General features: G+C 61.3%; 102 protein-coding genes, 1 tRNA gene and 2 pseudogenes (2 of these 105 running past the window's edge). 39 read left to right on the forward strand and 66 right to left on the reverse strand.

Annotated elements, in window-relative coordinates; all coding sequences use genetic code 11:
- Positions 1-343, reverse strand: partial view of an alpha/beta hydrolase gene (locus tag JQS30_RS10765; RefSeq protein WP_213170277.1) — the 5' portion only. The gene continues 920 nt to the left of window position 1, outside the view; 343 of the gene's 1263 nt are visible here — the first part of the coding sequence; the start codon lies at positions 341-343; its stop codon lies beyond the left edge, outside the window.
- Positions 344-480: 137 nt separating this feature from the next.
- Positions 481-1314, reverse strand: coding sequence for an ABC transporter ATP-binding protein (locus JQS30_RS10770; protein WP_213170278.1), 834 nt, complete (start codon positions 1312-1314; stop codon positions 481-483).
- 331 nt (positions 1315-1645) lie between these two features.
- Here JQS30_RS10770 and JQS30_RS10775 point away from each other — a divergent pair, with 331 nt between their 5' ends.
- Positions 1646-2602 (forward strand): ABC transporter ATP-binding protein, encoded by a 957-nt coding sequence (locus JQS30_RS10775; RefSeq protein WP_213170279.1) that lies wholly within the window; start codon positions 1646-1648, stop codon positions 2600-2602.
- On the forward strand, positions 2599-3390 hold the full coding sequence (locus JQS30_RS10780) for an ABC transporter permease (protein ID WP_213170280.1): 792 nt from the start codon (positions 2599-2601) through the stop codon (positions 3388-3390). Before JQS30_RS10775 ends, JQS30_RS10780 begins: the two co-directional genes overlap by 4 nt.
- A gap of 62 nt (positions 3391-3452) precedes the next feature.
- Here JQS30_RS10780 and JQS30_RS10785 read toward each other — a convergent pair whose 3' ends face one another.
- The 11 genes and pseudogenes from JQS30_RS10785 to JQS30_RS10835 form a co-directional block, all read right to left on the reverse strand.
- Positions 3453-4625: an ROK family transcriptional regulator gene (locus tag JQS30_RS10785; RefSeq protein ID WP_213170281.1), complete on the reverse strand. Its 1173-nt coding sequence runs from the start codon at positions 4623-4625 to the stop codon at positions 3453-3455.
- A gap of 408 nt (positions 4626-5033) precedes the next feature.
- Positions 5034-9929 carry an NAD-glutamate dehydrogenase gene (locus JQS30_RS10790; RefSeq protein ID WP_213170282.1) on the reverse strand — a complete coding sequence of 1632 codons (4896 nt, stop codon included), beginning with the start codon at positions 9927-9929 and terminating at the stop codon, positions 5034-5036.
- Positions 9930-11294: 1365 nt separating this feature from the next.
- Positions 11295-12179, reverse strand: a pseudogene (locus tag JQS30_RS17705) (arginase family protein); the annotation flags it as partial.
- A gap of 1351 nt (positions 12180-13530) precedes the next feature.
- Positions 13531-13884: an aldo/keto reductase gene (locus tag JQS30_RS10800; protein WP_213170283.1), complete on the reverse strand. Its 354-nt coding sequence runs from the start codon at positions 13882-13884 to the stop codon at positions 13531-13533.
- A gap of 450 nt (positions 13885-14334) precedes the next feature.
- The gene (locus JQS30_RS10805; RefSeq protein WP_213170284.1) at positions 14335-15231 is read right to left on the reverse strand and encodes a co-chaperone YbbN; all 897 of its coding nucleotides are present in this window, start codon (positions 15229-15231) and stop codon (positions 14335-14337) included.
- A 113-nt stretch (positions 15232-15344) separates the two neighbouring features.
- On the reverse strand, positions 15345-15791 hold the full coding sequence (gene rnhA / locus JQS30_RS10810; protein ID WP_213170285.1) for a ribonuclease HI: 447 nt from the start codon (positions 15789-15791) through the stop codon (positions 15345-15347).
- Between the two features lie 56 nt (positions 15792-15847).
- On the reverse strand, positions 15848-16444 hold the full coding sequence (locus JQS30_RS10815) for a TMEM165/GDT1 family protein (RefSeq protein WP_213170286.1): 597 nt from the start codon (positions 16442-16444) through the stop codon (positions 15848-15850).
- Between the two features lie 749 nt (positions 16445-17193).
- A complete protein-coding gene (gene icmA, locus JQS30_RS10820; protein ID WP_213170287.1) occupies positions 17194-18936 on the reverse strand; it encodes a coenzyme B12-dependent isobutyryl-CoA mutase large subunit in 1743 nt (580 codons plus the stop codon).
- 356 nt (positions 18937-19292) lie between these two features.
- A complete protein-coding gene (gene gltX / locus JQS30_RS10825; RefSeq protein ID WP_213170288.1) occupies positions 19293-20795 on the reverse strand; it encodes a glutamate--tRNA ligase in 1503 nt (500 codons plus the stop codon).
- Positions 20788-21564 carry a fumarylacetoacetate hydrolase family protein gene (locus JQS30_RS10830; RefSeq protein ID WP_213170289.1) on the reverse strand — a complete coding sequence of 259 codons (777 nt, stop codon included), beginning with the start codon at positions 21562-21564 and terminating at the stop codon, positions 20788-20790. The genes gltX and JQS30_RS10830 overlap by 8 nt, the downstream gene beginning before the upstream one ends.
- Positions 21565-21769: 205 nt before the next feature.
- Positions 21770-22114, reverse strand: coding sequence for a hypothetical protein (locus JQS30_RS10835; RefSeq protein ID WP_213170290.1), 345 nt, complete (start codon positions 22112-22114; stop codon positions 21770-21772).
- Positions 22115-22442: 328 nt separating this feature from the next.
- On the opposite strand from JQS30_RS10835, the gene JQS30_RS10840 reads away from it, so the two are divergent.
- Together JQS30_RS10840 and JQS30_RS10845 are read left to right on the forward strand one after the other, a co-directional pair.
- Positions 22443-23585: a PQQ-binding-like beta-propeller repeat protein gene (locus JQS30_RS10840; protein ID WP_213170291.1), complete on the forward strand. Its 1143-nt coding sequence runs from the start codon at positions 22443-22445 to the stop codon at positions 23583-23585.
- Positions 23586-23978: 393 nt separating this feature from the next.
- Entirely contained in the window at positions 23979-24632 is a 654-nt protein-coding gene (locus tag JQS30_RS10845; RefSeq protein ID WP_213170292.1) for a TetR/AcrR family transcriptional regulator, read from the forward strand.
- Here JQS30_RS10845 and JQS30_RS10850 read toward each other — a convergent pair.
- Positions 24567-25304 (reverse strand): alpha-isopropylmalate synthase regulatory domain-containing protein, encoded by a 738-nt coding sequence (locus JQS30_RS10850; protein WP_213170293.1) that lies wholly within the window; start codon positions 25302-25304, stop codon positions 24567-24569. The genes JQS30_RS10845 and JQS30_RS10850 overlap by 66 nt on opposite strands.
- A 440-nt stretch (positions 25305-25744) precedes the next feature.
- Here JQS30_RS10850 and JQS30_RS10855 point away from each other — a divergent pair, with 440 nt between their 5' ends.
- Positions 25745-26689: a ribose-phosphate diphosphokinase gene (locus JQS30_RS10855; RefSeq protein ID WP_213170294.1), complete on the forward strand. Its 945-nt coding sequence runs from the start codon at positions 25745-25747 to the stop codon at positions 26687-26689.
- Between the two features lie 115 nt (positions 26690-26804).
- On the opposite strand, the gene JQS30_RS10860 is transcribed toward JQS30_RS10855, so the two are convergent.
- A complete protein-coding gene (locus JQS30_RS10860; RefSeq protein ID WP_213170295.1) occupies positions 26805-27050 on the reverse strand; it encodes a DUF397 domain-containing protein in 246 nt (81 codons plus the stop codon).
- Positions 27047-27649, reverse strand: coding sequence for a DUF5753 domain-containing protein (locus tag JQS30_RS10865; RefSeq protein WP_281398350.1), 603 nt, complete (start codon positions 27647-27649; stop codon positions 27047-27049). The genes JQS30_RS10860 and JQS30_RS10865 overlap by 4 nt, the downstream gene beginning before the upstream one ends.
- On the opposite strand from JQS30_RS10865, the gene JQS30_RS10870 reads away from it, so the two are divergent.
- Positions 27601-28239 carry a hypothetical protein gene (locus JQS30_RS10870; RefSeq protein WP_213170297.1) on the forward strand — a complete coding sequence of 213 codons (639 nt, stop codon included), beginning with the start codon at positions 27601-27603 and terminating at the stop codon, positions 28237-28239. The two genes, JQS30_RS10865 and JQS30_RS10870, sit on opposite strands and share 49 nt — an antisense overlap.
- Before the next feature lie 528 nt (positions 28240-28767).
- Here the strand turns inward: JQS30_RS10870 and pspM are convergent.
- From pspM to rimO, 5 genes are all read right to left on the reverse strand, one after another.
- On the reverse strand, positions 28768-29568 hold the full coding sequence (pspM, locus tag JQS30_RS10875; protein ID WP_213170298.1) for a phage shock envelope stress response protein PspM: 801 nt from the start codon (positions 29566-29568) through the stop codon (positions 28768-28770).
- A gap of 174 nt (positions 29569-29742) precedes the next feature.
- On the reverse strand, positions 29743-30603 hold the full coding sequence (locus JQS30_RS10880) for a PspA/IM30 family protein (protein WP_213170299.1): 861 nt from the start codon (positions 30601-30603) through the stop codon (positions 29743-29745).
- A 396-nt stretch (positions 30604-30999) separates the two neighbouring features.
- Positions 31000-31542 carry a helix-turn-helix domain-containing protein gene (locus JQS30_RS17570; protein ID WP_213170300.1) on the reverse strand — a complete coding sequence of 181 codons (543 nt, stop codon included), beginning with the start codon at positions 31540-31542 and terminating at the stop codon, positions 31000-31002.
- A gap of 73 nt (positions 31543-31615) precedes the next feature.
- Positions 31616-32212 carry a CDP-diacylglycerol--glycerol-3-phosphate 3-phosphatidyltransferase gene (pgsA, locus tag JQS30_RS10890; RefSeq protein ID WP_213170301.1) on the reverse strand — a complete coding sequence of 199 codons (597 nt, stop codon included), beginning with the start codon at positions 32210-32212 and terminating at the stop codon, positions 31616-31618.
- Positions 32212-33684, reverse strand: a complete 1473-nt coding sequence (gene rimO / locus JQS30_RS10895) for a 30S ribosomal protein S12 methylthiotransferase RimO (protein ID WP_213170302.1) — start codon at positions 33682-33684, stop codon at positions 32212-32214. Before rimO ends, pgsA begins: the two co-directional genes overlap by 1 nt.
- 170 nt (positions 33685-33854) lie before the next feature.
- On the opposite strand from rimO, the gene JQS30_RS10900 reads away from it, so the two are divergent.
- Complete coding sequence (locus tag JQS30_RS10900; RefSeq protein WP_213170303.1) at positions 33855-34937, forward strand: hypothetical protein; 1083 nt, start codon at positions 33855-33857, stop codon at positions 34935-34937.
- An 80-nt stretch (positions 34938-35017) separates the two neighbouring features.
- On the opposite strand, the gene JQS30_RS10905 is transcribed toward JQS30_RS10900, so the two are convergent.
- From JQS30_RS10905 to JQS30_RS10920, 4 genes are all read right to left on the reverse strand, one after another.
- On the reverse strand, positions 35018-35590 hold the full coding sequence (locus JQS30_RS10905; RefSeq protein ID WP_213170304.1) for a COG4315 family predicted lipoprotein: 573 nt from the start codon (positions 35588-35590) through the stop codon (positions 35018-35020).
- Positions 35591-35649: 59 nt separating this feature from the next.
- Positions 35650-38133 carry an FtsK/SpoIIIE family DNA translocase gene (locus JQS30_RS10910; protein ID WP_246497875.1) on the reverse strand — a complete coding sequence of 828 codons (2484 nt, stop codon included), beginning with the start codon at positions 38131-38133 and terminating at the stop codon, positions 35650-35652.
- Positions 38134-38302: 169 nt separating this feature from the next.
- Entirely contained in the window at positions 38303-38941 is a 639-nt protein-coding gene (gene pcp, locus JQS30_RS10915) for a pyroglutamyl-peptidase I (RefSeq protein WP_343076217.1), read from the reverse strand.
- A 182-nt stretch (positions 38942-39123) separates the two neighbouring features.
- Entirely contained in the window at positions 39124-39609 is a 486-nt protein-coding gene (locus tag JQS30_RS10920; RefSeq protein ID WP_213170306.1) for a DUF2784 domain-containing protein, read from the reverse strand.
- A 43-nt stretch (positions 39610-39652) separates the two neighbouring features.
- Here JQS30_RS10920 and JQS30_RS10925 point away from each other — a divergent pair, with 43 nt between their 5' ends.
- Positions 39653-40354: an SDR family oxidoreductase gene (locus tag JQS30_RS10925; RefSeq protein WP_213170307.1), complete on the forward strand. Its 702-nt coding sequence runs from the start codon at positions 39653-39655 to the stop codon at positions 40352-40354.
- A gap of 217 nt (positions 40355-40571) precedes the next feature.
- Here JQS30_RS10925 and JQS30_RS10930 read toward each other — a convergent pair whose 3' ends face one another.
- From JQS30_RS10930 to thyX, 3 genes are all read right to left on the reverse strand, one after another.
- On the reverse strand, positions 40572-42263 hold the full coding sequence (locus JQS30_RS10930) for a ribonuclease J (RefSeq protein WP_213170308.1): 1692 nt from the start codon (positions 42261-42263) through the stop codon (positions 40572-40574).
- A complete protein-coding gene (gene dapA, locus JQS30_RS10935) occupies positions 42263-43156 on the reverse strand; it encodes a 4-hydroxy-tetrahydrodipicolinate synthase (RefSeq protein WP_213170309.1) in 894 nt (297 codons plus the stop codon). The genes JQS30_RS10930 and dapA overlap by 1 nt, the downstream gene beginning before the upstream one ends.
- A gap of 253 nt (positions 43157-43409) precedes the next feature.
- A complete protein-coding gene (gene thyX / locus JQS30_RS10940) occupies positions 43410-44162 on the reverse strand; it encodes an FAD-dependent thymidylate synthase (protein ID WP_213170310.1) in 753 nt (250 codons plus the stop codon).
- Between the two features lie 200 nt (positions 44163-44362).
- Between thyX and JQS30_RS10945 the strand changes: the two genes are divergently transcribed.
- Both JQS30_RS10945 and JQS30_RS10950 read left to right on the forward strand, forming a co-directional pair.
- Positions 44363-44848 (forward strand): toxin-antitoxin system HicB family antitoxin, encoded by a 486-nt coding sequence (locus tag JQS30_RS10945; protein ID WP_213170311.1) that lies wholly within the window; start codon positions 44363-44365, stop codon positions 44846-44848.
- Positions 44849-45018: 170 nt separating this feature from the next.
- Positions 45019-45897 (forward strand): DUF4097 family beta strand repeat-containing protein, encoded by an 879-nt coding sequence (locus JQS30_RS10950; RefSeq protein WP_213170312.1) that lies wholly within the window; start codon positions 45019-45021, stop codon positions 45895-45897.
- Positions 45898-46518: 621 nt separating this feature from the next.
- Here JQS30_RS10950 and JQS30_RS10955 read toward each other — a convergent pair.
- Positions 46519-47403 carry a DUF2752 domain-containing protein gene (locus JQS30_RS10955; protein WP_213170313.1) on the reverse strand — a complete coding sequence of 295 codons (885 nt, stop codon included), beginning with the start codon at positions 47401-47403 and terminating at the stop codon, positions 46519-46521.
- A 50-nt stretch (positions 47404-47453) separates the two neighbouring features.
- Between JQS30_RS10955 and JQS30_RS10960 the strand changes: the two genes are divergently transcribed.
- The 4 genes from JQS30_RS10960 (at position 47454) to JQS30_RS10975 (ending at position 50644) form a co-directional block, all read left to right on the forward strand.
- Positions 47454-48068: a GNAT family N-acetyltransferase gene (locus JQS30_RS10960; RefSeq protein ID WP_213170314.1), complete on the forward strand. Its 615-nt coding sequence runs from the start codon at positions 47454-47456 to the stop codon at positions 48066-48068.
- An 87-nt stretch (positions 48069-48155) separates the two neighbouring features.
- Entirely contained in the window at positions 48156-48833 is a 678-nt protein-coding gene (locus tag JQS30_RS10965) for an LppM family (lipo)protein (protein WP_213170315.1), read from the forward strand.
- 220 nt (positions 48834-49053) lie between these two features.
- Entirely contained in the window at positions 49054-50016 is a 963-nt protein-coding gene (locus JQS30_RS10970) for a hypothetical protein (protein WP_213170316.1), read from the forward strand.
- Positions 50017-50257: 241 nt separating this feature from the next.
- Positions 50258-50644: a hypothetical protein gene (locus JQS30_RS10975; RefSeq protein WP_213170317.1), complete on the forward strand. Its 387-nt coding sequence runs from the start codon at positions 50258-50260 to the stop codon at positions 50642-50644.
- A gap of 280 nt (positions 50645-50924) precedes the next feature.
- Here JQS30_RS10975 and dapB read toward each other — a convergent pair whose 3' ends face one another.
- The 8 genes from dapB to JQS30_RS11015 form a co-directional block, all read right to left on the reverse strand.
- Positions 50925-51665, reverse strand: a complete 741-nt coding sequence (gene dapB, locus JQS30_RS10980; protein ID WP_246497876.1) for a 4-hydroxy-tetrahydrodipicolinate reductase — start codon at positions 51663-51665, stop codon at positions 50925-50927.
- 201 nt (positions 51666-51866) lie between these two features.
- Positions 51867-54224, reverse strand: coding sequence for a polyribonucleotide nucleotidyltransferase (locus tag JQS30_RS10985; protein WP_213170318.1), 2358 nt, complete (start codon positions 54222-54224; stop codon positions 51867-51869).
- Between the two features lie 428 nt (positions 54225-54652).
- Entirely contained in the window at positions 54653-54922 is a 270-nt protein-coding gene (gene rpsO / locus JQS30_RS10990; RefSeq protein WP_213173054.1) for a 30S ribosomal protein S15, read from the reverse strand.
- A gap of 130 nt (positions 54923-55052) precedes the next feature.
- A complete protein-coding gene (locus JQS30_RS10995; protein WP_246497877.1) occupies positions 55053-55988 on the reverse strand; it encodes a bifunctional riboflavin kinase/FAD synthetase in 936 nt (311 codons plus the stop codon).
- Positions 55989-56411: 423 nt separating this feature from the next.
- Positions 56412-56642 (reverse strand): hypothetical protein, encoded by a 231-nt coding sequence (locus JQS30_RS11000; protein ID WP_213170319.1) that lies wholly within the window; start codon positions 56640-56642, stop codon positions 56412-56414.
- A gap of 472 nt (positions 56643-57114) precedes the next feature.
- On the reverse strand, positions 57115-58146 hold the full coding sequence (locus JQS30_RS11005; RefSeq protein ID WP_213170320.1) for a carbohydrate ABC transporter permease: 1032 nt from the start codon (positions 58144-58146) through the stop codon (positions 57115-57117).
- Positions 58143-59084, reverse strand: coding sequence for a carbohydrate ABC transporter permease (locus JQS30_RS11010; protein WP_213173056.1), 942 nt, complete (start codon positions 59082-59084; stop codon positions 58143-58145). Before JQS30_RS11010 ends, JQS30_RS11005 begins: the two co-directional genes overlap by 4 nt.
- A gap of 67 nt (positions 59085-59151) precedes the next feature.
- Positions 59152-60501 (reverse strand): ABC transporter substrate-binding protein, encoded by a 1350-nt coding sequence (locus JQS30_RS11015; protein ID WP_213170321.1) that lies wholly within the window; start codon positions 60499-60501, stop codon positions 59152-59154.
- Positions 60502-60786: 285 nt separating this feature from the next.
- On the opposite strand from JQS30_RS11015, the gene JQS30_RS11020 reads away from it, so the two are divergent.
- Entirely contained in the window at positions 60787-61185 is a 399-nt protein-coding gene (locus JQS30_RS11020; protein ID WP_213170322.1) for a VOC family protein, read from the forward strand.
- A gap of 72 nt (positions 61186-61257) precedes the next feature.
- Here the strand turns inward: JQS30_RS11020 and JQS30_RS11025 are convergent, their stop codons facing one another.
- On the reverse strand, positions 61258-61848 hold the full coding sequence (locus JQS30_RS11025; RefSeq protein ID WP_425498822.1) for a thiamine phosphate synthase: 591 nt from the start codon (positions 61846-61848) through the stop codon (positions 61258-61260).
- Between the two features lie 81 nt (positions 61849-61929).
- Here JQS30_RS11025 and JQS30_RS11030 point away from each other — a divergent pair, with 81 nt between their 5' ends.
- The 6 genes from JQS30_RS11030 to JQS30_RS11055 all read left to right on the forward strand — a co-directional run bounded on the left by JQS30_RS11030 (position 61930) and on the right by JQS30_RS11055 (position 66789).
- The gene (locus JQS30_RS11030) at positions 61930-62733 is read left to right on the forward strand and encodes a maleylpyruvate isomerase family mycothiol-dependent enzyme (RefSeq protein WP_213170324.1); all 804 of its coding nucleotides are present in this window, start codon (positions 61930-61932) and stop codon (positions 62731-62733) included.
- Positions 62734-62839: 106 nt separating this feature from the next.
- Positions 62840-64504 (forward strand): gamma-glutamyltransferase family protein, encoded by a 1665-nt coding sequence (locus JQS30_RS11035; RefSeq protein ID WP_213170325.1) that lies wholly within the window; start codon positions 62840-62842, stop codon positions 64502-64504.
- A gap of 9 nt (positions 64505-64513) precedes the next feature.
- Complete coding sequence (locus tag JQS30_RS11040) at positions 64514-65887, forward strand: YibE/F family protein (RefSeq protein ID WP_246497881.1); 1374 nt, start codon at positions 64514-64516, stop codon at positions 65885-65887.
- A gap of 34 nt (positions 65888-65921) precedes the next feature.
- A complete protein-coding gene (locus JQS30_RS11045; protein ID WP_213170326.1) occupies positions 65922-66074 on the forward strand; it encodes a hypothetical protein in 153 nt (50 codons plus the stop codon).
- 187 nt (positions 66075-66261) lie between these two features.
- Positions 66262-66438, forward strand: a complete 177-nt coding sequence (locus JQS30_RS11050) for a hypothetical protein (RefSeq protein ID WP_213170327.1) — start codon at positions 66262-66264, stop codon at positions 66436-66438.
- A gap of 189 nt (positions 66439-66627) precedes the next feature.
- The gene (locus JQS30_RS11055) at positions 66628-66789 is read left to right on the forward strand and encodes a hypothetical protein (protein WP_213170328.1); all 162 of its coding nucleotides are present in this window, start codon (positions 66628-66630) and stop codon (positions 66787-66789) included.
- Positions 66790-66799: 10 nt separating this feature from the next.
- Here the strand turns inward: JQS30_RS11055 and JQS30_RS11060 are convergent, their stop codons facing one another.
- Complete coding sequence (locus JQS30_RS11060) at positions 66800-67720, reverse strand: LysR family transcriptional regulator (RefSeq protein WP_213170329.1); 921 nt, start codon at positions 67718-67720, stop codon at positions 66800-66802.
- 100 nt (positions 67721-67820) lie between these two features.
- On the opposite strand from JQS30_RS11060, the gene JQS30_RS11065 reads away from it, so the two are divergent.
- Positions 67821-69056: a pyridoxal phosphate-dependent aminotransferase gene (locus JQS30_RS11065; protein ID WP_213170330.1), complete on the forward strand. Its 1236-nt coding sequence runs from the start codon at positions 67821-67823 to the stop codon at positions 69054-69056.
- Positions 69057-69341: 285 nt separating this feature from the next.
- Here the strand turns inward: JQS30_RS11065 and JQS30_RS11070 are convergent, their stop codons facing one another.
- The 8 genes from JQS30_RS11070 to JQS30_RS11100 all read right to left on the reverse strand — a co-directional run bounded on the left by JQS30_RS11070 (position 69342) and on the right by JQS30_RS11100 (position 73509).
- Positions 69342-69689 (reverse strand): DUF1707 domain-containing protein, encoded by a 348-nt coding sequence (locus JQS30_RS11070; protein WP_213170331.1) that lies wholly within the window; start codon positions 69687-69689, stop codon positions 69342-69344.
- 96 nt (positions 69690-69785) lie between these two features.
- Positions 69786-70076 (reverse strand): 4a-hydroxytetrahydrobiopterin dehydratase, encoded by a 291-nt coding sequence (locus JQS30_RS11075; protein ID WP_213170332.1) that lies wholly within the window; start codon positions 70074-70076, stop codon positions 69786-69788.
- A 10-nt stretch (positions 70077-70086) separates the two neighbouring features.
- Positions 70087-70710, reverse strand: a complete 624-nt coding sequence (locus JQS30_RS11080) for a carbonic anhydrase (RefSeq protein ID WP_213170333.1) — start codon at positions 70708-70710, stop codon at positions 70087-70089.
- Between the two features lie 167 nt (positions 70711-70877).
- Positions 70878-70951 (reverse strand) — tRNA-Ile (locus JQS30_RS11085).
- A gap of 109 nt (positions 70952-71060) precedes the next feature.
- Entirely contained in the window at positions 71061-71384 is a 324-nt protein-coding gene (locus JQS30_RS11090; protein ID WP_213170334.1) for a hypothetical protein, read from the reverse strand.
- A gap of 33 nt (positions 71385-71417) precedes the next feature.
- Positions 71418-71552 carry a hypothetical protein gene (locus JQS30_RS17575; RefSeq protein ID WP_281398352.1) on the reverse strand — a complete coding sequence of 45 codons (135 nt, stop codon included), beginning with the start codon at positions 71550-71552 and terminating at the stop codon, positions 71418-71420.
- Between the two features lie 65 nt (positions 71553-71617).
- Entirely contained in the window at positions 71618-72658 is a 1041-nt protein-coding gene (locus JQS30_RS11095) for a hypothetical protein (RefSeq protein WP_213170335.1), read from the reverse strand.
- Between the two features lie 257 nt (positions 72659-72915).
- Complete coding sequence (locus JQS30_RS11100) at positions 72916-73509, reverse strand: hypothetical protein (protein WP_213170336.1); 594 nt, start codon at positions 73507-73509, stop codon at positions 72916-72918.
- Between the two features lie 1896 nt (positions 73510-75405).
- On the opposite strand from JQS30_RS11100, the gene JQS30_RS17710 reads away from it, so the two are divergent.
- The 3 genes from JQS30_RS17710 to JQS30_RS11115 are packed head-to-tail and all read left to right on the forward strand — an operon-like array spanning position 75406 to position 77803.
- A complete protein-coding gene (locus tag JQS30_RS17710; protein WP_213170337.1) occupies positions 75406-75771 on the forward strand; it encodes an RNHCP domain-containing protein in 366 nt (121 codons plus the stop codon).
- Entirely contained in the window at positions 75729-76793 is a 1065-nt protein-coding gene (locus JQS30_RS11110; protein ID WP_213170338.1) for a class I SAM-dependent methyltransferase, read from the forward strand. Before JQS30_RS17710 ends, JQS30_RS11110 begins: the two co-directional genes overlap by 43 nt.
- A 2-nt stretch (positions 76794-76795) precedes the next feature.
- Positions 76796-77803, forward strand: a complete 1008-nt coding sequence (locus JQS30_RS11115; protein ID WP_213170339.1) for a GNAT family N-acetyltransferase — start codon at positions 76796-76798, stop codon at positions 77801-77803.
- A gap of 47 nt (positions 77804-77850) precedes the next feature.
- On the opposite strand, the gene JQS30_RS11120 is transcribed toward JQS30_RS11115, so the two are convergent.
- The 11 genes and pseudogenes from JQS30_RS11120 to JQS30_RS17390 form a co-directional block, all read right to left on the reverse strand.
- Entirely contained in the window at positions 77851-78864 is a 1014-nt protein-coding gene (locus JQS30_RS11120; RefSeq protein WP_213170340.1) for a class I SAM-dependent methyltransferase, read from the reverse strand.
- Between the two features lie 52 nt (positions 78865-78916).
- Entirely contained in the window at positions 78917-80047 is a 1131-nt protein-coding gene (locus JQS30_RS11125) for a glycosyltransferase (RefSeq protein WP_213170341.1), read from the reverse strand.
- Positions 80044-83445 carry a hypothetical protein gene (locus JQS30_RS11130; protein WP_213170342.1) on the reverse strand — a complete coding sequence of 1134 codons (3402 nt, stop codon included), beginning with the start codon at positions 83443-83445 and terminating at the stop codon, positions 80044-80046. Before JQS30_RS11130 ends, JQS30_RS11125 begins: the two co-directional genes overlap by 4 nt.
- A 10-nt stretch (positions 83446-83455) precedes the next feature.
- Positions 83456-84739 (reverse strand): MFS transporter, encoded by a 1284-nt coding sequence (locus tag JQS30_RS11135; protein WP_213170343.1) that lies wholly within the window; start codon positions 84737-84739, stop codon positions 83456-83458.
- Between the two features lie 4 nt (positions 84740-84743).
- The gene (locus tag JQS30_RS11140; RefSeq protein WP_213170344.1) at positions 84744-85526 is read right to left on the reverse strand and encodes an arginase family protein; all 783 of its coding nucleotides are present in this window, start codon (positions 85524-85526) and stop codon (positions 84744-84746) included.
- A complete protein-coding gene (locus JQS30_RS11145) occupies positions 85516-86781 on the reverse strand; it encodes a radical SAM/SPASM domain-containing protein (RefSeq protein ID WP_213170345.1) in 1266 nt (421 codons plus the stop codon). Before JQS30_RS11145 ends, JQS30_RS11140 begins: the two co-directional genes overlap by 11 nt.
- Before the next feature lie 264 nt (positions 86782-87045).
- Positions 87046-87198 carry a hypothetical protein gene (locus tag JQS30_RS11150; RefSeq protein ID WP_213170346.1) on the reverse strand — a complete coding sequence of 51 codons (153 nt, stop codon included), beginning with the start codon at positions 87196-87198 and terminating at the stop codon, positions 87046-87048.
- A 556-nt stretch (positions 87199-87754) separates the two neighbouring features.
- Complete coding sequence (locus tag JQS30_RS11155; protein ID WP_213170347.1) at positions 87755-88342, reverse strand: hypothetical protein; 588 nt, start codon at positions 88340-88342, stop codon at positions 87755-87757.
- A complete protein-coding gene (locus JQS30_RS11160) occupies positions 88339-88935 on the reverse strand; it encodes a DUF7224 domain-containing protein (protein WP_213170348.1) in 597 nt (198 codons plus the stop codon). Before JQS30_RS11160 ends, JQS30_RS11155 begins: the two co-directional genes overlap by 4 nt.
- A gap of 33 nt (positions 88936-88968) precedes the next feature.
- Complete coding sequence (locus JQS30_RS11165; protein WP_213170349.1) at positions 88969-89613, reverse strand: hypothetical protein; 645 nt, start codon at positions 89611-89613, stop codon at positions 88969-88971.
- Positions 89610-90360: pseudogene (locus tag JQS30_RS17390) on the reverse strand (ATP-binding cassette domain-containing protein). The gene JQS30_RS11165 and the pseudogene JQS30_RS17390 overlap by 4 nt, the downstream one beginning before the upstream one ends.
- Positions 90361-90652: 292 nt before the next feature.
- On the opposite strand from JQS30_RS17390, the gene JQS30_RS11175 reads away from it, so the two are divergent.
- From JQS30_RS11175 to JQS30_RS11185, 3 genes are read left to right on the forward strand one after another with little or no spacing between them, the layout of a single operon-like run.
- Positions 90653-91270 (forward strand): TetR/AcrR family transcriptional regulator, encoded by a 618-nt coding sequence (locus tag JQS30_RS11175; RefSeq protein ID WP_213170351.1) that lies wholly within the window; start codon positions 90653-90655, stop codon positions 91268-91270.
- A complete protein-coding gene (locus JQS30_RS11180; RefSeq protein WP_213170352.1) occupies positions 91267-91830 on the forward strand; it encodes a PH domain-containing protein in 564 nt (187 codons plus the stop codon). The genes JQS30_RS11175 and JQS30_RS11180 overlap by 4 nt, the downstream gene beginning before the upstream one ends.
- Complete coding sequence (locus JQS30_RS11185) at positions 91827-93416, forward strand: PH domain-containing protein (RefSeq protein ID WP_213170353.1); 1590 nt, start codon at positions 91827-91829, stop codon at positions 93414-93416. The genes JQS30_RS11180 and JQS30_RS11185 overlap by 4 nt, the downstream gene beginning before the upstream one ends.
- Positions 93417-93483: 67 nt before the next feature.
- Here JQS30_RS11185 and JQS30_RS11190 read toward each other — a convergent pair whose 3' ends face one another.
- The 4 genes from JQS30_RS11190 to JQS30_RS11205 form a co-directional block, all read right to left on the reverse strand.
- The gene (locus JQS30_RS11190; RefSeq protein WP_213170354.1) at positions 93484-94239 is read right to left on the reverse strand and encodes an ABC transporter permease; all 756 of its coding nucleotides are present in this window, start codon (positions 94237-94239) and stop codon (positions 93484-93486) included.
- Complete coding sequence (locus JQS30_RS11195) at positions 94236-94955, reverse strand: ABC transporter ATP-binding protein (RefSeq protein ID WP_213170355.1); 720 nt, start codon at positions 94953-94955, stop codon at positions 94236-94238. The genes JQS30_RS11190 and JQS30_RS11195 overlap by 4 nt, the downstream gene beginning before the upstream one ends.
- On the reverse strand, positions 94952-95152 hold the full coding sequence (locus tag JQS30_RS11200) for a hypothetical protein (protein ID WP_213170356.1): 201 nt from the start codon (positions 95150-95152) through the stop codon (positions 94952-94954). Before JQS30_RS11200 ends, JQS30_RS11195 begins: the two co-directional genes overlap by 4 nt.
- 87 nt (positions 95153-95239) lie before the next feature.
- Positions 95240-95500 carry a hypothetical protein gene (locus tag JQS30_RS11205; RefSeq protein ID WP_213170357.1) on the reverse strand — a complete coding sequence of 87 codons (261 nt, stop codon included), beginning with the start codon at positions 95498-95500 and terminating at the stop codon, positions 95240-95242.
- Between the two features lie 517 nt (positions 95501-96017).
- On the opposite strand from JQS30_RS11205, the gene JQS30_RS11210 reads away from it, so the two are divergent.
- The 4 genes from JQS30_RS11210 (at position 96018) to JQS30_RS11225 (ending at position 103360) form a co-directional block, all read left to right on the forward strand.
- Positions 96018-97874: a glycoside hydrolase family 3 protein gene (locus JQS30_RS11210; protein ID WP_213170358.1), complete on the forward strand. Its 1857-nt coding sequence runs from the start codon at positions 96018-96020 to the stop codon at positions 97872-97874.
- Between the two features lie 331 nt (positions 97875-98205).
- The gene (locus JQS30_RS11215; RefSeq protein ID WP_213170359.1) at positions 98206-99489 is read left to right on the forward strand and encodes an exo-beta-N-acetylmuramidase NamZ family protein; all 1284 of its coding nucleotides are present in this window, start codon (positions 98206-98208) and stop codon (positions 99487-99489) included.
- Between the two features lie 258 nt (positions 99490-99747).
- Positions 99748-101553: a serine hydrolase domain-containing protein gene (locus JQS30_RS11220; RefSeq protein ID WP_213170360.1), complete on the forward strand. Its 1806-nt coding sequence runs from the start codon at positions 99748-99750 to the stop codon at positions 101551-101553.
- Positions 101554-102712: 1159 nt separating this feature from the next.
- Positions 102713-103360: a peptidoglycan recognition protein family protein gene (locus JQS30_RS11225; RefSeq protein WP_213170361.1), complete on the forward strand. Its 648-nt coding sequence runs from the start codon at positions 102713-102715 to the stop codon at positions 103358-103360.
- A gap of 239 nt (positions 103361-103599) precedes the next feature.
- Here JQS30_RS11225 and JQS30_RS11230 read toward each other — a convergent pair whose 3' ends face one another.
- Positions 103600-104490 carry a MurR/RpiR family transcriptional regulator gene (locus JQS30_RS11230; protein WP_213170362.1) on the reverse strand — a complete coding sequence of 297 codons (891 nt, stop codon included), beginning with the start codon at positions 104488-104490 and terminating at the stop codon, positions 103600-103602.
- Between the two features lie 280 nt (positions 104491-104770).
- Here JQS30_RS11230 and murQ point away from each other — a divergent pair, with 280 nt between their 5' ends.
- Positions 104771-105703 carry an N-acetylmuramic acid 6-phosphate etherase gene (gene murQ / locus JQS30_RS11235; protein WP_246497883.1) on the forward strand — a complete coding sequence of 311 codons (933 nt, stop codon included), beginning with the start codon at positions 104771-104773 and terminating at the stop codon, positions 105701-105703.
- A gap of 190 nt (positions 105704-105893) precedes the next feature.
- Here murQ and JQS30_RS11240 read toward each other — a convergent pair whose 3' ends face one another.
- Positions 105894-106871 (reverse strand): N-acetylglucosamine kinase, encoded by a 978-nt coding sequence (locus tag JQS30_RS11240; protein WP_213170364.1) that lies wholly within the window; start codon positions 106869-106871, stop codon positions 105894-105896.
- 115 nt (positions 106872-106986) lie between these two features.
- Here JQS30_RS11240 and JQS30_RS11245 point away from each other — a divergent pair, with 115 nt between their 5' ends.
- The 4 genes from JQS30_RS11245 (at position 106987) to JQS30_RS11260 (ending at position 111780) form a co-directional block, all read left to right on the forward strand.
- Positions 106987-107958 carry a MurR/RpiR family transcriptional regulator gene (locus JQS30_RS11245; RefSeq protein WP_246497884.1) on the forward strand — a complete coding sequence of 324 codons (972 nt, stop codon included), beginning with the start codon at positions 106987-106989 and terminating at the stop codon, positions 107956-107958.
- A 17-nt stretch (positions 107959-107975) separates the two neighbouring features.
- Positions 107976-109376: an N-acetylglucosamine/diacetylchitobiose ABC transporter substrate-binding protein gene (ngcE, locus tag JQS30_RS11250; protein ID WP_213170365.1), complete on the forward strand. Its 1401-nt coding sequence runs from the start codon at positions 107976-107978 to the stop codon at positions 109374-109376.
- Positions 109377-109933: 557 nt separating this feature from the next.
- Positions 109934-110857, forward strand: coding sequence for a carbohydrate ABC transporter permease (locus JQS30_RS11255; protein WP_213170366.1), 924 nt, complete (start codon positions 109934-109936; stop codon positions 110855-110857).
- Positions 110858-110868: 11 nt separating this feature from the next.
- Positions 110869-111780 carry a carbohydrate ABC transporter permease gene (locus JQS30_RS11260; protein WP_246497885.1) on the forward strand — a complete coding sequence of 304 codons (912 nt, stop codon included), beginning with the start codon at positions 110869-110871 and terminating at the stop codon, positions 111778-111780.
- A 112-nt stretch (positions 111781-111892) separates the two neighbouring features.
- Here the strand turns inward: JQS30_RS11260 and wrbA are convergent, their stop codons facing one another.
- A complete protein-coding gene (gene wrbA / locus JQS30_RS11265; protein ID WP_213170367.1) occupies positions 111893-112489 on the reverse strand; it encodes an NAD(P)H:quinone oxidoreductase in 597 nt (198 codons plus the stop codon).
- 216 nt (positions 112490-112705) lie between these two features.
- Between wrbA and JQS30_RS11270 the strand changes: the two genes are divergently transcribed.
- The gene (locus tag JQS30_RS11270; RefSeq protein WP_246497886.1) at positions 112706-113665 is read left to right on the forward strand and encodes a carbohydrate kinase family protein; all 960 of its coding nucleotides are present in this window, start codon (positions 112706-112708) and stop codon (positions 113663-113665) included.
- Positions 113666-113775: 110 nt separating this feature from the next.
- Here the strand turns inward: JQS30_RS11270 and JQS30_RS11275 are convergent, their stop codons facing one another.
- Entirely contained in the window at positions 113776-114009 is a 234-nt protein-coding gene (locus JQS30_RS11275; protein ID WP_213170368.1) for a hypothetical protein, read from the reverse strand.
- A gap of 1157 nt (positions 114010-115166) precedes the next feature.
- On the opposite strand from JQS30_RS11275, the gene JQS30_RS11280 reads away from it, so the two are divergent.
- Positions 115167-115343, forward strand: the start of a protein-coding gene (locus JQS30_RS11280; RefSeq protein ID WP_213170369.1) for a hypothetical protein. Its footprint extends 285 nt past the window's final position; only the first 177 of its 462 coding nucleotides appear in the window; it begins with the start codon at positions 115167-115169; the stop codon falls past the right edge of the window.

Below are 115343 nucleotides of genomic sequence, written 5' to 3' on the forward strand. Positions count from 1 at the left end.
TGCGATTGGCTTCAATGCGCTGGGTAAAGGGCGCCCCGCCCAAATTTCCGACAATGTCGGGAAACTGCCTGGTCAACCGGTCGATGGTGGTGGCATCAAGTTGATCGTAGAAGTCGGCCACCGTTGACCAGTCCGCCCAACCCTCCTCCACCAGATCCGCCAAACGCAACAGGGAGGCATCCACTTCCTCGGGCTGATTTGCGGGGTCTGCCACCACCGGCGCGGCGATAGGCGGAGCGTTATTGAGCACCGTCGGGTGCTTAAAGGTCGTAAGCGTCGCCAACAGCGCCACCGCCGTGAGGACCACGACACCGCGACGCAGGCGAGGTGATCGCCTCTTCACCTGAGAGTCAGTCCTTCTGTCGTTACCTACCGATACGGCCCCTGGTGGGCCACTCCATAGCGCAACTGTAGCCAGTTTGGACACGACCGTGGGGCCACATCCGCCGCTTAGCTTCCCTTCGGGTGGCCACACTGCCTCTACGCATCGCCTAACAGCGCAGATGTGGTTTCAGATAAGGCGGCTTGGGCGGTATAGCGTTCGTTGAAACGGGTCAGACCCAATGACAAGCCGAACGTTGTCGACAATGTCTGACTGGTCAACGCCTCTTCGATGGGTCCTGACGTCACGACTTGCCCTCCGGAGAGCAGCAGCGCATGCGTGAAACCTGGCGGGATCTCCTCAACGTGGTGGGTGACGACCACCATCGCCGGGCTGTTGGCGTCTTTGGCCAGCGCCGCCAACGCGGCGACCATGCCTTCGCGGGCTCCCAAGTCGAGCCCGGCCATGGGCTCATCGAACAAGAGCAGCTCCGGGTCGTTCATGATGGCGCGAGCGATGTGGACCCGCTTGCGTTCGCCTTCGGAGAGGGTGCCGAAGGTTCGTTCGCTGAGGTGGGCGATGCCCAGCCAGTCCAGCAGCTGCATGGCTCGGTCGGTGTCGACCTCGTCGTACTCTTCCCTCCAGCGGCCTACAACCGACCAGGCGGCGGTCTGGACGACGTTGACGGCGGTCTCGTCGGCGGGGATGCGGTCGCTTTGCTGGTCTGAGGTGAGGCCAATGCGCGGGCGTAGTTCGAATACGTCAGTGCGGCCGAGTTTTTCCCCGAGGACGGTCATGGTGCCCTTGGTGGGGTGCATGAGGGCCGCGGCGAGGTTCAAGAGGGTGGTCTTACCGGCTCCGTTGGGGCCCAGTACAACCCATCGCTGATCGGAATTGACCTGCCAGTCGACGTTGCGAAGCAAAGCGTTTGTGCCGCGCTGGACGCTGAGAGCCTCGGCCGAGATAACGGTGTCTGTAACGGTAGTTGCCACGGTCCCATCAAATCATGTGCCGGCGGGCTTTGACCACCTGGACGCACCATAGGTGACGAGTCTGGGTAGTCTCGGAGCAGACCTACTCTTCACCCGACCCCGATTCGCCGCGGTTCTCTCTGGTCGGCCTGGTGTCTGTTATGCACAGACGCTCATCCGAACTCTTATTGGCTGGTTCCACAGGCGGTCCACTGCGAGTTGGTGCAGTTACGAGGCTGAGGCGCCGCTGCGGTTGCACGACTGCGGGAGAATGAGTTCACGCAGGTGAACGGGCTGATGAGTATGCGGACGTCGCTTTTGCGCCCGCCTCAATGACTAAAGACGAGGATTCATGACCCCAGTTATCGAGATTTCGGGTCTGAGAAAGACCTATCGCTCGTTGTTCGGCAAGACTCATCATGCCGTCGACGGCTTGGATATGAGCGTTGAACCCAACCAGGTTCACGGATTTTTGGGCCCCAATGGCTCGGGAAAGACCACGACGCTGCGGTCACTTTTGGGCCTGGTGTCGGTGCAGGGCGGGACGATGCGCGTATTCGATCGGCCGGTGCCCGATCGGCTTGCCGAGGTCGTCCCTCTGGTCGGGGCGGTGGTGGAGGCTCCGCGGTTTTTCGAGAAGTTCTCCGCGTTCACGACGTTGCAGCTGTTGGCCACCAGCGTTGGGATGCCGACGCAGCGGGTTCACGAGGTGCTAGAACAGGTCGGGCTGACCCATTACGCCAATTTCCGGGTGGGGTCCTTTTCGCTGGGAATGAAGCAGCGTCTAGCAGTGGCCCAGGCACTCATCAAGCGTCCGCGACTGTTGATTCTCGATGAGCCGGCCAACGGATTGGACCCGGCCGGTATTCATCAAATGCGTACTTTGCTGCGCACGCTGGCAAAGGACTTTGACACGACGGTGCTGGTGTCCTCGCATGTCCTCAGTGAGGTGCAGCAACTGTGCGACACGGTGACGATTATTTCGCACGGTAGGCGAATTCAGGCCGGTTCGGTAAAGGACTTGATGTCGGCGGCGGCTAGTAACGAGCTGTCGGTGAGCGTGGCGCCAGAGGAGATCACTGCGGCTTTGGAGGCACTGCACGCCCACGAGGGTGTGGTGGCCGCGCATGTGGATGGACAACTGACGGTGACGGGCGCTCCCGACCCCTCATGGGTTACCAAGACTCTGGCCGACCACGACATCTATCTGAGCGGCTTGTCGCGTCGCAGTATCAACCTCGAAGAGGTTTACCTGAAGCTCACCGCTCAAGGCGGTCTCGAAGACGTGCACGAAGGCGGCCAAGAATGAACTTGCTCAAAGCTGAAATCAAACGTTGTTTGCGTCGTCGACTCGGATGGATTCTCGGGTTGACCCTGGTGGGGTTCCTCTTGTTGTCGGTGGGTGTGGTCGCTGCCCAGTCCAGCACGTCCGACTACAACTTTTCGCTCCAACGAGAAATGCCCACGTTCTTTGAGGCATGGCTGCTGGTGTTCGGATTTGTCGTCCTGGTGTGGGCGGCGAGTGTCATCGGGGCTGAGTGGTCCTCGGGGAACATGTCGAACATGTTGTTGTGGCATCCCAACCGGATGACGCTGTGGGCGGCCAAAGCCACGGCTATCGTGGCGGTCGCTGTGGTCGCGACGCTGGTTCTCTTGATGCTGACCTTCGGGCTGTTTGCCTCAGTTGGGCTGATCTTTGGTGAAACCGGGGAGCTATCGGGCTCATGGTGGCTTGATTTGGCCGCTTTGACTGGCCGATGGTTGGTGTTGATTGTTTTCATGGCCTTGGCGGGGGCTGGGATCGCGATGTGGGGTCGGCACACTGCCGTGGCCACCACTGTGGTCGCCGCCTATATGATCTTGAATCCGATTTTTACCTGGGGGGTTCTAGGTGGGGTCTTTTCGGTCACGTACCCAGGCTTGTATTCGCTCCTGACCTATGCCGATGCCTGGCTTCAAGGCGGGGTCGCGGTCAGTTCGATCTTCTTTGACAGTTCGACCCAGGTCTCTGCCGGAAGCGGCTTCTTTGTCATGTTTACGGTGATCGCTGTGTTGATGACGGCGGCGAGTGTGTCGTTCCAACGCCGGGATATCTGAGCCCGAAAGTGTTGCTGGGCCCAGCCTTCGGCTGGGCCCAGTGTGGTTTGTGGTCGCGGTCTTCAGTCTTCGAAGAGCGTCTCTTCGACCTTGTCGAGACCGACTCGGATGCCACCGCGAATGACCGGGTCTTGTGATACCTCGCCGGGTTGCACATTGGGGCTGACCGGGGCGATGCGGGTGGTGGCTTCGGCGACTTGGCTGGCCAGTGACTCACCACCGGCGTAGCCAACCGGACCGCCCAGGATTACCCGCGAGGGGTCAAGCACGATGCAGGCCGAGGCGACGCCGAGGGCCACGCGGGTGGCGATCTCGGAGAGACATTCGCGTCCCAGGTCGCCGTTTTCCAGAGCCTGGGTGACAATACCTTCTGGAGTGCTGCCGGTGAAACCGTACTTGCGCCCGATTTCGATGATCGCCTCTCCACCGGCCACCATCTGGAATGAACCCTTTTCGGTGCGGGATTGCACCTCCGTGTGGGACAGTTCGACCCCGGAGACGGGAAGGAATCCGGCTTCGCCAGCGGCTCCGGTCGCCCCCCTATAGAAGCGTCCGCCAAGGATGACGCCGAATCCCAGGCCACGCCCGAACCATGCGTAGACGAAGTCGTCCACGCCACGGCCCGCCCCGAATCGCTGTTCGGCGACGGCGCCCAGATTCACGTCGTTCTCGATGGAGACCGGGACGTGGAGAGTGCGGCGTAGCTCTTCGCGGATACCCGCGTGCCAGTTGGGTAGGTCCCATGAGAAGCCGACATCACCAGATTTGGGGTCGATGACTCCCGGGGTACCGACGACCACGCGATGCAAATCGCCCGGGTCGATTCCAGCGTCGGTCACAGCCTCATCGACGAGCTGTTTGACCACCGCCGCCGGTCCAGAGTTTTCCTCGGTGGAGAGGGTGGCGCGCCCGATGATCTGGCCGGTGAAGTCCGCGCAGGCGGCCCGCACGTGTTCGGGCCCAACCTCGATACCGACGACGTAGGCGTAGGACCCCACGGCGGCGTACAGCGAGGCGTTGGGGCCTCGGCCACCTGATTTGGTTCCCACGGCCTTCACCAGTCCTCGGTTTTCCAGCCGTTCGACCATTTGCGAGGCGGTCACCTTGGACATGGAGGTGCGCTCAGCCAACTGGGTGCGAGTTTGCGGGCCTTCTTCGAGCAACAGGCGCAGCGCGGCCTTGTCGTTCAGGACTCTCAGCAGTTTCGGCACACCGGGTTTGCGGCCTTTGTTCATTGCACTCTCCACCTCCGCGAGGACGAGCATCGGCTCGACACCGTTCTTTTGAACACGGTGTGTCCGGCAGCGCTCTCCGGGGGTTCGTTAATCGATGCGCAAGGAAAACTCGCGCATTCTAAGGGTTGACAGATTCAACTAGATAGCTCACTCAGCAGTAACTGAAATGATAAGTAACCTTACCCGGACGCGGCGATCAGGCCCGCGTAGTGGGTGAACCCCACCCCGATCATCTCCCTCGACGTAGATGCGACCTCAGGCGGTGTACTCCCCCGCCGAGTGCGATGCCGCCCCATGGGCTCCATGGCCCAGTCTCCTCGGTGAGGCCTCAGTTCAGTCCTCTGCCTCTACATAGCCGGGGCTCGGTCGAACGCGGTTTCGACCGAGCCCCGGCTATGAGCACTTTTCTCAGGTGTTGGCCTCGACCAGCGACCGGATATGACGCAGAATCACCGAAAGAATCGCCAGGTCCTCCTGGCCATGCCCTGCCTCGGCCACGCCGCTGACCACCCGATCCAGCGAGGCGACGTTTGCCGCCTCCCACTCTTCCAGCGCCGTTGCCGAGACCTTGCCGTCGCCTGCGGAGATGACCGTGCGGGTCAGAGCCGCCAACGCTCCGTACAAGTCGTATCTCAGCGCCAGCCGGGCGAGCGTCTGCCAGCGCGAAGCGCGCGGCAGCACCGAGATCTGGTTGAGGATCTCATCGCCGTGAATGCGGGCGGCGATCTGATAGTACAGATCGGCGACGTCTTCGACGTTGTTGTTGGTCTCGCGGGCGACCTCGACGGCATCGAGTAGTCCGAAGCCGTAGATGCAGCTGACGACGTCGGTGGCGAGTTCGGCCGGTACTCCGTCCTTTTCGAGGCTGGTGACGAAGGTGGCGAAGTTGTCAGCCTCGATGCCACGCAGCATATTCGGCAGTTGTGGTAGCAGCGTGGTCATGCCTGGACGCAGGCGCACCAGGTCGCTGGTGATGTCGAGCGGGGCCCGCCGGTGCTGGATGAGCCAACGCACTCCACGGTCCATGACGCGGCGGATGACCAGTTGCGCGGAAATCTGGGCGTTTTGTGGGGCTCGGTTGTCCAGGGCCTCGACCCGCCTAAATTGTTCGTTGAGACCGAACACGTCACGGACGATCAGGTAGGCGCGAATGACGTCGATCGGGTCGGCCCCGGTCTCATCGGCGACGCGGAAGACAAACGTGGTGCCTCCGCGGTTGACGACCTCGTTGACCACGGCCGTGGCGACGATTTCCCGTCGCAGCGGGTGCTCGGCCATGAGGTCGGCGTAATCTTCGCGCAGCGGTTCGGGGAAGTAGTTGCGCAAGACCGGTTCGGTCCAGTCTTCGTCGGGTAGGGCCGAGTCGAGCACGAGCCGCTTGAGGTGAATCTTGACGTACGACAAGATCACGGCGAGTTCGGGCTCGCAGAGGCCTTGGTCGACAGCGGCCCTGGCGTTGAGGTCCTTGTCGTTGGGTAGGAACTCCAGTTCGCGATTGAGCTGAGCGTTTCGGCCCAGGTATTTGATGAGGCGGCGGTGCACTCCCAGCAGTCGCCCTGCTTGGCGGCTGGCGTTGGCCAGGGCGAAGTTCTGCTGGTAGTTGTCGCCCAGCACCATGGTGGCCACTTCGTCGCTCATGTTCATAAACAGCTGGTCGCGCGCGGCAGGTTCGATGCGGTCTTGCACCATCGCTGAGGCGAGCAGGATCTTGATATTGACCTCGTGGTCGGAGGTGTCGACGCCAGCGGAGTTGTCGATGAAGTCGGTGATGAGGCGTCCGTGGGATGCCTTGGCACGGACTCCGTCGCCGTCTTCGAGCAATGCGTCGGCCCCGCGTGGAATCTCGTTTCGGGCAATTTCGATCCGACCCAGTTGGGTGAGGCCAAGGTTGCCACCTTCGCCGATGACGCGACAGCGCACGTCCTTGCCGTTGACGCGCACGGCGTCATTGGCTTTGTCGCCCACATCGGAGTTCGCCTCGGAGGTGGCCTTGATGTAGGTGCCGATGCCTCCGTTCCACAGGAGGTCGACCGGCGCCTTGAGAATGGCCTGGATGAGCTGTTGTGGGTTGAGCGTTTCTGTCTTCTCGTCAATGCCCAGGGCGTGGCGCATTTGCGGGCTGATGGGAATGGATTTCGCGCTCCGTTCCCAGACTCCACCGCCGGAGGAGATGAGCTTGGGGTCGTAGTCGGCCCAGGTAGAGCGCGGCAGGTCGAAGAGGCGCTTACGTTCCTGGAAGGAGGTGGCCGGGTCGGGGTCGGGGTCAACGAAGATGTGCATGTGGTTGAACGCGGCAACCAGCCGGATGTGTTCTGAACACAGCATGCCGTTGCCGAAGACGTCCCCGCCCATGTCGCCGATGCCCACGACGGTGAAGTCTTGGGTTTGGGTGTTGTGGTCCATGGCGCGGAAGTGGCGCTTGACGCTTTCCCAGGCACCGCGGGCGGTAATACCCATCTTCTTGTGGTCGTATCCGACCGAGCCACCGGAGGCGAAGGCGTCACCGAGCCAGAAGCCGTATGCGGCCGAGACTTCGTTGGCGATATCAGAGAAGGTGGCGGTTCCCTTGTCCGCGGCGACGACCAGGTAGGGGTCGTCGCCGTCGTGGCGGACGATGTCCCGTGGTGGGACGACGTTGCCTTCGGCGTCACGGTTGTCGGTGACGTCCAGCAAGGAGGAGATGAACATCTTGTAGCAGGCGATGCCCTCCTCTTGCCGCTCTTCACGATTGGCGAAGTCGGTCCGTTTGACGACGAATCCGCCCTTCGAGCCCACCGGGGTAATGACGGTGTTCTTCACTTCTTGGGCCTTGACTAGGCCGAGGATTTCGGTGCGGAAGTCTTCGCGCCGATCGGACCAACGCAGCCCGCCTCGGGCGACCTTGCCGTAGCGCATGTGGACGCCCTCCATGCGCGGGGAATACACGAACACCTCGAAGGACGGTCGGGGCTCGGGCAGGAAGTCGACGGCGCGGGCGTTGATCTTGTAAGCGACGTAGTTCTTGAGGCGACCGGCTTTGGTGCGCTGGTAGTAGCTGGTGCGCAGGGTGTTGAGGATGAGAGTGAGGAAGGATCGCAAGATGCGGTCGGCGTCCAGGGATGGTACGTCCGCTAGGAGAGCTTCGACGTGGTCCAAGCAGGTGGCCGCTAGTGCGTCGCGGTCGCCCTCGATGCTTGGTTTGAAGCGAGCTTCGAACAGTTCGAGCAGCCCGGCGGCGATGTCAGAGTGGTCGATGAGCGTTTGGGCGATGAAGTCCTGGGTGTGGATCGTGCCCGCCTGCTGAAGATACTTCGCATATGAGCGCAAGACGACCACTTGCTGCCAGGTGAGCTTGGCGCAAACGACCAGTTCGTTAAACGGGTCGTGTTCGGCTTCGCCCATCCAGGCGGCGCGGAAGGCGTTTTCGACCCGGGAGCGCAGCTGGGGGACCTGCTCGCCTTCGGGGCATTGCATGCGCAGCCCGAAGTCGTGCATGTAGATGTTGCCGTCGGAGCGTTTGACCACGTACGGGCGCTCCTCGGTGGCTTCGAGTCCTAGACTTTGGAGCACCGGGAGAGCTTTGGACAAGGTGATGGCCTTGCCGAAGTTATAGATCTTGAACCGAACGCGCGCGTCGTCGTGATTGACCCGGAACAGGTGCAGTGCCATGTCGCCGGGGGCGGAGACGAGTTCCAGCTTGGCGATGTCTTGAGCGGCTTGGAGCGGCGTGTGTTCGGCTTTGTAGGTGTCGGGGTAGGCCGCGTGGTATTCCTCGTAGAGGCTGCGAGCTTGGCCCTGCCCAATGTGGTGATCCAGCTGCAAGGCCAGGTCGGCGTCCCAGGAGCGAGTGGCTTCGGACAGTTCGCTTTGGATGCCCTCGACGTCGATGAATTCGGGAGTATTGGCCGGGTCTAGGCGCACGATGAAGTGCAGTCGCGCCAGTACCGAGTCGGAGACGCGGGTGGCAAAGTCTACGCCGATGCCGCCGAGCCGGTTGACCAGGATGTTCTGGATTTTCAGCCGGTTTGCGGTGTTGAAACGGTCGCGCGGAAGGTAGACCAGGCAGGAGACAAAGCGGCCGTAGTTGTCCCGGCGGACGAACAGGCGCAGACGGCGGCGGCCACGCAGGCGCAGCACCCCCATCACGGTGGAGTAAAGGTCGTCGGTGCGAGTTTGGAACAGTTCGTCGCGCGGGTAGGCCTCCAGGGCTTGGACGAGGTCCTTACCGGCGTGAGAGGTGAGGGTGAGACCGGATCGCTCGATCACCTCGGCGACTTTCCGCTTCACGACCGGGAGCACCTTGACCGACGCTTGGTAGGCGGCGGTGGCGAAGAGACCCAGGAAGCGCTGTTCACCGATGACATCGCCGTTGTCGTTGAACAGTTTGACGCCGATGTAGTCCATGTAAGTGGTGCGGTGAACGGTGGAGCGGCCATTGGCCTTGGTGATCATGAGAAGGCGCTTGGCGTAGACCTGTTCCCGCGCTTCGGGGGCCATGCTGGAGAGTGACTTGCCCGAATTCGGGGCGTTGCGCAGCAGCCCGAGCGCGGAACCTTCGACGGCTTTGAGGAGGGTGTCGTCGCCTTCTTCAACGAGACGGTACTCGCGATAACCCAAGAAGGTGAAGTTATTGTCGGCCAGCCAGTGCAACAATTCGACAGTGTCGGAGAGGTCTTTCTGCGGCACTGGCGGGTTGGCGGCGTCGCTTTCGAGGCGAGCGGCGATTTCTAGGGCCCGAGTACGCATGGGCTGCCAGTCTTCGACGCAGACGCGCACGTCACCAAGTACGTCCAGGATTTCCTGCTGCAGGCCCGACAGCAGGGTCTCGTCGGTGAGTCGCTGCACTTCGATGTGCATCCACGACTCGACCACGGCCTCTTCGCCCGAATAGGGTGCTCGCAGAAGTTTGCCCTCCGCGTCACGCTGCACGGAGACAACCGGGTGCACAAAGACGTCAATGTCGATGTTGTGCCGGTTGAACACGCCAGTGAGGGAGTCCACGAGGAAGGGCATGTCGTCGCAGACCACGCTGAACCGAGTGTGGCTTTCCGCGTCGGGGCCTTCCTCGGAGTTGGGTGCCTCAACGCTGATGCACACTTCTCCGGGCATCCGGCGGTCGGCAAGACGGCGATGAGTAACCGTGATGTCCAGAAGCTCTTGTGCGCTGCGTCCCACCAAATCGTCATCGGCGACGAGTCGCCAATATACGTCGACCAAATCGGAAAGCGACTCCTTGGAGCCGGCCAATGACGCCGCCTCTTCCAGTAGTGCCTCCCGGTTTGGAAGGACATCGCTGAACTCTTCATCACCGATAAACGACAACACTTCGGCTTATCTCCCAACCTGGGTTGTGTGCTCACCTCGTTGTGAACTGTTCGCGTTCACGCGAACGTCTTCAGCCTAGATCCTACGCGCCAAGTTGGGCGGCGACTAATCCGCCATATTCAACTTTTTGGTGGCAATGAGAACGCCTTTTCCTGCGATTTTGTTGCCACAGAGCCAGACGAAAGCCAGTGCGAAAAAGCTTGAGCGCTTCAAACTTGGAGCCACGTCTCACCCAGGCGTCCCCTACTGGTCAGTAACGAGCAGGGAGTCACACCGTTCACTTGACTCCCTATCCACCGGCGCTCAACCAACGACCCTGACGCCCTATCGGGCCTCGGTGGCTAGCGGTTACACGGCCGGCCAGCGGGCCAACGCTCCCCACCGGGGCAGGATGAACGCCAGCGAGGTTTCGCGGGAGCATCCGACCTCCCTGGACCCACAATCTGGGCCTGGCCCCAGGCAAACCCGGACGCTTTACCGGTCGATCTTCCCCACCGGTAGCGGCCCACATTTGAGCTCCCCATGCGGATCGCCCTCTGGAGGCGACAGAGGAGAGAATCAGTTCAATCGCATATTTCACACCGAGGCGTACACGTTATTCACCGGCCGAAAACGTGGTCACCGAAAAATAGACCCATATACGAAAAGCGAAACGAGGTTCTATATATATTGATAAATTTAGATACTTAAGTTATCCACAGGTGACAATCTATTCCTTGGCAACAAAAACGACATCACGTAAAATTAAAATGGGGGTCCCTATATGAATCCGTTTCATGTTTGGCGCTTTTTCTTGCTTCCCTGGTTCTAGTTCCAACGACGACAAAAACCCTTACGCTGTGCGAGTACGCAGGCTTCTTCTGTAGGCTTTGTCGCGGCCATGACTGATGAGGAATAAAACCCCCATACTTCGTTCCCGCAGAGTCCACACCCCTGCCAGGCGTCCGCACCGCGCATAACGCATGCTCACTTGAGCCAAGTTTCACGAGCGCACAGCCTCAGGGCTTGACCGCAAGCGCCCTCATCACCGGGTCGCAACACCCATCTCAGGCCGCTCCAGCGCCACCACCGGCGTTTCGCCCACCTTCTCCACACTGCTTTCAGCCACTGATTCACACCGACCCAGCGATGCGGTTTGACAATAGCCACGTGCGCAATCAGGGCCTGAGATTTCACCACCGCAGTGGCCATCCCAACCGCCGCACCCCACAGGCGAAAATGAACCATTTGGGTGCGCGATTTCAGGTCTCAACCTGCGACTTCATCTATGGGTCACAGCAGGCGCCGAGAGGTCGGAAAACGACCAGCGGCGGCAATCGCGGCATCGCAATCGGACCGATCCAAACCTAAAGACTTCGATCCGGTTAGCGCGGCCACAAGCGTATCGACCAGCTCTCCCGCATAGGTACCTTGTGGATCATAGTCGGGGTCGAACACCGTCACGTCCATCCCGATGCACTTGGGGTTCGACACCAAGCTCTCCAACAACTGGCCCAGCTCCCCATGGCTGATGCCGCCCGGAGTGGGGCCGTCCACCGCCGGCATCACCGAGGGATCGAGCACGTCGGAATCCACATGCACCCAGAACGCCTCAACCTCCGCCAAGCGATCCAAGGCCCACTCCGCCGAACGCGGTGTGCCCTCGGCCCGCATCTGTGGCACGGTGCGGACCCCGATGCCCGAGGCAGACAGCTCCACCCGGTGCGGGTCATCGGCCCGCAACCCGAGGGTCACGACGTTCTCCGCTTCAAAGTACGGTCGCAGACCATCGATGTCGGTCAGATCCGGCTGGCCGCGCCCCGTCACCAACGCCAGGTCCTCAGCGGCGGCGGCGCCAACGAATTTCGAATTACCCGGGTGTCGGAAATCTGAGTGCGCGTCGATAAACACCAGGCCAATCTGAGAGTCTCGTTCCTGGGACAGATGCCGAGCCGCCAGCGCGTTGCCCAACAGGATCGAACAGTCACCCCCCAGCACCAGCGGGAAATGGTTTTCCTCCCACATGGCGCGGACCCGATTTGACAGCCGCACAGTGTAGTCGGCGATCGACTCGGCCTGACCTACGCCGTCGCCGGGTCTCCAATCGGAGCAATCGAATCGGGGCGGCGTGAGGCATCCGGCATCGTGGGCGCGCAGTCGTTTGAGAAGTTGATGGTCACGCAAAGCGCCGGGAGCTTTCGCGCAACCGGGGACGGTGTGGGGAGTCGGCGGACGCAGCCCAAGGTTGGATGGGGCGTCCACGATCGCGATCGAGCGGCCCGCCGTCTCATCCGCTTTGTTGCGCGGCTGAAGAGGTGCCTGCGGATCAGCTGTCTCCCGTCGGGATGGCCGTTGTTCGGATGCCACCAGTGGGGTTGACCGAGACTCGGCCGAGGTTCGTTTGACCGCCACTAGACTCGCCGGCACCTCGTCGACAGGTTCGGAGCTCGGCGGCTCTTGCGGTTCTGGGTCGGGTTCCGGTTCCGGTGTTGGGCCCGGATAGGGGTCCGGGAGTGGCTTCGGTTCCGGCTTGGGCTTGTGATCTGGGTCAGGTTCCGGTTCCGGCAGTGGTTCCTCCTCAGGCGTCGGAGGTCGCCCAGAAGCCTCGTCGTGGTTCGGTTCTGCCCTCGAGGGCTCCAATGTGGGCGCGGCGTCGGGTTCCGACTCCAGTTGTCGGGGTGAATCCGCTGCCTCGGGTCGGGGCTCGATCGGGTTGTGCGGGGGGAAGACCGCGCCCTCGAATGCAGTCGATGGTTGGCTCTCCTCGACCTTTGCCGCGGCGGTGCCGGACTCGGCGATACGGTCCGGCTCGGATTGGTCGGACTGTTCGGAGGTGGGCTCGAGAGGCTGATCTACCACCTGAGTTTGGGGGGTCTCAGGGCTCGCAGAGTCTGTTGTCGCAGTGGGCGATGGGGCGGGTTCGGGTGCCTCGGTGGGCTGCGGAGGGGGGTCCGTTTCTTCGGCCCCACCCTCGGCGGCGGGTTCGGTCGGCGGGCTCTCGGAATGGCCCTTTGGTGAGTTTCCCTCCACTGGCTTTAGCAAAGCGACTGGTACCACGGGGTTTTTCGACAGCAGTGACACCACTGAGTTGGCCGATTCAACGGGGGGAACTGGCGGGGTCTTTGGTGACGCGGAGCGCGGAGCCCCGGCTGCTGTGCCGCCACCTCGTCCACCTGCTGAGCCCTTCGAGTGAGAGCGATGGGAGCTGCGCTTCTTTTTGTTCGCCATTGCTCGATGCCACCTCCCGCCGCATATGCTGTTCGGACCTTATCTACACACTGTTTACCGTATTCGGGCCACTCGTGGCTGAATACAGCATCTCAGGCGGATCAAGATCACGTGCGACCCACTCGCCGTGACCATGCATTTGGGGCATTTCCACCTCATTGGACGGCTAGTCCGCACCACCACTCGATGCATAAGGCATGGGCATCATGGTAGGTGCACCTTTGAGGCTGGCGCAAAAGTGCGAGTTCAAGGCCGCACGAGTCAACGTTTACGCAGGTAAACGAGCCGATGTGAACGCCGAACGTGACTTTTGCATAAGCCTCGTTGATCGTCTCGAGGAGGATTCCCTACTGTTGGTCGGTGGACGGTCGAGGTATTCACTGGCAGCACGAGGTCATTCGTCGCTCGTCAGCGAATTGACATCGGACTCGTCCAACCGCAATGTCCCCGCCGTGATGTTCTCCTCCAGATGTGTGGTGTTGCCAGTACCGGGAATGGCCAGAATGTGCGGGCCGCGCACCAAGGTCCAGGCAAGCCTGATCTGCGCTGGTATCACTGCGTATTTTTGGGCCATCGTCACAAGTTTCTGTTCGTACCGCCCACTGTTACCGCCCTCCGTGCCCTCGCGCGCGATCGCGAAGTAGGGAACGAAGGCGATCCCTTGTCTACCGCATTCGTCGACGAAGGCATGCATACGTTGGGTGGCCCCGATTCCGTAGGCGTTCTGGACGCACACAACCGGGGCCACGCTCTGCGCCTTGGGCCAAGTGCTGGGCTGCGCAGCAGTGTGAGCATCTGGGCGCGATCGCTGGGCATTCCATCACGCTTGGTGGTCAGACGCGTTGACCCGTATCCCATGCGGTGGACCGTCCGGTTGTCCAGTTTCCAAGTCCCCGAGGCAGCGGCGTGAATCGCTAGCGGCACTCGTTTTCCCACCTGTGAGGCAAGGCCATTCGCGCAAAGGAAGCGTGAGCCTACAACAGCGTTTCCACATGAGACGAATGTGGAATTCCGGGAGGATGTCAGCGACGAGGTGTCTACCGCGCCTCCGCAACTCGAGCGCGGGTTGATCCATCTGGTATGCCACAGACTTGGGGTTGCGACTTTTCCTCGGCTGTGGAAGCCGAAGGTCTTCGTATAAATCGGTGGGGCCTCACCCGGTAATCCGGGCGAGGCCCCACCGTATGGGCACAAAAACTTAGAAGAGCACCGCGCTCAGTTTGCGGCGCGCCGCCATCACCGTCTCGTCGTCGTTACCGGCGATCCGGAACAGGTCGACCAGGTGCTTACGCACGCGTTCCTTGTCGTCTCCGAACAAACGCCCGATCAACGTGATCAATCGCTGGTATCCGGCTTCAGCCTGTCCGGAGAGAACTTGAAGGTCCGCCGCCGCCAGCGCCAAGTCGATATCGTGCGGGTTGGCGTCGGCCTTTGCCACCGCGTCCGATTCCAGTCGCTCGGCTCGCCGAAGTAGCTGCACTTGGGCGAGCCCGGCTTCGGCTTCGGAGGAGGCTGGGTTGTTTTTCAGATAATTGTTGTACGCCTTTTGGGCCTCATCGAGGTCGCCCTCGACCATCGCGTTCTCGGCGGCAGCCAGCTCCGGATCAACTTGCTGCGGAATGTCGGTTCCCGCCTCGGAGGCGAGCTTATTGAGCCATTGGCGTAGGCCCTGCTCGGTTTGCGGACCTTGGATGAGGTCGACGGGACGGCCCCCGGCGATGGCCACCACAGCCGGTAGCGCCTGCAACTGCAAGGCGGCGGCCAACTGCTGGTTACTTTGGACATCGGCCTTTGCCAGCGTCCAAGCTCCCTGCGCTTCGGCGGCAAGCTGCTCCAAGTGGCCCTTGGCCTGCACGCTCTCAGCCGACTGCGCGGCCCAAAACACGACCACGACGAGGGTGTTGAGCGAGCGTTGTAGCACCTCGGACTCAGCGGTGGCGTCGGTGATGTCCACCGAGACGACGCCACTGTCCGGCGCGCTGGGACTCGTCGTCGGCTGGCCCTCCGCGCCCGCTGGCGGAGCTGGTGGCTGGCCGCCAAGGGCGGACAGGTCTATAGCACTGCTGGAAAATCGTGACGGCACAGAATCGCTCATGAAGGTAATTTTAGAGGCTTGGCGAATCGCCCTCCGCCAAGGCCGCGCGACTTGAGGCCGGTATGTCACGACCCCGGCTGAGCAGGCACGACGGAGGGCATAAAAGTGGGGTTCTACCCAGCGGCTTCATCGCGTCCTTTGACAGCGAGCGCGTCGGCTCGGTCGTTGCCCTCGTCACCAGAGTGGCCGCGAACCCAATGCCATTCAACTTGGTGCGGTTGTGCGGCCTCGTCCAGACGCTTCCACAGGTCGGCATTCTTCACCGGCTTCTTCGCGGACGTCATCCAGCCATTGCGCTTCCAGTTGGCCATCCAGCTGCGGATGCCGTTACGAACATAGGTGGAGTCGGTGTATACCTCGACGGTGGTTGGGCGGGTGAGCACTTCGAGAGCTTTGATCGCGGCGGTGAGTTCCATCCGGTTGTTGGTGGTCTCGGCTTCGCCGCCGTACAGCTCCTTTTCATGGTCGCCGTAGCGCAGGTAGACCCCCCACCCTCCCGGACCAGGGTTTCCGGAGCAGGCTCCATCGGTGTAGATGACGGCGACATTGTTCTGATTCATAGGCGCACTGTAATACCCGGGCGCAGCGCGCTGTTGCGCCCGGGGCCGCTACCCGATCAGCTGAGGAGCATCCGTATTCCCTCATATGCCAGGAAAAGCCCGAACAGCGCAAAGAGGACCGCCGCCCCATAACGCACCGCTTGTTTGGGTAGTGTCTTGCCCAGAAAAGCGCCCACGGCGATGGCGATAAGGCTGGAGGTCACCATGCCCACTGTCGCGCCTGCCCACACGCCCCACGGTTGATATTGGGTAGCCAGGACGATGGTGGCGAGCATTGTCTTATCGCCGATCTCAGCGAGCACAAAGGCCATGAAAATGGTGAGAACTGGGGCCCTCCACCATCGAGCCGAAGGCTGGGTGTCCGCTCCGTCGTCATCATCATCCTTCTCCAGGACAGTCCACAGAGCGAAAGCGAGGAAGACAACCGCTGCGGCGAGAGTGATCCAGCCAGTGGGCAAGGTCAAGCCGAGGCCGAAGCCAATGGCGACCGAAATGGCGTGAAGAAGCGCAGCTGCGGCACTGATACCGATGAGGACGGGCCAAAAGCGATAGCGGCTGGCAAATGTCAAAGCCATGATCTGGGACTTGTCGCCGAGCTCGGCGAGGAAGACAACACCTATGCTCACCAGCAGGGCCGTGGTAAATCCGTCCACAAAAAACTCCCGGGTCGGGCCGGGAGAAGGTACGACTCCCAGCATGGGGCCGGGACGAGGGCGCACAGATCTTCGACCCGACAATTGCCGTCACGAGACTGTGCCATGAGGCTAACGATCACCCAGGTCAGGCCACATCGAAGGCCGAACAGAGGCGAAGGCACAGTGCCGTTGGTCGAAGGTCTCGCCCACCAGGTTCGCCGCATGTGGCGACCAGGTCACGCAGCCGGGTAGGCGCCCTAGATTGGGTGGCGCGCACCAGTATGTCGACTGCGTTGTTGAGGGCTACTCCCCTTCGGTTGACAGCCTAGCGTGACCGTCGATGCTTGCGAAACCCAAGGTGTCGATACTCTCAAAGAGAAACCGTGACCGGGATACCAAGACGTTTCAGCCGGCAACAGCTCACGGGTGGGCCCAATCACCCCAGACCATAGGTACGGTCGCCCAGCCGGGGCACCACTACCGCGCCAGCCTTACGGTGGCAACGACCCCAACCGGCCCGTTCCAGCCCTATAGGTGGTAGACGCCCGCTGGCAGTCGCTGTCGCAATTCAGGGAAGTTTATTGGAGTCGTTGAGCCAGCCAACTCGTTTATGAGCACCTTAAACCGCAGTGACCTCCGCCTTTATCACAGATATGGCGATTGTTCACTTCACCACGGTGACCATGCTTGCGACAAGGACGGCCTAAGAACCCTCTCGATGAGGAGTTACTCCTTGGCCCCCACATTGGGCGGTCCGCTTTGAGTCATCACGCGAAATTGGCCGGTTCGCGATACTCGCCCCACTCCTCCTTCAACGCCCCACAGATCTCCCCCAACGTGGCCTCGGCCCGCGCAGCCTCCAACATGGAGGGAATCACATTGGCTTCGGTACGGGCAGTTTCCACCATGGCGCGAACTGCCGCGTCCACATTGCCCTGGTCACGGGCCGCCCGTCGTGAAGCCAACGCCGCCTTTTGGTCTCGCTCCACATCCTCGCTGATACGCAAGATATCGAGATCCTTCATGACCGTGTCAGTCTGCGTCGTGACACCGACGATATGTTTTTCCTTTTCTTCGATCTGCCGCTGGTAGACATACGCCGACTCCGCAATCAGCGAGGTGAACCAGCCATCCTCGATCCCCCGCAGAATCCCAGTGGTGATCGGACCAATCTCATGACGCCCCTGCGCCAACGCCCGGCGAGCCGTCTGGGCCGGGCCCCCCTCATCGACGGGCTCTCCACCCAAAGCCAGAATCTGACCGAAAATGTCGTTGGCCGCCCGTTCAATCTTGTCGGTTAGCGCCTCGACATACCACGAACCACCCAGCGGGTCAGCCACGTTGGTAACACCGGTCTCCTCTTGCAAAACCGATTGCGTACGCAGCGCGATCTCGGCCGACTCGTCCGTGGGCAAAGCAAGCGTCTCGTCAAGCGCGTTCGTATGCAGCGAGTTGGTGCCTCCCAACACGGCCGCCAACGCTTCCACGGCGGTGCGCACCACATTGTTGTACGGCTGCTGGGCAGTCAGCGACACTCCGGCGGTTTGCGTGTGGAAACGCAGCCATTGAGTACGTTCCCGCTTCGCGCCGAAGACGTCTCGCATCCACGTGGCCCAAATACGGCGGGCGGCGCGAAACTTGGCGATCTCTTCGAAAAAATCGATATGGCTGTCGAAGAAGAACGACAGCCCAGGCCCGAAGGAGTCCACATCGAGCCCGCGAGAGAGCCCCAACTCGGTGTAGGAGAAGCCATCGGCCAGGGTGAACGCGAGTTCTTGCGCGGCCGTCGCCCCAGCCTCACGAATGTGGTACCCCGACACCGACAGCGGCTTATAGCGTGGAATCGCCTCCCCGGTGTACTCCATCAGGTCGCCGATGAGCCGCAAATGCGGTTTGGGGGGAAAGAGCCATTCCTTCTGGGCGATGTACTCCTTGTAAATGTCGGTTTGCAACGTCCCGTCGAGGGCGGCGATGTCGACTCCTTGGCGTTCGGCGGCCACCAGGTACATGCAGAATATGGGGACCGCTGGCCCGGAAATGGTCATCGAGGTGGTGACATCTCCCAGAGGAATGTCACCGAAGAGAATGTCCATGTCCGCCGCCGAGTCCACGGCCACCCCGCAATGTCCGACCTCTCCGAGTGCCCGTTGCTCATCGGAGTCACGCCCCATCAGGGTGGGCATGTCGAAGGCGACCGAGAGACCGCCGCCGCCGGCGGCCAGCAGCATCTTGTAACGCTGATTTGTCTGTTCGGCATTGCCAAAACCTGCGAACTGGCGGATCGTCCACGGCCGCCCCCGGTAGCCGGTCGCATAGAGACCGCGCGTAAAGGGGAACTCTCCTGGCCAGCTGATTCGTTCCATCCGGGGATCGTCAACGCCCGGGGGTGGACCATAGACCGGGTCGACCTCCATCCCTGAGAGTGTGGTGAAGTCAGCGTCTCGTTTCCTAGCCGCCTCATAGCGTTCTTGCCAGCGTGCACGCGCTTGGGCGATCTCATCGGCGTCCACGACTCACCTCCAGGCAACGTCGAACCATACTCATTCACTGTTGCGTAAGTCTCAATCGTAGTGCACGATGCGCCTGCCACCAGGGGGCCAACGCAGGTCAATTGGTCATGAATGACCACCTCAGGCGGCGACTCGCTACGTGAAGGCGACACAGACACCTAAATACGGACGGAATAAGACACAGCACCGACATGGCCCTACGCCTCTCCCTGGGCGCTGGCAGTGGGCAAGCCCCTGCGGCTAGTTCAGGGAAGTCGAACACATGCGAGTGCCGCCCGACTATCGTCGCGTCGAGCGGCACCGTCGCAGGCCGTGCGGGCCTATGAAGTTAGGTGGTGTGGTGGACAACCACGTGGCTAAGCGCCGGGTCCGGTCGCGGCATTCTCGGCCACGATCAGGCGTGCCGCCCGCAGCCGGTCGAGAGTGAGTTCGCGTCCGAGCAATTCCATTGATTCGTACAACGGCGGAGATACGGTCTTGCCGCACACCGCGACTCGCAGCGGCTGGAACGCCTTGCGTGGCTTGAGCCCCAGTTTGTCGACCAGGGTCTCTTTCAAGGTCTCCTCAATGGCCGGTGTAGTCCACTCGGACAGCTCCGATAGAGCGTCGAGGGCCCCGTCAAGGGGCTCGGCGGCGTCGACTTTGAGCGCTTTGGCCACCGATGCCTCATCCAGCTCGAAGTCTTCTCCCGCGTAGAGAAACCGCAGCATGTCAGCGGCCTGACCGAGCGTTGAATTGCGTTCCTGCACCAAAGGTGTCGCCTCTTGGAGAATCCGCAACTGTTCGGCGGAAGGCTCCTTCGGAAGCAAGTTGCGGCTTTGAAGTTCGGGCAACAGGAGGTCGGCTAGCTGATCGGCCTCGATCATGCGCAGGTGTTCACCGCAGATGGCGTTGAACTTCTTCTCATCGAAGCGGGCCGGGTTGGAGTTGACGTTGGCCAGATCGAAATTGTCGATGAGTTCTTGGACGGTGAACACGTCACGGTCGCCTGAAATCGCCCAGCCCAGCGTCGCCACGTAGTTGAGGACGCCCTCGGGCAAATATCCTTCGTCGCGGTAGGCCAGCAGGTTCGAGCGTGGGTCCCGTTTGGACATTTTCTTGCCGCGTTCGTCGACAATGAGCGGCAGGTGGGCAAACTCTGGCACTTGCTGAGCAATCCCCAGTTCGCTCAGGGCCCGGTACATGACGATCTGGCGCGGGGTGGAGGGCATAAGGTCGACGCCGCGCACGACATGGGTGATGCCCATCATCGCGTCGTCGACCGGGTTGGTCAGCGTGTACAGCGGAGATCCGTCGCCACGGGCGATCACGTAGTCGGGAATGGTGCCCGCCGGAGTGGTGTTCTCTCCACGCACGCCGTCGACATAGGTGATGTCTTCCGCTGGCATGCGCATCCGGACCACCGGGGTGCGCCCTTCAGCCTCAAAGGCGGCGATCTGGTCCTCGCTGAGGTCGCGATCGAAGTTGTCGTAGCCGAGCTTCGGGTCGCGACCGGCTGCTTTATGGCGGCTCTCGACTTCCTCGGCCGAGGAGTACGCCTTGTAGGCGTAGCCGCTCTCCAGCAGTTGCTGGATCACGCGCGCGTAAATCTCAGAACGTTCGCTTTGCCGATAAGGGCCGTTGGGGCCACCAACATCGGGACCCTCATCCCACGTGAGGCCAAGCCAACTGAGCCCTTCGACCAGCTGTTGGTACGACTCTTCGGTATCACGGGAGGCGTCGGTGTCCTCGATCCGGAACACGAACGTGCCGCCGTGGTGGCGGGCGTATGCCCAACTGAACAAACAGGTGCGGACAAGTCCGACGTGCGGAGTGCCAGTAGGTGACGGGCAGAACCGCGTCACGACCTTTTTAGTCACGAGAAATCACCGAATTCTTCAAGGAACCAATACCGTCAATGCGAACCTCAACATTGTCTCCGGCCTCGATCGTATCGACTCCCGCAGGAGTGCCGGTGAGGATCACATCTCCCGGAAGTAGCGTCATGACCTGCGATACGTAGGCGACGATGCTGGCGGGGTCGAAAATCATCTGCGAGGTGCGGCCCAGTTGTCGCACCTCTTCATTGACCTCGCAACGCACTTGGGCGTCACCGGGATCAAAGTCGGTCTCGATCCAAGGACCGAGCGGGCAAAAGGAGTCGAAGCCTTTCGCGCGGGCCCACTGCCCATCGCTGCGTTGCAAGTCGCGAGCAGTGACGTCGTTGGCGCAGGTGTATCCGAGGATGGCGTCGCGGGCGGTGTCCTTGTCGACCTCGCGAGCTCCGGGTAGCCCAATGACGATTGCCAGCTCGGCCTCATGATCGACGCGCGAGGAGATGGCTGGCAGACGTATGGCCTCTCCGGGGCCAATCACGGACGTCGACGGCTTCAGGAAGATCAGCGGCTCGGAGGGAACCTCAGCGTCCTGTTCGGCGGCGTGGTCGGCGTAGTTGCGCCCCACACACACGACTTTGGAGGGCAGAATCGGCGCCAAGAGCCGCACGTCCTCCAGGGCCCATTTTTGCCCTGTGGTTGCGACCTGGGCGAAGGGGTGGCCTTCGATTTCCGAAGCCATGGCCCCGGGACCTTCCCCTTCGAGCAGGGCAAACGACATTCCTTGCGGATGGGCGATGCGTGCTATGCGCACAGTTGAGCTCCCTCGTGATCGTCGGCTCGGGTCGTCACTTGAATCCTAGAGCCTAACTGGGACGGGTTCGGGCACGGCCGTCCCAGGAGACGTAGCCGACGGTCGACAACTGAGTGCCAGCTGTGGCCCATGAACGGATCACGGGTCAGGCGGACTAGCTCGGCATACCGGTTCGCGGCCCTCAACTGTGCTCTCACCGATCTTCTTATACGACGGCGATCACCCAGGGAACAACGAGCAACAATGTCGTCAGCAAAGCACCGACGACTATTCCGCCGCCAAAGGCGCGCAGCTTGCCCGACAACATGAGCGCGAAACCTAGGACGAAAATCGCGGGGGTGGCGATAGCGCAGGAAATGACCGAGGCTCCCAGCCGCACGTCAAAGTTGACGGCGTTGGGCACCAGCACGAACCCTAGGGCGAGGGCGAAGACGAGGTGTATGACCGCACCGATGGGCAACCCTGTGAAGAAACGACGCTTCTTGTAGACCGCGTTGCGTGCCGCTACTTCGGCGGCGTGTGCCCGGCTGGACGACTGATATGAACTCACGCCCCTCACTCTAGTCGTCGCCTGCTGCCGTGCGTAAAAACTCCCGCTCATACCGTTTCTTATACTATGCCGTCACTCACCGTAGGGTCGCGACATGCAAGGCCGCCCCGAGGGCAAGGCGCCTTAACGTGAGTCGGTGCTGCCCCATCCATCGGACGTGGACGGCCATGGGCGCCATTGGGGGCCAACCAAGCCGGCGGCGAAAACACTCAAAAGCCACCGAAGATCTAGTACGAACAGCCATGTGGAGTCAACCGTTCGGTCAACGATCGGCGTGTCCGCAAACCAGATCCGCGATTGGCTCACCCTTGCGTGCAAACATGTCCACATGCGTCGATTGACCACTGTCTTTGCTCTCGTCGCCGTCTTGGCGATGACGATGTCGCCCGCCTCCGCGGTCGAATCCGATTCACCCATGCCTTCGGCGGCATTCAACAGCGATGTACGTGCCGTCGCCTATGACGGCGACCGCGTCTTCGTCGGCGGTGACTTTTCCAGTTCCCGTACGACCAACGGCTCCTACTTCAACCGCAATTACCTCGCGGCCGTGAATTCTTCCAACGGAAACCTACTTGGTTTCAATCCCTCAGTCGACGGGAGGGTGCTGGCGCTAGAGACTCACCAGGGTTACTTGTACGCTTCGGGCGAATTCCGCCGGGTCAACGGCGTGAGCATGCCCCGATTGGCCCGATTCGACCTAGAAACCGGCGAACTTGACGAGGACTTCCGCGTCGTTCCCTCCGCCTTGGTCTACGGGCTCAAGGGAAGTGGAGACCGACTCTACGTCGGCGGACAGTTCGCCTCGATCGACGGCGTACAGCAGCCACGCTTGGCGGCGATTGACCTGACTGACAATTCGGTCGACACCGACTTTCGGCCGGTCGTCAACGGCGGGTCGGTACGCGATGTCGACGCGGCTCACGGCCGCGTATACCTGTCGGGAGCTTTTCTGGCCATGGAGGGTAACGGCCGATGGGCCACGCTCGCGGCCGTTGACCCCGACACGGGAAACCTGGATCGATCCTTCGACCCGCAGGTACGGGCCCTAATCCGCAAGATCGCCATCGGCGGCGACACTATTTACGCCACTTTGGACGCCCGTGGAGGCACTCTCAACGCCATAGACCTCGATGGAAAGACCAAGTGGTATTCGGCCACCGACGGCGGAATTCAAGCCGTGGCGGTCAGCGGTGACACCGTGATGATCGGCGGTCACTTCGAGGAAGTATGTGTTGACCGACGCTCCGGCCCCAGAGGCGAGTGTGTCAACGGCACCCTAGCTGACCGGCGCAAACTATACGCGGTTGACACCGACGGTGAACTCCTCCCATTCCACCCCGACGCCGACTCTGTCGTTGGAGTATGGGATATCAAGCCGCACCCCTCCAACGGCTCCTTCGCCGTGGGCGGTGCCTTCATGACCTTTAACCAGGGTCAAGTGTTCCAGCGCGGTCTGGCTCTGTTCAACTAGTCGGCCACTTCGACCACGGCCCCGCTGTTCAATGGAGAACAGCGGGGCCGTTTGGCGTTTCCGTCAACTCACGCTAGACCCAGTGACGATGGGTCCTAGCGCTGCCGCCCACACCGCGACGTTGGAGACGGTGAAACCAACCCGCCCACCAACTTCAACATGCTCCGAAGAAGGTAGCCAGCACTGTCAACACTATGATCAGTCGGCGTCGCAACGTTGCGTGGACCAAGCGCCGCAACGCCTCGCGGGGTCTGGTCGGATGGTGTGCGCTGGCACGACTGGCCGCGCGGCGCCGGGATTGACCTCCCGGGTGGGAAGAGGCAGCATCATGCGAACGGCTATCCGTATGACACATGACGACTGCCGTATTTATCAACGTGGATTGGAGACCTCGTGCCTGTAAAGAAGGCGGCCACGAAGAAGCTGACGGTTCCCCATCGGGCGAAGGCGACCGGCCCCAAGCGCCAGGCGCGTGGAGAACGACGCATCGAGCAGTTGCTCGACGCCGCCGCCGAAGTGTTCGGCCAGGTGGGATATTCCGCGGCGACCACGAATGCCATCGCGGAGAGGGCCGGAGCTTCGCCAGGCACGCTGTATCAGTTTTTCAAGAACAAGGACCAAATCGCGACCGCGCTCTTGCAGCGCTATATTGGCCTGCTGAAGGAGGCGCACGGCGCGACCTTCACGGCTGACCTGGCCAGGTTTCCGCTGCGCGACATTGTGGAAAAGATCGTCAACCCCATGATCGACTTCGACCGGACTCATCCGGCCTTCTACGCGCTCCAGACCGCTCCAGAGTTCGAGCAACGCACAGCCGAGGCAAAGCGACCGCTGCAAGTGGCGATGCTGAGCCGTATCGACCGAATTCTGTCTGCCCTCGATGAGGACATGGGAGAGCAGGAACGACAGCTACACGGCGTGGTGTCGGTGCATCTGTTCCGTGGAATGTTGCCAATGGTCATGGCGGCCAATCACAGTGAACTACCGGCGGTGCGGAAGGCCGTCGCCGACGCGATCGAGGGCTATCTGGCCAAGCACTTCGGCTAATTCCAAACCCAGGCCGTAGACGAACGATTCGGTCAGTGCCTGCCACGACGCCTCGATGACATTCTCGTGTACCCCCACTGTGGTCCACTTTCGGTCGGCATTGGCGGTGCTTACGTGGACTTGGCAGGTCGCTGCGGTTCCCGGCACGTTAGACAGGATACGAACGGTGTAGTCGGTCAGACGCATGTCCTCAAGTTGCCGGTAGCGCGGTGTGAGGGCCTTTCGCAGCGCCTGGTCGAGGGCGTTGACCGGGCCGCTGCCCTCGGCGGTCGAGATGACGCGTTCTCCCTCGACATCGAGACGAACGGTAGCCTCGTCGCGGGTTTCCCCCGAGCCGGAGTGTTCCACGAGCACCCTATAGGACTCGACTCGGAAGGGGCGAGGAAGGCCCGATTCCAGCTCGTCCTTCGCCAACAGTTCGAATGAGGCGACAGCCTTCGCAAACGACCAGCCCTGTGCACGGCGGTTGCGGACTCGCTGAGTGAGGCGTTTCAGTGCCGCTTCTTTGCCACGGACGGCGATGCCTCGGCCCTCCAGCATGGCAATGAGCCCCCTCTCGTCTGTCAGAGCCTGTTCCAGCTGATCAATGCCGAATTGACCGGGCAATTGTCGGGGCGCGTTGGCTGTGTGGTGGCTATCGGTGGCACCGGCTGCGGTTTCCTGCGTCTTCACTCTGGCTCGTCCTCTATCAGCGCGATTGGCGTGGTGCGGGAAAAACAAAAACCTCCTGCTATACGCAGGAGGTCTGGCGCGTGGTGGGCGGTCTCTACCGCTGCCGCACGCGCCTGCACATAATCATGTTGGCGATTGTCACGCCCCGAAGTATGCCACTAGTTTCACGATCTGGCTATATTTTCCCACTAAGTAGGAGATTCGGCGTGTCGGGGAAGGGTTTGAGGGGCCACAATATGGCCAGAGAGCTATATTCCTGGCCGCAGGAGGGCAGGGTGCTGTGAGGGCGGTCGAGGCCGGGCCGCTGGAACGTCACGAAGCTGGGGTGGTAATCACATGAGGGATCGAACAGCGTCGCGTACCTGACTTACGCGGCGAGCATGGGCATGCCACCATCATGACGCTTGATGGAGTCAGTTACTCAATGGAGAGGCGAGAGCATGGATGACAATGAGATGGTGGTGCTTGGTGGTTCAGCATCACAGAAACTATCAAGAAGTATCTGCGATATTCTCGACATTCCCCTGGGGGACAACGAAGTAGTTCGTTTCTCCGAGGGGAATCTTTTTGTCAAGGTAAATCAGAACGTGCGCGGCAGACACGTCTACTTGGTGCAGTCAACGGCCTTCCCGGTCAACGACAACTTTATGGAGCTTCTGTTTTGGATCGACGCGCTCAAGCGTGCCTCGGTGGCTTCGGTGACCGTGGTGATTCCCTACTTCTCCTATGCCAAGGGCGATAAGAAGGACGAACCGCGCGTGTCGATCCGGGCTCGGGTTTGCGCTCAAGCTATCGAAAGCGCGGGGGCTGACCGCGTCGTCACTCTGGACTTGCACGCACCACAAATCCAGGGGTTCTTTCAACTGCCGGTCGATGACCTGTACGCAGCGCCGGTCCTGGTGGAAGCCATCGCCGCCGAGAACATCCCGAACCTCGTGGTCGTGTCTCCGGATGCCGGGTTCGCCAAGAAGGCCAAAGAATACGCTCGCCGTTTGGGCTCCCCGTTGGCCATCGCGGACAAGGAGCGCCACGACCATTCCGAGACTGCGGTCGTGGCGGACTTGATAGGCGAGGTGGACGGGCGCAACGCCCTCATCGTGGATGACTTCACGATTTCGGCCGGGACCCTCGCGGAGGTGGCGGAGGTGTTGCGGGACCGCGGTGCCAACTCGGTACAGGCGGCCATAAGCCACGGCGTGTTCACGGGCAAGGCCATGCAGCGTCTCGACGATAGCCCCATCGAAGCATTGTGGGTGACTGACTCAGTCGAACGCGAGCAGTCCGAACTGTCGGCAAAGGTGCGCACGGTCTCGGTGGCGCCACTATTCGCCGAGGCGATCAAGCGCATTCACCACCGGGAGAGCATTTCCAGCCTCTTCAACTAGCTCACTCAGTCTGACTCTAGGCCCGGCCAAACATACGCTTGGCCGGGCCTCGCCTGACCCTAAAGAGCCTGCGCCACCATCGATAGCCAGGACACGCTGGCTGTTTGTGTGTGTTTTAGGAGAAGTCAAACTCGCCTGGTTCGATTCCAGTGAGGAATGAGGCCCATTCGTCCTGGGTGTAGACAAAAACGGAACCATCGGGGTGATGGGAGTGACGGACGGCGACCCGGCCCGAGCCATCTGCCAGAGGACCTACTCCAACACACTGACCGTTGGAATTGGGGATCTTGGAGCTTTTTCGCCACTCAATGCCCGAACGTTCGACTGCCGATAGAACCTGTCTGGCCCTTGCGTTGTTCATGGGTTTCCTTCAACGAGAGTCTTAATCAAGTTTGTTGAGTCTTCGAGTGTCCGCGCCTCCTCTACTAGCTTGGCCCACCGGAGACGAAGCCGCTCAACGTCCGGCTCCTCGATGTAGAGCGACCCACCTTGAGTCATCGCCAAGGCGATGTCTTGGAAGTATCTCGGCATGTCATAAACGTGGAAGGCTCCGTCGATACCACCGTGAAGACCATTTTCCATGCCCATGACACGAACTTCAATGTGATGAAGTTTCGACTGCTCAAGCAAATATCGCAGCTGTTCCTGCTGCACCTCGTGGGAACCCATCTTCGTCCGAAGAACTGACTCCTCGATGATGACGCTCAACTTGGTTGGCGAGTCAGTCCCGAAGATCCTCTTTCGCTCCATCCGAATGTCTACAAGATTGTTGATCTGGTCATCGGAGGCATCGGGCTCAGCGAAGTAGCTAATCAGCGCATGAGCATACTCGCGAGTCTGTAGAAGTCCGTCAACCAGCATGTTCTGGTATGAGCGTGGAGACCTTTGTACTTCCCAGCAAGGATCAACAAATGAAGTTCCGTTGCCGACTGGTGGTGGAGTACCGAGTGACAGGGGCATGGACGGCAGCCAGTATGCCCCAGCAAGAGGTTAGGGAACGCGTATTGAGGTATGCCTCCCAAATCACCGAGAGTCTGCGTCTGACGCGGGCTGGCGACCTACGCGAACGCATCAATTTCGAACTGGGCTCGCACCGAGACGCCGCTGGCGTCCCTTTGCGGTACGGCATCAACTGTGTCAATGTCATGGTCGATGAAGACGAGGTCGAGACTGTCCGCCGCATTGTTGACATCAAGCGCGATGTCGCGCTTCAGCCGTATCTGGACGAACGCGTCAAGGCTCGCATGAACTTTTACGGCGAAACCTTGTCGACATCGCGCACTGCCGCGCTGTGGTGGCTTGCGGAGAATCCGAGCAATGTGGAGCAACTGCCGCATGTCGCCCGCGTTTTCAACGATTTCATCTCGCTGACCGACAATGCCCCGCAAAGCGATGGCGCAGGTGACTTCCTCGCCGAGTTTTTCGCCCACATTCGCCCCAATGACCAGGAGGCGTTTGGTCACTTCATCCGGCAGCTGATCGACCGCGCGGGAAGCCCCGATGCGGATGTCTTGCTTAAAAGGTGGGAGGAATTGGTTCAGAACCTGTGACATCACTGCGGAGGTGTCGCTCAACGGGCGGCCGGATCGAGTCACCGTGCCAGACTCTCCCGCCGCCCCCTCCCGGCCGGGATCGCGCATTCATTGGGCGACCTGGCCGGAAGGCATATGTCACCGTCAGGGGCCACTAGGCAGTGGAATCAGAAAAAGGCCCCGAAGGTGAGATTTCCTCACCGGGGGCCCCTTCTTACATTTTCGCAAAAGAGAGAAAACGGCGTCAATATGATCTTTGTCCGCTTGTGGAAAAGTCATCCTCGCTGGAAGCTTGTACGGCCTCGAGGTTAGCCGCCCCAGCCAGAGGAGCCACAGCTAGAACACCACAGGTTTGCTGAACAATGAGCCCGGTGGACGGCATCGGATCCGAATGCCGCAGTTGGGCCGCTTCGCGATCCGACCGCAGCTGTACACCCCTAGTAGCCTGCGGTTTAAGTGCGGACCCCATCTAGCATTTCTGAGTCTCATCACGCACGACGCCGGACCTTAGAAAAATGAACGGCACTCGACGGCTGCGGATCCCGTTCACTGCCCGCCAGGCCCCGAAGGAGCCTCCAAGCTTCCACGCATCTGGCCCGCCGCGTCGGCCTCGGCCCGCAGTTGCAACGCCGCGTCAGACAGCCGATTCAACGTCGGGTCCTCCCCAACCGTCTCCAGCGCGTCGGCCAAACCCCTTTGTTCGCTCAGGCACTCCCCCGCCGCTACCACCATCTCCTCATAGGCACTGACCCCACTCTCCAGTCGGTTCAGCAGCGTTTGCCGGGACAGCTTCAACCGCTTCTTCTGCTCGGCGGGGGCCACGGCCATCGTCTTCTCCAGACCGCGAATACGTTCGGCCAATTCACGCAGCGCGGGGCCGGTATCCGAAACGCTCTGCAAAACCTTCGAAGCCGATTCGCTTGGGTCCAGCTGCTTAGCCAAGCCTTCGGCAGTCTCGGTCGCCGCGACAAGTCTCTGGTAGGGCTTCCACGCCAACGAACCGCGATAATGCTTACGCTCACGTGCGACTCGCATCGTCCCCGCCAGCTCGCTCTTCCAGGTGCGGGCCTCCTCGCGGATGCCCGCCGGGCCATAGAGCGCCAGCGAGTCGCGAATATGCGGCATCGCCTTGCTAGTGCGCCGGTAGTCGCCCCAGCGAATGAGCGCCATAGTTCCGCTCAATCCAACGAGACCCACCCACACACCATCGGTCGCCGTCACTCCGGAATACGGAATAAAGAAAGCACCACACGCGGTGAAAATGCCGGTGAACACCGTCCAGCTTTTGGCCGCGCTGAGGCTTCGATGCAGTCGCCTAGTCGCGACTTGCCTCTCTGTACTCTCCACCGCACCACTCCTTGCTGAAAACAACTCGGCCGAGCATCCTGGCCTGGGCCGCCTCACAACGCCCACCCCACAGCGATGGAGGGTGTTTAGCTAGACAGTACGCGGACGGTATGGCTCGGACGGCAATCCCAGGCCGGGCCTAGGATGCTCGGCGTCTGATATGGAGTTCAACCACTAAGAACTGGAGTCGGCTTCCTTGCTGCCCTCATCGCCCAAGGAGGCGCGGATGTCATCCAAACGAGCGTTCGTGACCGATTCCTTGCCCTGCGAAGCAGCGGCTGGCGCTGCGGAGTCCTTAGAACCCGACAGCTTTTCGCCCTCCAGGGACGAGCGGATCTGGTCCAAGCGCGACGCGCCCGCCATGTCGACGCTGGCCTTCTTGACTTCCATCATGCGGCCTTCGACGGAATTGCTGGCTAGGTCGGCGCGACCCATCGCATTCGCGTAACGAGCCTCGATCTTGTCGCGAACCTCGCCAAACGACGGAGTGTTGGAGGGGGCCGCCATGTTCGACATGGACTCCAACGACGAAGCAATAGTCTCTTGCATTTTGGCTTGCTCCAGCTGGCCAAGAAGCTTCGTGCGTTCCTGGAGGCGCTGCTGCAATTGCATCTGATTGGATTCCACAGCCTGCTTGGCCTGCTCGGCGGCAGCCACAGCCTGGTCATGCATCGTCTTCATGTCTTCCAAAGACTGTTCCTGGCTGACCAATTGCCCCGCCAATACCTCGGCTGTGCTTTCAAACTCTTGGGCCTTCTTCTCGTCACCCTCAGAGCGAGCCTTGTCAGCCAAGACCAACGCTTGCCGAGCCTGCGACTGCAACTTCTCAACCTCGGACATGGTGCGGTTAAGCTTCATTTCCAACTGGCGTTGGTTACCGATCACGGAAGCGGCCTGCCCGACCAGCGTCTGGTGTTGCTTCTGGGCCTCTTCAACCGCCTGCTGGATCTGGATCTTCGGGTCGGCGTGTTCGTCAATTTTGGCACCGAACAACGCCATCATGTACTTCCAGCCTTTGACAAACGGGTTGGCCATTATCGGGGTCCTTCCGGTGACTTCATAACGCCGACACTTCTAGAGTACCTAGCTATGCATTCTCTAACGCGCCTGCAACCTGTGCTCAAACGAGGAATAGGCCCTGGCCTACGCTCCAGGAAGTGCGGCGCCGTGCGACATGCGCGCACAACTGTCAACTGCATAGTAAATAACACCATACCCAGGCGCGCGCACTCGAGCTGACGTGGTTTGGCCGAAAAAAAGTCCACCGGCGAGCTGATCGGCTCGGATCCGGCGCGGGCATACCCGGCATAGGAGCTGGGGTGAACGCAGCGGATGGAGGCTCAGCCAATCGACCTGGAACGCGGTCCGTGGCGGTTCGTCCCGACTATCCCCGTCGAAGAAGAGTGGGCGTTTTCACGCCCGCGCGGGTACCTAGGCGGCGACGTCGGCCTTAGCCTCAACCACGGGCATGACCCGGCCGGGCAAGCGCCGACGAGATCGGGCCTCGGACAGTGAAGTGGGAAGGCAAGCGGTGATGTCGGGCCGCTGCGCCACCCGGGGCGAAGGGGACCGCTCGGTCGCGTCCTCGGCACGAGTTCCGTACGCCCCTAGAAGCTTCACGCTGGCCACGGGCTGCTCGGAGGGGGCAGATTCCTCCGCCGGTGCGGAGTCTGCCGACTCGGAAGGGGAATCATCCATTCCTTGCCGCTCCAGCGGCTGGGCATCAGCGGACATCGAGCCCTCAGTTTGGGCCACTGATTTGGAGACTTCGGCCAACAATTGGCTAAGTTGCAGTTCCAAAGCTGCGCATACGGCCGCCAGCAATTCCGAGGAGGGCTCTTTGTGCCCACGTTCTATTTCAGACAAATAACCCAGACTGACGTTGGCTTCAGCGGAAACCTCGCGGAGGGTACGCCGCTGGGCACTACGATGATGCCGCAGCGCCTCGCCTAGAACTCTGCGCAGCAACACCATTGATCTCTCCCGTCCTCGGCTACCGTGGGTGATCTGTTACCGGAGGTTATCTCATCCTACCGCGCCGACACGACTACGTCGTGGACGCGGCATTGCTGGGGCCCTTACGGCCAGCTGCCCAGACCCTGACCACATATTCAATGCCGGTGACAACCGTCAGCAAAACCGCGGCGGCCATGATCCACGGCCCCAAAGCCGCGATTGGCTCCGGCCATGGCCACAGATACCACGCAATTGCGGTGATCTGCAACACTGTCTTCACTTTACCGCCGTGGCTGGCCGCAATCACTCCACGTCGTATAACAGCAAGACGCAGGAGGGTAATTCCCACTTCGCGCAACAAAATCACGATGGTGACCCACCAAGGCAGCAGACCGTAGAAGCTCAGGAGCACCACGGCAGTACCGATAAGGGCTTTGTCGGCGATGGGGTCAGCCAGCTTTCCGAACGCTGTGACCAAGCCACGGGAACGAGCCAACCAGCCGTCGATGAAATCGGTGACCGAGGCGATGAGGAACACCAGGCACGCGGCAACTTGCCACCACAGGTGATCCATCCCGGAAACGACGACACAAGCTGCGAAAACGGGAACAAGCAGGATTCGCCCCACAGTCACCACGTTCGCGATGTTGTATGGCGATGGCTGGGTCACGTTCTCGCTGTGGGGCATCAGTCGCTTCCCTTGTGGACTTCGGCGTTCGTGTCAACATCGGCGATCAGGTCGACGCCGTGGCTGTCGACAACTCGCGCAGCGACAATATCTCCCGGCTGCAAACCGTCCACATGGCCCACCAGGGCCACCGTTCCATCCACTTCGGGTGCCTGGTGCGCGGCGCGCCCGTCAACGCCATCGTCCTCAACCTGTTCGACCAGGACGCTAACGATCTCACCGATCCGCTCGGAAGCGCGCTCGGTGACCAGGTTGTCCACCAAAGAGGCGATGCGCTCGACGCGGGCGTTGATTTCGTCTTCATCGACGTGGCCATCCAGGTCCACAGCCGAGGTGCCGTCCTCATCGGAGTAGGCAAAGACGCCCACCGCGTCCAAACGGGCCTCAGTGAGGAAATGCTCCAGCTCAGCCACGTCCTGTTCAGTCTCACCGGGGAAACCGACGATGACGTTGGTTCGAGCCCCGGCCTCGGCATCAAGGTTGCGAATCTGTTCCAGCAGGGCCAGGAAGGTCTCGGTCGAACCAAAACGACGCATCCGGCGCAGCACCTCGGCCGAGGAGTGTTGGAAGGAAAGATCGAAATAGGGCACGACCTTGTCCAGGCGTGCCATGGCCACGATCAAATCGGGACGCAACTCAGCTGGTTGCAGGTAGGAGAGGCGAATCCATTCAATGCCGTCGATGGCGGCCAAACTCTCCAGGACGCCCTCCAGCGCGGCCGGGTTTCCCAGGTCCTTGCCGTAGGAGGTCGTGTTCTCGGAGACGAGATTGAGCTCCTTGACGCCCTGCTGCGCCAGCCACTGAGCCTCGGCGACAATCTCCTCGGGCAGGCGGGAGACGAACGCGCCACGGAACGAGGGAATCGCACAAAAGGAGCACCGGCGGTCACATCCGGAGGCAATCTTTAGGTTCGCGACCGGACCGGAGTCCAGCCGGTGTCGCATGACCTGGATATGTTGCGGGGCCCCTTCGGCGTCAACGCTCTTGGCCTGTTCAGCACGGTCGCTGGGTTGATGTCCAGGCACGACCACAGAGGCGTCCTGCCGTTTCGCCGGAGAGATCGGCAGCAGTTTACGCCTGTCGGTCGGGGTATGGGAGGCCACCTCGCGGCCCGCGACGATGTCGTCAAGGCGGCCAGCGATGTCTGGGTAGTGATCGAAACCCAATACCGCATTGGCCTCGGGCAGATTCTCAGCCAGATCCTTGCCGTAGCGTTCGGCAAGGCAGCCGGTGGCCACGACCTTGGCCCCGGTGTCGGCTGCCGCCAGAAGCGTATCGATGGATTCCTGCTTAGCCTGCTCGATAAAGCCACAGGTGTTGACCATGATCACGTCGGCACCATCGCCGTCAGTCGTGACCTTCCAACCGCCCTTGGCGAGCCGGGCGGCCAGTTCCTCGGAGTCCGTCTCGTTGCGGGCGCAGCCGAGGGTCAGGACCGCTACGTTGCGAGAAGTTTCTTTGGCTGAAGACACTCAGAAAGCCTACCTACCTTCTCGCTGAGCGTTTGCACTGATCGTCGCCGAGGTCAGACCCGCCACTGGCCACGACGGCCGTTACTTAGCACAACAGTAGGATAAACGGTGCAAATAGCTCACGCCTGTGATGGCCAATGTCACGCGACACAGCACAGTACGATTGATGAATGCCCCGTATTACACCTCGGTATTCGCCCAATCCGATTACCCGCTCCCCCCACGGTCGGCGTAGCCTCGCCGCCGCCTCCTTGGCCGTGACGGCGGCCTTCTTGCTCGCCAGTTGCGCTGACTCGACGGACATCTCGATTCAGACCAACCCCGGTTGGAGCATCGAGGAGGCTTCCGTATCGGTCTCGATCTGCCCTCAGGACTCGTCAGACCGGTTGGAGTCCGCGGTGTTGCGCGGCGCTCACTTTGGGCTGGAAGTTGAGTGCGTGGCTTCATTGAGCGAGATCCCCGACGATTACCAAATCCGCTATCTCACCGGAGACATCGACTTCTATCCGCTGCCGCCTGGATACGAGTTCACGCTGGTGCAGATGGCTCCAGACACCAGCACCAGTCCGTCCCACACCAGCGACGACTCAAAACTGGAGACAGTGCTCATAGTCGATGACCACGAGTGGCGTTTCGACGGTGCCCCTGAGCCGGGCGCGGCCTACATGGTGGCGGCCAAGGCCGACCCCGAGATCACCCTGCACGTGACCGATGCCGGGGTGCAGCAAACCATGGACTTGAACTCAGGAGAACGCACTGAGTCGGTCACCGCCCTCTACGAAGGCGACTTGACCTCAATCCTCACCGACTCTTTCGAAGGCGAAGTATCGGGTTCGAACAGCCGCTGGAATGCCAGCTACGGCTACTACATCCAATTCGACGCCTCCCGGGACGTATGGGATTCCGAGGCCGAGGAGTGGGTCAGCGATCTCGACAAAGCCCTGCTCACCGTGACATACCTCTGGCCGGACACCTCCGGCGGTGACGTCTCGTGGGACCTGGACCCGGAATCGGCGCTGACGGTCAGCGCCGATGGCGACTCGCTGTCACCGACCCGCGTAGACCGCGAGGACACCTCGTTTGACTGGGGCGACGCCGAGTGGATCGACGCCTATTTCGAGGTTGACGGAACTGCACTGGAGTTCGAAATCGCGTTCGAAATCGACGGGACGTTGACGGTCAATGAGGACAACTCAACGATGAGAATCAGCGAAGGCAAGGAGACGGTGACCTTCGACCTCGACTTTTCCTGACCCCACTACCACGGCTTGAGGGGAACGAGGCACACGTTGGGCCCCCGCGCTTCGCGCGGGGGCCCAACTGCCATTGCGGGTCATGTTGCCTGATCGGTGATCGGCTGACCGTTCACGTCTAGGACGAACCAGGCATCTTGTAGGCCCTGGCCATTCGTGTCTCCCTCGCGGGAGTCATCGAAGTAGTAGTAAAGCGGGTGGCTGTTGTAGGTGACCTGGAGGCTGCCATCCTCACGTTCGACGGTGTCGACCAGGCTCTCGTCTAGCTGCTCGTCGACATCCAGCTCGGCCCCGGGGGTCACGATGTACGGCGGCCACGCCTCGACGCAGTCGTCGTAACAGGTCGGGTCGCCCGCGTCATCGTCGGTGAACAGGTACAGAGTCATGTCATCGTCCCCTGTGAGGATGACACCGAAGGCGCTGTCGTCCTCCGTGTTCAACTCGATTTCGTCGGCTGGCTCCGGCCCACCGGGGGCACCATAGCCGTTGTCGTCATCCATGTCATCGTCGCCGATGCCATCGTCAATGATGCCGTCGTCAGGGGTCATGTCGGTATCGTCGTCATCGCCGCACGCGCTCAACGCCAATCCCAGCGCGAGCGCGGCCGGAATGGCGACCGCTTTCGTCGCGAATCTTCTCGTTACTGTGCCCATGTGCGCAGATTGTATGGTAATTGGACGGCTCTGGCGGGAATTTCGGGAAGAAGTCGGACTTAACTTCCCCCACGAATAGCCGCGATGGTGTTAGCCAACTCTTCGGGTTTGATCAACACGTCGCGGGCCTTCGTGCCCTCGCTGGGCCCCACCACACCACGCGATTCCATCAAGTCCATGAGGCGTCCCGCTTTGGCGAACCCGACCCGCAGCTTACGTTGCAACATCGATGTGGAGCCGAATTGTGTGGTGACCACTTGTTCAATCGCCTGACACAAGATGTCGAGGTCATCGCCGATGTCTTCGTCGATCTCCTTCTTAGCGGCCACCGGAGCGGTCACCTCCTCGATGAACTCTGGCTCCAACTGGTCTTTCGCATGCTCGACCAGCGCCTCAATCTCAGAGTCAGATATCCACGCGCCTTGAATACGGCCCGGCTTGGACTCACCCATCGGCAGGAATAGGCCATCGCCTCGCCCAATGAGTTTCTCGGCACCGGCTTGGTCGAGGATGACGCGCGAATCGGCCAGCGATGAGGTGGAAAACGCCAGCCGGGAGGGGACGTTGGCCTTGATCAACCCGGTGACCACGTCTACCGAGGGCCGTTGCGTGGCCAGCACTAGGTGAATGCCGGCGGCACGTGCCAGCTGCGTGATGCGCACGACGGCGTCTTCCACATCCCGGGCGGCGACCATCATGAGGTCGGCCAGCTCGTCGACCACCACCAGCAGGTACGGATAGGGCCGGATCTCCCGCTCGGAACCCTCCGGCGCCTTGACCTTGCCAGCGCGGACTTTGCGGTTGAAGTCGTCGACGTTTCGCACTCCGGCCATGGCCATGTCGTCGTAGCGCAGGTCCATTTCCTTGACGACCCATTGCAGGGCGTCTGAGGCTTTCTTGGGGCTGGTGACGATGGGGTGTACCAGGTGGGGGATGCCCTCGTAGTTGGTTAGTTCGACTCGTTTGGGGTCGATGAGGAGTAGTCGCACTTCTTGTGGTGTGGCGCGGGCCAGCATTGAGCCCAGTAGGGCGTTGATGCAGCTGGATTTACCGGAGCCGGTGGCACCGGCGACCAGCAGGTGCGGCATTTTGGTGAGGTTGGCGGTGACGTAGCCGCCCTCGATGTCCTTACCGAGGCCGATGACCATGGGGTGGTTGTCTCCGTGGGCTTCGGCATAGCGCAACACGTCGCCGAGGGCGACGTCTTCCCGGTCCACATTGGGTATTTCGACGCCGACGGCGCTCTTGCCTGGAATGGGGCTGATGATGCGTACGTCTGGGCTCTTGACCGCGTAGGAAATGTTCTTTGACAGTTGGATGATGCGTTCGACTTTGACGGCCGGGCCTAGTTCGACTTCGTATCGGGTGACGGTTGGTCCACGGGTGAACCCGGTGACCGCGGCGTCTACTTTGAATTCCTCGAAGACTTGTTGCAAGGATGCGATGACGACTTCGTTGGCTTTGGAGCGGGATTTCGCCTTGACTCCGGCCGAGAGCATCGACAGTCCAGGTAGGACGTAGTCGCTGTCGGCGTCGTCCATGTGCAATGAGGGTTGTTCGAGCCGCTGGGGCGGTTTTGAATGGGGCGGTGGTGGTTTCGCGGCCGTCGCTGCGGCCTCCTCGTAGTTGAGTTCGGGGACTTCTTCGGGAGCCAGCCGTGGCAGGGGCGCTGTTTGGCGTTCGTCGGCGGCTTCTTCTGCTGCCAGCGCGCTTTGGCGTCGTCGTGATGGCTTGCGGCGGGATGGTTGCTCGGTTTCTTCGGTTTCGGCTTCCTCCTCGCCGTAGGGGTCGTAGTGGCCGGTGGCGAGGGCCCACCAGTTGGAGAATTTTTCGGGTATTTCGCGTACTGGGGTGGCGGTGGCCACGAGGATGCCAAAGAGCAGCACCAGGATAAGGATGGGCACGGCGGCGAACACCGAAACGGCCGCGTCGAGTCCGCTGCCAACGAGCCAACCTATTTGGCCGCCTGCGTCCATGCGCAGTTCCATGTCCGTGGGCATGGAGCGGCTGATGTGGAGGAGTCCGAGGCTGGACAGCCACATGCAGCCCCAACCGACGATGGCGCGTCCGTGCGCTTCTTCGGGCGGTACTTGGCGCATGGTGCGGATGGCCCAGATGATGAGCAGTAGCGGCAGGGCGGTGGCGCCGTGTCCGATGATCCACTTGAGCCCGAAGGCGACGTGTTCGCCGATGAAACCGGTGACGTCGAACCACAGGGTGGTGGCGAGGACGATGGCGAAGGCGATGAGAAGGAGTCCGAGGCCGTCGCGGCGGTAGGCCGGGTCGATGTCGCGGGCGGAGGCGGCTTCTTTGCGGACCGATCGGGCAGCCCAGCCAAACGATCGGGCGGTGCCGTTCCACAGGCCGCGTAGTGCCATACCTCCGGCTTCGAGTGGCCCGGGGATAGTGGTTTTGGGTTTCTTGCGGGCGGCTTTCTTGGCGGTCCGCTTTTTTGCCGGGCTGCTTGCGGCGCGCTTTTTGGCACCCGTTGGTTTCCGGGTGCGTTTGCGAGCGGTCTTGCGAGCGCTAGAAGTCCTGGCCATGCGATTAGGTTACCGTCTTGTGTCCCTCTCGGCGGTGGACCGGGGCGCAGAGGGTGAGCCGTTTGACCGGCTTTGGCGGACGATTGTTTGTGGCGCAAGGGTTTTCGGGGGCGATGTTTGCGTCTAAGTTACTGCGATTTTTTCGAATTGTTTAATTGGGGTTGGGGCGTCAGTGGGTCTGGCCGCCGGTGGAGGCGATGTCGGTGTCGACCCTAAGCGCGGTGTGGACGATGGCGACCAGGGCTGTGGCGACTGCGGATGGGTCCAGGGTCGCTTGGCCACCGTCGATGCCTTGTTTCGGGGATAGCGGCACATGGATGAATCCGCCTTTGAGTGACGGGTATTCGGTGGCGATGAGGTGGCTGAGGTAGTAGAAGGTGCTGTTACAAACGTAGGTTCCGGCGGTGAGTGAAGCGGCGGCGGGGACGCCCACGGCGCGGGAGGCTTCAACGCAGGCTTTGACGGGGAGGGCGGCGAAGTAGGCGGCGGGACCTTGGGCAACGACTGGTTCGTCGATTGGCTGTGCCTGGGCATTGTCTGGGATGGGGGCGTCGATGAGGTTGAGGGCGACTCGTTCGATCGTTAGCGCGGCGCGCCCGGCGGCTTGCCCCAGGCACAGCACCAAGTCCGGTTGGGCTGTGGCGATGGCCTCGCGCAACTGGAGGGCTGAGTCGGCGAAGGAGACGGGGAGTTCGACCGCTGTGGTGGGTAGCGACAGCCGTTCGCAGGCGAGTTCGACGGCTTCCCAGGACGGATTGGTCTGCTCCCCACCAAAGGGCTCGAATCCGGTGAGCAAGACTTTCGGCAGCGACATCGTGGCTCCAAGGTGGCAGTGGCGTTTTGGCTCTATGGTGTGGCGCCCAGTGCGGTCGCCGGTCGCCTCCGCGTGTTAATGGAGTTCAAGGTGACCGGGCCGATCACGACCTAGCCGTGGCGCGCGGGCACGCCAGGTCGCCCCTGTGACCGTATCCGATGGGTGCGCAGAGGCCTTTAGGGTCCCTGCGGGCCCATACGTGGCGGTTGCGTTGATGTGGGGCCTGTGCCCGTATCGTCGTCTCCGTGATCAAGCTGGCTAGGGCCGCTGGCGTCGGTTGCAGCCGGAGTGGGACTGTCGGCGCCGCGCGATCGTTGCCATAGCCATATGAGCCCGGCCCATGAGATGGCAATCAGGATGGCGACGACAGTTTGTGCGAAGACGAGGTTGCTTTCGGGATAGACCACGCCTTCGAGGTAGTGGTCGATAAAGCCCGTCGGGGGCAGTCCTTCTTGCCCGGCTCGATGCCGAAACTCGTCTTCCCAGCCAGTGAGCGGGCAGTCCCAGCCAATGAAGACCGTTCCCGCCCCGTAGGCGGCGGCACCGAGGTGAGGAATGATCATCCAGCGCCATTTCCAGGCGAGAAACCCACCTAGGGCCACGTAGATGAGGAAACCAAAATGCGCCGCCATGGTGATGTCGGCGGCAATTCTCCATCCCATGAGACGCTCCTATCTTGAGTCGGTGACGATATACGGTTCTTCCATGGGAAAAACTGTTTTGATCACTGGGGCCGGTCGCGGCCTGGGCAAGGCTCTCGCCGCAGAGTTCACTCAGCGTGGGGACCGGGTGGTGGCACATGCGCGCAGTGCCGAGGCACTGCGAGAGGTGCCCCATGACAAGGCCCTCATCACCGACCTTAGCCAACCTGAGTCGCTAACAAAAGCAGTCGACAAAGCCCACATCGACACTTTGGACGCAATAGTCCACAATGCGGGAGTTGCCGCTATTTCCGCAGTGGCGGACTTGAGCGTCGACCAGTGGCAAGACCATATGAACGTGAACGTTATCGCGCCAGCGGAATTGACGCGGCTGCTATTGCCGCAACTGCGGCAAAGCCGAGGGCACGTGGTGTTTGTGAACTCGGGAGCTGGCCTGCGGACTGGCCCCCAGTGGTCGGCCTATGGCGCGAGCAAGCACGCGCTGCGGTCAATGGCAGATGCGCTGCGAGTCGAAGAGCAGGCCAACGGGGTGCGGGTCACCAGCGTGTACCCGTCGCATTTCGACACCGACATGCAGCGCAAGGTCCGCCACGCGGTGGGATCGGACTATGACCCGCAGCGGGCGACCACGCCGGAGACGATCGCGTGGTACATCGCCTCCTTTGTGCACGCGCCAGCCGATGGGGTGGTCAACGAAGTCCGCATCGAGCCTCCCAACCCTCTGCCGATCAAGCCACGGGACTGATAATCGCCCCTACGGACTCCGGTGGCGTTAGACGTCGCCGAAACGATGCCGCGACGTCTAACGCAGCACGTCCCATCGCACGAGAGCGGACCGCCAGGTGTCAAAGCCCGGTACGCCCAGGCATGGCGGCCTAGTCATAACGCCGAATGCGTCGAGCCCTCCCGCACCGTCGGTGTGGGAGGGCTCGACGCATTCACTGGCCCTAAGGGCAGTCTCGCTAAACCTCGAGGACGTGCGGGACGATCATGGGACGGCGACGATAGTTCTCGTTGACCCAGCGTCCGACCGTGCGCCGCAGAATCTGTTGCAGCTCATGCGGGTCGGTCACTCCTTCGCCAGCAGCTCGTTCCATCGCGCCCTCGATCAGAGGCAGCACGTCATTGAAGATCTTCGGGTCCTCAGAGAAACCCTTGCCCGAAACCGTCGGACCGCCAACGACCTTGCCGTTCTCCGAGTCGATAACCACGGTCGCGGAGATGAATCCACCGTCACCGAGAATGCGACGTTCCGAGAGCACCGGCTCCCCCACATCGCCCACGGCGAGCCCGTCCACATAGACATGCTTGATTGGGATTCGCCCGGTCACCCGAGCCCGGCCATCGATCAGGTCCACGACCTCGCCGTTCTCCACCAGCATGACCTGGTCGGCGGGCACCCCGGACTCGACTGCGAGACGGGCGTGCGCCTGCAGGTGCCGCGCTTCCCCGTGCACCGGCATCATGTTCGAAGGCTTGACGGTGTTCAACACATACAGCAACTCCCCGGCCGGGGCGTGGCCTGAGACGTGGACCTTCGCCACGTCCTTGTGCACCACGGTCGCGCCAGTGCGCGACAGACGGTTGATCACGCCATAAACGGCCGTCTCGTTGCCCGGCACCAGCGAAGACGCCAGGACAACCGTGTCACCTTCGTCCACGGTGATGTGTCGGTGATCGCCCGAGGCCATGCGCCCCAAAGCCGACATCGGCTCGCCTTGCGAACCGGTCGACATGAAGACGATCTCGTCGTTCTCCAGCTTCACCGCATCGTCCATGCTCACCATCAACCCGCCTGGGATCTTCAGCAGTCCCAGATCACGGGCGATACCCATATTGCGCACCATCGAACGGCCGATGAAGGCGACCTTGCGTCCGTGCTTCTCTGCGGCATCGAGCACTTGCTGCACTCGGTGCACGTGGCTGGCGAAAGACGCGACGATGATGCGGCCCTCGGCCCCGGCGAAGATGTCCTCCAGCACCGGCCCGATCTCACGTTCGGACGTGACAAAACCAGGGACTTCGGCATTGGTCGAATCCGATAGCAGCAGGTCCACGCCCTGCGTTCCCATGCGGGCAAACCCGGCCAGGTCCGTGATCCGCCCATCCAGTGGCAGTTGGTCCATCTTGAAGTCACCGGTGTGCAGACACAGGCCCGCCTCGGTGCGTATGCCGACCGCCAGCGCGTCGGGGATCGAGTGGTTCACGGCCAGGAATTCCAGGCCGAACGGGCCGACCTCGGTCGACTCGCCAGCCGTCACAGTCTGGGTGACGGGTTTGATGCGCCGTTCCCGTAGCTTGGCCTCGATGAGGGCGATGGTGAATTCGGAGCCGACCAGCGGGATGTCCTTGCGGTGTTCCAGCAGGTAGGGGACGCCACCAATGTGGTCTTCGTGGCCGTGGGTGAGCACGATGGCCTCGATGTCTTCGAGGCGGTCGAGCAGGGAGGAGAAGTCGGGCAGGATCAAGTCAACGCCCGGCTGGTCGACGTCGGGAAAGAGGACCCCGCAGTCGACGATGAGGATGCGGCCGTTGATTTCGAAGACCGTCATGTTGCGGCCGATGGCGCCCAGCCCGCCTAGGGCGGTGACGCGAAGCGCTCCGGCGGGGAGTTCTGGCGGTTCGGGCAGGTTGTCGCGGCTAACCCAACTCATTACTTGACCTCAATGCTGGAGAGATTCTCCGTGATCATGTCTAGGAGCACGTTGTCGGCTTCGGGCATCGGCAGGCGCGGTGCGCCAGCGGGTAGCCCTTTGGACTTGAGTGCGGCCTTGACGGCGATGACGCCTTGCGCGGGGCCCTGGAGGGCATGTAGCGCGGGCAATAGGCGGTCGTTGATTTCGGATGCGCGGGCGACATCTCCGGCGTCGAAGGCGTCGAACATGGCCACGAGGTGCTTGCCGACCAGGTGCGCGATGACGGAGACGATGCCGTCTTGGCCGGTGGCGTACGCGGCGAGGTTCAGCGCGTCGACTCCGCAGTAGAAGCGCAGTCCAGTGGCCACGCGTACCCGCTGGGAGTGGGAGATGTCGGCGGTGGCGTCTTTGACGGCGATGATGCGGTCGTGCTCGACGAGTCGGTGGAAGGACGCGCCGGTGATGGGCACGCAGGATCGCGGCGGGATGTCATAGAGCATGCAAGGCAGCTCGGTGGCGTCGGCGATGGTGGTGAAGTGTGCCTCGATGCCCTCTTGCGGGGGTCGGCTGTAGTACGGCGTCACGAGCAATAGCCCGTGGGCTCCGGCGTCGGCGGCTTGCTTGGCGAGCTTGACGGAGTGGCGGGTGTCGTAGGTGGAGGCTCCGGCGATAATGTGGGCGCGGTCGCCGACCGCGTCGACCACGGCGCGCACTAGCTGGGCTTTTTCCTCATCGGAGGTGGTCGGAGATTCGCCTGTGGTGCCGTTGAGCACGAGGCCGTCCAATTTTTGCTCTTCGACGAGGTAGTTGGCCAGTTCTTTGGCGCCAGCGACGTCCAATTCTCCTCGTGCGTCAAACGGCGTGATCATCGCCGTGAGGGTTCGCCCGAATGGGCGAGTGGTTTCGCGCATATTCCTCACCAAACTACGTCCTCGCGACGTGGCGTTCAGCCTCGGTGACCTGGTCGCGGTTGCGGCTGGGACGGGTCTGAACGCAGTGGTCGCTTCTGTGTTTACTGTCTCAAGTTTATTGGCCTCAGGGTGCCAATTTACCTACTGAATGGCCTGTTACATCTAGCCCCACCCTCATCAAAAAGGGGGCGGCTACGGGGAGGCGGGCCGCCCGGGTGGGGCTAGAGGATCAACGGATGTCGTCTTTGGGTGTCTATCCTTCGGCCACGTACGGGCTGGAGGCTACTTCGGTGTCATCGGCCAGTTGGGTGATGTCGAAGTCGGAGAACACGTTTGGCACCTTGTTTTGCAGCTGCCGGAGGCATTCGATGGCGAGGGCGCGGATTTCGACATCGGCGTGCTCGGATGCCCGCATGGCGATAAAGTGCCGCCAGGCGCGGTAGTTGCCGCTGACGACAATTTTGGTTTCGGTGGCGTTGGGCAGCACGGCGCGGGCGGCTTGGCGCGCCTGCTTTCGGCGCAGGGTGGCGCTGGGGACGTCGGCGAACTTCTTTTCCAGGCCCTCGAGGAGCTGGTTGTAGGAGTTCTGGGCGTTCTCAGCGGCTTCGAGGAAGAGCTTGTGCAGTTCGGGGTCCTCGGAGATGCACTCGGGTTCAACCATGGCAGCGTCGCGTTCGGGCACGTAGCGCTGGGAGAGCTGCGAGTAGGAGAAGTGCCGGTGACGGATCAGCTCGTGGGTGAGGGAGCGGGAGACTCCGGTCATGTAGAAACTGACGGTGCCGTGTTCGAGTACGGAGAGGTGACCCACTCGCATGATGTGGTCGATGTATCCGGCGTTGGTGGCGGTCTTGGGGTTGGGTTTGTTCCATGACTGGTAGCAGGACCGGCCGGCAAATTCGGCAAGTGCCTGTCCGCCGTCGGCGTCGGTCTCCCATGGCACGTCTTCTGGGGTTTCGAAGTGTGTCCAGGCGATGAGGCGAACTTTCAACGGCACCATTTCAGTCATGTGTCTCCCCCTAGGTTTGCTGCTAGCGTGTTGCCCCCGAGAATACTTGCCGCTTTGGGGCCGGTCACGGCGCGTCGGTGGATGGATTGCGTCTATCTCAGCTGTCGAGTCGAGGCGGTCGCGGTAGGCAAAGACGCAGCGCGTCACCGCCCGCACACGCGACAGTTGACAGACGTCATGGATGATGTCATCATGGCATCATGGACTTGACACCGTACATCCAATCGCTTCGCAGCAGCCTTACTTCTGCAGCTGGACCTGCTGGGGAGGATGCCACCCGCACCGCTGAGCTACTGGCCGACGCACTCGATGCCGGAGCTCGACTAGCTTTGCTGGAGGCGCTCTCCGACGCCGCAGCCGAGATCACCGATCAACTCGACCGCGCCGGATCATCCGCTTCGGTGGACGTTCGGGTCCGGGGCCGCGCGGCAGATCTGACAGTCTCCAACGTCGAAGCCGCCACTGTGGAACCGGCTCCGGCTCCCGCCACCGACGACAACGTCGCTCGCATCACGCTGCGCCTTCCCGAGTCCCTGAAGGACAATGTGGAGGCCGCTGCCGCAACCGAAGGCATCTCCGTCAACGCCTGGTTGGTGCGTGCGATCAACAATTCCGTACACGGACCCACCCCGCAGGGCAAGGGTTCCCGTTTCAACCAGCGCATCACCGGATACGCCAGGGCCTAATAAGTCCTGTCGTCGTCATCCACACCCGATCGACCACCGCCTCCGCGCGCAGACACACTTCGACACCTTCTGGCCTTGAGATATCCGGTGTCGCGACATACACCACCGGCCCAGCGCCACACCTTAACCAGGCAAAGACCCGCTCGGCCCACCTCAAGAAAGAGACTTCCATGAACGAGTACACCGAATTCAAACACTCGGGCCCGATCACAGCCTCAATCACGCTGGCCGAAGGCTCGGTCACTGTCACCGGCCACGACGCAGACACTATTTTGGTGGAGATCAAGCCCGCCTCGGGAAAGCCCGGCGCCGACGAAGCTGTCGAAGCGGCAGTCGTGGAGTTTGAGGACGCCCATTTGCGCGTCTCAGCCCCCGACGCGGGCTCGGGCTGGATCTTTATCCGCCGCACCACGGCCGTGCACATCCAAGTCAAGCTCCCGCACGGCTCCGACGTATCGGTGAAGTCGGCCTCGGCTCCCATCACGCTCTATGGCGATCTCGGCCCGGTTTCGGTCAATTCCGTGGCCGGAAGCGCCACGGTCGACAAGGCGGAATCGGTACGTGCCAATACTGTCTCGGGCGCGGTGGTGCTGCGCAACGTGACGGATGAGGCGAAGGTCAACACCGCTTCCGGCGCGGTTCAAGTGGACTATGTCGGCGGCGATTTCACCGCCAAGACGGTCTCGGGTTCGATCATCGCCGACCGCACGAACGCATCGGTACGGGCACATACGGTCTCGGGTCTGGTACAGCTCAGTTCGCTTCGCCGTGGCACGTGCCGCGCCAACTCCGTCTCAGGCCACATCAGCCTGGGCATCGTGCCGGGCACGGATGTGTGGATGGACTTGGACGCGAAGGTCGGGACTGTCACGAGCGAACTGGCTGCGGGGGACACCTCGTCGGTGCCGCACGAAAAAGGCGACGCGCTGGAACTGCACGCCCGCTCACTAAGCGGAAATATCGACTTGCATCGTTCGACCCGGGTCTTAGACACTGAGGTGGTCGAAGCACCAAACGTGGTCACCCAACATTGCCAAGTGACCGCATAACCGGGCCATGAGCTTTCATCCCTTTCATATGGTCCCACTGCACCATCGCCAAGCGCCGCCGATTTGGCCACATTGGAGTGGGAGAACGAACCGAGTTGGCTGTTACTCGGTATTGGGAAAGCCCGCTGTCTCTTTGGAAGTTTCCTCGACAAAGAGACAGCGGGCCGCATCATGTCACGGGCAGTAGGCCACCCTCCCGCAAGGCTTGCTCTGACCAGCGGCCCATTCTCAACTATCTCCTGCGATTGGTGATGATCCCTCCCAGGTGGCTTGCGGCCCGACCGCCGAGCGCAGCGACACAGACAACTCCGGCACGGTCGTCGCATGGCCTCATCCCAGGGCCCACGCCGAAGGGAAAGACCCCGAGCGAGGCCCGTCCCCCCGCACCACCGAAGGTGAAAATTACTCACCTGGGGCCCCTTGTTTTATTATTTCAAGAATCCCCGCCCGGAGCCAAAACGATGTTCCTCACCTGTGGATAACCTTGACAACCGCGAGGCTTAGGCAAAAATGCGAATTCAAGACCGCAGAAGGCGAAGTTTACTCAGGTAAACGCCCCGAGGAGAACAACCGAAGTGCCTTTTGCATAGGCCTCACCGTCATCAATGTTGGTCGAACGGTTCAGACGTAGAGATGGATGAAGGGCTCCCACGGCAGATTGCGGGCGATCCAATAGACAGCCCATACGCCGAGGAACCAGAACGTGATGCGTGGGGTCACCACGAAGACCGGCCAGCGCCATCCAAGGCGCGGGAAGAGGCGTGGCACCGACCATTGTGCGAACATCCACGTCAAAAACGGGGCCGCGAACAACGCCATCGCATGATTGCGGGCGGCTTCGGGCAGGTTGAAAGTCAACGTGTAGTAAAACGCCCTTGTGCCGCCGCACCCAGGGCAGTCAAAGCCGGTCATGAGTTTGAACGCACACGTGGTGGGCCCGACTTCGTTAGTCGGGTTGTAGTACAGGACCGCTGCGGCCGCGGTGGCGAACCCCAGCAGCACCGCCACCGGACCCACCCAGGGAAGGGCGAAGAATCGTTTGATGGGCCCGGGTTCTTTCACCGGCGGGGCCAGCATCTGTTCGGGGTGGGCGGGCGGCCTGACCTCACCCACCTGGTTGGTTTGTAGGGTCTGGACGCTCGAATCCGCCAATGGGGCCTCTTTGGCGTGAGTCGAACCGCTCGTGGGCTCCGAGGGTGAGGTCGGCGAAGAGGACTCGACCGCGTCGGCGCCGCTGCCAGGTGGGTTGATCTGGGTGGAAATGGCCTCGCCGTCCCCCGGCTGCGGGGGCGACTCTTCCCGGGCCGCGTCCTGTGGTGAATCGAATTCTTCCGGCTCGTCGGTCTTCGCCCCCGGTCGGTCAGCGGTGGTGTCGGACCGTTCCTCCTCGAGCGTCTCCTCCTGGGAAACATGCGCGGCGGGGATGACTTCCTGGTCGCGCTGCGATTCCAGTTGAGCGTTTCGTTCCTGCTCAGGCACAGAATCCTCACTCGCCCGCTCGACCATTCTGGAACCTCCCTCGTCCCGCCTAGCCTATCCCCCTTAGGCTAGGCGGGATGCAACCCTCCTTTGTGCGTGCAGCCCGCACGACTGACGCCGCCACTATCGCGCAACTGCACTGGGACGTGCTCCACGGCCCATACCGCCGCCTGATCCCCTCTGAGGTCATGGAGAACCTCGATCACGAGTGGATGGTCAACCGTTGGCGTGAGGCCATCGAGTCCCCGCCCGATCACTATTCTCGGGTCTATGTCGCCGTTGACAAGACCTCCTCGCCGGCCGCGATCGCGCGCACCGGCCAGAGCGACCTGCAACAAGACGGCGCGAGCCTGGGCGAAACGGTCGTTGGTTTCGCCGCCGTCACCCTCCCCGAGCCGGACTCCGGGGTCCCAAACTTCCAACAATCGGCCTTTATCGAGCCGATCATCGTGGCCGAGGGGCACCGCCGGCAGGGGCACGGCTCCCGGCTCTTGGCCGCGGCGGTGGACCACTGGAGGGAAGGCAAGATTCGCTACGCCTACGCTCTTGTCCTGGCTGGAGACTCCGACACTGAGAATTTTCTGGCCGGTTCGGGCTGGGCGCCGGAGGGTACCGAGTACCGACACACCTCTCCTGCGGCCAATGTCGTGCAGCGTCGCTGGCATACCGACATCTCTATGACAGAAGAATGAATCCCAGCAGTGGATCGTGGCCGCCCATGAGAGGCCGCGACGGCGAAACCACCTCCGGGCGCCCGATCACGGCCTTACGATAAGGCGATGAGATATCGGCCGCTTTTGCTCATTGTCGGCACGCTTGTCACCTTGCTGGCCAGCACCGGCTGTATGCGGCTGGAACTGGACTTGGTCATCAACGACGACGACACCGTCGACGGTCACATTGTCGCGGCGTGGAGCGATGATTTCCTGGCCGAGGCGGCCTCGGCCGACATCGATTTCGACCCCGATCAAGCCGATGCCCTCATTGACGCGCTCTTGGGCGACCTTCCCGGTATCGAGGATCGTCGCGATTATCGTCAGGACGGCTTCAGCGGCGAAACCGCTTCGTTCGCCCGTCAGCCGCTGTCTGATTTCGCCTCGCTCGAAGAGGGGCAGGACTCGCTACAGATCGTGCGGGACGGTTCCCGCTACCAGCTCACTGCCTACTGGAACTTGCAAGGATACGATCCGCTCGAGTTCGATCTCAGCGAACAGGTGCCCTCACCTGAGATCACTTTGTCGGTGACGTTCCCCGGCCGAGTCACCGCCCACAACGGGGATCTCGATGGTCGTACCGTCACCTGGAACTTGGCCTTGGGCGAGGAACACCATCTCACCGCCGAGGCGGCTGGGCGCAATGCCGGTATGTTGTTGGCCACCGTCGGCGGCGGCACGGTGGCGATCCTGGCGCTCATGGGTTTGTGGCAGTACCGGATGTTGCGCCGCTATTCTCTCTAGCCGGCACGTTCGCCACCTGCGACTCTTCTCCCTCGTGGCTAGAGGCGTCTCTCAGCAGACTTTCAGCCTCTTCGAAGCTTGCTGACAGGTTGCGGTTAGCGTTCGACTTCACAGCGTGACCTCGGGCATATTCGCAGGTTAACGGGCTGCTTTGTCGGCCTGTACGCCGTATGCTGAAGGGTCTTGCCAGCGTCGCATCCCTGTGGAGAAGAGGAAACAATTGGACCCCAAGAAAGGCGAGGACACCCCCACCGGCGAGCACAAGAACTCCGGCCTTGACCTTAGTGTCGTCCAGGTGCTCGCCGCCGCCGGAGCCGCCACACTCGGGGCCGTCTTCGCAACCGTCATTGGCGTGTACGGCACCATCATCGGTACCGCCGTGTTGAGCTTGATCACGTCGGTGGGCAGTGTACTGCTCGTGCATTTCACGAACAAGACCACTGAAAAGATCAAGGTGCCGCTCAAAGGAGCGGTGGGCGGCAGGCCGAATTCTCAACAATCCGACTATGACGGCGACGCCACCGCGTTGCTGCGGCCGGACTGGGACACCGACGCGGGGGCATACCGCTCGACCCATATCTTCGCCGTCGGAGACCCTGACGCCACTGTCGAATTCGGCACCGTCGACGAGAACGGCCGCGCAACCGGCGTCGCGACGGTGACCATGGCGGACCCGACGCTGGCAGAGGAGCTGAATTTCCAGGGCCAGAACGACCTGACCGTGGTTGAGGGGGGCCACCCAGGGCCGACAGGTCCGGAGGCGACAGACGAAGACGAGAAACCCTCCCGTAAGAAACTGTGGGTCTCCATCGCCGTCTCGACCGTCCTCGTCTTTCTCATCACCGTCGTGGCCCTGACGGTCATGGCGCTGGCTCAAGACAAGAACCCGAATTATTACTTCAGTCCTTCCCCGGGACCGTCCCCAGGCGTCATGACGCCCAACGTCGAAGAGTCGGTCGACCAATGGGACCCCGCTCCCGGCGGCGAGGACACAAACCAGCCAGAGAACGACCAGGGCACTGCCGAGCCAACGGAGGACTCCACCCCGGAGACAACACCTCCGGGCGACGATTCCACCGACGAGGGCGACGCGGGCGACGATGAGGTGGACGAGGACGAAGACGACGATGAGGACCACGAGGCGGACGCGGACGATCCAGAGCCGACCCCCACCCGCAACTAGTGGTCACGGCTGACCAGAGGCGGTGCCACACCGGTACTGGCCCTAGCCCGGTCGCGATGTGTCACCGACGCTCATAGGTGACATCGGGCCTGTCGCGATCGCACCCCCACCCATGGACGTCATAAAGCCGACACACCGCGCAACTACGAAATAACCGACAAAGAGTGCTCCCATAGGTATCGTGAGCGAGTCTGCCCGTCAGGGCAGGCATCACACGAAAACGAAACTCTTTGGGGGAACAATGTTCCGTAAGACGCTCAAGACCATCACCGCCGTCGCCTTCGCTGGCGCGCTCGCCGTCGGCTCCGCGACCTCGGCTTCTGCCGACGTGGTCGAGGAGCACGGCAGCTACGGCTCCGGCGACATCAACGTGCTGTCGAACCTGTGCATCGGAAACTGGAACGGCGACGTCATCAGCATCCTGAAGATCGCCAACTCGGAGTACCGCGAACTGTGCACGACCTACGGAAGCGGCTCCGGCGAGGGTGACATCAATGTTCTGTCGAACATCTGCGCCCTGAACTGGGACTGGAACAACGCCGCCAACCTGGGTCTGATCGCCAACAGCAAGGAATACCGCGCTTGCATCGAGTACAACGAGGCGCACGGTGGCGGCGACAAGTGGTAATGCGTCATACACGCGTTGACAACTGAATACAGAACTTCGTATCAGAAGTCCTGAGAGTTTCTTTCGTTTTGTGAACGGTTTACGAATGTGCCTCCGAAAGGCGTAGCGACCACCACTGGACCGACGGGTCAATTGGTGACAAGCCTTTCGGAGGCACATTCTTTGTATGCGGCTTATGCAAAAATGCACATTCAAGGCCGCAGGAGGCAAAGTTTACGCAGGTAAACGAGCCGAAGAGAACGCTGAAAGTGCCTTTTGCATAAGCCTCTATCTGTTAGCGCTAGTCGAGAAAAGCGTCGATGCCTACGGTCAGCCCCCGCACGGCGGGCACTTTACGGATCGACAGCACAACCCCTGGCATAAAGGACATCCGGTCCACCGAATTATGGCTGATGGTGAAGTTCTCCCCTGCCGAGCCAAACCACACTTGTTGGCTGGCAATGTAGCCCTCCGCGCGGATCGCATGTACCGCAATCCCATCCACGTTCGCTCCCCTGGCACCTTCAAGCTGCTGCTGGGTCGCGTCCGGGCCCGGACCCAACCCGGCTTCCTCGCGCGACTGAGCCATCAAGCGCGCAGTGTGCACGGCCGTTCCCGAGGGTGCGTCCACCTTACGCGGGTGGTGAGCCTCAATAACTTCCGCTGAGTCGAAGAACTTCGCGGCCTTGGCAGCGAACTGCATCATCAGCACCGCCCCAATTCCGAAGTTGGGGGCGATCACCGAACCGAGTTCGGGCTTATCGCGCAGCCACTGTTCGACTTGCCGCAAGCGCGCCGCATCGAAGCCCGACGTGCCGACGACGGAGTGAATGTCGTGGTCGATGAGCCACTTGAGGTTGTCCATCACAACGTCGGGACGGGTAAAATCGACCGCCACCTCAACGCCTGCCTCAACCAGCGAGGCCAGATCGTCCCCATGGTCGACCGTCTGGGCCACGGTCATCCCCTCCGCGGCCTCCACCGCCTGACACACGGCCGTCCCCATCCGACCGGCCGCCCCGATCACACCTACCTTGATCAATGGTTTCTCCTTCGCATCACGTTCGCCCTCACCTTACGTCGCGACCGGGCCACCTTGGCTTGAACGCTTCCCCAGCTCGCCCCAGAGTGGGCCACCGGCCGGGCTCGATCCTCACACAGCAAGGTCCGCCGAGGCGCTGTGCCTCGGCGGACCTTGGATGTCTGTTACAGGGACGGCTAGCGCCGCCACCCGAAACCGAACCTAGTCGTCTCCTCCGGGACGACGGCGACGGCGACGACGCGGACGGTCGCCTCCTTCTCCCCCATCCTCATCGCGCGGCTTGCGCTCACGGTCGCCACCTCGGCCTTCACGGCTACCCTCGCGCTTGGGACGCTCGCGCTGCGGCGGCTCCTCACCTTCGGGGTAGACCTTGTCGAGGTAGATCTTGCCGCGAGCGTCAATGTCGGCAATCTGGACTTCGACCTTGTCGCCAACGTTGAGCACGTCCTCGACCTTGTCGATGCGCTTGCCATCACCGATCTTCGAGATGTGCAGCAGCCCGTCGCGGCCCGGCAGCAGAGAAATGAACGCTCCGAAGTCGGTGGTCTTGACGACCGTGCCCAGGAAGCGGTCTCCCTGATTGGGCAGCGTCGGATTCGCGATGCTATTGATCATGTCGATCGCGGCGTCGGAGGCCTCGCCGGACTCGGCGGCCACATAGATCGTGCCGTCGTCCTCGATGGTGACGTCGGCGCCGGTCTCCTCGGTGATGCCGTTGATCGTCTGCCCCTTCGGGCCGATGACCATTCCGATCTTGTCGACCGGAACCTTCAGGGTCGTGATGCGCGGCGCGGTCTTCGACAGCTCCGAGGGCTCCGAAATCGCATCGGACATGACGTCGAGAATCGCGTGACGCGCGTCGTTGGCCTGCTGCAACGCACCAGCGAGCACGTCGGACGGCAATCCATCCAGCTTCGTGTCCAGCTGCAACGCCGTGACGAACTCCGGCGTACCGGCGACCTTGAAGTCCATGTCGCCAAAGGCGTCCTCGGCTCCCAGAATGTCGGTCAGCGTGACGTACGCGGTCTTTCCGTCGACTTCCTGGCTGATCAGACCCATCGCGATACCGGCGACAGGGGCTCGCAGCGGCACACCCGCGCTCAGCAGCGACATCGTGGAGGCGCACACCGAGCCCATCGACGTCGAACCGTTGGAACCCAGCGCTTCGGACACCTGTCGGATCGCGTAGGGGAACTCCTCGCGGCTGGGCAGGACGGGAATGATCGCCCGCTCTGCCAGCGCCCCGTGCCCGATCTCGCGCCGTTTGGGCGAGCCCACGCGGCCGGTTTCGCCGGTGGAGTAGGGCGGGAAGTTGTAGTTGTGCATGTAGCGTTTCTTCGTCACCGGTGACAAGGTGTCGATGGACTGCTCCATGCGCAGCATGTTGAGGGTGGTGACGCCCATGATCTGGGTGTCTCCACGCTCGAATAGGCCCGAACCGTGCACGCGCGGCAGGATTTTCACCTCAGCGGAGAGCGGACGGATGTCGGCGGGGCCGCGTCCGTCGATGCGGACCTGCTCGCGGACTACCCGCTCACGCACTAGCTTCTTGGTCAGTGCGCGGATGGCGTTGCTGATCTCGCCTTCGCGGTCTTCGAAGTCGCTGCCGATCTTTTCGAGGGCGGACTCCTTGGCCTTGTCCAGCGCGTCTTGGCGCTCGACCTTGTCGGCGATGGCGAGCGCGGCAGTCATTTCTGCGGCAACTGCGGTCTCGACGGCGGTGAAGACGTCCTCGCCGTAGTCGAGGAAGCGCGGGAAGTCGCCAACGGGCTTGGCCGCGACGGCGGCTAGCTCGTTCTGGGCGCGGCATAGCTCGGCGATGACGGGCTTGACCGCTTCGAGTCCCTCGGCGACGATTTCTTCGGTCGGCTTGGGCGCTCCGCCTTCGACCAGGGCGAAGACGTTATCGGTGGCTTCGGCTTCGACCATCATGATGGCTACTTCGCCATCGTCGAGGACGCGGCCGGTGACAATCATGTCGAATGTGGCGCGTGCGATCTGTTCCAGGGTGGGGAAGAAGACCCATTGGCCGTCGATGTGGACGGCGCGGGTTGATCCCAGTGGCCCTGAGAAGGGCAGCCCGGACAGTTTGGTGGACAGGGAGGCGCCGTTCATGGCCACGACGTCGTATTCGTCGCTGTCGTCAACGGCGAGGATCGTGCCGATGACCTGTACTTCGTTGCGGAGCCCGGAGACGAACGAGGGACGTAGTCCTCGGTCGATGAGGCGGCAGGTGAGGATGGCGTTCTCGCTGGGACGTCCTTCGCGGCGGAAGAACGAGCCGGGGATGCGGCCGGCGGCGTACATCCGCTCTTCGATGTCGACGGTCAGCGGGAAGAAGTCGAAGTGGTCCTTCGGCTGTTTGCTAACTGCGGTGGTGGACAGCACCATTGTGTTGTCCATCTGCACCAGGGTGGCCCCTTGGGCCTGACGGGCGAGTCGCCCGGTGGAGAACGTCAAACGGCGGGTGCCGAATTCTCCATTGTCGATCACGGCTGTGGCGTGGTGTTCGCCTAGGTTTATGGCCTCAGCGCCGTGTTCTGTCGTTGACTCTGTCATATGAGTCGTTTGCTCCATTTCACATGTGTTGGAGCGCCCGGCCGGTTTGTGGTTCTGGCCGGTCATCGATCGAAGCACTCGGTGTGGCGTCTGTTGATTCGACCGGGTTGGTCGGATCGTCCGACCTGATGGGGTCGTGGTGACCGTGGTCGGTGACGTTGTCCGGGTGCCACTACCGAGGACCGGCAGTCGGTGGCTGGGCGCTGTCTAACCTGTCGGCTTGCCAGCGGTGTCCGCGCGTTCGCAACGTGGCGTTTGCCGCCATGCGCGCGTCCGGGCGGAGTGTGTTCCCCCGACCCGGTCGGTGCGGCATCGCTGCCGCGAGTCGGTAGCGCGGGCGAGCCGGTTCTAACGCTACCCTCATCGGCGTGGCGCAAGGGTACGAAATAAGCCAAAAGGGAGCGACGAATCGCTCCCTTTGACGTCTTCTATCGCCGCAGCCCGAGGCGCTCGATGAGCGTACGGTAGCGGGAGATGTCTTCCTTCTGCAGGTATTTCAGCAGACGGCGACGCTTACCCACTAGCAGTAGCAGACCACGACGTGAGTGGTGGTCGTGCTTGTGCTCCTTGACGTGTTCAGTCAGTTCCACGATGCGCGCGGTCAGCAATGCGACCTGCACTTCGGTGGAGCCGGTGTCCCCGTCGCCGGTGGAGTATTCGGAAATGATTTCTGCTTTTTTAGCAGCTTCGAGCGCCATAAGCTCCCTCTTGATGGATTCTCCGGGCACATTGTGGCCGAAGGAGTGATGTTTTTCGGGCGTATCCGCGGCGTCGGGCAGGTACGTCCGGTCACGGTTGTCTTTGTGACCTGGATAGTTTACCAATCCGCTATTGACGCTTCAGCACCTCGCGGGTCTGTGCGACGTCTGTCTCGATTTGCCAGATGAGTTCATCGACGTTGTCGAACTTGAGCATCTGGCGCAGTCGCTCGGTAAAGGAGATGCTGACCTGTTCACCGTAGAGGTCTTCGTCGAAGTCCAGAACATAGGCCTCGAGGGTTCTCTTTTCCCCAGCGAAGGTCGGGTTGGTTCCCACCGAGATGGCCGCGGCGTGTCGTGAACCGTCGGCGCGTGTGAGCCAGCCCGCGTAGATGCCATCGGCTACGACGGCGACGTCGGATTCGTACGACAGGTTAGCGGTGGGAAATCCCAGTTGAGAGCCTCCTCGCCCGGCTCCTCGCACTACTATTCCCTCGATGTCGTATTCGCGTCCAAGCGCTTCGGCGGCCGCGCTCACCGCGCCTGCGGCGATGCAGGTGCGAATGTAGGTCGAGGAGAAGGTGGCCTCGTCGTTGCCTTCCAGCGTCGCGGCCACGACGGAGAAGCCCCACTGTTGCCCGAGGTTGCGCAGGAGATCTAGGTTGCCCGCGGCTTTGTATCCGAAGCGAAAGTTCTCTCCGACCATGACTTGTGCCGCGTGTAGCCGTTCGACCAGCACGGTGTGCACGAACTCCTCTGGGCTTTGCCGAGACATTTCTTTGGTGAAGGGGAGGACGCATACGCCGTCGACGCCCAGCTCGGCGAGGAGTTGGCAGCGGCGGCTAAGGGTGGACAGTCTCATTGGGGCCGAGCCGGGCCGCACCACCTGTGCTGGGTGCGGGTCGAAGGTGACGACGACGGACTTGAGGCCGCGTTCGCGTGCCTGTTTGGCCGCTGAGCCGATGAGTTGGGCATGTCCCCGGTGTACGCCATCGAACACGCCGACGGTGACGACCGAACGACCCCAGCCAGTGGGGGTCGCCTGAATACCTCGCCAGATTTCCACGTGCTCAATCGTAACGACACCGGTGTGCCTGGCGTGACGTGGCCGGGGAACTTGTTGAGGTCACCGGGTGCTGTTTGCCGGTGTTGAAGCAGGTCGCTGGGGTAGTGACTCCTCTTGTGCGGGTTGGCCGGTGAGACGGGCATCATGTCGGGCTAGCACGACGAAGAGGCCGAACTGGCTTGTTCGGCCTCTTCGTTTTTCTGTCTAAGGATTTTTTGAAGGTTATGCGAATGTCTAATGCTGATATCTCTCCTTCCTGTGGCACACGTTCATCCCACCAATAAGACGTGGCCTGCGGCTGCCCCCGTGTGGTCGCCGGTCGAGTCAACCCAGTCTGCGGCCTTGAGGACCGGGTCCCGGCATCACTGGTCAGCCTGCGTATCCGACCGTCCCGATACCCAGTCTCGGGACGGTCGAGGCTGGTCACAACATCGAACTGTTCGTAGTGCCGGTGGAGGCGAACACCACGAGCGCGATGACGGCGAACGCCACCAGAATGATCACCCCGGCGATAACACCGATGTTGTTCTGGTTGACGTAGGGATCGACCGCCACGTCCCTATTTGTGTCAGCTCCTCGCTCTGCTGGCATGGACGGCTGTTCGGGCCTCACGGTCTGCCCGTGAGCTTCGGGCACATAGTGCGAATCTGACATATACGCATACGACATAACTCTTACCCCTCAATGGGTGGGCCAGTCACTGTCGGGAATCTGCCAATCCGGGGGATGCCTGGCTTACTTTTCATTGTGCCGAAATCTGACAGTTGACGAACGATCTTCGCGCAATTAAGCGACCGCCATCCGCGTTCACCGACGTTTTCCCACTTCCAGCGCACAAGATACAGGCGGGTCTGACTGACCATTAAGGTCAGTCAGACCCGCCTGTATCCACCATGGGGAATCAAACGGTAAATAAGCCGACATCGAGGATCGATGGCGAGTATGTGTGGCCAACCCCAGGGGCCGCTGCCGAAGCAATCGCTCCAGTGGCGTCATGGCCAGCGCATACGCACCTCTCCTCGTACATTGCGGGCGGAATCCGGCCGGGCACAACCCCGAAACCACCAAACCATCCGCAACGGCGATAAACCCGCCATTGGGTCCTGTCAGGCTCCATTCACTGTCATTACCCCTTCACGCTGCCTGCCAGCAAACCGCGCACGAAGAATCGTTGCAGCAAGGCAAACACCAACAGCGGAATGAGGATGGAAATAAAGGCGGCCGCTGGCAATCGTGTCCAGCCATCGCCCCACGTGCCAGCCATGTCGGCCAACCGCACGGTCAATGGTTGCGTAGCCGGGCCACCGCCAAAGACCAAACCGACGAGGAAGTCGTTCCACACCCACAGGAACTGGAAAATCGCGATCGAGGCCAGAGCCGGGGTGATCAGCGGCAACACGATCTTGCGGAAGATCACCGAATGGCTCGCGCCATCGACCCGCGCCGCTTCCATCACATCGCGTGGCAGCTCCGAGACGAAGTTATGCAGCAGGAACGTCGCCAGTGGCAAACCAAAGATCGTATGCGCGATCCATATTTGGATAAAGGTTTGGCTCCCACTGAGATTCCACGCGGGGATCACCGTGAGCTCTCCAATGGTCAGTCCCTGGCTGAAGAAACTCAGTAGTGGGATGAGCGCCATTTGAATCGGCACGATCTGCAAGGCGAAGATCCCGATGAACAGCCAGGTGGCACCGCGGAAGTTGATCCAGGCCAGCGCATAGGCGGCCATGGACGCGAATGCCACCGGGAACAGCACCGCCGGAATCGTGATCACCAACGAGTTGACGAAGTAATTCACCAACCCACCAGAGGAGCCGGTGGAGTACAGCACGTAGTTGTACGTGTCGAGGGTGACGTTGGGGTTAAACGGGAACGTCCACCAGCCTGAGGACCGGATGTCGGCCTCGGGCCTAATCGAGTTGATGAACAAACCGGCGGTCGGGATCGTCCACAGTACTGCGATGACAATCGCGGCCAGGCTGGCGACCCGGCTAGTAAGCAGCTTGCGGAGCCGGTGCCCACCGGAGGCCAAGGGTACTTCGGTGCGCGGTTTCGGCCTCGCCTTGACTTGTTCTTTCGAGGTGATGTCGTCAATGACGTCGACCGCGTTGTCGTCATCGGGGGTCGGGGCATTGGCCGGAGGAATGGATGTCATCGTGTCTCCTCCTGTCGGCGCTTAAGGTTGTGCACTTGGTAGGCGACGATCGGTATGACCATGATGAACAGCACCACGGCCAGCGCCGCGCCGCGCCCGGCTTCGCCCAGTCGGAATGCCTGGAACCACATGGAGTCGGCCACCACGCCGGTGCGGAATTGACCGCCGGTCATGGTGCGAACGATGTCGAACAGTTTTAGGGACGCGATCGAGATGGTGACGACCACGACGATGATCGCGGGCCGAATCGAGGGGATCGTGACGCGCCAAAATTCTTGCCAGGGGGTGGCACCGTCGATGCGGGCAGCTTCTTGGATCTCGGCGGGGATGCCTTTGAGGGCGGCCGAGAGGACCACGGTCGCGAAACCGGTTTGGACCCATATGAGCACCACGATTAGCAGCAGGGTGTTCCAGGGCCACATTTGTAGCCATGCCTGTGGTTCTCCGCCTAGCCACACCACGACCTGGTTGAGCAGGCCGATTTGGTCGGTTCCTCCTCGATGGTCATAGATGAATCGCCAGATGACGGCGGCGCCGACGAAGGAGATCGCCATGGGCATGAAGACCAAGGACTTGTAGATCGCTTCGCCGCGTTTGCCGTCGATGAGGACTGCGTAGAGCAGTCCGATACCGGTGGCGATCAGCGGGGTGAGGACTACCCAAAGGAGGGTGTTGAGGAGGATTATCTGGGCGCCGGAGTCGGTGAAAATCCATTGGAAGTTGGCGAACCAGACGAAGTTCTCTCCACTGCCGTCAAACATGGACAAGCCCAGGGTGCGGGCGGCCGGAACGACCAGACCCGCCCCCAGGAGCAGCCCGACGGGGGCGAGGAATACCGCCGCCGTCAGAGCTTTGCTTCCACGTTTGGCGACCAGCTCGGCCAGGGCCAGCAGGACCACGATCACCAGGATGAACGCGGCTAGGCCGAGGCCGAGCATAGTCAGTTTCGACACCAGTTGTGAAGTGTTCACAGTGTCACGAACCTTGCGTGTAGCTCATGCGTGGCTAGTCGCTCGGCCAGGCGTTCTCGATGTTGCTGGTGACGTCCTCCGCGGAGGTGCCTCCCAGCCAGTCGAGCATTCCGGTCCAGAACGCGGCGGCGCCGACTTCGCCGGGCATGTAGTCCGATCCGTCGAAGCGTGACGTCATGGTCTCGTCGTGGAGGATCTCCACGGCGCGAACGAGCGCGTCATCGCGGGCGTTCTCTGGGTCGGCGCCTTGGTGGGCGGTGGTCCACGACCCGGTGGTCATGCGCAGGTTGTGGTAGTCGGCGCTGGCCAGGAACTGGCGAACGGCATGGACTGCCTCATCATCGGAGAACGAGGCCACGAATTCCGAGCCAAACAGCATTGGCGCGTCGCCGGGCTCGTCGCCGGGCAGCTGGAAGATGAAGACGTCTCCGTCTTCTGCGACTTCGACGTCGTCGGGCCACATGGCCGAGTAGAAGGAGGCCTGGCGGTGCATGGCGCATTCGCCGTCGGCGACCGGGTAGCCGGCTTCTTGGAAGGACGTGGTGGCGATGGTGTTCACGCCACCGTGTCCGCCGTTGACGTAGTCGTCGTTGAGCAGGATTTCTCCGACGCGGTCGAAAGCGTCGACGATGCCCGGGTCATCGAAGGGAATGTTGTGGTCAATCCAGTCATCGTAGAGTTCGGGCGACTCGCGCAGGACCGCGTCTTCGATCCAGTCAGTGCCGGGCCAGCCTGAGGCTTCGCCGGATTCGAATCCGACGCACCAGGGCGTGGTTCCGTCCGCGGCGATGGTCTCAGTGAGGTCCATCATTTCGTCCCAGGTTTCGGGGATGTCGTATCCCCCGTCTTCAAAGAAGCTGGGCGAGTACCAGACGAACGATTTGGCGTTCGCCGAGTGTGGTGGAGCGTAGAGCTGGCCGTCAACGGTTCCGTAGTCGAGCCAGTCTTGGGTCCATCCCTCTTGCGCCGCGGCTTGCGTGTCGGCATCGGCCGGGACCATGTTGTCGACGAATTGGAACATGAGGCCTGGTTGCGGGAAAAGTGCGATGTCGGGGGCATTGCCTCCGTCGACGCGTACGCGCATGTCGGACTCGAAGGTGCCGGAGCCTTCGTGCTGAATGGTGATGCCCACGCATTCGGCGAACGAGCTCCAGGCGGCGGTCATCTCGTCGGCTTCATCCCCCCGGATGGAGCTGGAGATGCTGACTGTCTCCCCGTCGAAGGAGCCGTAGTCAGCATAGGTGTCGCAGTCCGCGGCCCAGTCTGGCAGTTCTTCGCCGGGCTCTTCGTCGGGCGCGCCGCAAGCGGTTGCAGCCAACGCTATCGCTGCGGCAGAAGCGGTAACGCACAAGAAACGTTTAGGCAATCTTCTATCCTTTTTCATCCTATGGAGGGGTGTCAATAGTCACAAAAAGTTTGGTATACCGTGCGCCTGATTGTCAAGCGAACTGCAAAGTTTTCCAATCTGTGAAAATTGTTTCGAAACGGTAACGATGGAAGTGGACCCTTTGTTCGTTGACGGGCCCATTAGTCCCGAATACGCTTTCTTACCGAAACCAGAAAACTCAGGCAGCGCGAAAAATCTGATCTGGAGCCATACGGCACGCGCGTATAGATCCGCTCCTCTCCCACTCTTCGCGGCTGCCACCAGCCATATAAGGAATCAATCATGAAAGTCGAACTCAATCACACTGTCATTGTCTGCCGCGACAAATACGCATCGGCGCGCTTTTGGGCCGACATTCTTCAACTCCACATTCACGGAGAATTTGGCCCGTTCGTGCAAGTGAGGACGACTAACTCCGTCGACCTGGACTTCCTCACCGTCACCGAGGGTGAGGACATCACCAGTCAGCACTATGCCTTTTTGGTCGCAGATGAGGTCTTCGATCAAGGATTCGCCCGCATCAAGGCACTGGGGCTGCAATTCCAAGCCGACCCGCACGGCAAGCAAATAGGTGAGATCTACCAATACGAAGGCGGCCGCGGCGTCTACTTCTCAGACCCCAACGGCCATTTCCTCGAAATGTTCACGCGCACCCCCGGCTACGGGCGTACCGACGGCTAGAACCCCGTAACCGTCCCCAGCCCGCCCGGTGGCCACTGGTGTTCTCTGGGCGGGCTGAGCCAGATGCGGAACTCACCGAGACTCAATCGCCTCTCGCAAACCAGCCACAACGGTGTGCGGCTCATTGGCCGACATGACCGCGCCCATCACCGCGACCCCCCACGCCCCGGCGCGGCGACAGTCTCGCGCCTGCTGCGGCCCCGTGATACCGCCCAGCGCCACCACCGGGATCGGATATTCGCGGCAGAACTCGCGCAATCCCCGAAGACCCACGGCTGGGCCATAGCCTGGTTTCGAGGCGGTGGGATACACCGGCGAGTACGTGACGTAATCCAAACTCACGTCCACGACCTCCCCGGGATGAACGGAACGCCCCAACAATGCCGGGCGTCGTCGGGGCCGCTGGGCGGAGGCGGACAGATGAACTGCCTCGCACTGCTCCGGCGGGTCAGACACGATCAGCTGCGCATCATGCGCCACCATGAGGGGCGTCAGTTGCGCGGCCAGGTCCTGACGGGCATCCCAGGGCAGGTGCTTGTCGCGTAGCAAGACATTGAAGGGACCGCCCTGCAAAGCCAACTTGATCTGATCCACGAGGGGACGCCCACACTGGGTAGTGTCGGTAATTACTAGGAGTCTCTGCCTGGAGGCTGTCACGATCACCCAGTGTATCTAGCTATTTTTGCATGGCGGTTAACTTTTCGATTTTGGTCGTTGCCTGATCTTGCGAGACACATAACGAGAGTGGAAGACTCCAAAGATATGGACATTGACGATTCAATTAACACCTTGCTGGGTGAAGGGGCCCGGATCGTCATAGCTGGTGATGAGCTTTCTCCGAACGCTCCCGTCCCCACGTGCCCGGGTTGGACGGTGCGGGACCTCCTGCGACATTTGGGAGGTATTCACCGGTGGGCCTACGACATCGTCACGCATCAGAGGCAACACCGCCCCAATGCCGAAGAAATGCGAGCACTGGTCGGACCACTACCTTCCGACGAGGATCTCGTGCCTTGGGTGAGCAACGGCTTGCAACAGTTGGTAGGCGCTTTCAAAGAAGCTTCACCCGAATTGGAATGCTTCCAAGTGTTCCCAGTAGGGACCTCCTTGCAGTTTTGGACCCGCCGCCAAGCCCACGAAACAACCATCCACCGAGTCGACGTCGAATCGGCCCGCGGCGACGAAATCTCCTCAGTCAAGCGCGGATTCGCCGCCGATGGCATCGACGAACTCCTCACCGGATTTCACGCCCGCACCAAAAGCGACGTGCGCTCTCCCATTCCCAGTCTCATCCACATCCGCGCAACAGACGCCGAAGTCGACACCGGCTCCTGGTACGTGCACCTATCCGACGTGGAACCGCCTCGCGTCACCCGTACCGCCACCGCCCGCCCCGACTGCGTCGTCTCGGGCCCTCTGGAACTGCTGTACCTGGCCCTGTGGAACCGGCTGCCCTTCACCGACCTCGAAGTCGAGGGCAATCTGGCCCTCCTACAACTGTGGCGCTCCACCTCTGCCATCAAGTGGCGAGGCCCCTCCTTCACCTAAGACATCCCGACCGCCAGGCGCGCTACCCGCCTGCTGAGCAAACCGACTCCACCGCCTCAGTCCCACGACTTAACAGCGGCCCCTGCGACCCGTTAGGTTTGCAACCATGCCGAACAACTCTGCGATCTCTTCGATCTGTCCCCACGCCTCCGGTGCCGGAGCCGACATCATGGAAAAAGGTGGTAACGCCGTCGACGCGGCCATAGCCGCCGGAGCTGTCCTCGCCGTCACCTCGCAAAACTTCTGCGGCCTCGGCGGCGACCTATTCGCGCTGGTCTGGGACGACTCCTCTCCCGCCCCAGCCGCGCTCAACGCCTCAGGACGCTCCGGCAGCGGCGCGAGCGCCCAAACCCTGCGAGCCGACGGACTGGACCGCATTCCGTTCCACCACAGCCCACACGCGGTTCCCGTCCCCGGATGCGTCGACGGATGGGCCGCCATGCACCAGCGATACGGATCGCTGCCGTGGGCCGATCTCTTCGCCGATGCGATCAACCTGGCCGAAAACGGCTGGCCCTCGTCGAAATCCCTCGAGCAAGGCGCGACAATGCTCGAAGGCGTCGACGGGGCCGAGGAAATCCGCCAAGCCCGCGCCGGAGAGAAGCTACGGCGCCCCCGCACCGCACAAGCACTGCGCGACATCGCCAGCAAAGGCCGCGAAGGCTTCTACGAAGGCCCATTCGGCGCAGGGCTCATAGAACTAGGTGCCGGACTCGGCGCGAATGGAACCGACCTCTACACCGCCGAGGACCTACGAACCCAGCAAGCCAATTGGGAAAAGGCCCTCGCCGCCACCACCGCCGGACACACCCTATGGACCTCCCGGCCCAATTCACAGGGCTACCTGCTGAGCCTGGCAATGCGTATCCTCGACCACCTGGAATTCTCCCGCGAAGACGAGGGGCTGTGGGCGCACTACATCATCGAGGCCTGCCGCCTAGCTGGCTACGACCGACCCGAATTCCTGCACGAACACGCCGACGCTGAAAAGATCCTGCTCGAAGCAGCCAGTCGTGCCGAGCGCATCCACCCCGATACCCGCGCCGATGTCAGCGGGCCTCAAGCTGACGGCGGCACCACCTATATGGCAGTCTCGGACTCCCAAGGAATGGCCGTCTCCTACATCCAGTCCAACGCCGCCGGTTTCGGTTCCCTGCTATTCGAGCCTCGCACCGGCATCGCCTTGCAAAACCGAGGCATCGGCTTCAACCTCACACCCGGCCACCCCGCCGAATACGGGCCACGCAAACGGCCCCCACACACACTCCTTCCCGCTCTCGTCTCCCGCGAAGACGGCTCGTTGCGCCTGGTCACAGGCACCATGGGCGGAGACGCACAACCGCAGATCGTCACCCAAATTCTCGACCGGATTCTGCGAGGCGGCCAGAGCGTCACCCAGGCCATCGGCGCACCCCGGATCCGACTAGACGCGGGCCAAACCGGGTTCGACACCTGGTCAAACTCCCACGGCGTCAACCTAGAACAAGACGTACCAACCCCCTGGGAGACCGGCCTACGGCAACGAGGACACGAGGTGAACCGCCTGGATGTGATCTTCGGACACGCCCACGCGATCGAAATCACCCCCTCCGGTCAGGTGAGCGCGGCGGCCGACCCGCGCGCCGAGACAGGCACCGCGCTGGTGTTCTTATACTGTGATCTCCACCGTCACCGGCCCATTGCGCAACTGGCGACGGCCCCGACCGAGCACGGCGCTGGCAGTCGCCAGCGCCGAGACGGTCCTTCGTCCACTTCGCCGATCTGTAGGTAGTGCCGAGACGTGAACAGCCATCACCGAAGCGACAGCGATCCCCCATTCGAGGACAGCTCCCAAGCCGAGCCAGCCAATTCCGGCAGCGCGGCAGCCGATCATGCGGCGCATCACGAGGTCGCCAATGACCGGGTGCCACGCAGCGCGTTGCTGATCTTGATTCCCGCCGCGCTAGCTACATTGGCGGGGCTATTGATGCTGTGGCCCTATGGCTTGGAGGACGCCGAGGGTTTCGACGAGGGTAATGAGGAGTCCGGCAAGGTTATTGCCGTCTTGGAGGAGCCGTGTCCCGAGTATGAGGACGGGATGCCCACCGGGATGGTCCCTGAGCGATGTGGCACGGTCTTGGTCGAGGTCACCTCGGGGCCGGATGCGGGAACCGAGATCATCACCGATATTCCGTTCGGGCCCGGTTCCCCGGTCGATGTCGAATCGGGCGACCGGGTGGTGCTCATGCACTTGCCTGAGGGACAGATTGAGAACCCGTACCACATCATTGACTATGAGCGTGGGCAAGCGCTGTGGGCGTTGCTGATCGCTTTTGTCGTGGCCATCATCGCGTTTGGTCGGTGGAAGGGCGCGCGGGCGTTGGTGAGTCTGGCGTTGACCTTTGCCTTGGTGTTGTTGTTTATCGTCCCCGGAATTTTGGACGGCAAGCCACCGCTCCTGGTGGCGATCGTGGGAGCCTCAGCGATCATGCTGGCCAGCCTGTATATCACGCACGGGTGGAATCGGTCGACGACCATGGCGGTGCTGGGGACGCTCGGTTCGCTATTGATCACCGGGGTGTTGGCTGGCGCGGCGGTGAACCTGGCTCAGATCAACGGGATCATCGACAGCGAGACGTCGCTGTTGAGCATGCACTATGGCATCGACATGTCGGGGCTGCTGTTGGCCGGTATTCTCATCGGCGCTTTGGGCGTCATCGACGATGTGACTATTTCGCAGTCGGCGACGGTCGACGAGTTGACCAAGGCAAACCCGCGCTATTCGCGGCTGCAACTGTATACGGCCGGAATGAGGGTGGGGCGAGCCCACATCACTTCGGTCGTCAACACGCTGGTACTGGCGTACGCGGGTGCGGCCTTGCCGCTGCTGGTGTTGATCGCGGCTGCCGCGCAGCCGTTGGATCAGGTGGTGACCAGCCAGCTTATCGCCACCGAGATCGCCCGGGCCGTCATCGGAACCCTTGGTTTGATCGCGGCGGTGCCGTTGACGACTGGTTTGGCCGCCTGGTTCGCCAAACAGGACCCTCCGAAACCCAAGAGCGACGCCGATGTGCTGAAGCCACCGACGAAACGCCCTGCGGCCACCCGGAAGAAACGCGACATTCATGACGTGGCGTGGGGCGACGAGGAGCCGCCTCATCCAAAGACCGACTGAGGGGCTGGGGTGCCGATAAGTCTAGGGTGACTGGATGGAAATCCCAGCTGTGCGGTTCGCGGGCGAGAAGTTCCGAAGGGGCTGGCGGTACCGGTTGCGGATCGGTTTCCCACGTGACGATGAGGACGACCCGGTCGTCCTGCGAGGAGTACACTTCGGCGTGGCTGTACCCGATATTTTGTTGTAGCTGCGGGAGAGCTTGTCGGCGCACCCACTCCAGCAGTTCGAACATGGCGTCGGGTTGAGCTTTGACTTCCCACATACGAGCGATCATGTTTTTACTGTATGACAACGACATGTGAGCGCTTTCGGGCCATCGGCCGGTGGTGGATACTGCCGATCTCTTGCCATGGTGGCGCTTTATAAGTTGGAACATGCCCACACGCGACGAAGTGGCCGCGCAGCTAACGCAAATGTTGGCCAAGACCCTGCTAGATCCGCTCGAAACATGGACGGACGACCACCTTGAACTCGTTCGCCTGCAAGGGCACGCTCTGACCGAGGTCACCCGTGGACCGACAGGTTGTTCAGCCCCGACAGCGCGACCGTGAAGCATACCGTGGCGCAGCTCCTGGCCACGTTCTTTGTCGCGATACCGCCCGATCTTCCATGGGCTGGCTCATGGCCTCGGGGAATCTTGGAGGACTGGGCCGAACCACCACCTCACCTAGCCATCGAGCGGCGCGTCATCGCGAACGGCCTACGCGGCAGCGGCCAATCCCGCGAGGGGCCGCAACCGCTTGCTCGGCGACATCGCCGAGGCCCGTCCCAACTTCTGGGTGTCTCACCTACACGGAGCAACCCACAACATGCTGGCCACTCACCGCCAAGAAGCCCTCAACCTGATCCGCCAATTCGCCAACCCCACCGCCCCCGGCCGAGACGAAGCGGGATTGGGTTAGCCCAGACTTCTCATGCCTCCGAAGCCGAGCCCAAGCGTTTGGCGGAACTGTGTAGCACCTGCAACACCGCCATCACGGCCGGACGTTGGGTCGAGGCCGTCCGATGCACCGCGTAGATATCGCGCCCCGACACCGGCGTAGACAAGTTCCGCACCGCCACGCCGCTGTGCGACACCGTCGCCATGCGGGGCGCGACCGTCACCCCCAGCCCCTTTCCCACCAGAGTGAGGATCGTGCCCAGCCCCTCGAACTCCGAAACCGAAGGGGCCGAGACTCCCTCGGCCCGCCACAGCCTCTCCAGCGCCGTCCGCGACGGTTCGCCCTCCGGAGAGGCAATCCAGGGCTCCCCCATCAGTTGGGACGCCGACAATCGGTCCTCTCCGGCCTCGCGATGACGCGCGGGCAACACCACCACCAAGGGGTCATAGCCCAGATGATGAAACGTCAACGGCCCCTGGGGCCCCGAGCGGGCCACCCCAGACCAATCATCGACGAGCGCCAAGTCGATGTCGCCCGAACGCACCTGCTTAATGCTGCTGGCCGCCGTGCGTTGCTGCCGCAACACCATCGTCAGGTCCCTGTGTTTACGCAGCCTTCGTACCACTGGGGCCGCCAGCGCCACCGCCGCAGTGGGAAAGGCCGTCACCGTCACCCGCCCTCGCGGATCATCGTCCAATGCGGCCAGGTCTGCCTCGGCCGCCTCGATGGCGTCCAAAATGGTCCCCGCGTGTTCGACCAATCGGCGACCGGCATCGGTGAGATGGGCGGAGCGAGCGGTGCGTTCAAGCAGTGCCATACCGGCTTCTTTTTCCAAGGCGGCCAACTGTTGTGACACCGCTGAGGCGGTCATTGACACGGCGCTGGCGGTGGATGCGATCGATCCACGGGCGGCGAATTCATAGAGCAGTTGCAGACGGCGAACATCAAGCATAAGGACATCTTAGCCTAAGTAACAGGTAGAAATATTTGCGTTAATGCTCAAAGAACGTGAAAGTTGAGGAGTCCACAGAGACACAAGCTAGGAGAAGACGGTGTCGGTATCAGCCACGCTCGCCGCAAACGAAATCATCGCCGCCCGCAGGGCCGCGGGGCAAGACGTCCTCGCCCTGGCCTTCGGGGAGGCCGGTCTACCGGTACATCCGGCACTGATCGGTCAATTGGCCGCCTCCGCCGGGGAGGCGAACTATGGCCCGGTTGCCGGGATCGGTTCCGCTAGGGACGCGGTCGCTGGTTACTGGACCCGGCGCGAACTGACCACAGGAGCCGAACAAGTCTTGTTGGGCCCAGGGAGTAAGTCTCTTCTCTACGCCACACTGCATTCGCTGCAAGGGGACGTCGCGATTCCGCAACCAAGTTGGGTATCGTACGCCGCGCAGATCGAGCTACTGGGCCGCAAGGCCATCACGGTCCCGACTCTGCCTGGAGAGGGAGGGGTAACCGATCCGCAGGCGCTGGAGCAAACACTGCGCGACCAGCCCGGCATTACCGCGGTGGTGGCGACGCTGCCGGACAATCCGACTGGAACCATAGCCAGCAAGCAGACCGTCGAGAAGTTGGCCGAGGTCGCGCGCCGCCACGAGCTCGTCATCGTTTCCGACGAAATTTACCGTGACCTAGTCTTCGATCAGTCCAATGTGGTGAGCCCGGCTCAGTGGGCACCGGAACGCACCGTCGTGACGACATCGCTGAGTAAGAATTTGGCCCTGGGTGGCTGGCGTATAGGGGCGGCCCGGTTCCCAGGATCTCCTCTGGGCCAGAAACTGCGCGCGGCCGTCGCCTCCGCCGCCAGCGAAATGTGGTCAGCACCAGTAATGCCGATGCAACACGCTGCGGCATACGCGTGGTCTGACCCTACCGAACTAGTCGAGCGGGTTGGACAGTCGCGACAATTGCACGCGGCGGTGGCCCGCGCGGTGGCTGGCGTCTTCGCCCAGCATGGCGCGGCCATTCAGGAGCCGCAGGGAGGCTTTTACGTCTACCCCGATTTCGAGATGTTCCGCGAACGGCTTGAGGAAAGGTGGGGTATCGAGGACAGCGCGGGGCTGGCCCAGGTTTTGTTGGACGACTTCAACGTCGGGGTCCTACCGGGGTCCGCCTTTGGTGCGCCAACCGGCACGCTCACAGCGCGAGTGGCAACCAGCCAGTTGTACGGCAACGGCACCGAACAGCGATTGGCGGCCCTAGAGTCGGCTGATCCGGTGAAGCTTCCGTGGATTGAGGAGAAGCTTTCCCGCCTCGACTCGGTATTGGAAGACTTCTTGCGTTAACGTTTGATCCGAAGACCTGATCACACGGGCGGGAAAGGACCCGTCGCCCTCTAGGGGTGGCGGGTCCTTCGCGTGCGGTGTCGCGCAGCGGCCCTGGTCTCAGAGGTTCCCGTTCTCAAGGCCACGTTGTGGCGACAAGACGGCTATGTCGGACAGTAGACACACCAACAATAAGGGAACTGGCGAGCCCTCAGCATGCCTGGAGAGCAGTCGGTCGTCGCGGCACTTGGTATCTGCAAGGAGGCCGCTGGGACCATCGACTCCATCGTCACGACATACCGTGTGTTAGAGCCACCCTTGAACTGCGGAAATGACCGCGTAGATAGTGACGAACACCAAGACTAGGAAGAATACGGCCACCACGATTCCGATGACCCGTTGTACTTCCAGCTCGCTGCCTTCGCGAACCGGCCCCCGCCAACGGCCATAACGCCAATGGTCACGGCCCGGAGTCAAGTCGGACAGGTCTTCAAGCAGCACCGACAACTCGCCGCGACGGACCGCCTTCTTGGCGAGGTCTCGTCGGAGCCGGTATTCCTCGGGCCCCAGCCGCCCCCGCCGCCGGGCCATATTCAGTCGCCCCAAAGTGAATTTACGATCGTTCTTGGTAGCGCGTGTGGCATCTAGGCTCATGGTCGAACCTCCTCACCGCTGTTTTCTTCCATCATGACAGAAAACAACTACAGAAGTCGACCACAAGCCAGGCCTAAATTGAGTCGAGAACTCAAGTCACTCAACGAATTCGGTGATCTTGTGAGCCAACGTGATGTCTTTCTTGGTGACTTTGTTGCCCGCGTCGTGAGTGGTCGTGACAACGATGAGCTTGTTGTAAGTGAGGCTCAAGGTGGCGTGGTGATTGAGTTCTTCTTGAAACAAGCCGATCGCCGATACGACGGCGACTGCGAAAAGGTGGTTCGGAAACTCGAATTCCGCCGACAGCTTATTGTCCTCAAAGTGCCAACCAGGAAGGTTGGACAGTGCCAGTTCTACTTCACCTTGGCTCAACGGCTGGGTTGACATTGGTTCTCCCTCACAGTTTGTCGATGAGTGTGACCGTACCGGTATCGAGGTCATAACCAGCGCCGACCACCAGAATGTCAGCGTAGGCGGGCCGTCGCTTCAGGTCGGTGATGGTGCGCAGAACCTGAAGCCGCATCGCGTGGCTGGCTGCCTTTTTCGGGTCGGTCTCCTCGAGAGCTTGGGAAGCGGGCTGCCACAGCTGCTCGACCAAGTAGTTGGTTCGTGGGTCGTGAGTGTCCTCGGAGACGGCGTTCAACGCCGCGCTGATAGCGCCGCAGCGCTCGTGGCCCAGGACAACGATCAGAGGGACCTTTAGTTCGGCCACAATGAAGTCCAGCGAGCCCAAGGCGGCCCGATCGGGTACGTGACCGGCGGTGCGAACGACGGCGAGCTGCCCGAAGTTGCAATCGAAAACGCTCTCGGCGGTCACCCGAGAATCGACACACGTGAAGACGGCGGCCATGGGGTGCTGCTCGGGTGCGGCCGCTTGGGCGGCGACGATGTCGCGACGGAAACGGGGCTTGCCCTGGCGGAAACGTCCATTGCCCTCCAGCAACTGCTGAAGAGACGATTCGGCCTCAGACCACGACTGTTCAGTCTGGCCTGGTTGCTTGTCGAGGTAATAGTCTGGCACGTCAAAATCATCGCTGACCAGCCGCGACCGCGCAACTACTTCGGCCTAAAACGCGCGCAAAATCACGGTCAGACCAGGTGAGGCCGCAACGGTGAGAAAGCCTCTACACCGAGGGTGGGGCCATCATGATGATGGCCCCACCCTCGGTAACTGTATTCGTATCGCTGTGGGACGTGTCGGGCTCGAACCGACGACCGCCTGATTATGAGTCAGGTGCTCTAACCAGCTGAGCTAACGTCCCTCTTCCACGCATTTGCACCCGGTGTTCCTGCCACGGCAGTTTGATTCCAGGTTCGATTGGCTCCTAAACAGTCAACGAGAGCCGCTCCAGTTTCCGGGCCAAGCTTATGTTACTGGCGGGAGCCTAAAGATGGAATTCGGGTCCGAGGGTGGTGCGCTACCGCCGCCCGACAATTGTCCAGTTGGTGGTCGAGGGCGCCTTGGTTGAGGTGTCTGACCTGGTAGTTGAAGCCTTCAGGATCGGAGAGGTTGGTTTCGATGCGGATCGTACCGTCGAGGTTGCGCAGTACGAGCCGTTCAAAGTCGGTATGGAAGATGACTCCCCCTGATTGTGAGCAGACGAACTCGGCTGCGGTGGTCACGATTTCGGCTACCACTGCAAAGTAGGCGCTCTTCGACACGATCTGTTTAGGGTCGAACGTAATGGCAAGCATCGTCGGCCTCTCAAGACCAAGACGTTCTGCGTACTAGAGCAGAGAGGAGACAGGCTTAGTCAGTACTGTCATGTCGAGTACGTCACGGTGGCACCGCGTAGAATCGGCCGGGTAGATGATCACGGCGTTGAGCACGCAGGAGAAGTAGGTGATCTTCGGCGGCACCATAAAGGAACACCCATTCCCAGTTCCCTCGCTGACCCGGCACCCATTAAATATCGACCGACATAACCTCAGGAACCGAACTCGTGAGTTTCCAGCAACATCTGAGCTCGCTCCAGATATTCGGCCGCTTGCTCCAGGTAGACAGAACTATTGACTTCAAGCTCTGTATGTATCAATCCCACGCTCTCGGCATGCGACTGCTGTTGCACCTCATTAATGTCGTTGTCCTCCAAGCATTGGAGATCTGCCTTTGCCATATTAATCTCACGTTCATGGGAGGCCCGAATTTTTTCCACCGGAGGCTCTTCGAGAGTATATTGACTGTCAAGCTCTAGCCACATCATGTAGATGCTGTCTTGTGCATGGAGGGGATTGTCCATTCCAGGGAATCCAAAGTCGCTCATGCATTCTGCCCATGATTCATGAGCTGCAACCACATCGGGGTGTGTCCGGAAGTCAAATTGCCCGGCAGGGCCAGCTTCGTTTTCCAGCTGTTTGAAGGAATAGACATTTTCTCCATAGAGCGCCTCCAGGACCTCGCCCTCACAGCCCTCGGAGTAGTAATAGATCTCCCCCACCCCATTAATAACTGTATGGACCACTCCCGCTTCTTCCCAGTGGCTTGCAGGAACTTCACCATCAAGCATATTTAGCCGCGCGACACTCTCGCCCCGCAGGGCCACCTGATATTCATAATGATATGTCGAAGTTTGGAGTTGGTACTCGCTAAGAATGGACTGTCTGACACCGTCTTGGTCCCAGACTCGATCAATCAGGTCGCCATATCCAAGTTCGTCTACATTCTCAGGGTCAGCTCCAAGAACCAGTCCGAACTGTTTACCCAAAATCTGGTCCTCATCCTCTGGCCACTCGATCGCTTCCTGGTGTATATCGAACCCAGCTTGCTCCATACACATTATGTTCAGGCGCTGGACAACATTCCTGAGTTCGAAACGTACCATCGTGTTGTGCAACCAATTTTGCTGAAAAGTCTGCAATTCCTCTTCGCTGAAATCATGCTCGCCTGGGTCGGTAGCGCACGCGGACACTGTCAACGCCACGCCTATGGCGAGTACAAATCCACGAACCAAGCTGCTAATCCTACTCATTATCACCATTCATGTGAGCCGAAATCATAGAATCGGGTATGGAGCGACATTCCTATGTATTGAATCTTTCTCATCCTGGCGTTATTGCTAGCTTAGACTTCCTCGTGTTTGTGGAGTTGATGGCAATTACGCCACAAGATCAATCCCTTTATCTCTACATGCCCCGGAAATGCCGAAAAGACGAGGCCAAGACGCTAAGACCTCGAAATGAAGAACCTCACTCAACGTGCCAGTAACATCCATATTAGACCTGATCTTTAGCCATCTGAATCATGCGAGTTCATCACAGTATCGAAATGCGATAGCCTGATTTCCTTGGCACATTCATCGACAAAGTGTGCCTTATTTCTCGGCGCCTCGATCTTGAACTCACTGATATTTTCCGGCAGCGCCTCGGGAGTTTTCACACCGGCATCGGAAAGACACTGATCTACTTCAAGAGCTATATCGTTATTCATGAATTCTGGGTTGAGAAGCGCATATTCTAGCTCAATATCATCAAGGTACGCTTCGCGACACTCTCTCTCAATGTAACTGTAGGCGTCAAACCATTGGTCACTTTCTTCGAGAGTATCGATATACACGCTATCCATATCAATCCAGTGCTCCAAAGCCGTGTTGGTGATTGGGTCCCAACCTGCGGAGACAACAGGTATATCGTTCGTTTGCATGCACTCTACCCAGGATTTAAAAAAGGCCTCATAATCAGCTTTGGAAACTCCACCGCTCTCCAATGCCTCTTGCTGAGCGGCAATCCCCGCTTCCATTTCAGATTCAGTCAGAAAGCGTGGATATTCAATTTCTGACTTGCCCTCGACCTCCGGGGAGGAACACGCCGCTATGGCCAGCACCAATAGGATGCTAAACAGACACACCCTAAGCAAGGAATGGAACTGAGAGGTAGGTTCTTGCATCGAGATCAACCTTCAAATAACCAGAGTTCCGACTATGCAAATCGATGCATCATGGATCTATCCATGATGCATCGATTTGCACTGTATAAGCAATCGGAAACGTCGACTTAGTGACACATACCTACACCGAACATATCATAATAACAAGCTACGGCGTAGTATACCATCGTACATTTGCTCCGGCTCTATCGTGCCTCTCATACGTGAGAGTACGGAAGACATCGCATTGACCGCAGCCTTTATGCATTGCAGTCGTAATCGTACAACCAGGGTCAAGGGTGTTAGTCCCGATTGTTGCACTATTATCCCAGCTTCGGGACCTCGGAAAACAGTCGAAGGATCCGGCTATCCACGAATGACCTTCACACGTTCCGCGGGGAGCATACCAGGTCCACGCCTGGGTATGGGCTGTATTGATTGAACCTTTAACGGTTCCGGTGCAAGCACTTCCGCGCGTTTGCTCTCCACGCAGATAACTGGCTTCTGCCGGCTCTGCGGCAATGATACTTGCGAGGGCCAACATCATCACACAAGCGGCTACGACAGCTAGAATTCGTCTAGCTTGCTGGCCGGAGGCCAGCCTAAAAGGAAGGGGAATTTCATCTCTTTCGGGCGGGGGTAAAAATTCGCTCCAAGCCCGGCTGATTTATCTATTTCAGACGGGTAGCTCATGCATTACGTTATTGTTGCCGAAGTTCGCTTGTCAAGCCATTGATTGGCGATCTGCCATGAATAGCGAATCTTTGCTGCTCACGACCGCCCTAGTAATGCATATGACTTCCCTCACTCTCGAGTGAGCCTTTTCCTTCCTGGTTCAAGTGAGGGGGGTGGTGTTATTGGGGGCTTGGGAAAAGCTCCTGGTAAAACATCTAGGGACTAAACAAGCCATGCCACCAGGGGCTTGTCGAGTCGTTCCACTAGGCCGCGTTGCCGTTTTTCGAGTAGGGCCGTGAATGTTATAGCTGAGGTCATCGGGACCCACCGGGTAGCTCTCGATTCACGGTGGAGACGAGTAGACACAGGTAAGATTGCCCCTGATGGCCCTTAGCTCCCTGTGCCAAGGCCAGGCCTATGCCAATATTACTGCTGGAATTGGCCCCTCCAGGGACACCATGACTCGCCGAATCAATGAAACCATCGACCTCATAGTCAATTCCGGCCAGGGCATGCGGCCTCAGCTGCGGCGAGCCAAAAGAAGATGCGATCCCGTCTGCTTGTGGATCGCACCTTCATCGCCTGCAACCACTTGTCCACCAATAGGCCCCTACACCACACGTGGCGAAGTAGTCGCTGAGCAGAACTCTCTCAAGCTTCTTTGCTAACCGAGGTGATATTCGATAAAACCGGCATTCTAGGCATGCTGGGCGCAAAGCGACATGCGCGACACATTGGTATCGTCAGTTGCCACGAACGCTGGCACCCCAGTGGCAAATGAGACCATCGAACTCGTTGCCGCTCAGCAGATCTCCTACAGCGCAGCGACAAAGGGCCCGTGTGCGCCCGCGCAGGAGATCCGAGAATTGCTCATCGACTCAAGCGTGGAGGTGGGCCGAGCCCGCATCCCGACCGCCATCCGGGCCCCACCTGCTTCCACCAGGGCAAGTGCGACTGACCATGCCTCAATCTTATGGTAAGATACAGGCCATTATCGCGACCCGCCGAAAAGACAATACGCAAGCTAGAAAGTCGATTGTTTGGCTTAGAGGCTTATGCCTTAAGTCAAAATCCTATTCGCGCAGTTGGCAATGATTGCATCTATTGTTGGTTCCTTATCGGTGAATACTTTCAACGCCCAACATAGGGCCCCACCCCAACTCACAGGATGAACTATCTATGGCGATCGAGGGAAGTCGGTTTACTCGACGTAAGGAAGATTTCGAGTGCGCGAATTGTCGACGCGACATCAAGGGGAACGGTTACACAAACCATTGCCCGCATTGCCTTTGGTCGCGACATGTCGACATTTCTCCGGGTGACCGCCAGTCTTCTTGTCGCGGCCTCATGGAACCCATTGGCTCGGTCTATGAGGGCGGGGGATACATCATCGTGCAGCGCTGTCAGTCTTGCGACCACCTGTGGCGTAACAAGGCATCCCGACGAGACTCCACAGAGGCGATCCTGGCTTTGATGGGAAAACCGGTTCCTTGGAACAAGTTATGCGCCTCCCCCATCCATTTGCCGCCGCGTGCGAGGAACTAGGCCTTTCAGCCTTGTTGTCAGCCCAGCAACTGAGCGCCTCCTCCCAAGGGCTGCTGAAGATGCGCGATTCCCTTTCCCCACAGCTGGGCCTGGCCGTGGACATGCTGTGCTTGGGCCGCACAGTTTCCCTCGATGCGGCTCAGGATACTTTCGGCCCCAATCTGGTGGACTGGATGGGTTCAACGGGATTGGCGACGGTGACCGATTCTTCGATCCAGCTGCCCAACCGGCGTCTGGTTGGGCACTTGGGGCGACTGGTCTTCGTCGGACCGGCCGGTTCCAACGCGCACGGATACTACGGCCCCGATTCGGTGGGGTTGGGCAAGCTGTTGCTAAACGCGCGGGGCCGCTGTTTGGACCTCTTCGCCTCCACCGGCGCTCAATCGGTGCTGATGGCCCGTTCGGGCGACGAGGTTGACGCGGTGGAAATCAACCGCGAGCTCAAGGGAGTCTTCGAGCTCAATACCGCGATCAACGGTTGCGACGATCGCGTTACTGCTCTATGGGGTGACGCCTTGCGCGTTGAGCTAACGGGGCCCTACGACACCGTGTCGTTGAACGCTCCCTTGTTCCCCAGTTTTGGCATCGAGGGAGTTGATCAGGCCGCCGACGGGGGCGCTACTGGGAACTCGATCCTGAGACAAGCTCTGAAGCGATGCGAGCTCACCGACCACGGCCGTATTTTCTCGACCATGACCACGGTGGGGAGCCCGGGCCGTCCTGAGCTGGACTGGCTGGCGCAATTGTGTCGCCAGTTGAATCTGGCCTTCCAGGTCATTCCGACCGGGATAGGTCGGCTCGATGGCCAGTCCCGCTTTAGCGCCGAGCTGGTCGACACATTGGCCGAATCCAGCTCAACGTCTGCGGATACTCTCACCCAACGTCTGCGGGCGCATTGGGATACCCACGGAATCGACCGGCTATTTTTCTGTCTGCTCGTGGGAGGCCGTGCCACAGGTTCCAAAGCGACGGTTACGGTGCTGTCCAACTTCGAGGGAGGCCGTGGTTGGTGGATCGGCTAAGCATGGACGCGAAACACCAGCCACTGCGTACACGCGGTTTCGCCCAGATCGGTTCCCAGGCATGGCTGGCCTTTGTCGCCGAACAGGCGGGCTCTTGGTTTTCACACTTTCCCGAATGGTGCGCGCTGGTGGACACGGATGGTTCCGGTCGCGATCACAACTTCGCGGTGGTGAATGCCCAGGAGGAGATTGTGGCCGTTGTTCCGTGTGTGGCCGACGCGGGCGGGTCCGTGGTGGTTTCTGGAGTTGTCGAACCGGCGGGACCTTTGCTTCGAGCATCGTTGCCGGCACAGCAACGGCGGCTCGTGTGGGATGCCATCGACTCTGAGTTGACCGCCATCGGCGCACAGACGTCCGCGAAGTTCGTGGGCCTGAAGTTTCCGGTGCTCACGCACAGCGGCACACAGCCGATGACGGTCGATGACCAGGAGAACCTTGACCGGCTTGGCTACTCCCGTGATGTTCGGCTGTTCAACTGCATGGATCTGACGCGGCCGCTAGAAGAGATCCGGCGCAACGTCTCCTCGCGGATACGCTCCCAGATCCGCGCCGCCGAACGCCAGTGTGTCGTCCGTGAAGTCACGACCGAGGAGGACTTGGAGGCGCTACTTGACGTCTATTGGCGCCACGCGAAGTCCAAGCACATCGCCGAGCCACTAAGTCGTGAATGTCTCGAACAGCTGCTTATGCAGGACACTCACGTGACAACCCTGGCCACCATCGGCATCGAGAACGATCAGCCGCAGGGCTACAGCATTTCCGTCGGAGTAGGCCCCTGCGCCACGCTGTACGCGTGGGGCTGCGCCCCACAGAAGGAACCGAGCCAAATGTCCAAGCTCCTCGTGTGGTCATCGTTCGAGATGCTGCGTGAACGCGGCTTCGCGACGGTCGAATACGGCGGCGCGATCAGTGACGACGCCCGGTTTTCCGGATTGACGGAGTTCTACCGTCGATTCGGAGGGGTTCAGTGGGAAACTACTTGGGCTTATAGGCGACTTCGCCACGGTTGACCTACCTTCATCACCGTTGGCGGGCCTCCTCCACACTTGGCGGTCGACTAATAGGTGAGCATGGGCGCGGCCGTGGTCTCGGTGCGCCGCAAGACAAACCAGAAGTTGCCGTTGAGCTCAGACGCGAAGTCGTCCAGTTTGACCGGCCCCTCTGGGCTGTCAAAGTGAACCGAGGCGACCTCCCACTCCCCACTTTCGGTGAAGACCTTCTGCCATCCGTCGACCGGCATGCTCAGCTGGGTCTGGTATTCGCGCAGGATTTCGGTGTCGTCCTCGGCGATGATCACGCGCTCAAGATCCATCATGGATGCCGGATCGGTGCGTTCCTTCGACCACGCCACGGTATAGGAGCGGCCGTCGTCGCCGTTGATCGTCCACCTCCCCTCCGATCCATCGGGGGTGGGCTCGGACGACTCCGTGCGCGTGTCGACCATGACCAGATAGACCCCGCCAGAGCGCACGCTCAGCGCCGCCATGTGCAAGTGGCGACGCAGGCTTGCCCAAGAGGGCAGGTAGCGCAGGGTATTGAGCGCCGCGATCGCGTAACCGTATCGGTTGAGTGCCGAGAACGACGAGATGTCAGCCATGAAGATCGTCGGCGACTCCCGCTGGGAACTCTGCGCGTCCTCGATCACCTTGGATTGCAGCCAGCGCACCCCGGGCTCGGAGATGTCCACCCCGTCGAGTTCGAAACCACGCTGGTTCAAGGGCCGCAGCACCCGTCCCGTTCCGCAACCGAATTCGATGCCGCGAATACCGGTCGGGTCCGAAATATGCGTAGCGATGAAGTCGAGTTCCGTGGAGAGGTCCCATCCGAAGACGGCTTCGCACAGCTCGGGTTGTTCGAAGAGTCGCCCGCCGATCGGGTACGCATAACCGTCTTTGACCAGTGCGTCCGCCTGGTCACGCGTGACGATGTGGTTCTGGTCGTAGTGGAGCGTCCGGAGTTTGCGGCTCGTTCCCACCATCGCCGCCGTGTCCGGCCACGTTAGATTCACGGCTGGGTCGATGTAAATAAATGATCCGTCCTCGACTTCAACACATCGTGTGACACCTAGCATGTAACACCTTTCTCCATCGTGAGATTCTCGTTCGGGCCTGAATACGACGAGTTCATACTCTGAGCACGTCTGTCCACGCTTGAACGATCGGCTCGGTGTCGAGGGTTTGCCTACGCTCGTGGCGCGCGGCGACGAGCTTGTCCCACTGGCACTCCACGAGGTCCTCCAGCGCCGTGGTCCACGTGGCTGGAAATTCCTCGCTCCACGGTTCGCTCGCCAGCACCAGGCCCGCTGAACCGACCAGCTCTGGGAGCGCGCCCTGATCGCTGACCACGGGGACTAGGCCAGCCCTGAGGGCCTCGATAACCGTGTTGCACCCGGTCTCCCCCGTATAGTCCGGATGCAGAAAAATGGCGTGTTCGCGCAGCAGACCCGCCATGTCATTGACCGACGAGCTGGGGCGAAACCTAAGGTCCCGGCAGGATTGCGCGTATTGGGCGAAGGGGCCCGCGTCGACCCAACCGCCTCGACCGTTGGGGTAGATCACTCGGCACGTCTCCTCCTGATACAGGCGTGGATCGGCAAAGCAGTCGATGGTGAATCCACGTTTGGTCGCGGTGTGGGCGATTTTCGCCACCGCCGCCAAGGCTTTGCGGGGATGGGACGTGTGCACGATCCGTTGGCGGGCAACAGTGGGTGGGGTTTCCTCCCATGGCACATGGGAGGTGAGGTTGTAGATCACCCGGGACGTCGCTTCCGAATAAAGGAAGTCCCGCCGCCAATTGTCGCGGTGCCATTGGGAGGCGAAGACGACAGCGTCAAAACGTTCCAGGTACGGGCGCAGGCGCTTGCCTATCACCGGCATCGTCTGACGGTGGATGGCGACCATGTCTAGTGAGGAGTCCTCTGTCAACAAGACGTGGCGCGCCTGGGAAAGTCGTGAGAACATCTCGTCGGGGGCACTGTAGTCACGCAACCACAGCAGGCGCACATGCGGGCCGTCCTCGATGTCGCCGATGTGTTTCACTGGTTTGAACTTCACTGTGGACACCCGTGGCTGCCCCGAGAATCGTCCATAATAGTGGACTTCTATACCGAGTCCGGCCAGCTGACGGGCTAGGTTCAGCACGACCACCTCAGAGCCTGGGAGCGGATGAGAGAAAGGGTCCTCACCGCCAAGCACGATGTCGCTGCGGTTGACGATGACGACCTGCGGTGTCCGGTCCCGTCGCACAGTACTCATGAGAGACGCTCCGCTCCCAGCGTATTCAGCAGCGCCGGGGTCAAACGCAGGTGAAAAATCCCGCCGCTGGCAGTACCCACCACCAGTGAATGCCGGTGCCCCACGACCTGGGTCGGCCGGTTGGGCAGAGGGACCGAAACCCCTGTGGCACGCAAGGGGTTCCACAGCAACAGTTCCTTTTGGTCGTCGATGGCGGCCACGACCGGGGTCGAGCCCACGCAGGCCACCGCGACGCTCATAAACCGCGCCTCACTGCGGTAGGTCTGGGCCAGGAGGCTGAAATCGCGTAGATCCCACGCTTGGAGGCATCCGTTAATGTCGGCGGAGGCCAGTAGGCCAGCGCCGTTGATGGTGACGAAGGCGAGATCGTTGAGGACGCCGGTGTGTCCGGGCAGTTCGGCGAGCATCCGTCCACTGGTGGGTTCCCACAGGCGAAGCTGTCCGTTGAATGACCCTGAGGCTAGGATCGTCGTGTCCGCATACGAGATGACCTCGACGCAGCGGACCCAGTCCGGATGGGCCGCAATCGCGGTCCGCATCTGCCCCGATTCCAGGTCCCACATCTCTAGGTAGCCGTCAAACGTGCCCGAGACAAGAATGTCGGTTCCCTCGAATGTGCCGAAGGCGAGCCCACCCACGATGCCCTTGGTGCCTTTGAGGTTGCGTACCGGCTCCATGGTGGCTTGGTCCCAGAGCCTGATGAGGCCGTCGTCGGCGGCGGTGGCCACTACCGCCTGGCCCTGGTGGTGGCCCAATGCCACGGCCATGAGGTATTCCTCGTGGTGGACCGAGGCGAGTTGGCGCGGCTGGGGTTGGAGCTCCCACAGTCGGGTTCTTTGGCTGGCCAGCGCTGCCGCCACCCGGAAGTGGTCGCCGCGCCGAGTCACCGCCAGCGAACGTACCGGATCGTCGGCTCTTGGCGATGTCGCCGGCGAAGCCTCGATCGGCCACCAGGTGCGAACGGTCGCGTCGAAACCAGCACTCACCAGCGTCGGTACGCCGTTGGCGGTGGAAAACGCGACCGAGAGCACCCCTTGTTCATGGCCTCGCAACACAGTGATCTGTTCTTTGGTGCGCACATCCCACAGGCGGACGGTTTCGTCATCCGATCCCGTCGCCACGACGTCGACTCCGGCGGCGTTGCCGAAGGCCACTGAACGGACCCAGTCGGTGTGTCCTTCCAGAGTCGCCACTTCCGTTGCGCTGTCGACGTTCCACAAGCGCACAGTGTTGTCAAATCCCGCTGAGGCCAGCAGGGGTTGACCCGCGACCACCGCGAACGCGATATCGCCCACGCCGCCTCGATGGCAGGCTTCGATGCGTGCGTATTCGCCTCCCAGGAGGTCCCATATCCGGATGGTTCCGTCGTCGGAACACGAGGCGATGAGGTTACGGCCGTCGAATTGGCACAGTACTGCCCTCCACACCCAATCCTCGTGCCCGACGATGGTGTTCAACACCCCGGTGGTTTCCAGGTCCCACACTCGTATCGTGCGATCGGCCCCGGCCGATATCAGGACGTCTCGGCCCTCTATCTGGCCGAACTCAACCGACCAGATTCCGCGGGTGTGCCCTTTGAGTACCGCCAAGGTCGCGCCGTCGCGCGGGTTCCACAGGTGAATCGACTTGTCGAATCCAGCCGAGGCGATGATGGGGTTTTCCTCGAAGGTGCCGATGGCGACCGCGCTTACGGCCGACTTATGTTCCTCGTAATACCCCACGACGCTGCCATGATCGGTTCCGCGCAACACAACGGTGCCGTCGGCCGAGGCCGATGCGACGACTCCGCGTCCATCGACGTTTCCGGTTGCCACCTCCCACACCCAGTTGTCATGCATCCGCATTACTTGAGCCGATTGAACTGGCCGATCGTCGACGTAGGTCACGTGCCAGGGTCGCTGGCTTTCTGACTCCCTCGTGGTGGGGCCCTCAGCGCACATTCGGTCGCCATTGGCGGCCGGTTCAATCAACGCGGCCAACATTTCCGCTTGGGCGCTGCGCATTGCCGGGTCGAGTTGGGGCGACATCAGCTCCGGGTTGGCGTGGGCCTGCGCCATGGCCATGGAACGTGGTTCGGCGCCCGGAACCGGTTGACAGGGCAATAGCCGATGCAGCGAGGTGGGATCGACCGCTTCGTCAAACCCGTACCGGGTCAGGTACTTCGACAACTCGCCGGCTTGGGCGGCGTGAAAGGCCAAGTGCGGCACGGCATAGGAGCGGGTGAAGGCACTATCGGGTATGCGCTGCCACAGCTGCTGGGCGATTCTGGCATGGACACGGGCGGCGTCATACAGTTCCTGGCTGACCTGCTGGAAATGTCGCACGAGCTGTACATGGGAAAGCCGGTAGGTTGTGTGTTCCGAATCGGTTTCGACCAGCCACGGCACGTGCGTAAGTACGGCGTTGACGTCGGTCTCGGTAAACGGTGTTCCCACGAGCGCCTCCGCCAAGAGCGGCCACACCTCTTTAGGGGGCGCTCCCTGGCCCTGTGCCCACGCTAGCGCGCACAACATGGCCCGCACCCTAGTGCGGGTGGTGGGCTCGATGTGGGCCAGGTCCTGTGCAATCGCGGTGGCGAGGCTGGCGCGATGCGGTGACATTGGTTCGGGTTCAGCGCCGGTTACCTCTTCGGCCAAGGCGAGCCGACGCACATGGGCGCTAGCCAACAGTTTCGCCACCAGGAAGTTTCCTCCGGCTCGTAGCGCCAAGGTGTTGGTCAGCGCGGGCAACGAAGGCTCTAGCATCCCATCGGGGTTGGCGCGGGTGCGCAGGATGCCGGTGAGGTAGGACCGGAGATCTCGCAGGTTCTGGGGCAGCGAAGCGGGCTGGTCCATGGAGATCACCGTGTGCGGGCGCAAGCAGGTGCGGATCAGCCCGGCCCCTTTGGCTGGGGTCGTGGTTCGCAGTGGAACAGGGTGGTCCGCCTCGATAGCGGTCACGACCCGAATTCCATCATCGCTTAGCTTCCGCACCCCCAACGCCAAGGTAAGGGCGTCGTCGTAGGCGGTCTCGTCGAGGGAGTCAATGAGGACCACTGGTGGCAGGCGGTGTTTCGTCGCCGCAGGTGCTGGCCTAGCCCGCAGGCGCGCGTTGACCTGATCGAGCACTGTCTGGGCGCTGTGGGCGCGCGCGTCGATGTGCACGTCAATCAGGCCCGGCGGGTAGGTGAGCTCCTTCGACGGGTGGTTCCGGGCGCGGGCTTGCTGTTGCGGTGCCGATGCCAGCGCTCGCAGCAGCGTGGTCTTGCCAGCCCCAGCTTGGCCTTCCAGGAGCAGGACTCCGGCAGGTTCGCAGGAGAGCCAGTCGACTATGCGCGCGGTGATCTCGGGGCGAGCCACGACGGGCTCGGTTCCCAATAGCGAGGTCTTGCCGGGTATGGGTCCGCCAGTGCCGGTCATGCCGCGTTCCTCACTGTTGACCTTGCTCGGCGCCAACGGAGGCTTTACGCATGGTGTCGCTGAAGCTGGCTGCGGCCTCGGCTAGTCCCCGGTAGGCAAGGCAGAAGGCGACCAGCAACCCGATGCCGCTAAAGAGGAACACCGCTCGGAGGCCGAATAGGTCGCCTAGAAATCCCCCAAGGATGAACCCGATGGGGGCTAGGCCGCCGCCGAGGAGGACGAACACTGAGGTGACCCGGCCGAGTAGTTCGCGTGGCACGAGGGCCTGGCGGATGCTGGTGCTGGTCGCGTTCCAGGTGATGAGGGGAATTCCCTGCAGGAAGAACACCGCGCCCACCAGGAGTGGCGCGGAGAGGAAGGCCGGTGGCAGCGTCAAGATGGCGTAGCCGACCACCGAGATCATGAGGATGCGCGTTGGCCCTATCGATTTCATGATGCGCCCTGCGAACATTCCTCCGATGATGGCGCCCACGGAGGTGACGCCGAAGATGAGGCCGAAGCCGAGGCTGCCCAGGCCTAGCACCTCGGTGACGTAGAGAACCAGTACGCCCTCGGGCATCCACCCGAAGATGTTCCAGGCCGCCACGATGATGGCGATGCTGCGCAGGCCCCGGTGGTTGTTGAGCCAGCGGGCACCCTCCTTGATCTCTTGCCAGTAGGCTCCCTTGCGCTCTTCCTCGCCTTCCTTCTGTGCCTTTGCCTGCCTGGGGAAGGCCGTCTGGTTGGCGAATCGCACGATGATCAGAGCCGCGATTCCGAAGGTGAGACTGTTGACCGCGAAGGGGACGAACAGGGCCATGCCGAAGATGAGCCCGCCCGCCGCCGGGCCGAGCACTCCGTTGCCGATTTCGGTGACGCTGGCCTTGTATCCGTTGACTTTTGCCAGGTCCTGGGGGTGCACGATCCTTGGCAGGAACGTGGCCGAGGAAATGTCGTGCAGCAGCCCGCCGGTGCCCAGGGTGAGGGCCAGGATGAACAAGTGCCACAGCGATATTTCGTCAAAGAAGACCAAAGTGGCGAAGGTGGCGAGCACGAGGCAGCGCAGGAAGTCGACGACGACCATCGCGCGGCCCTGGTGGAGTCGGTCCACGAACGCGCCGATGGGCAGCGAGAAGATCAGGCTCGGGATCATGGTCGCCGCCGCCAGCGACGCGATGATGCGTGGGTCTTGCGTGAGCGTCGCCCCCAGCAGCGGCAACGCCACGAAGTAGATTCCGTCTCCGAAGTTGGATATGCCGGTGGCGGTGACTAGGCGTTTCCAATGGGACGGGTTCTGTAGGGACACCTCAGACATCTGACTAGTTCTCCCCATCTTTATTGAGTTCTCTCGTATCGGCACCGACGGTTCGCCGGTCATCTCTCATGGCGTCAACCAGCGCGGACACGATCGTGAGCACTGAGGAGGTCTCGGCGGGGGTCGACCGGTCCGATGCCCATTCCACCAGGTCGCAGCCGAGGATGGGCGGGCCGTGGGAGATCGTCTCGATCTGGTTGGTCAAGGTGGCCACGGTGCACTCCATTGTTTCCGGGACGGTTTCGGGGAACGTGACGGAGGAGAATTCGACCGGGTCCAGGTAGTCCACGTCCACCGTCACATAGGAGTACTGCGGGTTGCGCACGTGCGCGATAGGCGCGGGTACGGGCAGTTCCCGGCAGCCGTAACGTTCGATCGGCAGCCCGAACCGCTTTTGCACGAAGTGGAAAACCGAGTAGTTGTTCAACGTTGGCGTCACGTGCGCGTCGTGGTGGGCGTCAAACTGGTGCACGATGCCGTGCCCGTACCAGTGGGTGATGGCTTGCAATGCTGAAAAACTCAGGCGATGGTCTCCGCCGAGCAATAGCGGCCGTTCACCGGCTTCGAGAATCGATGTCGTGAGCGAGGTGATCGCCAGCGGGATCACCTCCCCCAGCCTCCGATTCAAGAAGATCGGGGCGTTGATCCCCTCGACCTGGTCGAGGATCTCGTGCCATGTCGGGCCGTTATAGCCGGTGCCGGGTTTGCGTGACGAGGCGTCCCAGTCGCAGACAATCGGAGTGACGCGCGGCCGGTCACCCCGGTCGGCCACGCCCTCAGACCGCACCGAACTTGCCTTCCAAGTATCGCTTCGGGAAATCCACAAACGTCACAGTGCTGTTCTTATTGATATTGCATGCCATGACATCGGGGGCCGTGACGTAACCGGACTCGACATAGGCGTTGGAGCGGCATCCGCCGCCACAGGCCGAGCCCACAGCGCATTTGCTGACGTTTTCGCAGTTGGTGTAGCGAAACGAGTTGAAGTATTCGCTGTCGTACCAGGCCGTCGGCAGGTCCACTGTACGAATGTCGGGGCCGGTGAAGTCGGCGGACTCGCGGCTGGTGAGCGTGGGGCAGGCGGCGATTTCCCCGCTGGCCGTGACGTACACCAGCGAATAGGCCACACCGCATTCCGGTTCGAAGTCCAGCAGATTTGCCGATTCGCATACTTTCCCGGCCCGCACATTGTCGGCCAAGTAGGGGCGCAGGAAGTCCCAGAACTCGGGCGCGGTCAGTCCGTTGTCGTAGTCGAGGGCGCCGCCGGTGGCGATGACCCGGTCGACGTTTAGCGTGGTCTTGGGGTATCGCCGGGCCATGAACTCGATGGTGTCGCCCAGGTATTCGAGGTTTCCCTTGTGCGCCATGAGGGACAGCTTGATGTCGAGCCCCTGTTCCTGCAACGCGTCGAGCCCGCGCATGGTGCGCTTCAACGCCCCGCGATGGCCCCGACTTTCGTCGTGTACCGACTCGATGTGGGAGTCGAGCGAAACTTGCACCGCCGAGATGCCGATGGATTTCATGAACGCGGCTTCGGCGTCCTTGATAAGGGTGCCGTTGGTATGAACGGTCACTTCCATGCCGTAGGAGCGGGCGTCTTCGAGGTAGGTGCGCCAGTTCGGTTCCAGCAGGAATTCACCGCCGGTGAAGTCGATTTGTAGTAGGCCCATCTGGTCGGCCTGCTGGATGAGCGGCCGGACGATGTCGGGGCCGATGGCTTCTTTGCGGAAGGGGCCGGAGACCGAGTAGCAGTAGCTACAGCTGAGGTTGCACCGCAGCGACACTTCAATCTGCATGCGCCGCAGATGCGGGCCGCCGCTGACCTCGCGAAAGACGATGTCCTCGCCGAGCCAGCCGGCCTTGGAGAAGGATTCGACGGCGTTGGGGTAGGCCTGGTGAACCTGATCGGTCGTACTGCTGCTGGCGTTGCGTGCCATGGCTAGGACTTTTCCGATTGATCCCGACATGACCGGCCTCGTTTTCCCAGCGTTGACGAGGTAGGTCCTCTGACCGGTCTTGTCCCATACGATTCGGTTGGGCATGTCGGGTTCCTTCGGGGTCGGGTGTGGGTCTGTCCTCATCCCCGTCGGGTTCATGGAGACAGGGCTATGCGCGTAGCCGTGGGCGCAAGGGGGCGCCGGTCCACGAACTGACTGGGGATGAGCGAAGGCGGAGCTTAAGTAAGGCACGTGACAGGGTGACGATGGAGAGCCTGCTATCGCGATAACGCCTTGCGCCAAAGGCAAGTAGTTACACATTTTCCACTTCATGGCCTCTTATCACGGGCCTTTTAACAAGCTCTCGGACTAGGTTGCCGAGGGGCAACGGGAGGCGAAAACCTCGAAGATGAGTTCGTCGTCTTCGTTCGTCTCCGTCTCAGCTACTTCTTCGATTGCGGCGGCGACTTCGGTCGCAACCGTCTCGTCTTCGATGGCGGGGTTCTCAGGGTGATTGCTCATTGTGACGCTCCTAGCGAGTAGTCATCATGGGGATACGCTGCAACTGACTCAGCGCGTGATCAAACTAACATGAGCCAGTTTCGGGCGCAAGTACTGCGGCGCCCCCTCCTGCGAAAACACTGCCAAAGACCTGCCTTTTCCTGTTCAGTCCCCGTACCGGTTCCGACGCAGCTTTCGGATATCGCACCTTTTAAGCGCAATGCGGCATATACATCTCATCATGCCTTCCTGAGGAAAGCGCTCACATTCGGAATGCGCTCTCATGCCGATCATGAATGGGATGAACAAACCCGGTTCACATAGGCCGGACCGTCTTTGTCCTGTATCCATAATGGCCTTCCGCGATAACCAAATTGGAAAGAGACTAAACGACAATCAGCTGTTTCCACGGCATTGCGATTGTTTATCGCTACCTGTGTTGAAAGGGGGGCGACCCTTCCCACGCGCCATTGCATTCTTGCGAGTGAACAGCCAAAGAGGACTGACCGGGCGATTGACACATGGCAAGGTACGGGGCACTATCGCCATCCTGCGAAACCATCGTTGTTATGCCTGCTCACATATGTAGAGACTGGCGCGATCCCACGCCAAATGCTGCGACACCACCGATGAAGCAGGCAAGCGCGATGGCCCAGGAGAGGAAGTGGTCTCCGTCTGCCAGCGGCCATGCCCCAGGAAGCAACGTCCCCGACGGAGTGCGCGCAACCAGCAGCCCACCCAGCACTAGCGCAGCGGTAAGCGCTGCCGCGTGTTCAACGCGCGCAAACACCCAAAGAATCATGGCGATGCCGAGAAACCCGACGATATTGCGGACCGGACCCCACGCGCTATCGGACCCGTCCCAGCCGTATGCCAACCCCGCCGCAACTGCCGTGACGATCACCGTCGTCACGGGCAAGACGAGCCGGTAGCAGTTGACGCGGCGCACCGCGCCCTCATCAGACGACTTCGGCCCCAACGCCCACAGCACCACGCAGGCCATACCCAGTGGCAGCAGCAGCCGGATCGGCAACTGATCGGCCTGAGTATGGGAGAAACTGGGCAACGCCACATGTTCCCCGCCGAGCGCGGCCAACCCGACCGCGTAGATCGTGAGGGCACAAGCGAGAGTGAGGGCTCGATGCCGCTTCAGCCACCAGATCACTCGTCGTCTCCTGCAAGCGTGGCAAGGCGCACGGCGCGTTGGGCGAGATCAACGTCGCAGGTGGCCAAGGACGTGCTCAGCGCGTCAAACCACAGCCCCTGATTCAGGGCCGGCAAGGCAAGCACCTCGCGCAACTGGCCGTCGGGGTCAGCCACTTCCACGGGAGCACCCGTGGCGATGTCGAGGCATGCCCCCATGAGGAGGGCCACCTCGAACTCGTAGATCTCACCGGGGTTGGTGACCGGACCAAAGAAGGTGCAGTCGCCTGGGTTGGCGACTAGTCCCCCGAGCAAGGACGCGGCGTAATCGGCATCGGTAAACGACGGGGAGGTGCGGAAACCCCAGCGGTCACCATCGGAGACGGCGTCCTCGACCAAAGTCGCGGGAACATCCAACCCATAGTCGCGCAAGTGCCCGGCGATGCCCGACGCGGCAACATCGACTTGCGGGAGGAAACTCTCCGATTCGGGCCACGCGCAGATCTCAAAGCTGTATTGGTGACACTCTAGGTCGGAGTCCGGGCGCGCGAGAGTGGTGTCCCAGTCGATTCCCTTGGCCATAGGCGCGGCGATCACAAACCCGGACGCGATCACAGCCGCTCCGAGAATCCCTCTGAGTTTCCCGGGCTACGAGTGAGACCACATCAGGGCAGCAGCGAGGATAGCCAGCGGAACGATAAGACCGGTGACGGTCAAATCCGGATGTGGCACGACCCCGACCTGGCAACACTCCGTCCAGGACCAACCGGTCAGGTGCCGCCACATCGGCTCGGGATTGCCAGGTGGGTACGCCTGGAGAACGAAGGCGGCCAAGAGCATCGCGGGCGCGGCCAGCACTCGGTTGAGGTGACGGCCCGCAGCGGCCCCCAGCACGATCCACATCAGGACTATCAATGTCGCGATCACGACGGGCTGCCAGTGGAACTCGAACGGGCGGCCGCTCATGCGGGCAAGACCAATGGACCACATCACCAAGGTCGTCCCGTAGGCCAGCAACGCGGCGGGAAGAGCGGCGAGCACGGTGACGACGAATGCGGGGCGGACGGGAGCCCACTCATCCACGGCCGCTGCCCGCAGGCGGCCCACATCCCAGGCCGCGACGGCCGCACCAAGGAAGGCGGGTAGAAACAGCACATCGAGCACAGCGGAGTAGGCATGGGCCCACGTCGACGGATCTTTGGCGGGGTCTGCGTAGTACACGAAACACACGGCGAGGGCGATCGGCAAGAGATACAGCGCGGGTGAAGATCTGATGACGGCACTTGTCCTCATGGGCGGCCGCCGTTGAGCGCGACGCGATACGCCGATGCCTCGCGACCTTCACCGCCATGGCCCGCTAGGGCCAGGAAGTCCTGGGCGCTTCCCGCGAAGGCGGTCGCGCCTGAGGCGACGACGAGCACACGGTCGTATTTCGAGGTGAGGGCGGTGATGTCGTGCGTCGAGACGACGAAGTGGTGGTCGGCGGAGAGCTCGGCGAGGAGGCAGTTGAACCGTTCTAGCTGGAGCGGGTCGAGCCCGGCCGTCGGCTCGTCGAGAAAGATGAACCGCGCGCCGTGGACGATGGTCTGGGCTATGCCCATGCGCCGCCGCTGCCCGCCGGAGAGGCGGGTTGCCGGGCGTTCGGCTAGGTCGCTCAGATCGGTTTTGGCCAGTGCGGCGGCGGCTGCTTCCCACGCGCGCGAGCGGCTCATCCCCTTGAGCCATGCCACGTAGGCGACCTGTTCTCGCACACGCAAGCCGCCGATCGCTCGGATCGACTGCGGCAGTAGGGCTGTGTGTACGGAAGCGGCGAAGGGCGGCCGGGCTGTCGACGGGCTCGCCGTTAAAGCTAAGGCGGCCTCCGCGCGGAGTCAGAACCGTGGTGGCCAGCGACATGAGGGTGGTCTTGCCAGCGCCGTTCGGCCCGAGGAGGACGGTGGTGCCGGGCTCGAACGTGACGTCGAAGTGTGCAAAGACCGGAACACTTCTAAAGAGTCGCCGGTAGGAGAACGAACAGTTCTCCAGCGAAATGGTGTCCATGAAATAGCTCCTAGAACGGAGTAAGTAGCCCTAGAACACGCATCGGGCCCATGCAAGTGCAACGTACAGAGAGGATAGTGAGGCGTCAATAGTGATGTGCGCAACGCTGAAATGGTGGGGCTGGGAATCAGATTCTTTCCAGCTTATCTGAGTTTCAGGTTGGCGCGTATCGCCGCCAGGTTCGACTTTTGCGTCAGTGGCTTCGAGGCACGGACAGGGACGGCCGCGCTGTCGGCAAAAGCACGGGACATATCCGTTGGCAATTTTAGGCCGCTCGGTCTAATATTTGACCATGGGGACTGAAAACGAATCGCGCGGCCGGACCTTTATCGAACAGGCGCGACGCGCCCAGATCATCGCCGCCGCGACCGACACCGTGGCCGAGATCGGCTACGCCAACGCTTCACTGTCGCAGATCGCCGCCCGAGCCAAGGTGAGCAAGAGCGTCATCTCCTACCACTTCGAGGGCAAAGACGAGCTTTTGAAAGAGCTGGTCACCCAGTTTTTCACCGACACATGGGCCTATATGGAAGAGCGCATCCTCGCCGAACCGACCGCGACCGGTCAAGTGCGGGCCTGGGTGGGCTCGCAACTGGCGTACTTCGGCGCGCATCGCAACGGCTTTCTAGCTATGGCAGACATCGTTAGCAACCACCGCGAACCCGATGGCAGTCGTCCGTTCGCGGAGGCCAGTCGCGAAGAGGTCGACGGGATGGCCGAAATCATTAAGGCCGGAGTCGAAAGTGGCGAATTTCGCGTCGTCGACCCACACAGCGTTGCCTCCATCATCATTCTGTGCGCCGAAGGGCTTCTGGGCGGTTGGGCCTGGGGCGAATCGTTCGACCTCGACGCCCAAACCGAGGTGCTCCTTGACTTCATCGACCACGCCTTGCGAAAGGAACACCCATGAGTACGACATCACCGAACAACACCCCACCCGACAAGACAGGTCTCGATGGCGCGGGACCGGACATTGTGGCCCGCGAGGTTCGCCTGCGGCCACCCAAGCACCGCATTGAGAAACGCGCCGTCACCTGGTGGATCTTGCAGTCCCTAGCGCTTTTCGTACCCCTTATAGGCGGGCTCATCGTGGCCTATGCGCTGTGGGAGCCGGCGCGCAAATGGATCATCGTTCCGCTCATCGGCATTGTGGTGTGGGCACTCGTATGCACGACCGTTCGGCCCTTGTGGCGCTACGCCGTGCATCGGTGGGAGACCACCGACGAGGCCGTGTACGGCCTGAACGGGTGGATCGTGCGTGAGTGGCGGGTCGCCCCCATCTCCCGCATCCAGACCGTGGACGCGGTGCGCGGCCCCATCGAGCAAATGCTCGGGCTCGCGACGCTGCGAGTGACGACGGCCTCGTCCTACGGGGCGATCAGCATCGAGGGCCTCGACAAGGCCGTGGCCGAGGAGGCCGCCGAGCGTCTAACGACCATCGCCCAGCTCACCCCCGGGGATGCGACATGAGTGAGCACACGAGCGAAGTCGTCCTCGACGGCACCGAGGAGACGATCCTCGACCAGCCTCAGGCGGGCGAGGCCCCTTGGTCTCGGCTGCACAGCCGCATGATCTGGGTCGACGTGGTGCAAACGATCGTGTCGCTAAGCCCGGCGATCATCGTGGTCACCGTGTTCGACGCGGATCTGACGTGGGGAAGCATGTGGCCCGCCCTGGCTATAGCGGCCTTTGGTGTGATCGGCGCGGTAGCTGACGCACTGCGGTGGTTCTTCACTCGCTATCGGGTCACCGACGATTACGTCGAACGACGTACCGGGGTCTTCGTACGCCAGTATCGATCGGTGCGCCGGGACCGGATTCGCAGCGTCGACACCGAGGCGAAGTTGCGGCATCGGCTCTCTGGCCTGCGGGTGGTCACGATTGGAGCTGGTCAACAGTCGACCGCCGGGGAGGCGGCGCTGTCGCTAGACGCGTTGTTGAAAACGGACGCTCAATACTTGCGATCAGTGCTATTGCACGGTGAGGCCCATACTCAGCAGGCCGCCCAGAGCGCGGCCAATGGCGAGAAACCGCCAGAGGAGGTCACCGTCTTTGCTCGGTTCAAGGCTTGGTGGGTCCTCTACAACGTGTTCAATATTTGGGCCTACGCCATGGCATTGGGCCTGCTATGGGGTTCCTTTTGGCTCGTCAGCACCTTCGGCTTCGACATGTCGGCCTTTATCGGTGGCCTCTTGGATTGGGACGCTCTCGGTTGGGGATGGACCGTCGCCATCGGCCTCGCCTCGGTCGGAGTCATTGGCGTGATTGGCCTAGGCATCAACTACTTCACCACCTATTGGAACTTCGAACTGGCGCGCCTACCTGGCGAAAACGGGACACTCCTGCGCACCCGCCACGGGCTATTTCGCCAGCGCGAGGTCAATCGCGATGAGAATCGCATGCGCGGGGTGCAAATCTCGGAGCCGGTGCTGTGGAGGTGGATGGGCGCCGCCGACACCAGTGTCATTACGACCGGTCTTGACGTGTGGTCGACCGATGAGCCCACCGCGATCTTGCCGCGCGGGCCGATCTGGGTGGCACGTCCGGTGGCCGCAGCGGTCCTCGGGGTGCGCCCTAATCCATTGGAGACGCCGTTGCGAGCGCATCCGGCGGCCGCGTTGCGGCGACGGATCTGGTGGGCGCTGTTGGTTGTCTCCTCCATTGTGGGCGTGCTGGGATGGTTTCATGTCAACGACCTGGTTCCTGGGTGGGCCGTATGGGCGGGGCTCGGGGTGGCGCCGGTGGCTCTCTTGGCGGCGTTGGTTGCCTATCGGGCCCTTGGACATGCGGTCGTGGGCAGGTATGTGGTGGTGCGTTCGGGGCTGCTGAGCCGTGCGACCTCGGCTTTGGATCGTTCGTCGGTGAGCACGATTGCCGTACGCGAATCGTTGCTGCAACGGCGTTTGGGACTTAAGACGGTCTCGGCGATGACGGCGGCAGGCTGGGGAATCTATGAGGCGCCGGACGTGGCGGCCCAGGAGGCGGTCGCGTTCGCCGACGCGGCCGCGCCGGGGCTGCTGGAGCCGTTCCTGGTGGCTTCGTCCGACGAGCAATGACATTGAGCGGCGTCCAGGCAGATGGGCGACGGTTCCGAAGTGTCACCCATCTGCCTGGACGCGACCCTTAGCGTTCCGGGGAAAGTAGGTCCGATCGGGCCAGGAAGAGCCCGGCGAGGGCGCTGCCGATGACGGCCCAGCCCAGGGCGGCCCCACTCGCCATCAACAGGGACATGTCGTCCAGGCGCAACCATCCGACCTGGTAGGTCACGGGGTTAAACGAGGCGATCACCCGCAGATAGGTCGGGGCCGATTCCAGGGGGTAGAACAGCGGCGCGGCCAGCACGGCTGGCATCGAGATGATCGTGACGAGGAAGTTGCGGCGGGCATAGGACTGAACCTTGGTGCCGATCGCGGTGCCGACGCCGACCCAGCCGATGACGATGAGGCTGCCGATGCCCACCACCCGCAGGAAGTCGATCCCGCCCAGGGCGTTGCCACCGATGAGCCAGTACAGGCCGAAGAGGATGAGAATCTGGGCCAGGAAGAGGCCGCAGGCGATGATGGCGATGCTGAGCAGGTAGCCGATGGTGGAGCCACCTTGCATCGAGAAGATGGCGTAGACACCCCACTTGCGGTCGTTGGCCACATCGGACAGTGTCGCGGTCACGGCGCGGAAGGCCACGAGACAAGCGATGCCGAGCATGGCGAAGCTGAGGTAGGCCTGGAAGGAGTCTTCGCTGTCTGAGCCGACGAATCCGGCGACCCCAGCTGCGAGGAAGACGAAGAACACTACCGGCTCGATCAGACGGCCCAGGTAGGCGTGCCGCCAATTCCACAGCGAGAACCAGTGGTACTTGACCAGTGAAAGGGTACGGATCACGCGGTGCCTCCGCCGGTACTGAGGTCGACGTGGACCTTGTAGGCGTCCCACAGGTCGTCTGAGGCGGGGACGACGTTCATGAACGTATCGATGTCGGCGTCGGCGATAATACGCCCTTCGTTCATGGCGATCGCCCGGGTGCAGTAGCCGAGGAACCGGGACGTCTCGTGGGTGCTGACAATCGCGGTGGCACCTGCGGCGGTGCGCCGACTCAGGTATTCCATGACGCGCTTGATCGCGTCAGGGTCTAGGCCGGTGGTCGGCTCGTCTAGGATCAGCAGCTGCGGGTCACCGGCGATAGCACGGGCGATCTGGGTGCGTTGCAGTTCGCCACCGGAGAGCAGCTCCACTTCGCGATCGATGTATCGCTCCAAGCCCATGAGTTCAGTGATGGAGGCGACCGTGTCGCGTTCGACGCGCAGGCGCTTGCTGCGTAGTTCAAGCGCCATGGAGATGTTCTGGCGCACGGTCAACGACCAGTCCACGACGGTGCGCTGTGGGCACCAGCCTAGTTCGTGGGTGAGGACGTCCCTGGTGACAGTGCCGGAGTCAGCCGAGATTAGCCCGGCGAGGATGTCGAACAGGGTTGACTTCCCGGCCCCGTTGTGGCCCACGAGGGCGACGAGTTCACCCTCGCCGACGGAGAGGTTGATGCTATCGACGGCCTTGCGGGAGGCTCCTTTATATGTCTTGCTGACATTCTCGACTTTGATCACGTCACCGACTCCTTGCTGATCAGGTCCGCCGCTTCGCTGGGCGTGCTGGTTGGGCGAAGGTGGACGTGAATTAGTGACTCGGGCAGATGCGCGCGCACCTGGTCGATGTCCGCGCCCGTGTACCAAGAGGAGCAGCCCGTAGGTGCCGTGTCGGTATGGGCGGAGTCGGTCGCGTCGCGGGTGAGGTTGATGATCACGTTGATGAAGGTGCTTTCGCTGTTGGGGCGGCCCAGTATGTCCTGCGGCGTCGCGAGGACGACCAGTCCGGTGTCGGGGTTGACCGTCTACCGGGTGCGGATGCGTTCAAAAAGATCCACCCGAGACGTCAGCGACCGGCGGCGGAATCCCAGCGGGCTGTTATAGGGCTGCGCCATTCCCCGTTTTGCGTCCAGGATGACCATGCTAGCGCTGACCGAATCCCAACCACGTTTACACAGTGGGACGTAAGCGGAAATGAAGAGCGCACTGTCGGGAGTCTCGGTGGACTCCGCTTCGTCGACTTCTGCTTCATTGACAATGAGGATTATGCAAAAGTGCGAATTCAAGGCCGCAGGAGGCGAAGTTTACGCGGGTAAACGAGCCGACGAGAACGCTGAAAGTGCCTTTTGCATAGGCCTCAATGATTTCTTGGGCTTCGGGTGCTGTCATTGCAGCCTGCTATTCGAAGGGGTAATGAGGTGCCCTCTGATGGGTGTTTCAGAGGAAAAAGGGGGTTGGCACCGAGAAAATACCGCGTCAATGCATTCTTTTTCGCCGCCAGAGGCTTCGCTTTGCGAACTTACTCTGCCAAATGTGCACCCTTTTGGGCACCCGGCACAGGGCCCGAGGCGGGCATACCTCACCGCACCGTCGCGAATCGGCGAAGTGTCCGGAGCCCGGGTGCGATCGCGTCCGGGATATTACGGTCAGACGGGAGGTCGCAACTACCCGTGTTCGCTTGGTCGCAGCACCAAATGAGCTTACGAAAAAAATCTCCATTTGCTTGACCTCTTATGAAGATTTCTGTCATGATCACGATCAGGGGCCCTCCCATCCCTACGGCTCCCCAGACTGGAGTGAAGAATGAGCTTCGGCAATCCCCTGAGCAGTAAATCCCGTCGGTGGCGGTTCGCCCTAGCCGCCACGATGACGGGCGCTCTCCTGGCCACCACCACGGTGGCCGCCTCCGCTTCGGCGCAGCCGGGCCCGCCAGAGAACCCCGGCAAAGGTAGCGGAATCGTTGATGAGATCAAGCGCAAGATCTATGTGAAAAAGACGCTGCGATCGATGACCTTGGAAGAGAAGGTCGGGCAGCTATTCATGCCTTATGTTTATGGGCAGACTTCCGACACCACCAACCCGGCCGATGTGGCGGCCAACCAAGCTCTCCACGGAGTCGACAACGGGGATGAGCTCATGGAGGTCTATAACCCCGGTGGCATCATCTACTTCGCCTGGTCGAACAATGTGGACAACCCCAACCAGATCGCTGGCCTCTCCAACGGCCTGCAAATGGCGGCGACCAACACCGGTCCAGAAGTGCCACTGTTGATCTCGACCGACCAAGAACACGGCCGTGTCGCTCGGGTTACCGACCCGGCCACGCAGTTCCCCGGCGCGATGGCACTTGGCGCGACTCACGACCCGCAGGCGGCCTACTCCGCCGCCGATATCGCGGGCCTCGAACTCGGGGCGGTGGGTATCAATCAGAACTTCGCCCCCGTCGCCGACGTCAACGTCAACCCCAACAACCCGGTCATTGGCATCCGGTCCTTCTCCTCGGACCCGCACTTGACCGCTGACATGGTCAGCGCCCAGGTCACCGGTTACCAGGAAGGCAGCGGAGGCATCGCCGCAGCCGCCAAACACTTCCCCGGCCACGGCAACACCGACGTCGACAGCCACTACGCGCTCCCGGTCATCCCCCACACCTACGAGGAATGGCAGCAATACGACGCGCCACCATTCGAGGCCGCCATCGCCGATGGCATCGACGTCATCATGACCGCGCACATTCAATTCCCCGCCCTGGACGACTCCGGTCGCCCCGCCACGCTGTCGCAGCCGATCATGACCGACCTGCTGCGCGACCAGTTGGGTTTCGAGGGACTGATCATGTCCGACTCGCTAGCCATGGAAGGCGTGCGGGAGGACTTCACCGATGAGGAAGTCCCGGTATACGCGCTTCAGGCCGGAGTGGACATGCTGCTCATGCCGCCGGACACGGAGTTGGCCTTCAACGCCGTGCTGGATGCGATCGCCGAAGGTGAACTCACCGAGTCACGCATTGACGAGTCTGTGAAGCGCGTTCTGTCTCTCAAACACAAGCGGGGCATCGTCGCTGATCCGTTCGTCGATGAGGACGCCGTCGATGACATCGTCGGTATCCCCTCTCACCGCGAGCTAGCCGCAGACCTGTCGGCACAAACCACGACGCTGGTGCAAAACGACGGAACCCTCCCACTGGACGCCGCAGCCGGTCTCACCACCCTAGTGACCGGAAACGGCGCGTCGGCGGTGGAGAGTATCGCCCAGCAGCTAGGTGACCGTGGCTACGACGCTACGTCGCTTCACACCGGGACCGCCCCGGGTCAAGAGGACATCGACGCCGCCGTCGCCGCTGCGGCGGAATCCGATTTGGTCGTCCTCACCACCACTGGGGTCAACGAAAATTCTGGCCAGCTGCCTCTCATCGAGGCCTTGTTGGCCAGTGACACCCCCGTTGTGGCCATTGGGACTGGAACTCCATACGACATCGCGCACTATCCACAGGTGGAGGCCTACGTCGCCACCTATGGCACGACCGGTGACTCCCTTACCTCGCTGGTCCAGGTGCTGTTCAACGAAAGCCCCCCGATCGGGGCACTGCCGGTGACAATCCCTGTCGCCGACGATGAGGACACCGCCCTGTTCGAGATCGGACACGGCCTGGGCTACTAGCCATGCCATCCCGGGGCGCGGATACGCCCCGGGATGGTCTCCTCATCATCAACACAACTTAAATCGCTGGAGAGCGGCACATAGACGGGCTCGCGGCCGCAAGAGGCGGGTACCACGCAAGTGGTTCTCCCTAACGAGAACTGCCCCGCAGGCCCCACCATGAGCCCTCTCCAGGTTCTCCTGAGGGTGGCCTCGGGGCCCGAGGACGCATCTGACCGGGGTCTAAATGGCGCAGATGCCCATGATGTTCAACAGGGTAGACATCAAAGGGACGTCCCCCGGGCTCCGAGACCACCCTCCCTTTGAGCCCACAGAGAGTGAAGGACACGCAATGAAGCGCAGGAAAATATTCGGTACCGCCGCCCTTGCGGCGGGTACCGCCGTCGGCGCGACCGTGGCGGCCAGCCCAGGCCACGCCCGTCGCGGACCCCGGGCCGTCAAACCCGGCATCGAGATGCTGGCGGATACCAATTTCAAAACGCTTAAGGGCCAAGCAGTCGGGGTTATCTCCAACCCGACCGGGATTTTCCCGGACCTGCGCCACGAAGTCGACGTCATGCATGACAGCGGCGACGTCAACATCGTTGCCGTGTTCGGTCCCGAGCACGGTTTCCGCGGTACCTCTCAGGCGGGGGATGGCGAGGACTTCTTCTACGACCCGAAGACCGGTCTGCCGGTGTATAACGCCTACAACGACGCCGACACGATGGCCCAGCAGTTCGTCGACGCTGGGGTGGAGACCGTCGTGTTCGACATCCAAGACGTTGGCTCGCGCTTTTACACCTACATCTGGACGATGTACCGAGCCATGGAGGCCGCTGCGGAGCTGGGACTGCGCTTTGTCGTGCTCGACCGCCCCAACCCCATCAGCGCCCAAGAGGCCTACGGCCCGGTTCTGCACGAGCAGCATGCCACGTTCGTCGGTCTCAAACCGATCTCACAGCGCCACGGGATGACCGTTGGAGAGCTGGCCAAGCTCTTCAACGGCGAGTTTCTACCGGAGACTTCGGGCCCGGTGGATCTGACGGTCATCGAAATGCGGGGCTGGAAGCCCGACATGTACTTCGATGAGACCGGTTTGCCGTGGGTAGCCCCCTCCCCCAACATGCCCACGCTGGACACGGCGATTGCCTACCCGGGCACGTGCCTATTTGAGGCGACGGCGCTCTCGGAGGGTCGCGGCACGACTCAACCGTTTGAGTTGATCGGCGCGCCCGACATTGACCATGCGTGGGAAGAGGCGCTCAATGCCTCCCAATTGGAGGGCGTGCGATTCCGCGAGGCGTACTTCAATCCGTGGTTCTCCAAGTGGGCCAGGCAAGTGTGCGGCGGGGTCGAAGTCGACGTCACCGACCGCGATGCCTTCGACCCGATCCGGACCGGGCTGGCCATGATCATCGCCCAACAGCAGCTTTTCGACCAATATCAATGGCGTGACCAGGATGGCGGCGGCGCGTTTTGGCTCGACAAACTGACCGGAAACGACGGGATTCGACTCGCCATCGAGGACGGTGCCGATATCGACACCGTCACCTCGATTTGGGAGGACGATCTCGAGGCTTTCCGGCAGGTGCGTCGAGAGTACTTGATCTATAGACGTCGCGGTCGTCGCTAAATAACAGGTGGGTGGGCAGCTTTGACAGCTGCCCACCCACCTGGCTTTGGGGGCTTCTCGCCGCCACAGCCTCTTGTCGCACCCAGCTGTGATGACTGGCCACCACAGTTAGGCGAATTCGCTGTGCCCGACCGACCGCGATATGCGAGTGTGTACATCCGGGCATGGACATTGAAATATGAGCATATTCCGATCTAGGTGAGCGCGAAGCGTCGTACTCAGCGCCTAGGCCGGCCTTTGAGTCCATGAAGGAACATTATGAAACGCCGACAGATTCTCTCCTCGGCGGCCAGCGCCGCCGCCATTCCCGTTGTTCTCCACGCCACGGGTACGGCCTCCCACGCCGACCTCAGTGGCCCCACCGCAGAGGAAGAGGCGAAGCCCATGGCTGTGACGCCAGCGGGTCCGCCCACGGTGAGCCCCGACGACTTGGAGTTTTCCCCTGTGTCCCTTCGCTATGGTTCGGCCCGGCAAGCCGGTCTAATCGCCGAACACATCGACCGAATCGTGCCGGAGACCTCAGCCCATCTTGAAGGCCCGTCTCCGTCGTTTCCTGGCTTTGTGGTGCTGGCGGCCCGCAATGGTGTCATTGTCACGCACGAGGCTGTCGGCCATCAATTGCGCTACGAGAGCTGGGATGCGCAGAATCAGGAGGCCATCGAGCTGCCAGCCGATCAGTGGGAGCAGATGCGTCCAGACACCATCTTCGACTTGGCTTCGATTTCCAAGCTGTTCACCGAGGTCGTCGCCGGTCAGTTCCTAGACCAGGGTCTGCTTGAGCTGGATGCGCCGTTGATCGAGTACTTGCCGGAGTTCGATTCGCTTGATGCGGAGAAATCACCGATCACGATTCGCCAGCTATTGGCGCATACCTCGGGCATGATCGCCTTTATCAATTTGTATCGGTTGCCTGACAACGAGGCGCGCATGCGGGAAATATACGAATTTCCCTTGCAGTTCGAACCGGGCACCTCCTACACCTATTCGGACCTCAACCTCATTGTGTTGGCCAAAGCTTTGGAGCGTATCAGCGGCCAGGGGCTTGATGTCTTGGTGCGCGAGGGCATTACCGAGCCGCTGGGAATGACCGACACGGGTTACAACCCTTCTTCAGAGGTGTATGGTCGCACCGCCGCGACCGAGTATCAGCCGTGGATTCCCGAACGTGGTCTGGTGCGCGGTAGCGTTCACGATGAGAACGCCTGGTCTTTCGGTGGCGTCGCCGGCCATGCGGGTCTCTTCTCGACGGCCCGGGATCTAGCTACGTTTGGGCAGATGGTGCTCAATGGAGGTGAGTACGGAGGCGCGCGCATCCTCTCCGAGGAGACGACCCGCTTGATCTTCACCAATGACAATGCCGACCGCCCGCCATCGGCGGCGCGGGGGCTCGGCTGGCAGATCAACCAACCGTTCTATATGGACGCCATGACATCCCCGGTGACGGTGGGACATACCGGGTTTACTGGCACGTCGCTGGTTCTCGACCCGCTGTCGGGCTCGATGTTGATTTTGCTGTCCAACCGAGTTCACCCCACCCGCGAGCGGGGCACAGCGTCGGTCTATCGACGAGCGGCGGCCCGACCGATGAGCCGAGCGGTTCCAGTTCGGCCCACTCAGGGCTCATCGTGTTGGTTCTCCGGGCAGGAGGACGGGACCACTTCGACTCTGACGGTGCCCTTGTCGCAGCCGGTTTCGCAGGGGTCGCTGTCGTTCGACCTGTGGTACGACACCGAGCCGACCGACATCGGTCGATTGTTGGCCTCAGCGGACGGCCGTGAGTGGACTCCGGTGCCTTTCGAGGCGACGGTACGGGACCACCAGTGGAGCAGTGACGGCTCGTTCGCGGGATTTAGCGGCCGTCAGTGGGCCAGCGCGTCCGCGTCTCTGCCCGTTGGCACCACTCAGGTGCGATTTAGCTATGAGAGCGATCAGTTGTATCAGGGGCGCGGGATCTATGTCGACGCCATTGTGGCGAGGAACCGTCGTCGCCCCATCTTTATGAGCGCTCGCAGGGCGGACGCGGACAGTATGCGGCTTGAGGGCTGGAGCGAAAGCGGCGACTAGGTATGTGGAGGCTTATGCAAAAGTGCAAATTCAAGGCCGCAGGAGGCGAAGTTTACGCTGCTAAACGGGCCGACGAGAACGCCGAATGCGCCTTTTGCATAAGCCTCGCTTTAGGGTTTTGGGCTCTGGCTGGTAGTACATGTTCACTGGAGTCCAGTAGGTGTGAATGGGTGCGACTACGGCCAGGGGCGGAACCCATCTTTGCGCTTTGCCGAACAATTGGAGGCCACCCGCCATAAGCGGGTGGCCTTTTTGCGCCCGGGGCCGGCCGGTGATTGTGCGGAGCCGATAGCACCGCGGTGCGAATTTCTTCAACTCCACTGTGTTGCTACCCGATGCCACAAGATCCTGGTGCCGCAACGGAAATCAGTCCCACGGCGCCACGAATGGTCGCTGTGGTTTTCCAGATCGCTTGCGCGCCAAGCAGGGCATCGACATGGTTCGATTTGAAAAATTCCCAAATTGAAGCGTTTTCACAGGTTAATACGGTCAAACGGCGCGATGGACACAAGCGAAACATCGGTCACTTTCTGAGAAAAATCTTTTCAAGATCTTGAAATTGACTGGAGATTTTCGTCATACTAGGCGGTAGCGAGTGATCCTCCCCCGCTAGAGGACCTGAAGGCGCGTTGCCCCAAGGATATCGACAGTGGTGAATCCACTTGCTACCCCACATATGAATAGCCCTCCATCCTCCGAACCAGAAAAACTCGACAGTCCTCTCTTTCTCGCCATCGCCCGTCCCGCTATCGCACTAGCCATTGTGGCCTATTTATAGGCGACCGTGGTACCACGCATTCGCAGGCCGGTCTCGACGTCATGCCTGAGAAACCTAGCCTTCACTCGAACTTCTCTCCACGGTGATGCCGTCTAGGTCGTGAAAGGGACCAATTGAATACAGGGAGGCCTCTCTCGAGGCGTTGACTCAGCGTCGCGCAAAGACGTTCGCATACTGACGCGGCGAATCTGTGGTACCAAATTGAGAGGTTGCCTCCGGGTTCATCCCCCGGGACATTGCGGGAACTCGCTCTCACCCTTGAGCGGCCTGCTTCGCGGACCACCTACGGGCTGGCCTGATTCGAAAGTCCCCCGATTCCAGAACCGAGTGAACCCTTGTCGGTTCTGTCGTTCCCGAAAATGAGCATACGGAGAAAAGCACATGAGCAATAGCAAATTCAACCGCCGGGCGCTGCTGGCCGGCACTGCCAGCGTCGCCGGATTGGCTGCCCTTCCGGCTCTCCCGGCCAACGCCGATGTGTCCCAACAAGCGGTCTTCAACAGCGTCGCCCACTGGGGAGCCCGTTCACCCAACGGCACCCCCCGGGTCATCTGGTCGAGGCCCAACAAGATCATCATCCACCACACGGTGTACCCCAACACAACCGACTACTCGGTGGCGCAGGCCTACCGCCACGCGCGCCAAGTACAGAACCTACACATGAACAGTAATGGCTGGATCGACACCGGTTACAACTTCATCGTCAGCCGTGGTGGACACTGCACCGAGGGCCGCACAGGCAGCCTTCCGCGCATGGAGGCCGGAAGCGCCTTCATTCAAGGCGCCCACACGGCCGGGCAAAATGCCCAGTCCATCGGCATCGCCGCCGAGGGGTCCTACCACACCGGTGCCGCCATCCCAGGCAACCAGTGGGGAGCGATGGTCGTGGTGTGCGCCTACATCATGAACAAGTACAACATTCCCTCCTCGCAAATCTTCGGGCACCAGAACTACTCGGCGACCTCTTGCCCGGGTTCGTGGCAGCAGCGTCTGCCCCAGTTGCGAAGCGCGGTAAACAACGTTCGCTAGCGATAATGCCCACAAAGGATGATGAATTGAAGAACTCGGTCCCGCTTAGGAACCATCGCGCAAGGACTTCTGCTCGGCGATAAACCGAAGTCTGCCAAGCCCAGGCTCGGCTCACCGTCGCGCAAGTCCCCGCTTAGGTCCCGGGGCCGCTGCGGACAGCCCGTACGTTCTTCTCCAGAGGGCATGACAAGGCCCGGCAGCTTTATTGGCTGCCGGGCCTTGTCATGCCCGTATTCGACTCAGCGACGGCTGGGCCGCTGCCGGTCCGAAACCGCCGCCGCGGTAACGGCAAGGGCGTTGGTGCTCTTACGATGCCGCCTGGAGGCAAGCCCCACGAAGACACAGTCCACAACCATGAGTTGGGCGATGCGGCTGACGGTCGCACCCGACCGGAAGGTGGTTTCGCGCGCCGAGGTAGTGAGGACAAAGTCGGCCACTTCGGCCAACGGAGAGCGGCTGTGGTTGGTGATGGCCACCGTCGTGGCTGACGAATCGCGGGCCAGCTCAAGGAAGTCGACGGTCTCGGTGGTGGCTCCCGAATGCGAGATACCGATGGCGACGTCCTTGGCATTGAGAAGGGCGGTACCGGTGAGCGCGGCATGAATGTCAGGCCAAAACGACACGCCGCATCCGATGCGATGCAACTTCTGGGTTAGGTCGGCGGCGACGACCCCAGAGGCCCCGGCTCCGAACACATCGATGCGCTTGGCATAGAGCAGGGCGTCGACGACCCGTTCACATTCGTCGGCATCCAGCGCTTGGGTGGTGTCGGTGATGGCATGGGCGTCGGCGTAGGCCACTGTGGCGATGATGCGGGACATGTCGGCACCGGTGGGAATATCCCCACCGATGATTTCCCGGTCGGGGCCAGCTTCGGTGCTAATGATGGCCTGCGCGGCTCGCAACCGCAGTTCCCGGTGTCCAGCCAGCCCCAGAGAGCGGCAGAACCGCACCACGGTGGCCTCAGAGGCTCCGGCTTCGGCGGCGAGCTCTGTGATGGTGCGGGAAGCCGCGGCGGCAGGGTCGCGAATAATTGCCTGGGCCACCCGAGCTTCGGCTTTCGACAGCGAAGGCAGCAAAGACTTGATGAGTACCAGGAGGTTAGGGGTATCGGTGTGGCGCTCGGACATGTGAACACCGTACTGCAATCGCCTCGTGCGTGGGAGTTCCCCGCCGGGAATGGAGCAATGAGGCCCAGGTGAGGAGTCCGACTCCCCAAGCGCCATCTCAGAACACTCTGGGCGAAGAATTTGACATAAATCTTCGATGATCTTGTCATTTAAGAAAAATTTCTTCAGAAATTTTTTGCCCACAATTTGTGCATCTATCAGTAAAAACATCGCTCATGTCGTTCAGACCGCTAAGTCAGGGTGTCCCAAAAGAGGCGGTTTTCACGGTACCCTGGCAAGTGTGAGTGACATACGAAACGGCGCCTTGGACGACCAGTCGCTGGGCCAACTTCCCACAGAACAGGCCGATCCCCGCTTTGCGAACATCGATCGCCTGTCAACAGCCCAGCTCGCCCACGTAATGAACGAGGCCGACGCGACCGTCCCCGCCGCTGTGGCGGCGATCGTGCCCCAATTGGCCGAGGCAATCGACCGGATTGTCGAACGTATGTCCAAGGGCGGACGTTTGCATTATGTGGGAGCGGGGACCGCCGGACGCATGGCCGTCATCGACGCCGCTGAATGTCCCCCCACCTTTTCCACCTCACCCAGCCTGGTCAACGCGATCATGGCCGGTGGTGACGGTGCGCTGGTCGGGGCCGTCGAAGGTGCCGAAGACGACTTCGCGGCCGGTGAAGCCGCGATTGAGGCCGAGTCCGTCGGACCCAACGACACCGTCATTGGCATTGCGGCCTCCGGACGCACTCCGTTCGTCATCGCCGCAGTGGGCGAAGCCCGCCGCCGGGGAGCGCTCACCATCGGAATCTCGTGCAATCAGGACACAAAACTCTCGGCCGCGGCCGAACATCCGCTGGAAGTGTCGGTCGGCCCCGAAGTCGTCGCCGGTTCCACCCGCTTGAAGTCAGCCACCGCTCAAAAACTTATTCTCAACATGATCTCGACGATCACCATGGTCAAGCTCGGGCGCACTCACGGCAATTACATGGTCGACATGCAGGTGCTCAACTCAAAGCTGGAGACTCGGGCCGTGCGCATGATCACCGAGATCACCTCCGCGACCGCCCAGAGCGCTCACCTGGCGCTACAAGGGGCCGAAAACCGCATCAAGACCGCCATTGTCATGGTCGAGCACGGCGTGGACGCCGTAACCGCGGACAAGCGCCTCGACGCCGCAGGCGGCCGCTTGTCGAAGGCCTTGGCCGCCAACAACTGACGTCACCGCCTTGCGTGAGTACATTCGCCTGGCAACGGGCCTACCCTTGCGGCCCAGCCCAATCGCTGCCCAAAATTACCGGTGACACTCGTCTTCGCTAGCTAACCGGTCCGGGCGAAACCTCGACTCGATCGGGCCGCGATTAGCGCCGCCCCCGACTCACTGGTGGGCACTGGGCACTAAACGCGGCTTATGGCTGGGCCAAACCAACCACTCGGTGCAGCTTGCGTTGCCGATGCGCGTCGGGCTCGATGTGCTTCAAAGCCAACCACGCCGCCCCCGCCACCGGGTGCACTGCTTGGTACAGCGGCGAGGCGGGCAGCTCGCGCGACAAATGGCAGGTCAAACCGCTGGCAATCGGGGTGTTGTTGGTCAGAAGGCTTCCCGCCAGCGCCACGGGTTTGCCCGGCTGCGCCACGGCCTTCACCGTCGCCGCCAAGTGATTGACCGCTTCGTTGATGATCTCTTGGGCTGTCTCGTCATCGTCAGCGGCCGCTTCACACACGATGGGGGCCAGGCGGGCCAGGCTGCGGGGTGACTGGGCCATGCATTGGCCGATGAGGTGGGCCGCTGAGGGCGATGCCTGCACGGTTTCACCCATGAATGTGTCGATGACCTGCTCGACCATGGATCCGTTGGGGACGTGCCCGTCCAGGTAACGCAAGGTCGCGCGGACGGCTTGTTGCCCCAGCCAGAATCCAGATCCGAGGTCTCCTAGGAGCCATCCGTATCCGTCGGAGCGTTGGCCGGGTTCTCGGTCGTGGATGGCGAAGGCGGAGGCTCCGGTACCGGCGATGAGCACGGCACCATCGGTTTCGTCGGTGGCGGCGGCAAAGGCGATGGTGGAGTCACCGACCATCTCGACGTTGCAGGTGAGGTTGAGACGGGCTCGGATGAGGCGGCCGAGTTCTTCGTAGTCGGGGGCCGAGAGGGATTTGACGCCCGCGATTCCGGCGCAGACGGCTCGCAGCCGGGTGGTGTCGATGCCAGCGCAGGCCGATTCCAGCGCGGCGGCGATGTTTTGCACCGCGACGCGAAAGCCGACGCCGACGGGGTTGCTACCAGCGGCGTTGCCGGTTTTGAGCAGTGATCCCTCTCCATCCATCAGCCAGGCTCGAGTCGACGTTCCGCCTGCGTCGATCCCGACCACCAACTGTTCTGCGTGCATATTGGGTTCCCCAGGTAGATGATCACGAGTGTGTAAAAAATATTCTTAAGTTATTGACTTGAATCACTCGAAGATAATAGTTTTTTCAACAACGATCCTTGAAAGGACAGTGTGCATGGCCAAACGCGCGTTCGCTCCTACTGACATGCCGGGTTCCGGCATGGAAGGCACGACGTCGCAAAGTGAGCCAGACACACGTGGTGTGCTGGAAAGAATACGGCAACAGTCTTCCCGCCTTTCGGAGGCGTTGTCCAAGGTCGCCCAACAAGTTTTGGCCGACCCCGACAGAGCCGCCAGAGCCACGATCATGGACCTGGCCGACCGTTCGGGCACCTCTCCGGGCACCATCACTCGGTTCTGCCGCCACCTGGGGTACGACGGATACGCGGATTTGCGCGTGGCCCTAGCCACCGAATCCGGTCGCGCCGCAGCATCCCAGTCCGAGTCCAACTGGGATGTCAACATCGGGCGCGAGATCTCCCCCAACGACTCGCTCGACGATGTGTTGAAACAAATTATCGCCGTTGACGTCGCCATGTTGCGCGATACGGCGCAAACGTTGGATCTAGGCGAGGTCGAACACGTCGCCGAAGCAGTCAACACGGCCAAACGGGTCGATGTCTACGGCATCGGCAACAGCGCCTTCGTCGCCCGCGAACTGCACACCGGTTTCTATCGCACCGGAGTGACCACATGGCTATGGACCGAGGTCCACGAGGCGCTGGCCAGCGCCGCCCTACTTAGCAAGGGTGATGTGGCCATCGCCGTGTCCCACTCGGGCACCACCTCGGAGACGATCGAGATGCTCACCGAAGCGGGCAGTCGAGGCGCTTTGACTGTCGCGATCACCTCCTATCCCGATTCCCCCATCACCGAGGTCGCCGACGTCGTACTGACCTCGGCGGTGCGCCGCACTGGTTTTCGCGCCGACCTGCTGGCCGCCCGCCATGCCCAGTTGCTGGTCGTGGACCTCATCTACATCGCCGTGGCGCAGCGGCGATTTCCGCAGACCGTTGAAGCCTTTGCCTCTAGGGCCCGCGCTGTCGTGGGCCACCGCCCCCAACCTCGACCACTCGACCCATCTTGAACTCGAGGAGGAGTTCCATGAAGAAGAAACTGTCCACAGCTGACTTGGTGACACGTCGCCGCCTCCTCGGCACCGCGGCCGCCGGTGCCGCCGCAGTGCCGTTGGCCGCTTGCGCCACTAGTGGCACTGATGACGAACAAGAAGAAGTGACCATTGGCGATGACCCGGACAATCCCTTTGGGGTAGACCCGGATCAGCCACTTGATGTGGTGATCTTCGACGGTGGTTTCGGCGAGGACTACGCCATTGCCCACCAGGAGATTTACAACGACAAGTTCCCCAATGCCGAGATAACCCACTTGGCGACGCAGGCGATCGCCGAGACCCAACAGCCCCGTTTCGCTCAAGGCGACCCGGCCGATGTCATCGACAACTCGGGCGCGCAGCAGATTCCCATGGACTCTCTGATCAACGACGGCGAGCTCTCCGAGCTGTCGGTTCTGTTGGACGCCCCCTCCTATGACGACCCGAATGTCTCCGTGCGTGACACGCTGCGGCCAGGAGTGCTCGAAGCCGGAACGTATAACGGCAACTTGTACTCGCTCAACTACATCTACTCGGCCTGGACGTTGTGGTACGACGGCAAGCTGTTCCGCGAAAAGGGCTGGGACGAGCCGCAGAGCTGGGAAGAGATGATGGCGCTGTGCGTCGACATCAAGGACGAGGGCATCGCTCCATGGACCTACGCGGGGCAACACCCGGTGTACTTGTACGACATGTTCATGATTTTGGCTGGTAAGCACGGTGGGGTCGATGTCATCAAGGACATCGACAACTTGGAGCCCGAGGCGTGGCGCAATGACTCGGTCGTCGCGGCGGCGGAGGCCATGTACTCCCTGTATGAGCAAGAGTTCATTCTGCCGGGTACCCCTGGTGCTGACCACACGCAGTCACAAACGTCGTTCAACAACAACGAAGCGGCGTTCATCCCCTGCGGTTCCTGGCTTCCCAATGAGCAAAGGGCGATCGCCCCGGATGACTTCGAGTATGTTCCGGTGGGTGTGTTCCCACTGGAGGGCAGCGTGCAGCCGGGGCTGATCTCAGCCGGTGGCGAGGAACCGTTCATCGTCCCGTCGAAGGCGTCGAACAAGGCGGGCGCGTTTGAGTACTTGCGCATGATGCTGTCGCAGGCGGGCGCACAGGCGTTCGGAGACGCGGTGCAGGCCGCGACCGTGGTCGAGGGCGTCGAAGTGGACAACTTGGCCGCACAACTGACCTCGGAGCTCGTCGCCAACCCCGACGACCTCTTCCAGCCGCAATTTCGGTTCTGGTATTCACGGATGAACGATGAGGTTCGGTCAGGACTGGGTGCGCTCATGTCGGGTGACAACAACCCAGACGAGTTCATCGAGCGCATGCAGAACATCGCCGACGAGACTGCCGATGACGACAGCATCGAACACTTCACTCATGACTAGGCACGTGTGCCTAGTCATGAGTGAAGTGTTGGCAGAGCACGCGCGATTGTTGGGTGAAGCTTGAGCCCAGGACCCATGACTAGGGTTTTCGGGACGGGTCGGCCTCGCGTAGGCACACCCCGGCACGAACCTGAGTCGGGCACCTGTCATCCCTGTCTTGAGTTCGAGCCGATCCCGATCGTTTCTGCTACAGGAACGGTGTAGCCCGATCCCCACTTGGGGTGCATTCGGCCTGCGGCCCCAGTTGGCCGGTGGCCGGGCGCGTCCCTCCACTGGCGGCCTGGTCGAGTGTCACGTGCAGCCACTCGATCGGGCCGCCCACTTTCGGTCGATGATGGTCTCGGGTCTTCCCCCTAGGCCCGTACGGATAGTCCGGTGACAGTGACTGGGCCAGCGGCCCGAGTGACGACGTGCCGAACCGGAGTACCCCTTTGGAGGCGAAAGTGCGAATTCAAGGCCGCATTAGGTGGCGTTTACGCAGTTCAACAGACTTGCGCAGGCGGTGCTTTTGCGGACGATGCCGACGTTACAGCGACTTATCCTTCTAAGAGACGGCTATGAACCACGGTAAATACCCATTCATTCTGAGCTTCCTGGCGATTCCGGTGGCGCTGTACGTCTGGCTGGTGATTATTCCCTTCGCCCAGGCGTTCCAGATCTCGTTCACCGACTGGAGCGGCTCCACCTCGGAGTTCAACTACATTGGCTTCGACAACTACGTCAACTTGTTCAAAGATGAGCAGTTGGTCATGCCCGCCATCCGCCATACCGCCATCATCCTGGTCGTTTTGCCCCTGGTGACGATTGTGCTGGGGCTGTTCTTCGCGTTCATGCTGAATGTGGGAGGCAAGTCGCGGCAGGGCCGTATCTCCGGCGTGGCTGGGGCCCGGTTTCACAAGGTCGTCTACTTCTTTCCCCAGGTGCTGTCAGTCGCCATCATCGGTATCTTGTTCCAACAGGTCTACGCGCCAGAGACGTTCGGCGGCCTGTTGACCAGTACCTTGTCAGCGGTGGGTCTTCCCGCCCCGCCCAACGGTTTCCTGGCGGACAAGAACTTCGTGCTGCTAAGCGTCATTTCGGTTCTGGTGTGGAGTGCCGTCGGTTTCTACCTGGTGTTCTTTTCCTCAGCGATGGCCTCGATCCCGCAAGATCTGTACGAAGCGGCCATCCTCGATGGTGCTAGCCGAATTCAGACCTTTTTCAAGATAACGCTGCCGCTGCTGTGGGAGTCGGTGCAAACGGCCTGGATTTACTTGAGCATCATCGCGTTGGACGTGTTCGTGCTCGTCTACATCATGACGCCGGAGAGAGGTGGGCCCGATGGGGCCTCCGAAGTCGTCGGCGGGGTCATTTGGAAGTACGCGTTCAACCACGGCGAGCAGGCGTTCGCCTCCGCTCTCGGTGTGGTGTTGTTCTTCGCGGCCCTGTCTTTGGCCGTCATCGCGCTGCGTGTGGGCCGTCGTGAACGAATCGAATATTGAGGAGCGCATTCGTGGCACAAGATATCGCTGACAACCGCGACACGGCGGCTAAGAAGACACCTCGGCCCGCTCGAAGCAAGCGGGATTCGCCCGAGAGCGGCTTCTTCGTCAACTTGCTGTCTCACAGCTTTTTGTGGCTGTGGGGAATCATGGTCATCGTCCCCGTGGTGTGGATCGTCATCTCCTCGTTCAAGACTCCACGAGAGATTGCCACCGACCCGTTGGGACTGCCCGCCGTTCCGCAGATCCAGAACTATCTCAACGCCTGGACAAACGGCAATATCGGGCAGTACTTCCTCAACACCTTCCAGGTGATGGCCTTTTCGATCACCGGCACGATGCTGCTGGGCGCGATGGTGGCCTATGTGATCGCGCGCTATGAGTTCCCCGGCAACCGGCTGCTTTACTTCTTTTTCGCCGGAGGCATGATGTTTCCGGTGTTTCTGGCGCTATTTCCACTGTTCAAGACGCTGGAGAATGTCGGACTGCTCAATACCAAGACCGGTTTGGCCTTGGTGTACATAGCCTATTCGCTGCCGTTTACGGTGTTTTTCCTGACGGCGTTCTTCCGCACCCTTCCGCACAGTATCGCTGAGGCGGCCATGATCGACGGGGCCGGACACTACCGCCTGTTCTTCCAAGTCATGCTGCCCATGGCGCGACCTGGGTTGGTGGCCATCACCATTTTCAACATCATCGGGCAATGGAATCAGTTCCTCTTGCCGCTGGTGTTGATGAGCCGCAACCCCGATGACGCGATGATTTCGCAGGGTTTGGCGAACTTGGCGATGCGCCAAGGCTATGAGGGTGATCCCGGTGCGCTCTTCGCTGGCACTGTCTTGGCCATGATCCCGGTGTTTATCGCCTATGTGATCTTCCAACGCCAGATCCAGGCTGGTTTGACCGCCGGAGCGGTCAAGTAAGGGCCACCGCCCAGGTGACGTCAGTGGCGTGGCCCCGATTCCGCGCAGGGAATGGGGCCACGCCACTTCTTTTGTCACTCGCCCACGCATGGCGCTGGGGAGCCGTTGGTGGTTAGGCGGAGATCTTGTCGGCGATCTCCAACATCCGCCGGGTTTGGAACGCCATGCCTTCCAGGGTCTTTTCGTCGGTTCCCTCGCCATTGCCCGTCGAGCTGGTTCCGTAGGGGTTACCCACTTCTGGGGCAAACTGAATGGGATCGGCGTAGCCGGGGGCCACGATGATGGAGCCCCAGTGGTAGAACGTGTTGTTCAACGCCAGGATGGTGCTTTCCTGACCGCCGTGGCTGGTGGCCGTGGAGGTGAAGGAAGAGGCGACCTTGTTGATGAGTTTACCGGCCTGCCAGAGGGGGCCAGTCTGGTCGATGAATTGCTTGAGCTGCGCGGAGGGCAGACCATAGCGGGTGGGCGTTCCCAGCAGGATCGCGTCGGCCCATTCCAGGTCGTCCAGGGTCGCCTCGGGGACGTCGGCAGTGGCTTGTAGGTGAGCAGCCCATGCGTCGTTGGAATTGATCGCCTCTGGGGGAGCCAGCTCGGCCACTTTGCGCAAGCGGACTTCGGCTCCGACAGATTCGGCCGTCTTGGCTGCCTGTGAGGCCAAGGCGTGGACATTGCCGGTTTGGGAATAGTAAACGATCGCTAGTTTCGACACTGTGATCTCCTTGTTGGTTCAAACGTGGACGTATCACGAAACTGTTCGACCCAAGGGTGCGAACCCCTCAGGTGGAACGGCTCGAGAAATTGGCTTTGGATGGCGATGTCGAACCAAGCGCCCGGTCGCGATGCTGGCGGCGACCTGATGCGAACCGCACCACCACATATTAGTTCGAATTGAAACTAAACGACAAACGTTGAACGGAGAAACGTCGTGGATCAGGGGCTTGAGGCGACATCGGTGCTGGTAGCGGGCGGTGTGGGTGTGGACACAATCGTGCGAGTACCCGAGCTGACGATCGGTCATGGCGACAGCCAAGCGGTCCAGCCAATCAGAGATTTCGTCGCCCATACCGGCAACGGCGTCGCCCTGGGACTACACAACTTGGGCGTGGCGACCACGTTGGTCGACTTTGTGGGCGAAGACGAGCAAGGCAGGATGGTTCTGGATCATTACCATCGCTGGGGGCTGGACTTTCGCCACCTGCCCGCCCCAGAGGGCACACCCAGGTCCGTAAACCTCGTCGACGACCTAGGTCGACGCTACTCCTTTTACGACGGCCGCCACCCCGAGAACCTGCGCCTACCCGGTCACCTCTATCGCCCACTACTACAGACGCACGCCCATGTACACGTCTCCATCACGAACGTGACCCGCGATCTACTCACCGACGCGCTAGATTCCTCCGCGACCATCTCCACGGACTTGCACTCTTGGGACGGAGTCAGCGACCATCATCGCCGGTGGGCCTACGCCGCCGACATCGTGTTTGTGTCGACCGAAAGGCTGGGGGGATATCGGGCCCCCATCATGCGCGACATCCTCAGGCGCGGCCGGGCCCAAGTCGTGATCGCCATGGCTGGCTCCAGTGGATGTTTCGTCCTCGAACACGGCCACAACAACCCGACACATTACCCCGCAGTGGTCCCCCGGCAAGACCTCAAACACATCGCGGACTGGATCGACTGGCTGGCCGTGGATTCCAATGGGGCCGGGGATGCCTTTGTCAGCGGCTTTCTGTGGGAATACCTCTACAGTGGCCACTTGCAGCGGGCCGTGACCGCCGGGCGCATCTGTGGGGCGTTCGCGTGCCGCAAAGCGGGCACACACTCGGAGTTCATCTCCGAGGACCTTCTGACTGCCAGCACCAATGCGCTGGCAGCACCTTCGTAAGGATCGATTGACATCCACCAGAGGGCGAACCGAGTCACCCACGTAGGGGCTATGGCCCGTGGGTCACCTACGCCGCTGCCCGAGAAAGTCGGCAGGTGCGGCAGGGTTGGTTACTCCTGCGAGTCCGACGGAGGGGCCCAGTACATGCCTTTGGCCTCGCTGGCGGGGTCGCGCCCAAAGTCAATGGTCCAACCCTCTCGGTCATCAGGCGGTCCATAACCGGCTTCGCGCAGCCGCTTTTCAACTGCCGCCACGTCGTAGGTTTCCTCGAAAGTCTTCATAAGCGCTGCGGCCAGATCGCTGGGAACCACTACCGGGTGTCCATACTCGCTGATAGTTACCACTCCCTAGAGGTCATCCGGTTACTGATCGCGGGTGAATTTTACTATCGCGGCCCGGCCCTTATCTGAGAAACGATCAGAATTAAGCAAGTGGGCGGCTGAGATGAGGCGCCAGCGCACTCCAGGAGGTTCCGCGCGTCGAGGGGTAACGATACGGGCCGTGCGACCGGGCCGTGCGATTGCGTGGTGACCAGCACTGTCGGTGCCGGACGGCGTCCTCTACGTACCGACAGTGATCAATGGAGTCAACGAGTCTTTTCATCCTGCCGCTTCGGTGGCTCCCGAGTTCACAGACGTGGCGCGATCAAGGCTGGTAGTTCACGAAAGTGCTGCGCTGCAAGGAGAGCGCCGAGTAGACAAGCGGTAGCTGAGACACCGTTGACCAGTACGTTCTCCAGATTAAAAAGGCTCAACGTTATTGTTCGCCTTACCCGGCCCGATCGGGTGGCAAGCGGAACGCGATTGAGGTTGCTAGAGCCTAATCAGCAGACCCTGATGAAGATGGTGCTTCGTATAGGCGAAACGCATGCCGGCATTGCAGCTGGCGTTGCTCTCTCCGTGCCACCGTGGTCCGGCGGACCTGAAACCATCGGTCTACTTGCCGCCTCGACTAAAGGCTTGTGTGGTCAACCACGACGCAAAGGCCCTTTAGTCATCGTCGATGATAGTCTCATCGCTCGTGAGCGCTTAGACACTGATAAGTCCTACTATTCAGGCAAGCACCGCCGCCAAGGCATGAATCTACGGGGCATCACCAACACCCGAGGCAACTTGCTGTGGATATTAGGGGGCGCTACCTGGACCAGTTCATGACCCACGCGCCGCTGGCATCTGGCAGTAATCCCACGAGCTAGACCAAGCGAAAGCGTATGTTTTACGGATAAGAGCTACCAGGAGCTAGATGGTGACAATATCGCCACGGCGTGGATAGGGTCCGACAAACCCCAATACAACGAGGCTTATGCAAAAGTGCAAATTCAAGGCCGCAAGAGGCGAAGTTTACGCAGGTAAACGAGCCGACGAGAACGCTGAAAGTGCCTTTTGCATAGGCCTCAACGTCCTCAACCAACACAAACAAAAGCTACGATGAGAGAACGTCATGATATCCATAAAGGACTTTGTTTCGCACGTAGTGACGGGAATTGCCCTATAATAGATACATGAAAAGCCAACTTCTCAAACTCTCATCTGCCCTCGTCTTGGGATCGCTGGTCACCTCTTGCACAGGAACTGGTGGGGACGACTCCCCTTCTACAGAGGGTGGTGAGGTTTACGTGAAAGGAATTCCACGCCTTGAACAAGTTAGTGAACGTCCGAGCGTGCAAGAGCCGAGCAGT

The sequence above is a fragment of the Natronoglycomyces albus genome, from assembly GCF_016925535.1.
Classification (GTDB): domain Bacteria; phylum Actinomycetota; class Actinomycetes; order Mycobacteriales; family Micromonosporaceae; genus Natronoglycomyces; species Natronoglycomyces albus.

Excerpts from the sequence above, each read along its gene's own strand:
- JQS30_RS10775 (WP_213170279.1), top strand. The coding sequence starts at position 1,646 with ATGACCCCAGTTATCGAGATTTCGGGTCTGAGAAAGACCTATCGCTCG.
- JQS30_RS10780 (WP_213170280.1), top strand. The coding sequence starts at position 2,599 with ATGAACTTGCTCAAAGCTGAAATCAAACGTTGTTTGCGTCGTCGACTC.
- JQS30_RS10785 (WP_213170281.1), bottom strand. The coding sequence starts at position 4,625 with ATGAACAAAGGCCGCAAACCCGGTGTGCCGAAACTGCTGAGAGTCCTG.
- JQS30_RS10805 (WP_213170284.1), bottom strand. The coding sequence starts at position 15,231 with ATGAGCGATTCTGTGCCGTCACGATTTTCCAGCAGTGCTATAGACCTG.
- rnhA (WP_213170285.1), bottom strand. The coding sequence starts at position 15,791 with ATGAATCAGAACAATGTCGCCGTCATCTACACCGATGGAGCCTGCTCC.
- JQS30_RS10840 (WP_213170291.1), top strand. The coding sequence starts at position 22,443 with ATGCGTCGATTGACCACTGTCTTTGCTCTCGTCGCCGTCTTGGCGATG.
- JQS30_RS10855 (WP_213170294.1), top strand. The coding sequence starts at position 25,745 with ATGGATGACAATGAGATGGTGGTGCTTGGTGGTTCAGCATCACAGAAA.
- JQS30_RS10860 (WP_213170295.1), bottom strand. The coding sequence starts at position 27,050 with ATGAACAACGCAAGGGCCAGACAGGTTCTATCGGCAGTCGAACGTTCG.
- JQS30_RS10870 (WP_213170297.1), top strand. The coding sequence starts at position 27,601 with ATGAAGTTCCGTTGCCGACTGGTGGTGGAGTACCGAGTGACAGGGGCA.
- JQS30_RS10865 (WP_281398350.1), bottom strand. The coding sequence starts at position 27,649 with ATGCCCCTGTCACTCGGTACTCCACCACCAGTCGGCAACGGAACTTCA.
- JQS30_RS10880 (WP_213170299.1), bottom strand. The coding sequence starts at position 30,603 with ATGGCCAACCCGTTTGTCAAAGGCTGGAAGTACATGATGGCGTTGTTC.
- JQS30_RS17570 (WP_213170300.1), bottom strand. The coding sequence starts at position 31,542 with ATGGTGTTGCTGCGCAGAGTTCTAGGCGAGGCGCTGCGGCATCATCGT.
- pgsA (WP_213170301.1), bottom strand. The coding sequence starts at position 32,212 with ATGCCCCACAGCGAGAACGTGACCCAGCCATCGCCATACAACATCGCG.
- JQS30_RS10900 (WP_213170303.1), top strand. The coding sequence starts at position 33,855 with ATGCCCCGTATTACACCTCGGTATTCGCCCAATCCGATTACCCGCTCC.
- JQS30_RS10905 (WP_213170304.1), bottom strand. The coding sequence starts at position 35,590 with ATGGGCACAGTAACGAGAAGATTCGCGACGAAAGCGGTCGCCATTCCG.
- JQS30_RS10910 (WP_246497875.1), bottom strand. The coding sequence starts at position 38,133 with ATGGCCAGGACTTCTAGCGCTCGCAAGACCGCTCGCAAACGCACCCGG.
- JQS30_RS10920 (WP_213170306.1), bottom strand. The coding sequence starts at position 39,609 with ATGGGATGGAGAATTGCCGCCGACATCACCATGGCGGCGCATTTTGGT.
- JQS30_RS10925 (WP_213170307.1), top strand. The coding sequence starts at position 39,653 with ATGGGAAAAACTGTTTTGATCACTGGGGCCGGTCGCGGCCTGGGCAAG.
- JQS30_RS10930 (WP_213170308.1), bottom strand. The coding sequence starts at position 42,263 with ATGAGTTGGGTTAGCCGCGACAACCTGCCCGAACCGCCAGAACTCCCC.
- dapA (WP_213170309.1), bottom strand. The coding sequence starts at position 43,156 with ATGCGCGAAACCACTCGCCCATTCGGGCGAACCCTCACGGCGATGATC.
- thyX (WP_213170310.1), bottom strand. The coding sequence starts at position 44,162 with ATGACTGAAATGGTGCCGTTGAAAGTTCGCCTCATCGCCTGGACACAC.
- JQS30_RS10945 (WP_213170311.1), top strand. The coding sequence starts at position 44,363 with ATGGACTTGACACCGTACATCCAATCGCTTCGCAGCAGCCTTACTTCT.
- JQS30_RS10950 (WP_213170312.1), top strand. The coding sequence starts at position 45,019 with ATGAACGAGTACACCGAATTCAAACACTCGGGCCCGATCACAGCCTCA.
- JQS30_RS10955 (WP_213170313.1), bottom strand. The coding sequence starts at position 47,403 with ATGGTCGAGCGGGCGAGTGAGGATTCTGTGCCTGAGCAGGAACGAAAC.
- JQS30_RS10960 (WP_213170314.1), top strand. The coding sequence starts at position 47,454 with ATGCAACCCTCCTTTGTGCGTGCAGCCCGCACGACTGACGCCGCCACT.
- JQS30_RS10965 (WP_213170315.1), top strand. The coding sequence starts at position 48,156 with ATGAGATATCGGCCGCTTTTGCTCATTGTCGGCACGCTTGTCACCTTG.
- JQS30_RS10975 (WP_213170317.1), top strand. The coding sequence starts at position 50,258 with ATGTTCCGTAAGACGCTCAAGACCATCACCGCCGTCGCCTTCGCTGGC.
- JQS30_RS10985 (WP_213170318.1), bottom strand. The coding sequence starts at position 54,224 with ATGACAGAGTCAACGACAGAACACGGCGCTGAGGCCATAAACCTAGGC.
- rpsO (WP_213173054.1), bottom strand. The coding sequence starts at position 54,922 with ATGGCGCTCGAAGCTGCTAAAAAAGCAGAAATCATTTCCGAATACTCC.
- JQS30_RS11000 (WP_213170319.1), bottom strand. The coding sequence starts at position 56,642 with ATGTCAGATTCGCACTATGTGCCCGAAGCTCACGGGCAGACCGTGAGG.
- JQS30_RS11005 (WP_213170320.1), bottom strand. The coding sequence starts at position 58,146 with ATGACATCCATTCCTCCGGCCAATGCCCCGACCCCCGATGACGACAAC.
- JQS30_RS11010 (WP_213173056.1), bottom strand. The coding sequence starts at position 59,084 with ATGCTCGGCCTCGGCCTAGCCGCGTTCATCCTGGTGATCGTGGTCCTG.
- JQS30_RS11015 (WP_213170321.1), bottom strand. The coding sequence starts at position 60,501 with ATGAAAAAGGATAGAAGATTGCCTAAACGTTTCTTGTGCGTTACCGCT.
- JQS30_RS11020 (WP_213170322.1), top strand. The coding sequence starts at position 60,787 with ATGAAAGTCGAACTCAATCACACTGTCATTGTCTGCCGCGACAAATAC.
- JQS30_RS11035 (WP_213170325.1), top strand. The coding sequence starts at position 62,840 with ATGCCGAACAACTCTGCGATCTCTTCGATCTGTCCCCACGCCTCCGGT.
- JQS30_RS11045 (WP_213170326.1), top strand. The coding sequence starts at position 65,922 with ATGGAAATCCCAGCTGTGCGGTTCGCGGGCGAGAAGTTCCGAAGGGGC.
- JQS30_RS11050 (WP_213170327.1), top strand. The coding sequence starts at position 66,262 with ATGCCCACACGCGACGAAGTGGCCGCGCAGCTAACGCAAATGTTGGCC.
- JQS30_RS11060 (WP_213170329.1), bottom strand. The coding sequence starts at position 67,720 with ATGCTTGATGTTCGCCGTCTGCAACTGCTCTATGAATTCGCCGCCCGT.
- JQS30_RS11070 (WP_213170331.1), bottom strand. The coding sequence starts at position 69,689 with ATGAGCCTAGATGCCACACGCGCTACCAAGAACGATCGTAAATTCACT.
- JQS30_RS11075 (WP_213170332.1), bottom strand. The coding sequence starts at position 70,076 with ATGTCAACCCAGCCGTTGAGCCAAGGTGAAGTAGAACTGGCACTGTCC.
- JQS30_RS11090 (WP_213170334.1), bottom strand. The coding sequence starts at position 71,384 with ATGCTTGCCATTACGTTCGACCCTAAACAGATCGTGTCGAAGAGCGCC.
- JQS30_RS17575 (WP_281398352.1), bottom strand. The coding sequence starts at position 71,552 with ATGGTGCCGCCGAAGATCACCTACTTCTCCTGCGTGCTCAACGCCGTG.
- JQS30_RS11095 (WP_213170335.1), bottom strand. The coding sequence starts at position 72,658 with ATGAGTAGGATTAGCAGCTTGGTTCGTGGATTTGTACTCGCCATAGGC.
- JQS30_RS17710 (WP_213170337.1), top strand. The coding sequence starts at position 75,406 with ATGGCGATCGAGGGAAGTCGGTTTACTCGACGTAAGGAAGATTTCGAG.
- JQS30_RS11110 (WP_213170338.1), top strand. The coding sequence starts at position 75,729 with ATGCGCCTCCCCCATCCATTTGCCGCCGCGTGCGAGGAACTAGGCCTT.
- JQS30_RS11115 (WP_213170339.1), top strand. The coding sequence starts at position 76,796 with ATGGACGCGAAACACCAGCCACTGCGTACACGCGGTTTCGCCCAGATC.
- JQS30_RS11120 (WP_213170340.1), bottom strand. The coding sequence starts at position 78,864 with ATGCTAGGTGTCACACGATGTGTTGAAGTCGAGGACGGATCATTTATT.
- JQS30_RS11125 (WP_213170341.1), bottom strand. The coding sequence starts at position 80,047 with ATGAGTACTGTGCGACGGGACCGGACACCGCAGGTCGTCATCGTCAAC.
- JQS30_RS11130 (WP_213170342.1), bottom strand. The coding sequence starts at position 83,445 with ATGACCGGCACTGGCGGACCCATACCCGGCAAGACCTCGCTATTGGGA.
- JQS30_RS11135 (WP_213170343.1), bottom strand. The coding sequence starts at position 84,739 with ATGTCTGAGGTGTCCCTACAGAACCCGTCCCATTGGAAACGCCTAGTC.
- JQS30_RS11145 (WP_213170345.1), bottom strand. The coding sequence starts at position 86,781 with ATGCCCAACCGAATCGTATGGGACAAGACCGGTCAGAGGACCTACCTC.
- JQS30_RS11150 (WP_213170346.1), bottom strand. The coding sequence starts at position 87,198 with ATGAGCAATCACCCTGAGAACCCCGCCATCGAAGACGAGACGGTTGCG.
- JQS30_RS11165 (WP_213170349.1), bottom strand. The coding sequence starts at position 89,613 with ATGAGGACAAGTGCCGTCATCAGATCTTCACCCGCGCTGTATCTCTTG.
- JQS30_RS11175 (WP_213170351.1), top strand. The coding sequence starts at position 90,653 with ATGGGGACTGAAAACGAATCGCGCGGCCGGACCTTTATCGAACAGGCG.
- JQS30_RS11180 (WP_213170352.1), top strand. The coding sequence starts at position 91,267 with ATGAGTACGACATCACCGAACAACACCCCACCCGACAAGACAGGTCTC.
- JQS30_RS11185 (WP_213170353.1), top strand. The coding sequence starts at position 91,827 with ATGAGTGAGCACACGAGCGAAGTCGTCCTCGACGGCACCGAGGAGACG.
- JQS30_RS11210 (WP_213170358.1), top strand. The coding sequence starts at position 96,018 with ATGAGCTTCGGCAATCCCCTGAGCAGTAAATCCCGTCGGTGGCGGTTC.
- JQS30_RS11215 (WP_213170359.1), top strand. The coding sequence starts at position 98,206 with ATGAAGCGCAGGAAAATATTCGGTACCGCCGCCCTTGCGGCGGGTACC.
- JQS30_RS11220 (WP_213170360.1), top strand. The coding sequence starts at position 99,748 with ATGAAACGCCGACAGATTCTCTCCTCGGCGGCCAGCGCCGCCGCCATT.
- JQS30_RS11225 (WP_213170361.1), top strand. The coding sequence starts at position 102,713 with ATGAGCAATAGCAAATTCAACCGCCGGGCGCTGCTGGCCGGCACTGCC.
- JQS30_RS11230 (WP_213170362.1), bottom strand. The coding sequence starts at position 104,490 with ATGTCCGAGCGCCACACCGATACCCCTAACCTCCTGGTACTCATCAAG.
- JQS30_RS11240 (WP_213170364.1), bottom strand. The coding sequence starts at position 106,871 with ATGCACGCAGAACAGTTGGTGGTCGGGATCGACGCAGGCGGAACGTCG.
- JQS30_RS11245 (WP_246497884.1), top strand. The coding sequence starts at position 106,987 with ATGGCCAAACGCGCGTTCGCTCCTACTGACATGCCGGGTTCCGGCATG.
- ngcE (WP_213170365.1), top strand. The coding sequence starts at position 107,976 with ATGAAGAAGAAACTGTCCACAGCTGACTTGGTGACACGTCGCCGCCTC.
- JQS30_RS11255 (WP_213170366.1), top strand. The coding sequence starts at position 109,934 with ATGAACCACGGTAAATACCCATTCATTCTGAGCTTCCTGGCGATTCCG.